Source organism: Burkholderia sp. 9779_493 (assembly GCF_015712215.1).
GTDB classification, from domain to species: domain Bacteria; phylum Pseudomonadota; class Gammaproteobacteria; order Burkholderiales; family Burkholderiaceae; genus Burkholderia; species Burkholderia cenocepacia.
Map to the genome: position 1 here is coordinate 1 of NZ_JACCQA010000019.1, position 113569 is coordinate 113569.

Here is a 113569-nt window from a genome sequence, read left to right on the forward strand (position 1 = left end):
GTGCGGGCCGCCTTCGACTGGAAATCAGCGATGAACCAGTTTGCTATCCTGTTCGGCGAGCGATTCACGCAGGCGCGTGGATAACCTGTTGTTCAACCGCCTCGCCCACAAAAATGCGGACAGGTTCTCGACAATCGGTGCGGATAAGGGCGTAGCCTTTAGCGGTTACCGTCGATCAGATCGTTCAGCAGCGCATCGAACGCGGCCTGTGCGTCTTCAAGTTCCTGCAGGGCAGCATCAAAGGTTTGCAGCGCGAACGGCGAAGGCTCGCCGCTGCCTTGCGGCGGAAATTGCTTCTGCATCGAGGCGAACGTACTCTGCACGCGCAGCGTGGCGGCCACCATGCGCTCCATCGCCTCGGTTTCTTCGGCTCGGGCCTGTTCCGGATTCATTCCTCTCTCCTTGGATGGTTTTCTTGAAGACCAGATCGTACACGCTGTGTCCGTTCTTGCCGCCCTTGGCAGAACGACTCCGTTGAAGGTTCCAACGGCACCCTGCGGGAGAAGCGATTTAATCGGGAATGATTCCGCAGTCGCGCCGAGGCCAAGATACTCGTCGAGCGTGGCTATAAAATCCCGCCGCAGGTCGCAACGATTGGCCGCTTTGGATAAATCTGAAGGGCCGTTCCGGGTCGCCACCCGACATCCAAGGAAACCCGCGCGGAACCCGAAAAAAAACCCGCCGGCTCACACCAGCGGGTTTTCATATCCGACTTGCGCGACGCTTCAGCGCGCCGGGTTCAGCGTCAGGTTCATGTGACGGTTCACATCCTTGTACAGCAGATAACGGAACCGGCCAGGCCCACCCGAATAGCAAGCCTGCGGGCAGAACGCGCGCAGCCACATGAAGTCGCCGGCTTCCACCTCGACCCAGTCCTGGTTCAGGCGATAGACAGCCTTGCCTTCCAGCACGTACAGGCCATGCTCCATCACATGCGTTTCAGCGAACGGAATCACGCCGCCCGGCTCGAACGTCACGATGTTCACGTGCATGTCGTGACGCATGTCGCTCATGTCGACGAAGCGCGTCGTCACCCATGCGCCGTTGGTGCCTGGCATCGGGATCGGCTCGACGTCCTGCTCGTTGGTCACGAACGCTTCCGGCAACGGAATGCCGTCGACCGCCTGATAGTGCTTGCGCACCCAGTGGAAACGCACCGCGGCATCGCTGACGTTGTGCAGCGTCCAGTCCGCGCCCGGCGGGATGAACGCATAGCCACCCGGCTTCAGCGTGTGCTTCTGGCCCTGCAGCGTCAGCTCGGCTTCGCCTTCGACGACGAACAGCACGGCTTCGGCGTTCTTGTCCTGCTCGGGCTTGTCGCTGCCGCCGCCCGGATTCACTTCGACGATGTACTGCGAGAAGGTTTCCGCGAAACCCGACAGCGGGCGCGCGATCACCCACAGGCGCGTGTGGGTCCAGAACGGCAGCCAGCTCGTGACGATGTCGCGCATCACACCCTTCGGGATCACCGCGTACGCCTCGGTGAACATCGCGCGATCGGTCAGCAGATCCGTCTGCGGCGGGTGGCCGCCATGCGGCGCGTAATACGTTGTCTTAGACATATTGCATCCAGGCAATGGGTTGGTCCGGCCCCGGGCGCAAACGGCATCGGGCGGTCCGCATGCGCGTGGGGCACGCATGCGGGGCGGGACATCGTTGCCGGGGTGGCTTGAAGGCGCATGCGCCTTCGGTCGGTCGGCCAGGCTTCGCGTCGGGTCCGTCCGGTTCATCGGACGCGGCGGGCCGGCGGCCGGGCCGCGGCGCTCGCGATCATGCGGCGAGGCGCGGACAGCGGCACGGTTCGACTCCGTACGCGAGCATCGCCGACGATAGCGAAGTCGATCTCGATCGACCAATTAAATGTTGCGATGACATCCATTCGATTTCCCACTACCCGCCGCCGCCCGCGACGCGCGGTCGGGAGGCGTTGCGGGGCATGCCGACCATCAGGGAAATCCTGACGGTTGCGCGGTGCGCGCGATGCGTCCGTACCCGGCAATACGGCGTACCCATGCGCAATTCAACACGTCCCGTTAAGCGGATCGAGGGCGATCGACAAGCGCGCGACAGCGGATCGCTGCAGCAGGGTCGCGGGATACGCTCACGTCAGGCTGGAACGAGCCGACGCGGCGAACGGAAAGCAGAGGACATTCGGCCCATCCCGTCCGGGCACATTCATGCGCGGGACGCGATGTCGTCGACAAACGAAATGGGGAGACGGCGGGAGGAGGATGGCCGGCCCGTCGATCGGGCCCATGGCAGTGGCTGATTGAAGCCGGAGGCGCATCACCGGTCTGGCCGGCGAAGCGGCCCGGCAGGCTGCCGGGCTGAGGTTCGCGTCGAAGTCCCGACGCCGTCGGCGCGCCGGTGCGCGGATCGCGCACCGTGCCGCGCCAGCGGCGATCAGTCCCAGTCGCGGTGGTGACGGTGCTTGCGGTGACGGTAGCCGCGGTCGCCGTGATCGCGATCGTACGAGCTGCGCGACATGTTGCCGCCGAGCGCCGCGCCGGCGCCGCCGCCGACCGCCGCGCCCAGCAGGCCGCCCGTGCGGCCGCCCATCGCGTTGCCGGCCGCGGTACCCGCGCCGCCGCCGAGGGCGCCGCCGATGATCGCGCCGGTGCGCTCGCGACGGTTCGACGTCACCGCGCCGCCGGCGCCGCCGCCGATCGCGCCGCCGATGACGGAGCCCGTGCTGCCGCCGACCGCGCCGCCGACCGCTGCGCCGGCAACCCCGCCGAGCGCGCCGCCGAGCGCGTTGTTCAAGTCACCGGCCATTGCCGGCAGTGCAGTCGCGCCGGTCAACGCGGCGACGACGAGAGCGGGGGCGATTTTCTTCCACATTCCCGTATTCTTCCTTGTTCGCAATTCTGGTTATCGAGGTCCGCTCGGTACGACGATCTGAATCGATCGACGTCGGGCCAGGCATTGTGCCGAACCGCGGACCAATTCATTTCAATGAGCTTGCGGCGAAGAATAGCACCGGTCCCGCATCCTTGCCGTGGACATTGTGGTAACAAGTTGTTTACGAATCACAGACATTCAACGGGGCCGTCGAATCCGGCTGAAACCCTTGCCGGCATTGGCTCCCGCATCGGTCCGACCCCACGTTGCGGCACGCCGGTCATGCACGCGATCGCACGTTCGAGACACACGTGGCAACACATCTGCACACGCCGGTAACGGGCATCCGGACGACGGTCGGGGAAAAGATGACGGGGTCAGTACACGCCGGGCAGCAACCGCCACGTCCGCGCGCAATACGCGTCGTATTCGGCGCCGAATTGCGAACGCAGCAATGCCTCCTCCGAACGGATTCGCGCGACGAGCGGCACGAGCGTCAGCACGACCAGCAGCACGCCGACGCTCGAGCGGAACACCAGCGCCCAGCCGAGCGAATTGACGACCAGGCCGAGATAGCTCGGATTGCGGATGCGGCTGTAGATGCCGCCGGTCACGAGCGTATGGCCCGGCTGGATCGCGACGAGCCCACTGAAGCGCTTGCCGAGCACGAATACGGGCCATATGCGCAGCACGCCGCCCACGAGGTACAGCCCGACGCCGATCCAGCGCACCGTGTCGCCACCGAAGGTCCAGATGTCGAGGCGGTCGGTCAGCGCCGGCAGGTATGCGAGCAGGAAGCCGCTCACCGCGAACGCCGCGAGCACCCAGCGGTTGTCGCGGTTCTCGCGTTCGCCGCTGCTCAGGTTGCCTTCGGTGAACAGGGCGGCGACGGCCATCGCGAGTGTCGCGATCGCCACGACGGTTGACTGAGGATGCGAGAAGAACGCAGCGAACCCGCCGCTGCCGAGTACGGCGAGCCCGAGATAGACGAGCGTGGCGACGCCCGACAGGACGACGACCTTGGGGGTAACTGTCATGACGGCCTCGCGAGGATGCGCTTTCCTGTGAAGTATAGGAACCGCGCACCCCGGGCGCCGTGCGCCCCCTTCATGCGGCGCGCGAATTCGCGCGCATCGTCCGGCTAACGGCGGCCGACCGGGCCGGTGCGGCCGGGGCCCCGAGCCAGGGCCCGAAGCCGGATCAGCGGATGCGGAAGTTGCCGCCGATGCCGACGCTCACCGGCGGCGCGTAATACGCGGGCGCATAGCCGTAACCGTAGTAGGCCGGCGCGGGCGCGTAGCCGTACGGCGGCGCGACGTAGCAGCCGGACAGGCCGCCGATCAGGGCAAGCGTGATGAGAAGTCTGGACATGGCTCGATTCCCGGCGCGAAAGACGCATGGCACCTCGCGAAGGCCGCGCCGCCGCACCACGCGGCGGCCGGCACGAAGAGGCGATCCGCCCTTCCTGTCGCTCGATGAAACAATGCGCGGAGTCTAGCGCCGCGCCTGGCCGGCCGAGTTTCCCGGGCGGTTACACGTGTTACCTCGTGTGACCGCTGAAACAGGCCCGGTCGGCGCAGCGGCCCGCCAGTGGGCGGCCGCCGCGCCGAGGGCGATCACGCTGTTACACGAAGCGGGCCCGGATGCGCTGCGCGAGCGCTTCGAGCGTCGCCGCGTCGGCGACGTCGCGCGCATGCATCCGCAGCTCGGCGCCCTCCCAGCGCGGAATCACGTGGAAATGGACATGCGGGACCGTCTGCCCGGCTGCCGCGCCGTTGAACTGGCCGATGAACACGCCGTCCGGCTCGAGCGCCGCGCGCACCGCCGCCGCGACGCGCTGCGTCATGCGGATGCCGGCCGCGGCCGCGTCGCCGGACAGCTCGAAGATCTGCGCGGCCGGCTCCTTCGGGATCACGAGCACGTGGCCGTCGGCCTGCGGCATCAGGTCCATGATCGCGAGCGTCGCGTCGTCTTCGGCGACCTTCACGCACGGCAGTTCGCCGCGCAGGATTTTGGCGAACGGGTTGTTGTTGTCGTAGGACATGGCGTTTTCCGATCTCGGTTGGACAATGGGACTGGGAGAGCAATGCCGGACGATTATCGGCCGATGGCCGGCCCGATATCAACTCGCCCCGACGCGCGCCGCCGGCCGCCCCGTCGGCACGCGGCAGCGCGCACGCATGCGGCCGTCATCGCGCGTCACGCGGCGGCGATTGCAACGCGTCGCCCGAACCTGCGACACTGCCGGATCGTTGCCGGCCGGCACGCCACCGAGGACGCTCGCGCATGACGATCCCCCTCAAGAAACTGATGCTGCGCGGTGTCGCGCTCGCGCTCGTTGCCGCGATCGGCTACACGGCCTACATGCTGTACCGGCTCGCGCCGATCGCGACCGGCTATGCGGCGAAGGCGCTGTGTTCCGGCGTGTTCGTGTCGGGGCGCCCGGCCGCGTCCGTGATCGACGTCGACATCATGGCCGGCGTCCATCCGCTGCTGAAACTGGTGCGCCCGTCGCTCGATCCCGACCATCATCGCGCGGTGGCGACGTTCGCCGGCTTCGCCGAACGCGAAGCCGACTTCCGGCCCGGGCTCGGCTGCACGCTCGCGGTCGGGTCCCCGACCGGCTCGGCGGCGGCCACCTTGCCCGCCGGGTTGCCGCCCCTCCCCGATCCAGCGCCCGCGCAACCCGATCCGCCCGCACCGGCCACACCGCCCGCCGGCATCGACGCACACCTGTTGCAGACCGCCATCGACCGCGCGTTCGACGAACCCGATCCGGCGCGGCCGCGCCGCACGCGCGCGGTCGTCGTGATGTGGCGCGGCCAGGTGATCGCCGAACGCTATGCGCCCGGCTTCACGGCCGACACGCCGCTGCCCGGCTGGTCGATGACGAAGACCGTCACGGCCGCGCTGGTCGGCACGCTGGTCGCGCAGCACAAGCTGTCGCCGGACGCGTCGGCGCTGCTGCCCGAATGGCGCGGCAGCGGCGATCCGCGCGCGGCCATCACGCTCGACGAGCTGCTGCGGATGACGAGCGGCCTGCAATTCAACGAGGACTACGACGACCCGCTGTCCGACGTCGCGGTGATGCTGTTCACGCAGCCCGATACCGCGCGGTTCGCGTCGGCGAAGCCGCTGGTCGCGACGCCCGGCACGCAATGGTCGTACTCGAGCGGCACGAGCGCGATCGTCGCGCGCGTGATGCGCGAGGCGCTGGGCGGCAACGCCGGCGACTACCTCGCGTTGCCGCGCCGCGCGCTGTTCGCGCCGCTCGGGATGCGCAGCGCGGTGTTCGAGCCCGACGCGTCCGGCACGCTCGTCAGCGCGTCGTACATGTATGCGAGCGCACGCGACTGGGCGCGCTTCGGCCAGCTGCTGCTGCAGGACGGCGTGTGGAACGGGCAGCGGCTGCTGCCGGAAGGGTGGGTGCGCTACCTGACGCGCGCGACGCCGCAATCGTCGCGGCAGGAATTCGGCGCGCAGCTGTGGGTCAAGGTGCCGGAGCCGTTCAACGATCGCGATCCGCACGCACGCGCGATGCCGGCCGACGCGTTTCATGCGGTCGGCCACGAAGGCCAGTTCGTGAGCGTGGTGCCGAGCCGTCAGCTGGTGGTCGTGCGGCTCGGGCTGTCGCGGCCGGAAGCCGCGTGGAATCACGAGGCGTTTCTCGCGCGCGTGCTCGACGCGGTGCCGGCGCCCGGTGCGTGACGACGGGCCGGCGCCCGCCGGATGCGATGAAGCGCCGCCCGCGACGGCGCCGCCGCATCACGCGCTACGGGCACAGCATTACGGATTCGCGCTGCCGCCGTATTGCTTGAAACCTTCGCGCGTCGCGAGACGTTCGATATAGCGCGACACCGCCGGCAATTCGGGATGCTCGAACGGCGTGCCGAACCAGCGGTTCACCGACAGGCCGATCGGGATATCCGCGAGCGTGAAGGTGTTGCCGGCCACGTACGCGCCGGTCTTGTCGAGTTGCGCATTCAGCACGTGCATGTGCTTCGTCCAGCCCGCGATCGACTGCGCGATGCCGTCCGGATCCTGGTGATCGGGCGATTTGCGCACGAGGCCGAGGAAAGCGCCGACCCACGAGCGGTTCAGATCCGCGCCCTGCCAGTCGATCCACTGGTCGACCCGTGCACGCGCCTGCGGCTCGGCCGGATACAGCGCATCGCCGCCGTAGCGGTTCGCGAGGTAGCGGATGATCGTGTTCGATTCCCAAAGCACGAAGTCGTCATCCTTGATGGCGGGCACGAGCGCGTTCGGATTCAGCGCGAGATAGGCCGGATCGTGGGTCGTGCGAAAGCCCGCGCCCCAGTCCTCCTGTTCGAACGGCAGGTTCAGTTCGGTGCACAGCCACAGCACCTTGCGGACGTTGATGGACGGAATCTTGCCGAGGATGCGCAGCATGCAGTCTCCTTGTGAGGTCGGGTGCGGAGCATTCGGGGCGCGCGACACGCGCCGAACGCATTCACGCCGAATTTATACACGACCTCGCGGAAAACGGCAGGCCGCGTGCGCGAAATCGGTGTGCGGCCGATTCGTCAGGTCGCGCAGCGCATGCTCGGCCGTCGGGAATCGGAACATGAATCCGTCCTGATGCAGCCGTGCGGGCACTACGCGCTGCCCGTCCAGCAGCAGCTCGGCCATCTCGCCCATCGCGGCGCGCAGCGGCGCGGCCGGCACGTGCAGCCACGCGCGGCGGCGCAGCACCTTCGACACGATCTGCACGAACGCGCGCTGGGTCAGCGGCACCGGTGCGACCGCGTTGTAGACGCCGTGCATGCCCGCCTGCGACATCGCGCGCGCCACGATCCGCAGCACGTCGTCGCGGTGAATCCAGCTCAGCACTTGCGCGCCGTCGCCGAATCGGCCGCCCAGCCCGAAGTAATGCGGCAGCAGCATCGGGCGCAACGCGCCGCCCGGGCCGAACACGACGCCTAGTCGCAGCACCACCGCACGCACGCCGTGGCGTGCGAGCGGCGCGGCGGCCGCCTCCCACTGCCGGCACAGCGCCGACATGAAGCCGGTGCCGGCGCCGCTACGCTCGTCGAGCCGTTCGTCGCCCGGCCGCACGCCGTAGTAGCCGATCGCGGACGCCTGGATCCACGTGCGCGGCTTGGCCTCGGCGGTTTCGACCCAGCGCATCAGCGCCTGCGTGACGCCGACGCGGCTGGCGAGCAGCAGCGCCTGCCGGCGCTTGCTCCAGCGTGCACCCAGCACCGGCGCGCCGGCGAGATTGATCACCGTGTCGAAGCGCGCGTGCGGCTGCAACTGTTCGACGGACGTCACGCTGCGCACGCGCCCCTGAAACAGGTAGGCGGCGCACAGCGGATCGCGCGCCAGCAACGTGACCGTATGTCCTGCGTCGAGCAACTGGTTCACCAGCGTTTCGCCGATGAAGCCGGTCCCGCCGGTGACCAGCACGTTGCCGGGCCGCTGCCCGGCGAACGGGTTGGCGGCCGGCGCGCGCGGCGCGACGCGGCACGCGGCGATCCCGTCGCGCACGCCCGACACCGTCACGCCGACGGCAAACAGGCTGAGCAGCCAGCCGCGCCAGCCGGGATCGATCGGCTGCAGCGCGGTCGGCTCGTGCGCCCACGCGGACAGCTGCATCGCGACCATCCCGAACAACGCGCCGCCGTTGACGGCCAGCAGCGTGTGCAGCACGCGCTCGGTCGCCGGCAGCTTGCGGCTCCGGTCCTCGACGACGAAATCCCACAACGTCAGCCCCACTTCGACGAGCACGACCGCCGCGACGGCCGCGACCCACGCGCCGTGAAACGCGACGTTCGCGATCGATGCGAACACGAGCCCGTACAGCACGGACCGCACCGCATGAATCGCCAGCTCGAGCCGCGCACGCGGGCGGTGCGGCAGGTCCTGCGTGAGTTCGTGGTGATAAAGCGTATCGAATGCGCCCATCGCGCCCTGCACGATCAGCAGGTTGAGCGCCCAGTCGAAAGCCGGCAACGTGTTCATGCGGTATCCCTCCTCCACAGCCAGGCCAGCGGCGGCACCATCGCGACGAGCGCGGCAACGTCGATCGCCACGTGACCCCACACCTGCGCCTGCCACGACAACAGCATGTCCTGCGGCGCCCAGATCAACAGGCCGGCCAGCAACCAGCCCCACGCTTCCCGCTTCCGCAAGCGGTTGCCGAGATGGACGAGCGCGAGCATCCAGACCGCCGCGCATTGCACCGTCGCGGCGATCAGCGACAACCACCACACCTGCTGGACACGCGCGGCCTCGGGTGCGGTTCCCGTCCAGAAATGCCGCTCGATCTCCCGGTGATACGCGTCGAGCCACGATGCGCCGGCAATCCACGGCATCACCACGCCGACGAGCAGGTGAACGAGCGCCGCTGCGTACATCCAGCTCACGACGATACGGCGCGGGGTATCGCGCGGCGGGCGATTCGCTGCTGCACTATCGGAATCCCGGCCGATGCTGCACGCGCCGCCTTCGCTGCAGGCTTGCGAGCGATATCCGAGCCAGTGCGACACGGCATGCCGATTGCGCGCCAGGCGGCGATACAGCAACGCGAACCCGGCACGCATCGCCGGCATGCGAAGCAGCCAGACTCGCCCGCGGCGCCCGACCAGCGCATACGCCGCGACGATGCTGTCGATGCCGGTCAGCATGCGTCCGTCGGGCAGGCGCGCATGCAGTTCGCGATTCAACGCGGGCAGGTCGACGCCGAGCGGCGCCGGATCGAAACCCGGCCCGGCGATATCGACGAACGCCAGCCGGTGTCGCGTGTCGCGAGCGCCGAGACGCCGGATTTCAGCGACACATAGCGGACATCGTCCGTCGAAGTACAGAACCAATTCACTCGAACCCATGCTTTGCACTCCTTATCGTTATCGCCAGGATCATGAATCGATCGATGGCCTGCTTTCCCGCATACGCCGCCACACCGCGCGACGGCCACGGACTTACATCGGCTTGACCACCATCAGGAAGTAGACGGTCAGCATCGCGAAAAAGGCCGGATAACCGAGCCGTTCCCAGCGCTTCGCATAGCGCCAGTAGCGCTCCGGCAACGCGGCGTCGCCGTTCGCGTGCGCGAGCTTCGCCATCGATGCGAGTTCGAGCTGCAGCCACACGACCGGCAGCCAGCACGCCCCGGCGACCGCGTACAGCACGATCGACGCGAGCAGCCACGGCGCATGCCACGGCCAGCCGGCCGTGTGCGCGAGCCACAGCCCGGACGCCGGCTGGAAGATCACGGCCGGCGTCGTGAACCACCAGTCCGCGCGCACCACGAGCCGCGACACGGCCGCGATCGCGGGCACCGATCGCGTGCGGTTCGCGAAGAACAGGTAGAACGCGGTGCCGAAGCCCGTACCGACCAGCAGCACCGACGACAGGATGTGAAGCGCCTTGACGACGAGATAGGTATTCATGCGTGTTCTTCTTCTGAAAACAGGATCAACAGGATCGCGAGAATCGGCACGTTCTTCAGCACGGGGCCGAACGGTTCGGCCAGCAGGCCGGGCATCGTGACCGCGATGACCGCCGAATACGCGACGATCAGCGCCGCTTGCGCGACCCACAGGCGCCGCGACGGCGCGACGACGGTCGCGATGCCGAACGCGAAGTCCAGCGTGCTGGCCGCGTAGAGCGCGATCAGCGCGGGCAGCCCCGTGACGTGCGCGGGCGCCAGCAGCGCGAGGCTCGCGTGCAGTGGATGGATGAATGCGCTGGCGATCGCCGTCCAGATCCACACGATCGCGAGCGCGCCGAGCAGCAACGGGCGTCGCCACATCGCGAGCGCGTCGCGGCGCAGCGTGGCGGCATCCGCGCCGATGAAACTGCCGATGCCGCGCGGCGGCCGGCCCAGCACCGCCGCGGTGGCCGCCGGATCGCCGGTGTTGCCGGCGCGCAGCATCGTCCACGTGTCGCGCGTCAGCATCGCCCCCGGCCACGCGCCGAACAGTGCGGCCGCCGCGCCGACCAGCGCGCCGGGCAGCGTCACGCACGCCGCCGGCGGAAATCCGAGCGCGGCACGGTAGCCGGCCAGCATCTCGCGGTATTCGACTTCGTCACCGCCGACCACGTCGATCACGCGGCTGCCCGTCGCCGGCGAATCGCCCGCCAGCGCGACGAGCCGCGCGACGACTTCGGCAAGATCGTCGACATGCACGGGGCGCAACCGCTGATGGCCGCCCGCCGGCAACCCGTGCACGGGCAGGCTCGCGAGCATCCGGAAAAACCGCGCGGACGCACCGGCCGCCCCGTAGACGAGCGCGGGGCGCACGATGCGGAAGTCGATCGGCAGCGTCTGCAGGAAACGGTCGGCCGCGTGCTTGCTCGCGAAGTACCGCGTATCGCCGCGCTCGACGCCGAGCGCCGAAATCTGGATCACGCGCCGCACGCCCGCACGGCAACACGCGGTAAAGAGCGCGCACGGCGCGGCGCGATGCACGGCGTCGAGCGTCGCGCCGCGTCGATCGGCCAGCATGCCGACCGCGTTGATCACCACGTCGACGCCGTTCAGCCGCGCGAGCCACGCTTGCGGATCGACGTCCCGCGCGAAGTCGATCGCGACGTCGTACGGGCCGGCGGCGTGACGCACGCCGCGCAGCACGCGATGCCCGCCGGCTTCGAGCTGCGCGCACAGAGCCCGCCCGACGAAGCCGTTCGCGCCGCAGACGAGCACGGTCATGCCCGGTGCGCCGGTGCGCTCGGGCTGACAGGTCGACGGCAAGGCTGCGTTCATATCCATCCTTTATTTACAGTTATTTCTGTACAGACAGAAATAACAACCCCGAAAAAAGCGGGCTGCGTGCCCGCTCTCCCGTTACCGCTTACTTCGACGGCTTGCGCCTGACCGTCTGGCTGATCTTCGCGCCGATGCCCAGCGCCTTCATCAGCGTATCGGGCTTGAGCCGCAACATCTCGTCCGACCAGGTCGTGAGCGTCTCGACGAACTGCAGCGTGTCGCGAATGCGCTGTTCGGTCCCGCGGCTCTCGTTCGCGATCTCCGGATTCGTCAGGCAATCGCGCAGCACCGTGAGCGTCGGCTCGATCTCGCGCTGCCGCCGCCCTTCGACGATCAGCTTGAACAGTTCCCAAATGTCGGTCGACGTCTCGAAGTGGTCGCGGCGATCGCCGAGCACGTGCACGACCTTCGCGAGCCGCCACGCCTGCAGCTCCTTCAGGCTCGTGCTGACGTTGGAGCGCGCGACGTTGAGCGTCTCGGTGATCTCGTCGGCGGCCACCGGCCTTCCGGCCAGGTAGAGCAGCGCGTGAATCTGCGAGACGGTGCGGTTGACGCCCCACCGCGAGCCCATTTCGCCCCAGTGGAGAATGAATCGTTCGGCAATCGGTGTGAGTTCCATGGTGGGGAATTTAGTTTTTTCAGTTATTTCTGTCAAGAGAGAAATATCCGGGCGGTCCGGCAGCTTCCGGCCGCGCCCGCCCGCGATCAGCCGCTTCCTTTACAATGCGCGGGATTTTTCCGATTTCAGGCCGTCCCCGCCTTTCCGATAGATAGACAGAGGTTTCCATGATCATCAAACCGCGCGTGCGTGGCTTCATCTGCGTGACGACTCATCCCGTCGGCTGCGAAGCCAACGTCAAGGAACAGATCGACTACGTGACTTCGCACGGCCCGATCGCCAATGGCCCGAAAAAGGTGCTCGTGATCGGCGCGTCGACCGGCTACGGCCTCGCCGCCCGGATCTCGGCCGCATTCGGCTCGGGCGCGGACACGCTCGGCGTGTTCTTCGAGCGTGCCGGCAGCGAGACGAAGCCGGGCACGGCCGGCTGGTACAACAGCGCCGCGTTCGAGAAATTCGCCACGGAAAAGGGGCTGTATGCGCGCAGCATCAACGGCGATGCGTTCTCCGACAAGGTCAAGCAGGTCACGATCGACACCATCAAGCAGGATCTCGGCAAGGTCGATCTGGTCGTCTACAGCCTCGCGGCGCCGCGCCGCACGCATCCGAAGACGGGCGAAACCATCAGCTCGACGCTCAAGCCGGTCGGCAAGGCCGTCACGTTCCGCGGCCTCGACACCGACAAGGAAGTGATCCGCGAAGTCTCGCTCGAACCGGCGACGCAGGAAGAGATCGACGGCACCGTCGCGGTGATGGGCGGCGAGGACTGGCAGATGTGGATCGACGCGCTGGCCGACGCCGGCGTGCTGGCCGACGGCGCGAAGACCACCGCGTTCACGTACCTCGGCGAGCAGATCACGCACGACATCTACTGGAACGGCTCGATCGGCGAAGCGAAGAAGGATCTCGACAAGAAGGTGCTGTCGATCCGCGACAAGCTGGCCGCGCACGGCGGCGATGCGCGCGTGTCGGTGCTGAAGGCCGTCGTCACGCAGGCCAGCTCGGCGATCCCGATGATGCCGCTGTACCTGTCGCTGCTGTTCAAGGTGATGAAGGAAAAGGGCACGCACGAAGGCTGCATCGAGCAGGTGTACGGGCTCCTGAAGGACAGCCTGTACGGCGCGACGCCGCACGTCGACGAAGAAGGCCGCCTGCGCGCGGACTACAAGGAACTCGATCCGCAAGTGCAGAACCAAGTCGTCGCGATGTGGGACAAGGTCACGAACGAGAACCTGTACGAGATGACGGACTTCGCGGGCTACAAGACCGAGTTCCTGCGCCTGTTCGGCTTCGAGATCGCCGGCGTCGACTACGACGCGGACGTGAACCCGGACGTGAAGATCCCGGGCATCATCGACACGACGGTCTGACGCGTCGACCGCCGCCGCCGCGCTCACCGCGCGGGCGGCGGATGCGCATGACCGGCGCCGTCAACGCGGCGCCGGCTCTTCCAGATAGACGCCCGACGACAACGTGGCCTTCACCTGCCGCGTGAACTCGTCGGTCGACACTTCCTCCGCTCCCGCCTCGATGGCGTCGTACGCCTGGCGCACGACGTCGGCCGGCGTGGCCTTCGGCACGTCGAGGCCGGCCGTCAGGTCGGTATCGATGAAACCGGCGTGCAGCCCGACGACCTGCGTGCGCTGCTCGCGCAGCGAGTGGCGCAGTCCGTTGGTCAACGCCCATGCGGCCGATTTCGATACGCCGTAGCCCGACAGGATCGGCCGGTTCACCCAGCTCGCGACCGACAGGATATTGAGGATCGCGCCGCCGCCGTGGGCCGCCAGGGTTCCCGCAAACGCCCGCGACATCGCGAGCATCCCGAACACGTTGGTTTCGAAGTGATCGCGCAGCGCGTCGGGCGCGCCGTCGTCCGTCAGGCTGCCGAGCCGCGCGATGCCGGCGTTGTTGATCAGCAGCGTGACGTCGCGCGCCGCATCGGCCGCCGCCGCGACCGCCGCCGGATCGGTCACGTCGAGCTTCACGGGCACGACGCCCGGCAGCGTCACGGTGGCCGGGTCGCGCGCCGCCGCATAGACCTTGCGCGCGCCCCTGGCGAGCGCCTGCTTCGCGAATTCGAGCCCCAGCCCGCGGTTCGCGCCCGTCACGAAAACGACTGCACCTTCGATCTTCATGATCGTTCCTTTCGCATGATGAATCGCCTGCACGCCGGCTCGCCGCGCGCATGAGATCCGGTGGAAAACGAGGTTGCCATCGCGTACCGAGCCGCTCGCTGCCGGTTGTTGCCCGCGACGTTAAAGACGCCGACCGATTGCCATCCGCGCCCGGCTTGGCTTTGTGTTGCCCGCCAAGTCGGCTACACTCGATGTCAATGTCGATCACCATTGTCTTTGCGGTGCATTGTGTTCGCGCTACGCGGGTATGTCAATGGCGATCACCATCGTGTTTTTCAATCGACGCGATCGGCAACAATCAGGGAGAGATCGATGGGCGTATCCAGACAGCAGGCTGCCGAGAACCGAAGCGCGATCGTCGCGGCCGCCGAACGGTTGTTCCGCGTGCGCGGCGTGGACGCCGTGGGGCTGACGGAGCTGATGAAGGAAGCCGGCTTCACGCAAGGCGGCTTCTACAATCACTTCAAGTCGAAAGACGCGCTGGTCGCCGAAGTGATGGAAAAGGCGATGCACGACCGCGCGGATTCGCCGAATGCCGGCAGCCTCGACGCGCAGGTGGCCGCGTATCTGTCACCCGCGCATCGCGACAACCTCGAGGCCGGCTGCCCGCTGTCCGGCTTCGCGGGCGATGCGCCGCGGCTGACCGAGACGGCGCGCGCCTGCTACGCGCACGGGCTCGCCGCGTATCTCGATCGACTGGAACGGATGGTGGCGACCGACGGCGCCACGCCGGAGCAGACGCGTCGCGACGCGCTGGCGGTCTTCAGCCAGATGGTCGGTGCGCTCGTGCTGTCCCGCGCGATCGCCGGCAGCGATCCCGCGCTGGCCGACGAGATCCTCGACGCGGGGCGGGACGCGCTGACCGGCCGACGCGGCGATCCGGTGACGTCGGCGTAACGGCGCACCCTTCGACGCAGCGCGCTCGCCGCTGCCGCGCTATTCGATCGCCCGCGCGGCATCCCACAGCGGCTGCGCACCGCGCGCCGCATTCCACGCGGCAAACCGCGTGCGCCAAGCCTCGAACGGTTGCGCGAGCGGATGGCGCGGATCGTCGCTGAGCGAATACGCCATCCCTTCGATCAGCCAGCGCGGCTTGGTCACGACGGCCAGGTTGCCCAGTACCTCGGCCTGACGGTGATGGATCAGCTCGTGCGCGAGAAAATAGGTCTGCCAGCCGCGCGGTGCGATCACGATGCCGAAATCGCCGAGCGTCAGCGCCGCGCGCGTGCCGAGGCCGAACGCATCGGCGCACGCGCGCGTCGCGCAGAACACGATGCGCGGTGCGGCGCGGAACCCGCCGACGGCCGCCGCCGCGCGGGCGGCGCCGTCGCGATAGAGCTGCTGCGCGGCGCCGAGCTTCGCGGCATCGTCCGTGCAGATGTCGGCACGCGGGCACGACACGCCGGGAACCAGCGCGGGCACGACGACGCGCAGCGGCTTGACGAGCGCATACGCGGCAATCGGCAGCGCGACGAGCAGGCCCGTGAGGGCGAAAGCGACATGGGAGCGTTTCATCGAGGCGGCGGTTGCGTGGCGTGTTGTCGGCGTCCTTTGCGAGAACGCGACTATATCGGACCGGGGCTGCCTCCGGTCCTGCTATTCCTGACGGTTGGCTGCCGGGCAAGAAGCGGCTCCCGACACGCCCGGAACGATGCCGCTCAACATGGCGATTGCCGTTACGCGAGCTGCTTGTGGAAAATCGTCGTCGCGCAGAGCGCGCCGTCGGGCATCAGCGCATAGTTCGGCACGACGCCGACACGCTGCCAGCCGGCCCGCTCGTACAGCCGCTCGGCGTCGCCGCCCGTCACCGTGTCGAGCACGAGCACGGTCTTGCCGGCGTCGCGCGCGGCCGCGTCGGCCGCCGCCATCAAGCGCGCGGCGATGCCCTGCCGGCGCGCGTGCCGCGACACGAGCATCTTCGAGATGTCCGCGCGATGCGGCTGGTTCTCGGGCTGCGCGGTCACGACCTGCACGGTGCCGACGATCCGGCCCGATGCATCCTCGGCGACGAGCAGGATGCGCTCGTCGTTCGCAACGCCGTCGGCCACGCGCGTCCAGAACGCGACCGCGGTCGACCGCGCGATCGGCAACATGAAGCTGACGGACGCGCCGCCTTCGACGCAATCGATCAGCACGTCGGCCAGCGCATCGACGCAGGCCATCGCTTCGCTTGCGCCGACGCGGCGGACGGTAACAGGTTCGGTCATGCCATCTCCGGTAATCAGGTGGGCCGCATGCGCGGGTTCGGCATGGGCCGGAATCGGAACGAACGCCGGCCGGGCGTCGAGGCTCGCGCGACGACGGCAGACGTCCGGCGACGCAGCGCCCGATCGGCGCGCGTTACCGCCCCATCATCGTACGTGACGAAAATTTTCGCTGCAGCGTTTCCCGCATCGCCTACACTTAGCCAAATGGATAACTTTCAACCCGGCATCAGCGACGTCTTTCATGCGCTCGCCGATCCGACGCGCTGCGCGATCGTCAGCGCGCTCGGCCAGGGCGAGCGCACGGTCTCCGCGCTGGCCGCGCCGTTCGACATGGCGCTGCCGTCGTTCATGAAGCACGTTGCCGTGCTCGAGCGCAGCGGCCTCGTGGAAACCCGCAAAACCGGCCGCTCGCGCACCTGCGCGCTGGTCGGCAGCCGGCTGACCGAGGCCGAGGCGTGGCTCGCCGCGCAACGCGCGCAGTGGGAAGCGCGATCCGATCGTCTCGTCGAATTCGTCGAACGCCGTCACCAGGAGGAGCAAGATGTCAGCCAGCCACGTCGAACCCGCTGAAGCCCACGACCTCGTCATCACGCGTACGTTGCGCGCGCCGCGCCAGGCGCTGTGGCGCGCATGGACCGACCCCGATCTGCTGAAGGAATGGTGGTGCCCGAAACCGTGGACCACCGAGGTGCGCGCGTTCGACCTGCGGCCGGGCGGCGCCTTCCATACGTTCATGCGCGGCCCCGACGGCGGCACGAGCGACAATCCCGGCTGCTTCCTCGAAATCGTGCCGGAATCGCGCATCGCGTTCACGTCGATGCTCACGGGCGGCTGGCGGCCGCAGGCGCCGTGGATGGGCTTCACGGCGATCATCACGATGGCCGACGACGACGCGGGCAGCCGCTACGAGGCGCGCGTGATGCATCCCGACGCGGCGACGCGCGAGCGCCACGAAGCGCTCGGCTTTTTCGAGGGCTGGAACACCTGCATCACGCAGCTCGACGCCTTCGCCGCGACCCTGCGCTGAACGCCGGCTCGCGTGCGGTCATTGCATGCCGCCGCGCCCGCGCCTAGGATTCCTGAAGGAAGCATGACGACACGCCGGGCGCCGGCGTGCACCGTCGCGCGCGCTTCGCGGGAGGCCACATGTTGCACATGCACACGCATTCGACCCGGGTCAGCCGGCACCTGAACGCCCCGCGCGGGCGCGTCTACCGCGCGCTGCTCGACCCCCACGCGGTCGAACAGTGGAAAGTGCCCGACGGCATGACGTGCCGCGTGCATGCGTACGATGCGCGCGAAGGCGGCGCGCTGCGCGTGTCGCTGAGCTACGACGCGCCCGCGGCCGGTACCGGCAAGACCACCGCACACACCGACACCTATCACGGCCGCTTCGTCACGCTCGTGCCGGACCAGCAGATCGTCGAGATCGACGTATTCGAAACCGACGACCCGCTGCTGCGCGGCGCGATGACGATCACGATCACGCTGTCCGACGAAGCGGGCGGCACACGCGTGGATGCCGTGCACGACGGCGTCCCGCCCGGCGTGCCGGCCGCCGACAACGAGACCGGCTGGCAGATGGCGCTGGCGCGGCTCGCGGCGCTGGTGGAAGCCGGGTGACGCGGCGTACGCGCGTCAGCCGAGCCGGTACGCGTGCGTGACCGTGCCGCGGAACAGCGCGTCGCGCTCGTCCGCGCCGGCCTGCGCGGTCAGACGCTTGAACGCGTTCCAGCCGTTCACGAACGAATACGACCCCTTGTCGACCGGGAAATTGCTCTCGAACATGCAGCGCCCGGGGCCGAACGCGTCGATGCAGGTCATCATCCACGGTTTCCACGCGTCGGCGAGCTGCGCCGAGGACGGCGGCTTCGCGCCTTTCTCGAAATCGAATCCGTTGATGCGCATCCCGAGGCCGCCGACCTTCACGTACACGTTCGGCAGTTGCGCGAGCGTGCGCATCGACGCCGACCAGCGCGCGAACACCTCCGGCCGCTTGTCCGCATAGCTGCCGATCCGCACGACGCCGCCGCAGTGATTGACGATGATCCGCGTGTCCGGGTTCGCCTTCGCGAGCTCGAACAATTCGGGCAACTGCGGGAAGAACAGCCACGCGTCGTACGACAGCCCGAGCGGCGCGAGCTGCGCGACGCCGGCCCGGTACGCGGGATCGAGCAGCAGCCCGCGCGGCACCGCCGACAGCGGATTGGCGAGCGTCGGATCGGCATCCCACGTGCTCAGGTGCCGCACGCCGCGAAACCGCCCGCGCCCCGCTTCGAGATGCGCTTCCAGCACGTCGCGCACGCGTTCGCCGAGCCGCAGGTCCGCATGGCCGACGATGCCTTTCGCGACCGCCACGGGGCCGTGCTGCAGCGGCTCGGTCACGCCGGCGACATAGGCCGTCTCGCCGACCGGCTTCAGCTCCGCGGGACCCGAATCGCGATAGCGCGTCTGCGCCTGCATGTAGACGGACGCCTGGATGTTGTGGCCCGAGCGCGCATCCTGCAGATAGTCGTCGAGCAGGTAGATCCAGCCCGGCCGTTCATAGAAGTGATGATGCGCGTCGACGATCGGCAGGTCGGGCTCGAGCGCGGGTTCGAGCGCCGACGCGAGCCAGTCGGGGCGGACCGCGAGGTAGTTGCTTTGCGTCATGCGGGAGGCTCCATCAGGGGCCGGCGTGTCGGCGAACGCGGGCAGCGCGAGCGAGGCGGCGGCCGCGCCGATCAACCGGCGCCGTTTGATCGAAAAGGTCATGTCATTCGCTCCGGTCGAACGCGTACAGCGACAGCGTGAGCAGTGTCGTGATCGCCAGCACGATCGCGAGGCCGAGCATCCCGGCGGTGAAGGTGCCGAAACTGTCCTTCAGGTAACCGACGAGATAGGGGCCCGCGAAGCCGCCGAGCGCGCCGATCGAGTTGATCAGCGCCAGCCCGCCGGCCGCGGCCTGGCCGGACAGGAAGCGCGACGGCAGCGTGTAGAAGATCGTGCGGCCGGCAATCGTGCCGATCAGCGCGAGCGTGATGCCGACGAGCGCGGGCCCGAGGGTCAGGAAATGGGTCGACACGCCGAGCGCCACCGCGCCGATGCACAATCCGATCGCCAGGTTCGCGACCGGGCCGCCGCGTCGGTCCACCCGCTTCGCCCACCACAGCAACGCGACCGTCGCGAAGAAGTACGGCACCGCGGACAGCCAGCCGGTCTGCATCGTCGACATCCCGTGCGCCTTCAGCATTTGCGGCAACCAGATGCCGATGCCGTACGAGCCCATCGTGAAGCCGAACGAGATCAGCGCGAGCACGTACACGCGCACGTCGCGCAGCGCGACGCCGAAGCGCTTCTTGCGGCCGGCCGCCGCGCCATCGCGCTCGAACGCGCGTTGCAGCGCGGCACGCTCGTCGTCCGACAGCCACGTCGCATGCTCCGGCGAGTCCGACAACAGTTTCAGTACGAGGAAACCGAGCGCGCACGCCGGCAGCCCTTCGACGATGAACATCCACTTCCAGCCGGCGAGCCCGAGCGCGCCGTCGAGCTGCAGCAGCCACGTCGACAGCGGGCCGCCGATCAGCGACGACAGCGGCGTCGACACGGTGAACCACGCCAGCACGCGCGTGCGATAGCTCGCGGGAAACCACACCGCAAGAAAGAAGATCACGCCGGGAAAGAATCCGGCTTCCCCGATGCCGAGCAGCAGCCGGATCGCATAGAAACTCGTCGGCCCGGTGGCGAGCGCGGTCGCGGCCGCCATCAGCCCCCACGTGATCATGATGCGGGCCAGCCAGCGGCGCGCACCGAAACGGTACAGCGCGAGATTGCTCGGCACTTCGAACACGCAATAGCCGGCGAACATGATCCCCGCGCCCCAGCCGAACTGCGTCGCGGTCAGCCCGAGATCGCGGTTCATCGTGAGCGCCGCGAATCCGACGCTCGTGCGATCCAGATAGTTGAAGAAATACGCGAGCGCGAGCAGCGGGATGAAGCGCCACGCGGCCTTGCGCACCGCACGTTGCTCGATCGACGCGTCGGTCTCGCGATCGGCGGCCAGCGCCGGAGAAGCGGATGTCATGGTTGTCTCCGTGAATGCGGCGAGCCTCCCCGCGCGGTGCGCGGCCGGGACGCCTTTGTTCGTTCGATGAATCGCGGCTGCGCTACGCGCTCGCCACTTCGTTCGCCGAAGGCGCGCCGCCCGGCGCGTCGCCGTGCGCGGCGGCTGCCGCGCCGTATTGCCCCGCCACGACGCCGGCATCGATCAGCGCACGCGCATCGTCCGGCGTGTAGCCGAGTTCGCCGAGCAGCGCGCACGTATCCTGGCCGAGCGCGGGCGGCGCCGAGCGCAGCCGCAGGCGCTCGCCGGCGAGCGTCAGCGGCAGCAACGCGGTGCGCGTGTCGACCGGCCGGCCGGCGCTGCTCGCGTCGGCCGGCAGCGTCACGGCTTCGAGGCCGCCCGTGGCCAGCAGATGCGGATCGTCGAACAGGTCCTGCGGCTTCGTGATCGGTGCGTAAGGCAGGCCGGTCGATTCGAAGATCGCGCCGATCTCCGCGGCCGAATACGGCGCCAGCCGCGAACGCAATTCCGGCAGCAGCCATTCGCGCGCCTGTACGCGCAGGTTGTTGGTCGCGAGGCGCGGATCGTCCTTCAGCGCGGTCAGGCCGAACGCGTCGCAGAACAGCGCCCACTGCGTGTCCGACACGACCGCGAGAAAAATCTGTTCGTCATCCTTGACGGAGAACACGTCGTAGACGGCCCACGCGGAAATCCGGCTCGGCATCGGCGCCGCGGCCTGCCCCGTCACCGCGAACTGCATCATGTGCTGCGCGACGAGGAACACGTTGTTCTCGAACAGCGAACTCTGCACCTGCTGGCCGCGGCCCGTGCGCTCGCGCTGCGCGAGCGCGGCCATCGCGCCGATCGCGCCGAACATGCCGCCCATGATGTCGTTCACGCTCGCGCCCGCGCGCAGCGGCCGCCCTTCCGGGCCCGTCATGTAGGCCAGGCCGCCCATCATCTGCACGACTTCGTCGAGCGCGGTGCGATGCTCGTACGGCCCCGGCAGGAAACCCTTGTGCGATACGTACACGAGACGCGGATTCAGCGCGTCCAGCGCCGCGTAGCCGAGGCCGAGCCGGTCCATCGTGCCGCTCTTGAAGTTCTCGCTGAAGACGTCCGCCGTCGCGACGAGCCGCCGCACGATCTCCAGCCCGCGCGGGTCCTTCACGTCGACCGCGAGACTCTTCTTGTTGCGGTTGAACATCCCGAAGAAGCCCGCGCCGGAACCGCGCAGCGCCCGCGTGCTGTCGCCCGCGATCGGCTCGATCTTGATCACTTCCGCGCCGAGATCCGCGAGCAGCATCCCGCACGTCGGACCCATCACCATGTGCGTCATCTCGATCACGCGCACGCCCGCATACGGCAGCGCGGCAGCCTGTTGTCGATCGTTCATCGTGCGACTCCCGCTACGCATCCTTCCGGTTGTCGAGCCGCCGCAGCGCGACCATCCGCATAGCGGAAACCCTTCGGCAACCCTGCGTCGGGCACGTGGCCGTACAGCGCCTCGGACGGCAGCGCCGCCTGCAGGATCGCGCGCGCGGCGAGCAACGCGTCGACGTCGACGCCCGTGTCGTAGCCCATCGCCTCGAGCAGGAACACGAGATCCTCGGTGACGATGTTGCCGGTCGCGCCCGGCGCATACGGACAGCCACCGAGGCCGCCCTGGCTCGCGTCGATCGTCGTCACGCCCGCATCGAGCGCCGCGACGACGTTCGCGAGCCCCTGCCCGCGCGTGTTGTGGAAATGCGCGCCGCCGGCCTTGTCGCCGACTTCGCGTTGAAGCCGCGTGAACAGCCGGCGCACCTGCGCGGGATTCGCATAACCGCTGGTGTCGGACAGGCCGATTTCGTCGACCCCGCATTCGGCCATCGCCACCGCCATCGCGATCGTCTCGTCGTCGGAGACCGTGCCCGCGATCGTGCAGCCGAACGCCACCGACACGCCCGCCTCGATCTGCACCGACGGAAACCGCGCGTCGCGCAACGCGACGATCGCGCGCACCTCGTCGATCATCTGCGCGGGCGTCTTGCGAATGTTCGCCAGCGAATGGGCTTCCGTCACCGAGACCGGCAGCGTCAGCTTGTGCACGCCCGCGTCGAACGCGCCCTCGGCGCCGCGCAGGTTCGGCGCGAGCGCGGCGACGTGCAGCCCCGGAATCGCGAGCGCGTGCGCCACGACTTCGCGTACATCGGCCATCTGCGGGAGCAGCCTGGCCGGCACGAACGACCCGACCTCGATCTCGCGCAGGCCGGCCGCGGCCAGCGCGGTGATCCAGCGCAGTTTGGCGGCCGTCGGCATGACGGCCTCGATGCTCTGCAGCCCGTCGCGCGGCCCGACCTCGCTGACCAGCACCTTCGTGTTTTCGGAAACCTTCATTCGACACCTCATCGTTCTATCTGAAAGAACATAGTTCCGTTTAACAGAACTGTAAGCGCACGTCGGACGGGCGATAAGCGGGGTATACCCGTGAAATCGCGTTTTTTTGGAACTTGTGTTCTGTCAGATAGAACGATATAGTCGACCGACCCATCATTCGAAGGAAGCAGGCAGTGCCGAGGAATCCAGCAGTTCACGCCGGCGACGCATCCGATCCGGCGACCGGGGAAGCATCCAGCGGCGTCGCCGTGCTCGACCGTGCGTTCGCGATCCTCCGTGCGTTCGGCCAGACCGACGACCGGCTGTCGCTCGCCGAGTTGTCGCGCCGCACCGGGCTGTACAAGAGCACGATCCTGCGCCTGCTCGCCGCGCTCGAGCATGGCGGCTTCATGCGCAAACTCGACGACGGCCAGTACGCGATCGGGCACGAGCCGTTGCGGCTCGCCGCGCTGTACCAGCGTTCGTTCCGCGTCGGCCCGGTAGTCGAGCCGCTGCTCGAGACGCTGAGCCGCGAACTCGGGGAAACGGCATCGTTCTACGTGCGCCAGGGCGACGTGCGCTCCGTGCTCTATCGCGTCGAGCCCGCGCGGGCGGTGCGTGTTTCGATCCGCGTCGGCGAGGAGTTTCCGGTCGGCCAGGGCGCCTCGGGGAAGGTGCTGCTGGCCTTCACCGACACGCAGGACGCCCGCTGGCACGACGTGCGCGAACAGCTGTGGGCCGCGTCGTACGGCGAGCGCGACCCGGAGACGGCATCGGCGTCCGTGCCCGTGTTCAACGCGGCCGGCGAATGCGTCGGTGCGTTGACGGTGTCGGGCCCGAAATCGCGGCTCGCCGCCGCGCCGGCGATGACGGCGGCGCTCGCGATGCTGCTGCCGCTCGCGCAGAAGGCGACCGTCGCGCTCGGCGGCGCGGGCGCGCGCTACGACGCACCCGCCGTGCGCGACAGTCTCGCGCGGCTCGCGTCGTCAGCGGACGACACGGTCCGCTCGTAGGGCATCGGCTGCATCCCGGGAGGCGACGCGGCAGCATGAAAGGCAACCGCATGCGACACTGGCCGCCGATGCACGCAGCGCGTCGTTCACCGGCACCGCGCCGCGCGTGCAACCGTCAACCGGACCCGCATGAGGAGACACCCGCGATGAACGCCGCGCGCACCGCCACCTGGTATTTCGATTTCGTTTCGCCGTTTGCCTACCTGCAACAGGAACAGTTCGACCGGTTGCCGCCCGCCGCCGCGTTCGAGCCGCGGCCGATCGTGCTCGGCGCGCTGCTCGCGCACTGGGGCCAGAAAGCGCCGGCGGAGATCGCGGCCAAGCGCGTGTTCACCTATCGCCACGCGCAATACCGCGCGGACAAGCTCGGCATCGCCTTCCGGATGCCGCCCGCGCACCCGTTCAATCCGATCAAGCCGCTGCGCCTCGCGATCGCGATGGGCAGCTCGCCCGACGCGATCCGGCGGATCTTCCGGCATATCTGGCGCGACGGTCAGGACGTATCGACGCCGGAAGGCTTCGCCGCCCTGTGCGAAGCCGTCGGTTTTCCGGAAGGTGTGACGGCCGTCGACGCCCAGCCGGTCAAGGACGCGCTGCGCGCGAACACGGATCGCGCGATCGCCGACGGCGTGTTCGGCGTCCCGACCTTCGTACTCGACGGCGACCTGTTCTGGGGCGAGGACGCGACCGACATGTTCGTCGACTGCGCGACGTCGCGCGCGTGGCTCGACTCGCCCGAGGTACGCCGCATCAGCGCGCTGCCGGAAGGCATCCGGCGCGGCTGACCGCGAGTCGCCACCGGCGCGCCGCCCGCGTCAGCCGTCGCGCCCTTCGACGAGCGCCGGCACGGCTTCGCGCATCATCGCGACGAACCGCACGAGCCGCGACGGATAGAACTGCGCATGCGGATAGGTCAGGTAGACGGGCAGCGGCGCGGCCTGCCACTCGGGCGCGAGGTGCACGAGATCGCCGCGCGCGAGATCGCCGGCCAGCAACCATGACGATCCGACGCACGCGCCGACGCCCAGCAGCGCCGCGCTGCGCAGCGCATACAGGTTCGCGGTCGTGATGCGCGGGCGGATCGCGAGGCGCCGCGTGTCGCCGGTGGCCGCATGCGTCAGCAGGAGTTCGTTGCGGTAGTACGTGCGCAACGCGAGCCACGGCAGTGCGGCCAGCGCGTCCGGGTCGGCCGGCACGTCGGCGCCGTTCAGCACGGACGGCGCGGCGACCACGAAGCGCGGCACCTTGGTCAGCCGGATCGCGACCACGCCCGGATCGGTCGGCTCGCCGACCTGGATCGCGCAATCGATGCCGCTGCCGACGAAATCGCGCACCTCGTCCTGCAGCAGCCACTCGACCGACACGCGCGGATAGTCGCGCAGGAACTGCGCGAGCGGCACGACGAAACGCTCTTGCCCGAACGCGTGCGGCACCGCGACCCGCAGCAGCCCGTCCGGCTCCTCCTGCGCGCCGCGCAAATCGGCCTCGAACGCCGCCCAGCTCGCCAGCAGTTCCTTCGCCCGCTTGAAGCACCGCTCGCCGTCGACGGTTAGCCGCATCGCATGGGTCGTGCGTTGCAGCAGCCGCATGCCGAGCGAACTTTCCAGCGCCTGCAGCCGGCGGCTGATGGTCGGCTGCGTCGTATGCAGTTGCACGGCCGCCGCCGACAGGCTGCCGGCCTCGACTATGCGCACGAAGGTTTCCATCAGCTCGAAACGATAGCCGGCGCCGTCCACCGGCACCGTCTCAATGCGCGAAGACCCGCCAGCAGCGGGAGAGGATGGGGATTTTTCGGTCATGCGTGCAGCGTATAACAAATCTGCGCAAGGCGGCACTACCGTCGCCGGCCGCGTGCCGCCACACTCGCGTCCATCCCATTCTTCAACCGAGGATGTACGCGATGTCCACCCCTGCCCGTCTCGATACCGCGCCCCGCGTGGCGCACGCTCCGGCCCATCCGGCCGCCCATTCGATGCCCGATCGCCGGCTCGTGCTGCTGCTCGCGGCCGCCGCCGGCCTCGGCGTCGCCCCGCTCTACTACGCGCAGCCGATGCTCGGCGCGCTCGCCCCCGATCTCGGCGCGTCGGCGCGCGCGATCGGTTTCGTGCCGACGCTCACGCAGCTCGGCTATGCACTCGGCATCCTGCTGCTCGCGCCGCTCGGCGACCGCTTCGACCGACGCCGCGTGATCGTCACCAAGGCCGCCGCGCTGGTCGTCGCGCTGCTGCTGGCGGCCGTCGCGCCATCGCTCGGGCTGCTGCTCGCGGCGAGCTTCGCGATCGGCCTCGCCGCGACGATGGCGCAGGACGTCGTGCCGGCCGCCGCGACGCTCGCGCACGACGCGCATCGCGGCCGCATCGTCGGCACGGTGATGACCGGGTTGCTGCTCGGCATCCTGCTGTCGCGCGTCGTGGCCGGGTTCATCGCCGAGACGGCCGGCTGGCGCGCGATGTTCGCGCTCGCGGCGGTCAGCGTCGCCGCGATCGGCGCCGTGGCCGCACGCGGGTTGCCGCGTTTCGCGCCGACCACGCAGCTGCCGTATCGCGCGCTGATCGGCTCGCTCGGCGCGTTGTGGCGCGAGCATTCGGCACTGCGCCGCACCGCCCTCGCGCAGGGGCTGCTGGCCGTCGGCTTCAGCGCGTTCTGGTCGACGCTCGCGGTGATGCTGCACGGTGCGCCGTTCCATCTCGGCAGCGCGGCCGCCGGTGCGTTCGGCCTTGCGGGCGCCGCCGGCGCGCTGGCCGCGCCGATTGCCGGACGCCTGGCCGACCATCACGGCCCCGAGCGCGTCACGCGCATCGGGATCGGCATCGCGACGGCGTCGTTCGCGTCGATGGCCGCCGCGCCGCTGATGTCGCCGCATGCGCAGCTCGTCCTGCTCGCGGTCGCGACGATCGGCTTCGATCTGGGCGTGCAGGCGACGCTGATCGCGCACCAGTCGATCGTCTACCGGATCGATCCCGCGTCGCGCAGCCGCCTCAACGCGGTGCTGTTCGTCGGCATGTTCATCGGGATGGCGGCCGGCGCCGCGCTCGGCAGTTCGTTGCTCGCGCAACTGGGCTGGAATGCGGTGACCGCGCTGGCCGTCGCGACGTCGCTGGCCGCGCTCGTCGTGCGGATGTGGCGCAACTGAGATCGGGCGTCGCGTAGCACCGGCGGGCAAGCCCACGAGGCTTGCCCGCTTTTTTTATATTTTTGATCGACGCGCATGACGCCGCGCCGCCCGGCAGCTTCATACCATTCCGGCACGGCAATCGTTCATCCGGCGCAAGGTCTGCACCGGCCGGGCGAATTGTCCAGTTCACCCAAATATTTTTCCGGCGTTCGTGCAGGTCCGCACGCAAACATCGGATGATTCGACCCTGCCGCACCGCACGGCGCGTTGCCATCCGGCCCCACCACCGAGCCCGGTGCGTCAGGGGATTCCCGGTATTTTTTCGCATTTTCTTCGAAATAACGGGTGACATACTTGCCCCCCGTTGCGCTCCGTGCGAGCGCGCTTTCCGATCCAGCCGGCCGCCCGTCATGCGCTGCGCGTCCGCCCGGGTCGCACAGGACATGAACGATTTCGACACCACGATCCAGATCTTCCTCACCCACGTGACGTTCGGCCCGTTGATGAATCACGCGATCCGCGTGATCGCGGGCCTCTACACGTTCAAGGGCTTCGTGCTCGTTCCCGTGCTGTGCTGGCTGTGGTTCCAGCCCGGCCCTAACCGCGAACGGCAACGCGAACGGGTCGTCGCCACCGTCGCGAGCGGGCTCGTCGCGCTCGCCGTCGGCCGCGTGCTCGCCCAGGTGCTGCCGTTCCGCGTACGGCCGATCTACAACCCCGACCTGCACCTGCACTTTCCGTCGGCCGGACTGCGCGCGGCGACGCTGCAGACATGGAGTTCGTTTCCGAGCGATCACGCGATGCTGTGGATGGCGATCGCGACCGGCATCTTCATCATCGCGCGCCGCGTCGGCATCGTCGCGCTGCTGTATTCGGTCGTGTTCATCTGCCTGCCGCGCGCGTATCTCGGCTTTCACTATCCGACTGACCTGATCGCGGGCGCGGCGATCGGCATCGCGATCGCGTGGCTGCTGACGCGCGACGCGATCCGGTCGCGCTTCGCGCCGCGGGTGCTGGAGATGATCCGGCGCTTCCCCGCGCCCGCCTATACGCTCGCGTTCCTGCTGTGCTTCGAGCTGATCACGCAGTTCGACGAACTGCTGACGCTCGCGCAGTCGGCCACGCGCACGATGTGACGGGCCGCCGCGCAATGGTGCTGCTGCTGTCGTTCCGTCGCCCCGGCGCGCGATGCCGGCCATGCGCCGCGGCCGCGCGCCGTGCGACGGCCGCACCCGTCAGTCGCGATCGGGTGCACCGAGCGGAAAGAACGAACGATACGGCCGCGCCTCGTCGACCGCCCGCGCAAACGACGGCCGCGCGAGCAGACGCTGGCGGTACGCGATCACGTTCGCGAACGCCGGATCGATCCGGTGCGTCCAGTCCGCGTAGAACAGGAACGGCGCCGCGCCGCAATCGGCGAGGCTGAAATGGTCGCCGGCCGCCCATTCGCGCTCGGCCATCGTCCTGTCGAGCCACGCATACGACGTGTCGAGCATCGCGCGCGCATCGGCCACCCCGCGCGCATCGCGCTCGGCTTCCGGCCGCAGCGCATCGAACACGACCTTCTGCTGCGGCGTCGCCACGTAGTTGTCGAAGAAGCGGTCCATCGTCCGCACCTCGAGCGCGGCGCGCGGATCGTCGGGCAGCAGGCGCACCGGGCCCGGATGGTTCAGGCCGAGATATTCGATGATGATCGTCGCCTCGATCACCGTGCGGCCCGCGTCGACGAGCACCGGGAAGCGCTTCAGCGGCCACAGCGCGGCCAGTTCCTGCATCGGCTTCGGGTCGTCGTGCGCGAGCACGCGATAGTCGAACGGCGTGCCGTTCTCGTATAGCGCGGTCAGCACCTTCTGGCAGTAGGACGAAAAGGGATGGGCGTAAAGCGTCGGCATCATCGTGGGGTCTCTCCGGGTTTCGGCGCCGCGTCGTGCGGCGCCACGTGATCGGATACCTTGACGACGAACGGCGCCCGGCCGTTTCGACATCGGTCCGACATTTTTTCGAAGGACTGCCTGGGCCGCTACGATCGGCCGTCCATCACGACACGCCCTTCCGCGCGCCAGCGCAGCATCCCGCCGCCGAGATTCGCGACCGCGTCGAAGCCGGCCTTCCTGAGGATCACGGTCGCCTGCGCGGAGCGCCCGCCGGCCCGGCACACGGTCACGACCGGCCGGTCGCGCGCGATCTCGCCGGTGCGCGCGGCCAGTTCGCCGAGCGGGATCGGCGTCGCGCCCGGCAGATGGCCGAGCGGACCGGTGAATTCGTCCGGCTCGCGCACGTCGACGACCTGCACGGCCGGCAGATGATCCTCGAGCCATTGCGGATCGATTTCCCAGAAGCCGGCGAACGTATAGACGAGCGGCGCCCAGTCGGCTGCCGCCTGCGCATCGGGCGCGTTCGCGGCGACCCCGCACTGCAGGTTCGCCGGCACCGCGACGTCGATCTGACGCGGATGCGCGAGCCCGAGGTTGCGCATGTAGCCCGCGAAATCGTCCTCGCTGAGATCGCCGCCGAGGCGCGGGTTGAAGCGCCGCTCCTCGCCGACGCTCGTCACCGTGAGCCCGCGATAGTCGTGCGCCGGGTACAGCAGGCACGCGGCCGGCAGCGTGAAGAGCCGGCCGTGCACCGCGCGATACAGCGCGCGCGGGTCGCCCTCCTGGAAGTCGGTGCGGCCGGTGCCGCGGATCAGCAGGCAATCGCCGGTGAACGCCATCGATTCGTCGTCGAGCACGAGGCTGATGCAGCCGCTCGTGTGGCCGGGCGTCGCGCGCACGGTCAGGTAGCGTGAACCGAACGCACAGCGGTCGCCGTCGTTCAGGTAGCGGTCGGCGCCTCGCGCGCCGCTCGCGGCCGAGATCGCGATCGCGCTGCCGGTGCGCTGCTTCAGCAGCCAGGCGCCCGTCACGTGATCGGCATGCACGTGCGTGTCGACGGTCGCGACGAGCCGCAGCCCGAGTTCGTCGAGCAGCGCCGCGTCGCGGCGTACCTGCTCGAACACCGGATCGATCAACAGCGCCTCGCGCGATGCGCTATCGGCGAGCAGATACGTGTACGTCGACGATTGCGGGTCGAAAAGTTGCCGGAAGATCATGGCTCGGTTGCTCCGTCGCTTGTTCTTCAGTGGAGTGTAGCCGGGCTCATGTGCCGCCTGTCGTCGTCGGGCACCGGCATCGGCATGACGACATCGCCGCCGCGTTTCGCGCATGCATACAGCGTAGATCAAAATGCCCGCGCCGCAGCGCATCCCATACGCGGCAACCGATTCCGGCGACGAATCGCGCATGGCGGGACGATTCGCCGCGCCGGGACGGCGGCCCACGCTGCCTTACACTACGGCCTGTTCTCGTCTCCGCTCACAGGAATGCCCCCGACATGTCGATGACGATCGATCCGAAGCAGGCCGCCGCGCTGCTGGCCGTCGCCGACACCGGCAGCTTCGAGCAGGCGGCCGTGCGCCTGCACGTGACCGCGTCCGCCGTCACGCAGCGGGTCCGCGCGCTGGAAGCGAGCCTCGGCACGCCGCTCGTGCTGCGCACGCGGCCGTGCCGCCCGACGGTGGCCGGACAGCGCGTGCTGCAGCACCTGCGCCGCGTCGCGCTGCTGCAGGCCGACCTGCAGAGCACGCTCGCGACCGAACGCGAATCGCCGATCTCCGTGACGATCGCGCTGAACGCCGACAGCCTCGGGACCTGGTTCCTGCCCGCGCTGACGTCCGTGCTCGCCGGCGAACGGATCCTGTTCGAGCTGATCGTCGAGGATCAGGATCACACGTTCGCGCTGCTGGAAAGCGGAATGGCGGTCGGCTGCGTGACGACCGAGCCGAAGCCGATGCGCGGCTGCATCGCGACGCCGCTCGGCACGATGCGCTACCGGCTGCTCGCGGCCGCCGCGTTCGCGGTGCGCTGGTTTCCGCGCGGGCTGAACCGCACGAGCGCACGCAAGGCCCCCGTCGTCGCGTATTCGCGGCGCGACACGCTGCAATCGTCGTTTCTGAAGGAGAAGTTCGGGCTGCCGGACGGCGCCTACCCGTGCCATTACGTGCCGGGCACTCATGCGCACTTCGCGGCCGTGCGGCACGCGCTCGGCTACGCGATGGTGCCGGAGCCGCTGATCGGCACCGCGCCGCTCGATACGCAGGGGCTCGTCGATCTCGCGCCCGCGCATCCGACCGACGTCACGCTGTACTGGCACGCGTGGACCGTGCAGTCGCCGACGATGGCGTCGCTGTCGGAGCGGGTCGTCGAAGCGGCGCGCCGGTTGCTCGCGCCGCTGCCGTAACGCGCCGGCAGCCGCGCCGGCGATCGACACGGTCGGCCGGCGCGGTACGCACTCCGACGAGAAAGTCGGCCGCGCCGCCTATACTTTTTCCATCGGCCTCGCGAACGCGCCGCGCGGCCGATCGTCCAGGTCCGGCCGTTCCCTTTCATGTGAGGAGAACATCATGTCCCGCCGCTATATCGATTGCCGCGAGTTTCCCAGCGCGATGCATTGCTCGGTCGCGATTTCCGCCGACTCCGACAACGAACTGCTGGAGGCCGCCGTGCAACACGCGGTCTCGGTCCACCAGCACACCGACAGCGCCGAACTGCGCACGCAGCTGAAATCGCTGTTCCACGACGGCACGCCGCCCGCCGACACGCCGCGGCAGGCGTAATCCGCCGGCACGGCAACGATCGACCGGCGACGCGCCGCGTCAACCCTCCGCGTCCTGCGTCATGCCACGTCGCGCCGGCCCGTCGCCGGCCGACGCACTCCGCTTCACGCGCGCCGCTGCGAGAAGTACTCGCCGACCGCGCCGAGGAACGTGTCGATGTCCGCGCGCGACACGTCGCAGTGGGTGACGAAGCGCGACGCATACAGCATCTGCGTGAGAATCCCGCGTTCCTTGAGCCATGCCTCGAGCGGCGCGCAATCGGCTTCGGGGAATTGCGCGAACACCATGTTCGTCGCATGCGACAGCACCTTCACCGAGTCGATGCGCGCGAGCCCTTCGGCGAGATGCGCGGCATTCGCGTGATCGTCCGCGAGCCGCTCGACGTTGTGATCGAGCGCATACAGGCACGCCGCCGCGAGAATGCCCGACTGCCGCATCCCGCCGCCCAGCACCTTGCGCCAGCGCTGCGCGCGCTCGATCAGCGCACGGCTGCCGACCAGCACCGAGCCGACCGGTGCACCGAGCCCTTTCGAGAAGCAGATCGACACGGTGTCGAACGGCGCGCACAGCGTGGCGATCGGGCGACCCGATGCAACCGCCGCATTGCAGACGCGCGCGCCGTCGAGATGCGTGGACAACCCGCGGCTGCGCGCGAACGCGACGGCTTCCTGCACATAGCCTTCCGGCAAGACCTGGCCGCCGATCGTGTTTTCGAGCGCGAGCAGGCGCGTGCGGGCAAAGTGATTGTCGAGCGGCTTGATCGCCGCGGCGATCTTCGCAAGCGGCAGCGTGCCGTCCGGCGCGTTCTCGATCGGTTGCGGCTGGATGCTGCCGAGCACGGCCGCGCCGCCGCCTTCGTACTTGTAGGTGTGCGCGAGCTGGCCGACGATGTACTCGTCGCCGCGCTCGCAATGCGACATCAGCGCGGCCAGGTTGCTCTGCGTGCCGCTCGGGAAGAACAGGCCGGCTTCCTTGCCGGCCCGCTCGGCCGTCACCGCCTGCAGGCGCAGGACGGTCGGGTCGTCGCCCCAGACGTCGTCGCCGGTTTCGGCGGCGGTCATTGCAGCCAGCATCGCCTGGCTCGGACGTGTCACGGTATCGCTGCGTAAATCGATCATCGCTGTGCCCTGAGAAAACGCGAGCCGGCATCCCTGCGTCCGGCCCTGCCGAAAACGAGACTCAGAGTGTACGCAATTCACGCAGCGCGTGCCGATGGAGGCACGCGATCGCGCGGATCAGTATCGCGGCGGCGGCGGCTGGACGCCCGCCGGCGGCATCGGCGGCGCCGCGCGCGGCGCCGTGTCGTATCCGCTACCGCCATACCCGCCGCCGCTCCCCCCGCTCATGCCGCCCGGCACCGGCACACGGTTGCCGGTCGCATACATGCACTGCAGATACGCATAGTCGTAGCGGCGCTGAACGTCGTAGGCCGAACCCTGCGCGGCGCCCGCACCGACGACGCTGCCCGCGAGCAGCCCCGCGCCCGCGCCGACCGCCGCGCCGGTGCCGCCGTTGAACGCGGCGCCGGCCGCCGCGCCGAGCGCGGTGCCGACGGCCGCGCTGCCGACCGCGCTCGCGGTCGACGCCTGCCCGGCGCTCACGCCGCCCGATTGCTGGAACGCATACTGCCGGCAACTGCCGTCATCCGCGCGGAACTGGTCGAACGACTTGCCGGTGCCCGGCAGCGCCATCACGCTCGGCCCGCTCGGCAGGTAGGCGCACGCGCCGAGCAGCGCGGCCAGCGCCAGCACGGCCGGCACGCGCAGCGGTCGAAATACGGTGTTCATCGTCACGCCTCCGTCACTGCGGCCGCGCCGGCACCGCGCGCCAGCCCGACTTGCAGGTTTTCACATGCGGGTAGTAATGCTTCGACGCGTCGCAGTAGTACCAGAGGTCCGCGTCGCCGTCGTCCTGCGGCTGCCCCTTCTCGACATACTCGGGCGGCGGCGGAGCGACCGGCACCGCGACGACGGGCGGCGGGTAGTAGTACGGCGCAGGGACGACCGGGGCGTAATACGGGTAGCCGGGGCCGATATAGACTCCGACCCGGGCGGCATGCGCCACGCCGCCCGTCGCGACCGCGAGCGCGGCCGCCGCGCCCAGCGCGAGCTTCAATCCATTCACGTCACGTTCTCCGGCAGGCCGGTTCGGCGATCCGAACCGGGCATCCCGAACGCTACGCCGCACGCGCTCGGGGATCCATTACGGGCCGGCGCGCGAATGTTGCGCGACGTTACCCGTGTGACAGACGCCCCGCCTGTTCGAACGCTCGCGTTACGCGTTTAACGCATCGAAACCGATCGCCGTCCCGGCACACGGTTTTCGTCTGCTCAAAACCGTTCCGATGACGCGACGCGCCATATTGACGCACGTGCGTCAGACCGCCACGCCGCGACCGCGCGCGCCGCGAACGACGTTCTTGATACGAATCAACGATTTATCCCGAAATCGCGCGCGACGGACTGGACATCTGCGACGAGTTGGCGCATTTCGCGGCGCAACATCGCGGCACATACTCCAGCCAACCCCGACGCCTGTCCGCCGGGGTCCGCCGGCACCCGCCGGCGGGTATCGTCAGCCTCGGTCATCTGGTATGGACACCGCACTTTCGGCCCTCGATCTGGCCCGCCTGCAATTCGCGTTCACCGTCTCCTTTCACATCGTCTTTCCGGCGCTGAGCATCGGCCTCGCCAGCTTCATCGCCGTGCTCGAATATCGCTGGCTCAAGACCGGCAAGCAGTACTACAAAACGCTCTGCCTGTTCTGGTCGAAGATCTTCGCGGTCGCGTTCGGGATGGGCGTCGTGTCCGGCGTCGTGATGAGCTATCAGTTCGGCACCAACTGGTCGGGCTTCTCGAGCTTCGCCGGCGCCGTCACCGGCCCGCTGCTGATGTACGAGGTCATGACCGCGTTCTTCCTCGAAGCCGGCTTCCTTGGCATCATGCTGTTCGGCTGGAACCGCGTGAGCCCGCGCGCGCACTTCGGCGCGACGCTGATGGTCGCGATCGGCACGCTGATCTCGACGTTCTGGATCCTCGCGTCGAACAGCTGGATGCAGACGCCGCAAGGCTTCGAGATCGTCGACGGCCGCGTCGTGCCGACCGACTGGTTCGCGATCATCTTCAACCCGTCGTTCCCGTACCGCCTGTTCCACATGGCGATCGCCGCGTTCATCGTCGCCGCGCTGGTGGTGGCCGCGACGGGTGCGTGGCACCTGCTGAAGGGTCGCCGCGACAAGGGCGTGAAAAAGATGTTCTCGATGGCGCTGTGGCTGCTGCTGGTGCTCGCGCCGCTGCAGGCCGTGATCGGCGACCAGCACGGCATCAACACGCTGAAGCACCAGCCCGCGAAGATCGCCGCGATCGAAGGGCTGTGGGAAACCGAAAAGGGCGGTACCGCGCTGAACCTGTTCGGCATTCCGGACATGCAGGCGGAAACGACCCGCTACGCGGTGAAGGTGCCGCACCTCGGCAGCCTGATCCTCACGCACAGCTGGGACGGCGAGATCCGCGGTCTGAAGGACTTTCCGCCGGAAGACCGCCCGAATTCGACGGTCGTGTTCTGGAGCTTCCGGATCATGGTCGGCCTCGGCTTCGCGATGATCGGCCTCGCCGCGCTCGCCTGGCTGCTGCGCCGCCGCGGCCGCCTGTATGAATCGAAGGGGTTCCAGCGCTTCGCGCTCGCGATGGGCCCGACGGGTTTCGTGTCGCTGCTCGCGGGCTGGGTGACGACCGAAGCCGGCCGCCAGCCGTGGGTCGTGTATGGCGTGAAGCGCACTGCGGAAGCCGTGTCGCCGCTGTCGGTGCAGCAGGTCAGCCTGTCGATGATGACGTTCGTGATCGTGTACTTCCTCGTGTTCGGCACCGGCGTGTACTACATGCTGAAGCTGATGAAGGCCGGCCCCGCGCTGCCCGACGTCAAGCACGACGACGAACCCGATACGCGCCCCGATCACACCGCGCGCCGCCCGATGTCGGCCGTCGACGAGCTGATCGAGACCGTCTGAGCCCACTCCTTTCGCTTACGAGAAAACCTATGGACGTCACCGTAATCTGGGCCGCGATCATCGCATTGGGGCTTTTCATGTACGTCGTGCTCGACGGCTTCGACCTCGGCATCGGCATCGTCTTCCCGTTCTTCCCGGACGAGAAGGAACGCGACCTGATGATGAACACGGTCGCGCCCGTGTGGGACGGCAACGAAACGTGGCTCGTGCTCGGCGGCGCCGGGCTGTTCGCGGTGTTCCCGGTCGTCTATTCGACCGTGCTGTCGGCGCTGTACCTGCCGCTGATCTTCATGCTGGTGTGCCTGATCTTCCGCGGCGTATCGTTCGAGATCCGCGCGAAGGCGCGCCGCACGAAACAGCTGTGGGATCTCGCGTTCATCGGCGGCTCGGCCGGCGCGACGCTGTTCCAGGGCATCGCGCTCGGCGCGTTCCTGCAGGGCATCGACGTGAAGGACGGCGTGTATGCCGGCGGCGCGTTCGACTGGCTCACGCCGTTCAGCCTGCTGACCGGCCTCGGCCTGATCGTGACCTATGCGCTGCTCGGCTGCTGCTGGCTCGTCGCGAAGACCGAAGGCGACCTGCAGCGCCGCCTGCATCGCGTCGTGTGGCCGCTGACCGTCGTGCTGCTCGGCTTCATCGCGATCGTCAGCCTGTGGACGCCGCTGCAGGACCCGGCCATCGCGCAGCGCTGGTTCGATTCGGGGTTGTTCTGGCGCCTGCTGCCGGTGCCGTTCCTGGTCGCCGCGTGCGCGGCGTGGATGCGTCGCGCGGTGCGCGACCGGCACGACATGACGCCGTTCGTGCTCGCGCTGGCGCTGGTGCTGCTCGGCTACGTCGGCCTGCTCGTCACGCTGTTCCCGTATGCGATTCCGCAGACGATGACGATCTGGGAAGCGGCGGCGCCGCGTTCGAGCCAGACCTTCACGCTGGTCGGCGCAGCGGTTATCCTCCCGATCATCATCGCCTACACGACGATGGGTTACTGGGTATTCCGAGGCAAGGTGCGCCATGAAGACCAGCATTACTACCACCACTGATTCCGCCGATCGCCCGCCCGAGGCGCCGCGGCCGCGGATGCGCGGCTGGATGTGGTTCGTCGTCCTGTGGGCGGGCGGCGTGATCGGCGCGGTCACGCTCGGCTATGCGTTCAAGATCTTCATGAACCTGACGCTGTTTGCGGTGAAGTAGGTAAAGCGGCCGCCCGGTCGAACGATGGACGGGGCGGCCGTTTTGTCATTGGGCAGCGGTTTCGGCTGGATACATCAAGCCGAACAACGCACGAATCCGCCATTTAGGCAGAAATCCATGCAAATCACATCGCCGATGTGAATGAAATATATAGATTTCTACCGAAATACGAACCACGCGGCTGAATCACCCCACCGCGCATTGCGCGTCTACGGCCGCCCGCGCAGCGCCGCGTCGATCTTGCGATCGGTCTTGTACTGGCTCAGCGCATACACCGACCAGATCGCGGCCGGCAACCAGCCGATGACCGTGAGTTGCAGGAGCAGGCAGATGATCCCGGCGATCGGGCGGCCGATCGTGAAGAACTGGAACCACGGAAGCAGCAGGGCAAGCAGCAGGCGCATGAGCGATCCTCTCGGTACGTCGTTGAACGGGTGATGCGCGACGAATATGCCGGTGCACGCGCCTGAATTCAAGCCATGCACCGGCATCGCGGCGCCATGATCCGCCCGGCGCCGCGTTCACCCCACTCAACTTCCGAAACGCCCGCGTCATGCCGCGGACGCACCGCCCTTCCCCACGCTCAACGCCCGATACCGAGCCCCGGCAGCACGCGCGTGTTCTCGGCCACGACCGCCTGCAGCAGGCGCGGGTCGGCGCCGAGCAGCGCGAGGATCGTCGGCGCGACCTGCTTCGTGCCGACGAGGTCGTTCACCGTGCGCGCACGATGAATGCCCGGATACGACACGAGCAGGCCGAGGTGGCTGTCGTCCGGCGCGTTGCCGCCGTGCTCCTCGTCCTTCTTCGTGCTCGACGTGTAGATCACGCCCGGATTCGGCTGGACGACGATGTCCGGCGTGCGGCCGTTGGCCGGATCGCCGAAGCGCTCGGCGAGCGCCGCGCCGTACAGCACGTATGCCTGCGGGCCGTCCGCGCAGATCCCCGGCGCGTTGCAGCCGAGGTTCGCCTTCAGCGTCTGCACGACGGCCGTGCGCTGGCTGCGGTCGCGCAGCCAGATCAGCCCGACGTCGTCGGTCTGCACGAAGCCCGTGCCGACCAGGCCCGAACCGTCGTTCAGGTTGCCCGTCGTCGTGTTGTTCTGGCCGAAGTTGCCGTTCGGGTCGAGGTAGTTGTTCGCTTCGAGCAGCTTCGTCAGCGTGTCGCCGTTCTTCACGAGCTTCGTGTGATCGCTCGGCGACTGGCCGTGCTTCGACGTGACGATCACGGCCGTCGACGAATACAGGTTCGCCTGCTTCAGCGCCGCGACGACATGGCCGATCGCGTCGTCGACATACGTGATCGCGTTCGCGACCTGCCCGTTCGGCGTGAAATCGGCGTCGAGATAGCCGCCGCCCTTCGCGACCGGCGCCTTCTGCGCGACGCTCAGCGTCTGGAAGTTCGCGCCGAACAGCGTCGGCACCGGTGCGGTCTTCGTGCCGGTCGAATCGCGGCCGCCGATCTGGTTGATCAGCGCCTGCACGTGCAGGTTGTCGAAGCGCGCGGTGTGCGAATAGACGTCGGTGTACGCGGTGTTGGTCGCCGGGTCGATCGAATTGATCTCGGTGCGCATCAGGTCGTCGACGCCGGTGCCCGACGGGCCGTTCAGCCAGTCGTAGCCCCACGCGTGCTTGTCGGCCCACGCGGTGCGCGCATTCGGCACGCCGGCCTTCACCGCCTCGAACACCGTGTTGGTCTTCACGTAGTTGTGCGGGTAGACCGACACGCACTGACCGTTGACCTTCGCATGCGGGATCGCCTGCGGATTGAACGCGCCGCCGCCGTCGAGGTGCACGAGCGCGCCGCCGTTCTGCGCATCGATGCCGGTCGTCTCGTCGAACACGACGTTCCAGCCCTGCTTGCCCGAGCACGTGGTGTCACTCGGCGCGTACAGGTTGCGGTCGTACGACACGTCGTAGAACAGGCCGGCCGTCTTCGGCGAGCCGCCCGTCACGAGCGCGGCGAGGCCCGGGAACGAATCCGACAGGCCCGGCGTATACGCATTCGCATACGTCACACCGCTCTTCGCGAGCACCGCGATGTTCGGACACGTATTCGCGCCGATGCAGCGCGCGAGATCCTGTTCGTGCAGGCCGTCGATGCTCAGCAGCAGCACGTGCTTCACGACGCGGCTCGCCCGGCCGTTGTCCCCGCCCTGAGCGTTGCCGTCCTGTTGCGCCGCATGCACGCCCGCGCTGGCGAGCGCCAGCGCGCCCGCCACCATCGCCGCCATTTTCCGTTGCTTGATGAACCTGGAAATCATCACCCCACCTCACCGATTGATGTTGAACCACGTGACCTGCCTTCAGGCGCGCAAAATATCGCCGGATCGTGCGGCGCTCGGATGAAGCGGGGCTTTCTGTTCTCTGTCAAACGTAACCAATCGCAAATGACATCACGCGGTCGCAATCCGCGGCCCTCGCGTGCGCCGGCCCGTGCGGCGGGATTTTTTTTCGGGTTGGCCCGCGACTATTGGCGTGTGATAAAGGGTTTTCCCTGACCCGGAGCACGAGTATGTCGACCCTGGAAGCTCTCCGGTTCGTGCTGGACGATGCACGTACCCCTGAAATCATCCGTCATCACGTCGTCGACGCGCTGCAGTACGCGTTGCGCAACTACGGACCGGTGTTCACCGCGAAGGAAGTCGAATGGCTGACGCAGTGGGACGACGCGCGTCTGCCGCTGGCCGCGAGGAAGGAACTGGACAAGCGCGAACCGGCGATCGCCGGCCGCTGAAAAAAAGCCGCCGCGCCCGACGAGTGCGGGCGCGGCGGCGGATGCGGGATGACGGACGGCGGTAACGCTTACTGCAGCCCGAAGTCGACGCGGGTCGTCGCGCCCTTGTCCGAGATGCCCTTCGCATCGAGCTTCGGCGCGACGACGAACATGCGGCTCGAATCGATCTTGCCGTCGAGGTACTGGCGCACGGCCTGCGCGCGCTGCTGCGCGAGCGCACGCAGCGCGTTGTCGTCGGCCGGCGCGTGATCGGCGAGCGCCTGCTTCATGTCCGCATCGGGCAGCGTCTTCTGCAGGCCCACCAGGTTTCGCGGCTTCTTGAAGTCGGCGGCCTTGTACGCGCGCGTCAGGTACTTCGAGTATTCGGCCTTGTCGACCTTCACCGACATCGGATCGACGCTCTCGCCCTGCCCAACCACGTCCTTCAGCTTCTGCTGGCGCACCAGCCGCTCGACGTACGCGTCGCGCAGCCCCGGCGTGTCCTGCGCCGGATCGACGCGGCCTATCAGGTCGAGGCGGATCGACGGCTTCTCGGTCAGCATCTTCACGACCGTGTCGAGCTTCTTCTGCTGCGTGTCGGTCAGCGCATACGAGCCCGGCGCGAACTCGACGTAGCCGAGATCCTCGCCGCCGCCGCCGAACGCATTCGCGAGCAGCGTGAACGGCGACGTGACGGCCTTCGCGATCAGGTTCAGCACCGCATGCCAGATCAGGCCGCCGACGCTGAACTCCGGATTCGACAGCGAGCCCGACACCGGCAGGTTCACGTCGATCTGGCCGCGCGTGTTTTTCAGCAGCGAGATCGCCAGCTTCACCGGCAGCTTCGTCGCGGTGTCGTTTTCAACGTGATCGCCGAACGTGAGCTGGTCGATGAAGATGTGGTTGTTCGCCGACAGCTGGTCGTTCGCGAGCTGGTAGTGCAGGTCGACGTTGAGCTTGCCCTTCGTGATCGGATAGCCGGCGTACTTCGCCGAATACGGCGTGAGGTTGGTCAGCTCGATGTCGTGCGCGGTCGCCGTGAGGTCGAGCGCCGGCTTCTCGATCAGCGGGTTCACCGAGCCCTTGATCGAGATCGGCCCGTTGCCCGCGAGGTTCGCGGCGACGTCGACCGGCGCGGACGTCGTCGAATCCGTGCCGAACGCGCCGACCGTGCCCTTGATCGCGACGAGGTTCGCCGTGTAGTTCGGCTTGATGAAGTTGTCCGTGTACGTGACGCGGCCGTTCTGCAGCACCAGTTCGCCGAAGTGCATCCGCACCGGGTTCTGCGGCTGCGGCGCGGCCTTCACGACCACCGTCGCCGACGCGGCGGCCGGCACGGACGCCTGCTGCGCGGCCGCGGCCGATGCGGCCTGCGCGGCGGCCGGCGGCGTCACGCCCGGCGACAGCGGCACGGGCTCGCCCTTGCTCGCGTCGCGCGTGAGCGACTGCGCGGGGCCCGTCTCCTTCGCGACCACGTCCTTCAGGTTCAGCCGCCCCTGCGCATCGAGCAGCACGCGGCCGTAGAAGTTCGAGAACGTCACGCGCGCGGCGTCGACGTCGGTGCCCTTCTCGTCGTAGTTCGCCTTCAGGTTCGACAGCGCGAGCGAACGCCAGCCGGCGAACGGGTCGGACGTCGCCTTGTCGAGCATCCGCACGTCGACCAGCGCGACGTCGCCGCGATAGGTCGCGCGCGGCGTGTCCTTCACCTGCGCGAACGTCAGGTTGCCCTGCGCGTTGAGCAGCGCGCTGGCGATCGTCGCGTTCAGCGCGCTGCCGAAGTACGGCTCGAACGCGGCCGCGTCGAGGCGGTTGCCGTTGATCTTCAGGCCGAGCTTCAGCGGCTGCGCGGTCACGTCACCCGTCACGTTCAGCGAGCCCTTGCGGTTCAGCGTCGCTTTCAGTTGCACGGGCAGCGGCTTCGTCAGGTCGTCGCTCACCTTCTGCACCGACAGCTCCAGCGGCTTGATCGCCAGCTTCACCGGACGCGGCGTCGACAGGTCGGTGAAGTTCGCGGACGCCTCCTTCACGTTCAGCGCGTCGATCCGGTAGTGCCACGACGGCGCGGCGGCCTGCGCCTTGCGCGCGACCGTGCGCTTCGGCACCGCCGCCTGCGCGGGTTCGGCGAGCGCCGCGAGGTCGATCTTGCCGTCCTTCAGGCGCTTCACGTCGAGCGCGAGCCCGCTTGCGTCGACGCTCGCGATCTCCGCGGTGCGCGCCGCAACGTCGACCTTCGCGATCTTCGCGCTCGCGTCGGGCAGCACGATCGCGGGCGCCTTGTTGTCCGGCGCGGCGATCTTCAGCGACTTCAGGCTGACCGTGCTGTCGGCGACTTCCGCGGCGAGCGGCGTCTTGCCCCAGTCGGTCTTCGCGTTGACGGTCGCGCCGAGCGTGCCGTCGAGCACGCGTGCGCGCGTCGCCTCGCCGAGGTACGGCTGCAGCGCCGGCAGCGCGAGCGCGGCGACCGTCAGCTTCGTGTCGGCCTGCTTCGCGGCGAGATTGAACGCGCCTTCGGCCGTCACGTCGCCGCCGCGCGACAGCGACGTCGACAGCGTGTATTTCGCGGGCGTCTTGCCCTGCAGCGAGAAACCGTCGAGCGTCGCGGCGAGCTTCGTCAGCGACATCGCGGTCGGCGTCGCCGGCACACGGTCGTCGACGTTGATCGTGCCGCCGTCGATCGCGACATGACGGATCGTCAGGTCGAGCGGCGGCGCTTCCTTCGCGGCGGCGCTACGTTCGGCCTTCGCGCCGCTGGCGGCGGCGACGGCGCCGGACGCACCGGATGCGGCGGCGACGGCCGACGCGGCCGGCTTGCCAGCCCCGGCCTCGACCTTCGGCGCGGCGGCCGGTTGCGCGACGAGCTTCTCGACGTTCAGCACGCCCTGCTTGTCGCGCGACAGGTCGACCACCGGCCGGTCGATCCGGATCTCGTCGAAGTGCATCGCGTTGCGCAGCGGCTCGAGGCCGGCCGCCGCGACGTGCACGCCGCGCGCGGCGAACAGCGGCGCCGACGCGCGGTCGGTCACCTTCGCGTCGTTCAGGTCGACGGTGCCCGACACGCGCAGCGCCGGCGTCTCGCCGCTCATCACGAAATTGACCGTGAGGTTGCTGCTGAGCAGGCCGCTCGTCACGGCCACCGGCAGCTTCGCCGGCACGTACGAGGTCAGCTTCGGCACGTCGAGGCGGTCGAACTTCAGCGCGATCTCCGATTCGCGCGACTGCGCGAACGGCTTGGTCTTGCCGTCGATCGAGATCGGGCTGCCGTCGAAGCGCGCGCGCAGCTTCGGCTCGACGAAGATGTCGGTCTTCGAGGCGAGCGTCGCGATGTACGGGATGCCGAGCGTCCAGTTGTCGACCACGTGCTTTTCGTTCAGCAGGCGATCGTCGAAATCGATCCGGCCGTCGTTGACCTGGATGTTCGACACCGAGAATTGCGTCGGCTTGCTGTCGGGCTTCGGCCTCGGCGACGAGAACTTCTCGATCAGGTCGGTGAAATTGAAGCGCTGCGCATCGTAGCGGACGATGTGAAAGCGCGGCGAGTCGAGTCGGACCTCGTTGACGATCGGCGCGCCGCGCAACAGCGACGACCACGACGGCCGCACGACCAGCTTGCCGATGTCGATGAAATCGCCCTGGCCGCCGCGCTCGCCGAGGTGGATGCCGTCGGCTTCGAGGTTCAGCGTGTACGGGTTCAGCGCGATGCGCTGGATCGTGGCCGGCCGGTCGAGCTGCTTGCTCAACTGCTGTTCGGCGACATGGCGGATCAGCGGCGGCGCCGCGAAGAAGCCGAGCAGTCCGAATAAAACGATGAAGATCAGCACCCCGATGCCGATACGCCGGGTGCGGCGCGAGCGTGCAACGCCGCCGAGGGCATGGAGGGTCGAGGGTACGGTTTCTTTGTCTGCGCTTGCCATGCTTGAATGCCTCGGGAATGGATGCCGGGCCGCACCGGATAACCGGGCGGCCGCGCACGCTATCCCGAAAGTATAGGCTCAGGAGGTGACGGTACGGAGGTCGGGCGCCGCCGCAGCGCCCGCCGGTCGGACAACGGCGACGGTCAACCGTTCATTTCCGGAGGATGACGGGCGGCATCCAGGACCCGTCGCTCGCCTGCGGCTTCGGCGCGTACAGGCGCAACGCGAGCGCGAAATCGGTACGCGGCGCCGGCAGCCAGTTGGCCGCATGCGTGCCGCCCGGCGACGCCGACACGACGATGTCGATCGAGCCGTCATGGTTGCGGCGCAGCCGGTCGCGATCGCCGAGCGAGCGGCGCGCCGACCCGACGTCGGGCAGCGCGCCGTTGGTCGTGTACGGCGTGAGCGTCCAGAATGCGCGCACCGGCGGCAGCGCGCCCGGCGCGAAATGCAATACGTAGCGGTTCGCGCCGTTCAGCGGATGGCCGTCGCTGTCGACGCGGGCGACCGCGAGCGTCTCGTCGTCGCGCGTCGCGGTGCCGAACTGCGTGTAGGCCGCGTACGCGCGCAGTGCGTAGTCCTGGCCGTACTTGCCGGCCGTATCGCCGATCCAGCTCCAGCCGTTCGCGTTCAGCAGGTTCGACGGCGCCGCCGCGAGCCGCGCGCGCGCCTCGGCGACGCCGGCCGTCGCGGCCGTCAGACGGTCGCCCGTCCACAGCACCGGGTAGCCGGCCGTCACGCCGATGTCGGCGAGCGATTCCTGCGCGTGCGCGTCGTCGGCCGGCGCCGGATTGTCCTGCAGCGCCCGCGCGAAGCGCGTGAAGAACGCCTTCGGGTCGAGCGCGGCGACCTGCTCGGCCGGCGTGCCGCCCCCCACCGCCTCGGACGGCGCGCTGCCCGCATGGACCGCGACCGACGCACCGCGCTCGGCGCCGGTGTACACCGACAGCGGCACCACGCGGATCGCGCGCTGCAGCTTCTTCACGTTCGTCAGGTCGCGCCCGCCGCTCGTCTGCAACCGCACTTCGAGCCACGCATTGGCGGACGGCACGTCGACACGCAGCACGCCCTTCGGCAACGTGCCTTGCCAGTCCTTCGCGGCGAAGGCAATCGTTTGCGATCGGCCGGCACCACGGGGGCCGCGTGCGGCGACGCTCGACGACGACCACAGCACGTTGGTCCACATGTCGAGCGCACGCGCGTCCCAGTAGCGGCCGCGCGTGTCGGGCAGCGTGACGATCACGGGTTCGGCGGCGACATCGAGCCAGCCGGTCGAGTCGAGCGTGTCGACGCCCGGCAGCGGCGGGTTGACCGCGCCGACGGGCGGCAGCGCCTGCGCGTGGCGCAGCGTGTTGAGCGGCGCCTGCCCCGGTTGCGCGCCGTCGCCGCCCGTCGCAGCTTCCTTCGCGACGTCCATCAGCACGAGCGGATACGCATAGATATAGGAGTCGGCAACTTCCGCCCGCATCCAGCCGGTTTTCCGCTGGATCGCGTCCGGTTGCGACGCGCATCCTGCAAGCAACGCCGCAATGGCCAGCGACGCGCACGCGCGTCGCAGAGAAACTGATTCTCGCTGGTTTTCAATCATCGATTACTGGCCGAATATCGTTCTTTTCAGTCAACGCCCTGTTCGTCTCGCGAACGGCTAAAACAGGGCACCCCAGCGTACCCGGATGACCGTTTCGCTACGTTTCGTAACGGTGGGCGCTGATGTCAGGCCGGTATCATAGCGCCTAAGGGCATCCCCCAATATGCCGAATAACGGGTAAAACGGTAGTCGAACTATCAACGAATCTGAAATATTGCACAGGATTCGACAAAAATCTGAAACGGCGCCATCGCGCCGGAATGATGGCTGGACGAGGGCCGTCGACGATGATCGACCAATGGTGTCACTATTGGCACCACAGGCTACGCCAAGCGAATGGAAGAATCCTCGACCAAATGACGCGCAAGCCCGCGAAGGTGCGCTTCATCGATCTGTTCGAGATCTCGCAGGTTCTCGACGCGATCGATCGACTGAAGGAACAAAAATCATGACCCAAGACCACTTTACGTACCGCGTAACGTGGTCCCCGGAGGACGGGGAGCACGTCGGCCTCTGCGCGGAATTCCCGTCTCTTTCGTGGCTCGACGCAACACCGGAGGGCGCACTGGTCGGCATTCGCCGGCTCGTCGCCGACGTCGTGAGCGAGATGACCGCGAACGGCGAGACCGTGCCCGAACCGATCGCCGACCGAACCTACAGCGGCGAATTCAAGGTCCGCATCCCGCCGCAGGCGCACCGCGCGCTGGTCATCCAGGCCGCCGAGCAAGGCGTCAGCCTCAATCGCCTCGCAAGCGCCAAGCTCTGCGCCTGAGCGCACACACCCCGGCACGCTCGGTCGCCCGGTCGTCCGTCCGGAAGCCGGGCGATCGCTTTTTCCGCGTTGTGACAACCTGTGTGCATCGACCTGCGTCGCATCGTCGCCGGCGCTTGACCTTACCATCATGGGAATGTTGATACTGGAACCATTCGCGGCACGAACCGCGCTTTTGGGGAATCCGACATGACTGAACCACTTGCCTCCGCGGCACGGCAAACGATCGCGCTGAGCGTCGACGGCATGCATTGCGGCGGCTGCACGGGCCGCGTGCAGCGCGCGCTGGCCGCCGTGCCGGGCGTCGTCGATGCGGCGGTCGATCTCGATGCACATGCGGCGACGGTCACCGCTCAGGACACGGTCGAGCCCGACCGGCTCGTCGACGCGATCCGTGAGGCCGGCTACCACGCAGCGGTGCGCGACGCGGCCGTCGAAGCCGGTGTGGCCACGCCGGCGGCGCGCGAAGCAACGTCGTCCGCGCCGGCCGCCGCCGCGACGATCGAACTCGATATCGAAGGCATGACCTGCGCGTCATGTGTGTCGCGCGTCGAAAAGGCGCTCGCGAAGGTGCCGGGCGTCACGCGCGCATCGGTCAACCTTGCGACCGAACGCGCGACGGTCGACGCGTCGGCCGGGGTTTCCGCCGCGCAATTGGCAGATGCCGTGAAACAGGCCGGCTATGGCGCGACGCCGACAGCGTCGGATACCAATGCCCCGGCCGCCGCCCCGACCCGCCCCGCTACGCCCGCGAGCATCGAACTCGACATCGACGGGATGACCTGCGCGTCGTGCGTGTCGCGTGTCGAGAAGGCGCTCGCGAAAGTGCCGGGCGTCACGCGCGCCTCGGTCAATCTGGCAACTGAACGCGCGACGGTCGACGCGTCGGCCGACGTATCCGCCGCCCAGCTTGCCGAAGCGGTGAAACAGGCCGGCTACGGCGCGACACCGGCGGCCGTCGCCACGCCTGCCGCCCCCGCCGCGGCCGCCGACGTCGAACTCGACATCGGCGGCATGACCTGCGCGTCCTGCGCCGGCCGCGTCGAAAAAGCGCTGGCCGCCGTGCCGGGCGTCGCGCGCGCGACGGTCAATCTCGCGACCGAGCGCGCGTCGGTGCACGGCGCCGGCGCACTCGACGCCGCCGCGCTGATCGCGGCCGTCACCACGGCCGGCTACCATGCATCGCTTCCCGCCGCGTCACCCGCCGGCGCAACGGCCGGCGCCGACGCGCAACCGGCCGGCCCCGCGCCGGACGCCGACGCACGCAAGCGCCGCGAGGCCATCCGCGAACGCAACCTCGTGATCGGCGCCGCCGTGCTGAGCGCGCCGCTCGTCGCGCCGATGCTCGCCGCGCCGTTCGGCCTCGACCTGATGCTGCCCGGCTGGCTCCAGCTCGTGCTCGCGTCGATCGTGCAGTTCGGCTTCGGCGCACGCTTCTATCGCGCGGCCTGGCATGCGGTGAAGGCGCGCACCGGCAACATGGACCTGCTCGTCGCGCTCGGCACGTCGGCCGCGTACGGGCTGAGCCTGTGGATGCTGCTGCGCGATCCCGCACATCCGGGCCATCTGTATTTCGAAGCGTCGGCCGTCATCGTCACGCTCGTGCGCTTCGGCAAGTGGCTCGAATCGCGCGCGAAGCGCCAGACCACCGAGGCAATCCGCGCGCTGAACGCGCTGCGCCCCGACCGCGCGCGGGTCGTCGAGCACGGCGTCGAACGCGACGTGCCGCTGTCGCAGGTGCGCGTCGGCACGCACGTCAGCATCCGGCCCGGCGAGCGCGTGCCGGTCGACGGGCGGATCGTGTCGGGCCGCTCGCACATCGACGAATCGCTGATCACCGGCGAAAGCCTGCCCGTGCCGAAGGACGACGGCGACGCCGTCACGGCCGGCTCGATCAACGGCGAAGGCGCGCTCGTCGTCGCAACCACCGCGATCGGCGCGGAGACGACGCTCGCGCGCATCATCCGCCTCGTCGAATCCGCGCAGGCCGAGAAGGCGCCGATCCAGCGGCTCGTCGATCGCGTCAGCGAGGTGTTCGTGCCGGCGATCCTCGGCATCGCCGTGCTGACGCTGGTCGGCTGGCTGATCGCCGGCGCCGGGATGGAAACCGCGATCCTCAACGCGGTCGCGGTGCTCGTGATCGCCTGCCCGTGCGCGCTCGGTCTCGCGACGCCGGCCGCGATCATGGCCGGCACCGGCGTCGCGGCCCGGCACGGCGTGCTGATCAAGGACGCGCAGGCGCTCGAACTCGCGCAGCGCACGACCGTGATCGCGTTCGACAAGACCGGTACGCTGACCGAAGGCAAACCGTCCGTGACGGCGTTCGACGCCGTCGGCGTGCCGCGCGACGAAGCGCTCGCGCTCGCGGCGGCCGTACAGCGGCAGAGCGACCATCCGCTCGCGCGCGCGGTGGTCGCCGCGCATGACGCCGACGTGGCCGCACAGGGCGGCGCAGCCGCGCCGGTCGTCGCGACCGATGCACGCGCGGTGGCCGGGCGCGGTGTGGAAGCGCACGTCGGCGGGCAACAACTTGCGCTCGGCAGTACGCGCTGGCGCGACGAACTCGGCATCGCGGTACCGCCGGCGCTCGACGCGCGCGCGGCGGAACTCGAACGCGCCGGCAACACGATCTCGTGGTTGATGCGCGTCGATGCGCCGCGCGCGGTGCTCGCGCTGATCGCATTCGGCGACACCGTGAAGCCGGGCGCCCGCGACGCGATCGCGGCGCTGTCGGCGCGCGGCGTCGCGAGCGCACTCGTGACGGGCGACAACCGTGGCAGCGCGGCGGCCGTCGCGGCGGCGCTCGGCATCGGCGAAGTGCACGCGCAGGTGCTGCCCGACGACAAGGCACGCGTCGTCGCCGAGCTGAAGCGCACGCACGGCGGCGTCGTCGCGATGGTCGGCGACGGGATCAACGATGCGCCCGCGCTCGCCGCGGCGGACGTCGGCATCGCGATGGCGACCGGCACCGACGTCGCGATGCACACGGCCGGCATCACGCTGATGCGCGGCGACCCGGCGCTCGTCGCCGACGCGATCGACATCTCGAAGCGCACGTACCGCAAGATCCAGCAGAACCTGTTCTGGGCGTTCGTGTACAACCTCGTCGGCGTGCCGCTCGCGGCGCTCGGCTTGTTGAACCCGGTGATCGCGGGCGCGGCGATGGCGTTTTCCAGCGTCAGCGTCGTAACCAACGCGCTGCTGCTGCGGAGATGGAAAGGCCGCGCGCGTTGAGGCGGCAAGCGGTGAATGGCGGACGGCCGAACGGGCCGTTCGGCGTTCGATCGGCAGGAAGGATCGGGAAGACAGCCGGCTACGCAGTGCGCCGAACCGACAGCACGTGACGATGCATCGCGATGCCGGCGGATTCAGTTCGACACGACCGGTTTGATCAACGTCGTCGTGATCGGCGCGAAGCCGCATGCACGATACAGCGCACGCGCCGCCGCGTTGTGATTGAAGACCGACAGCCCGATCTCGGTGACGCCGTACCGGCGCGCCTCGGCATCGAGCGCATCGAGCGCGCGCGTGGCCCAGCCCTGGCGGCGCCGGGACGGGACGATGTCGAGGTCGTAGATGAACAGCGTGCGGTTCGGCCCTTCGGGGACGATCGCGTACCAGAGGTCGCCCACCGTGTCGCCGCTGGCGCCATCGATGAGTGTGACGAGGGTCTGGCCGGCGGTCAGCAGGCCGTCCGGCAGCAGCGTGTCGAAACAGGCGCGCGCACGGTCGGGCGCGTCTTCGACAGCATTTTGTCCGGAGGAAACGAGGTCGCGCGCGTAGCCGTCGATGGCTCGCGTGCGGTACGCGTGGAATTCGCCGGCCGTCATCGGCCGCATCTGCAACATGGCCCGGTCGCCGTGAACGGAATCGGACTTCCAGTGTAGCGGGACACTCGCACCGGCGCGCGATGCGGCGGTGGACACGGGCAGGCAGGTGCGGCGGACGCCGCGCCGAATCAGCGAATCAGCGAATCAGCGAATCAGCGAATCAGCGAATCAGCGAATCAGCGAATCAGCGAATCAGCGACGGTACAGGACGATCGGCACGAGGTGCGCACGACGCACGCGCTCGGCTTCGGCACGACGCGCGGCGTACGAGTATTCGGCGTCGAGCGGCAGGTGCGGGGACACGAACAGGTCGTCGATCTTTTGCAGCAGGGCGAGGATGAAGCTCATGTGAGACTCCTGACAGATGTGGCTAGGGTTTTCCCTTAGACGACCTCCATTCTAAGGGTTTTCCCTTAACTCTGCCAGTGCGCTGCATCGGTTTGCCGCACGCACGCGACATCCGCGCGTCGGTGCGAAACGGCAATCCTTGCTGCGCCGGGCTTCCTGGATAGGGTCGAAACGATTAACGCGTGCGGCGGACCCGCTTTGCGACGGCCGCCTCGCGGTTCGCGTTGCGTTGCAGCCGGTCGACTTGCGACAGCAGCGCTTCGTGGTGCTCCTCGAGCGTCATCAGCGTGGCCTGCTGCGTCGACAGGTCGGCCGCGAGACGATCGATCCGTTGCTGCTTGGTGGCGACGTCCTGCTTCAGATGCGCGATCTGCCGCGTTTGCAGCACCAGCGCGACGAGCCCCGCCAGCACGACGACGGCCAGCGCGAGCAGCAAGCGGTTGACGCGGCGCATCTCGCGATCGGCCGCGCGGGTCAGGCCGTCGACGTCGGCCTGCAGCGCGGCGAGCCGGTCGGTCAGCGGGCGCAGGTGGGTGTCCGGATCGAAGGCCGGCGCGGCCGGTTGCGTACGCTCGGACGATGGCCTGGTCACGAACGACGCGACGGATGCCACCGGCTGTGCAACCGGCGACGGCGAAGCGTCGGGCTGCGCCGCTGCGTCGCGAGGCTTCGCGAATGGCGTGGCAATGACCGGTTCGGGCGGCTGTGCGGACGGTGCCTGCGTCTGCGGCTCGGCCGGCGCAGCCTGGACCGACGGCGGGTTCGCATCGACGGCTTCCGGCTTCGAATCGACGCTCGGCGCAACCGGCACGGCCGGCGTCGCCGCCGCTTCGTTGGCATCGGCAGCCGCCCGGCGTTTGCCGCCCGACGACGCGCGGCGTTCCTTCGCGGCATCACCGGAAGATTTCCCTTCGCGGGATTTGACGACCGCCGCCTCGACTGCAGGCTTCGCGGCTTCCACGTCCGCTGCTTGCGATTCGACCGTCCGCGCCGCAACGCCATCGGCGGCTTGCAGCTTCGTCGCCGCCTTCGCGGCACCGTCGATCACGGGACCATCGATCTTCGTGGCGGCGCCAGCGCCCGCGGGCAAATCGGCGGCCTGCGCTGCAAGACGCTCTGCGGATGCGCTGTAGACGTTCGCGGCCGTCCCGCCTTCAGGCGTCGAAACGGCCTCGACCGCCGCAACCGTCGCCGCCGCACTCTCCGCTTCCGCACGCGTTGCCACGGCCGCATCCGCTGGCGGACTGAACCCGTCCAGCATGGCCTGTCGACCGTCGTCGACACCGGCTGCCGCATCGCCCTCCACGCTCGCTTCATCGTGCGCCGCCACCGGCATGCGCTCGCCCGGCTCGAGCACCGGATCGCCGAACAGGTCGAGCGTCCGTTCGTCGCGCGGCGCGTCGCCGGCCGGCGCGCTGCCGGATCGTGCCGTCGCCCGGGCGGACGTGCTGCCTGCGGCAGCGGCCGAGCGCTGGCGCGAACGGGCCGACGAACGGGTGGAACGGGAGCGGGAGCGAGGCGTGGAAACGGATTCGGTCATGGAAATCGGATGGCGGGGCCCGCAAGCGCGGACCCGGATGTCGAACGGAATCGGTGATCGGCCATTGTCGCACGCCCCGCAACCGATTCACGCTATTCGTCGCCCGACAGCCCGTTCCCGCCGTCGAAACGCGTGACGCCCGGCAGCGCGCGCAGCTTGTCGCAGATCGCCTTGTATTCGAGTTCCGACACGCGCGCCAGCGCGATGCGCACCTCGTCCTGCTCGCCCGTGTCGTCCGCGCGCTGCACGATGAACTGCTTCACGCGCGCACTGTCGGGGCCGAGCGCCGCGTGCAGCGAATCGAACGTCAGCGTGCCGCCGGCCACCGTCAACGCGAGCTGGCGCCGCTGGCGCACCGTGAAATAGCGTCGTTCCAGCGGCTTGATGCCGGCCAGGATGATCAGGATGATGATGGTCGCCGAAATGGACGCGACATAGAGCCCGCCGCCCACCGCCAGGCCGATCGCGGCGACCGACCACAGGCTCGCGGCCGTCGTCAGCCCGCGCACGATCTCGCCGCGCAGCAGGATCGAGCCCGCGCCGAGGAAACCGATGCCCGACACGACCTGCGCGGCGATCCGCGACGGATCGAGCACGACGTGGTCGCTGGTGCCGAGCACGTCGGCGAAACCGAACGCCGACACGATCATGATCAGCGTCGAGCCGACGCACACCAGCATGTGCGTGCGCAGGCCGGCCGCCCACGACAGGCGCTCGCGCTCGAAGCCGATGACGCTGCCGAGCGCCGCCGCGAGAACGAGCCGCATCACGAGTTCCAGGTTGCTGAGCATCCTATTTCTCTCCTTTTTTGGTGCCGGCCGCGCGGAATGTTTTATCCTTGGCCCCGGCCGCGCCGATTCTCCGGGCCGCGCCGACACGTTTCGATCCAAGCGCTCAACCCCGCCATGTCCGTTTCCGACTCCGCTTCCGCCCAGGCCGCCCAGCTGCGCCACCATTTCGCGCACGTCGTCTTGCCGATCTGGCGGGGTTCAGGGTTCGACCCAGCATTGCAACTGCCGTTCGAGGCCGTCGATCCGGCCACCCATGCGCCGCTGCCCGTGACCCGTTATCGCGCAATGGCGTGCGCAAGGCAACTGTTCGTGTTCGCGCAGGCCGGCGACACCGCGCACGCGGCCACGCTGTTCGACGCGCTGTGCCGGCACTTTCGCGACCCGCGCCACGGCGGCTGGATCTACAGCGTCGACGCGCAGGGCGCGCCGCTCGATACGACCAAGGATCTCTATACGCATGCGTTCATCGTGTTCGCATGCGCCGCGTGGCATGCGGCGTCGGGCGACGCCGCCGCGCGCACGGTGGCCGAAGCAACCGCCGCGCTGATCCAGGACCGCTTCGCGCCGCGCCCCGGCGACGCGCTGCTCGATGCCGCGCGCCACGCCGATTTCTCGTCGTCCGGCAGCGGCGCGCTGCAGAATCCGCTGATGCATCTGACCGAAGCGTGGCTCGCGGCCGCCGATGCGTTCGGCGATACCGCGTTCGACGATGCGCTCGCGCGCACCGCGCAGGCCGTCGAGCGCACGTTCGTCGATGCGGCGACCGGCTGCGTGGCCGAGCTGCCGCTCGGCGCGGCCGACAACCGTTTCGAGCCCGGCCATCAGTTCGAGTGGTTCTATCTGGTGGATGCGGCCGGTGCGCGGCTCGCGCGGACCGGGCTGCCCGCCGCGCTGTCGCGCGCGTTCGCGTTCGCCGAGCAGTACGGCGTCGATCCGCGGACGGGCGGCGTGTGCGCGGCGCTCGACGCGCACGGCGCATGCATCGACGGCACGCAGCGGATCTGGGCGCAGACCGAATACCTGCGCGCGCTGGCGACGCACGGCGGCACGCCGGCCTCCGCGCCGCTCGCGCGGCAGATCGAGCGGTTCGCCGCGCGCTTCCTGCATCCGCGCGGCTGGTTCGAGTGCAAGACGGCGGACGGGCAGGTGTCGCGCGCCGACATGCCGTCGACGACGCCCTACCACCTCGCGACCGCCTACGCGGCGCTGCCGACCGGCGCGTAACCCGCCGCGGCGAACGACGGCGCCGCGCGCTCGCCATGCGCGGCGCGCCCGTCGCCCAGTTCGAACACCGACACCGCCTGCATCAGGTGCGCGGTCTGGTCGTTCAGCGACGCGGCGGCCGCCGCGACTTCCTCGACCAGCGCCGCGTTCTGCTGCGTGAGCTGGTCCATCTGCGTGACGGCCTGGTTCACCTGCTCGATCCCGACGCTCTGCTCGACCGACGCCGCGGTGATTTCCGACATCGTCTGCACGACCCGCGTGATCGACGCCGACACCGTGCGCATCGCGTCGCCGGCGCGCTCGACGAGCGCCGCGCCGCCGTTGATCTGCGCGACCGAATCCTCGATCAACGCCTTGATCTCCTTCGCCGATTGCGCGCTGCGCTGCGCGAGCGAACGCACTTCGCCCGCGACCACCGCGAAGCCGCGCCCCTGTTCGCCGGCCCGCGCGGCCTCGACCGCCGCGTTCAGCGCGAGGATGTTGGTCTGGAACGCGATGCCGTCGATCACCGAGATGATCTCCGCGATCCGCCCCGAACTCTGCGCGATGCCGCGCATCCGGTCGATCACGCTGTCGACCACGCCGCCGCCGTGGCTCGTCGCTTCGAGCGCCGCGTCGGCCAGCGCGCTCGCCGCGCGGGCGCTGTCGGTGTTCTGCCGGACCGTCGCGGTCAGTTCCTCCATGCTCGCGGCGGTTTCCTCGAGCGACGCGGCCTGCGTGCCCGTGCGCGCCGACAGGTCGGCGTTGCCGCCCGCGATCTCGCCCGCGCCGAGGTGAATCGCGTCGGACGCCTGGCGCACCGTGCGCACGGTGCCCGCGATGCTCGTCTGCATCGCGGCGAGGCCGCGCAGCATCCGGTCGATCTCGAACACGCCGCCCGCCTGCACGGCTTCGTCGAGACGGCCTTGCGCGATCCGCTCGAAATGGCGGCCGGCCTGCTCCAGCGGCGCGACGACCGCGCGCCGCGCGGCCGCGTAGATCGCCGCGCTCGCCGCGAGCATCGCCACCAGCAGCACGATGCCGACCGACTTGAACCACAGCATGCCGCCGTCGATAGTGTCGAGCGCCGCGCGGCTCGACGTGCCGCCATAGTCGGTGAAGCGATGCAGCTCGGCGATGTACGCGTCCTGGAAGCCCTGGGTCGGCTGGTCGAGGAACGCCTGGATGTTGTCGGCGTCGAGGAACTGCACGAGTTCGCCCAGCGCGCCGCGCAGCGCGCGATAGCGCTCGGTGAGCGCCGCGACGCGCGCGCGGTTGGTGTCGTCGACCGCCTGCGCGGCCGTCAGTACGGCGAACGCCTTGTCCGCTTGCGCGAGCGACGTGCCCGCGTGGCGGATGATGTCTTCGGGCTTCGGCCCGCCGCGCACCATCCGCGTGCCGGCACGCGACAGGTTGATGCGCGCGTCGAGCAGTTGCTCGGTCGCCCGGCTGGCCGCGTCGACCTGCGCGATCGCGACATTCGACAGATCGTCGACGCCGCTGCGCGTCGACGTGAGCGCCCAGAAGCCGAGCGCTTCGATCGCGAACAGGAAGAGACAGAACACGGTCAACACGCCGAGCAGACCCGACGCGAGCTTGATTTTTCCGAACATGGGGGATTCCTGGAGAGCGGACGATGAGGCGATGCCCCGGCATTAGCGGCATTTCTTCGTCGGACTTTAGGCGGAATCAGCGGCAACGCAGGTCAAGTGCGCGCTTCGCTCGCGCATTCGCGTCGAATCGCGCGCAAACGCGGAGATCTTGTGTATTCGGCGCAATAATCGCGTTGCATCGCGCCAGGATTTGCACGAAACGCGGACGAATTTCCTTGCTTATCCGGAGCCCCCTTCCTAGAGTTCAGCGCAAGCGGGCACGCATTTCGAAGGAAAGTTCGATGACCGACATCACGGACCACGCGCGCGGCGCATTGCGCGCGCAGCCGTTCAGCATGCTGCTGGGCACGGAGCTGATGCACATCGGCGACAACGAAGTGTCGCTGTGCCTGCCCGTGCGCGAGGAATTGCGGCAGCAGCACGGTTTCGTGCACGGCGGCGTCATCAGCTATCTCGCGGACAACGCGCTGACGTTCGCCGGCGCGCTCGTGCTCGGCCCGCGCGTGATCACCGCCGAATACAAGATCAACTATCTGCGGCCGGCCGTGAACGGCACGCTCGTCGCCCGCGCGAAGCTCGTCTACGCTGGCCGGCACCAGGCGACCTGCCAGTGCCATGTGTTCGTCATCGACGGCGATCACGAGCGGCTCGTCGCGATCGCGCAAGGCACGATCAACCGCGTCGGCGACGGCAAGATGCCGGATGCGCCGGTGGAAACGGCGTGAGAACGGCCTGAACGGCCGGCGCCCAATATCGCGGCCGCCTGGCGCCCAGGTCGCGCCGCTAGGCCGCGTCGTCCCCCACCAGCGGCAAAAACCGCGGCGCCACCCGCGCCCGCACGTTCCCGTGCTCATCCGTCCGATAGATCCCGCGCGCCGCGTTGTGCGGGTGCACGGCCGCGTCGGCCACGCTCAGCACCGGCGCGAAACACGCATCGGTGCCTTCGAGCAGCGCGCGCCAGTGCGCGGACGGCTGCCGCGCGAACACGTCTGCGAAACGCGCCTTCAGCGCGGGCCAGCGCGCCCGGTCGTACTGCGACGCGGGATCGACGTCGGTCAGCCCGAGCCGTTCGACCAGCAGCGCATAGAACGGCGGTTCGAGCGCGCCGATCGTCACGCATTCGCCGTCCGCGCAGCGATACACGTCGTAGAACGGCGCGTCGTGGAACAGGCTCGGCTGCGCACCGTCGAGCTGGCCGTTCGCGCGCGCCCACAGCGCGAGCGAACCGAGCATCGACACGATGTCGACGATCGCGCCGTCGACCACCCGCCCCGGCCCGCCGCCGCGCACGTCGAGCAATGCGCAGACGATGCCGAACGCGAGCCCGAGCGCGCCGCCCGCATCGCCGACGACCGTCGGCGGCACGCCGGGCCGACCGTCGCGGGGCGCGGACAGCGACAGCAGCCCGGTCAGCGCGACGTAGTTCAGGTCGTGCCCGGCCGCGGCTGCCAGCGGTCCATCCTGGCCCCAGCCGGTCATGCGCCCGTAGACCAACTTGGGATTGCGGCGCGCGCAAACGTCGGGCCCGAGGCCGAGCCGCTCCATCACGCCGGGCCGCAAGCCCTCGATCAGCGCATCGGCTTGCGCGATCAGATCGAGCGCGGCGTCACGCCCGGCCGGCGCCTTCAGGTCGAGTTCGACGATCGTCTTGCCTTCGCGCAACAGATCGCCGTCGCGAGCCCGCAGCGCGTCCGGCGCGCTGGTTCGGCCGGACGGGCGCGCGATCAGCGTGATGCGCGCGCCCATGCCGGCGAGCATCCAGCCCGCGAGCGGGCCGGGGCCGAGCCCTTCGAATTCGACGATGTGGATGCCGGCAAGCGGCGCGTTCAATGACATGGTGACCTCGCTGAAATGCAGTCGGAACAGGGGCGGCGAAGCTTTCCGATTCTATGCGAATGCCTGCGCCCGCCAGCTTCGCGCGACCAGCGCCTGTTCACACCGATAACGGGCTTGCGCGGGCCCTACGCCCGCTCGGCCAGCGCCGCCTGCATCGCGCGCACGATCGCGTCCCGATGCGGGTCGATCCGCTCGACCGGCCCGGCCACGCCCATCGCCAGCGGCAGCCCGTTCCAGCCATCCGCGATCACCATCGAGATCATCGCGGCGCCCTGCGTCACGGTGTGCGCCGAATACGAATAGCCGAGCCGGCGGGTCTGTTCGACCTTGTCGAGCACGACGTCCTCGTCGATCGTCCTGCCCGACTTCCCGATCCGGCGGATGCTGCGTGACACGAGCCGGCGAATCGTGCTGTCGGGCTGGATGCTCAGCAGCGCCCAGCCAAGGCCCGACATGCAGATCTCGCGACGCGTGCCGATCGGCGCATAGAACTGCACCGGAATCGAATGCGAGCCCTCGACCGCGTCGATGTACTGCACGTACAGGTCGCTCTGCACCGCGATCACGACCGCCTCGTGCGTGCGCGCCGCCAGCCGCTTCGCGACCGCATGCCAGTGCCGCCGGCTGCCGGCCGCCGAATCGACCAGCGCTTCGCCGAGATTGACGAGCCGCGCGGTGGGCGCATACGCATGGGTTGCATCGTCGTAGGCGAGATAGCCGAGCGTCTTCATGCTGGTCAGCAGCGCCGCCGCGCTCGACCCCGGATACCCGCAGCGCGTCGCGATCTCGCGCACGCTCAGCGGCCGCTGCAAGGTGCTGAAGAGTTCCAGCACCTCGAACACGCGCGCCGCGCTCTTGACCACGTTTCCGCTCATCCCGCCCTCTCCGCAGCGACCGGCACGGGCCTTCCACGTATGTGGAACGGAATTTCCCGCCGCCAACCGTCGTGACGATACTAGGCTTCGGCCCGCGGCGTGAAGTCCCGCGGCACAGAACACACGGAGACAACATGGCAGCCTTTTTGATCCGTGAACGGCAGGGCGCGATCCTGACCGTCACGATGAACCGTCCGGACACCCGCAACGCAATTTCGGATACCGATGCGATCGACGCGCTGACCGAATGCTGCGACGAAGCAAACCGTGACGAATCGATCCGCGTGCTGATCCTGACCGGCGCCGGCACGACGTTCTCGTCGGGCGGCAACGTAAAGGCGATGCGCGCGTTCGTGGAAGCGGGCCCGCACGACCCTGCTGCGATCCGCACCAGCTATCGCCGCGGCATCCAGCGGCTCGCGCATGCGTTCGAGCACCTCGAAGTGCCGGCCATCGCAGCGGTCAACGGTCCGGCCATCGGCGCCGGCACCGATCTCGCGTGCATGTGCGACATCCGCATCGCCGCCGAGCGTGCGCGCTTCGCGGAGAGCTTCATCGCGCTCGGTCTCGTGCCGGGCGACGGCGGTGCGTGGTTCCTGCCGCGGATCGTCGGCGCCGCGGTCGCCGCGGAAATGTCGTTCACCGGCGATGCGCTGGACGCGCAGGCCGCGCTGCGCTGCGGACTCGTGTCGCGCGTCGTGCCCGATGGCGACCTCCTCGCGCATGCGCACGAACTGGCCGGCCGCATCGCGCATCACTCGGGCACCGCACTACGCCTGACCAAGCGGCTGCTGCGCGAAGGCCGCCACGCAAGCCTGGACACGCTGCTCGACCTGTCGGCGTCGTACCAGGCGTTCGCGCACGCCAGTCCCGACCATCGCGCGGCCGTCACCGCGCTGTTCGCCGCGCGCGGCTGAACCCGCGACGCATCGCGGCCGTGCGGCCGGCACAGGCCGGCCTGCCGGCCCGTCGAACCCACATCGAAGGAGACATCGTCATGACCAGCAGCAACGAAGGCGCACTCGCAGGGGTGCGCGTGGTGGACCTGAGCCGCGTCTATGCGGGGCCGTTCTGCGCGCAGACGCTCGCGGACCACGGCGCCGACGTCATCAAGATCGAACCGCCGCAGGGCGACGAAACGCGCGACTGGGGCCCCGCGATGCCGAACGGCATCTCCAGCTACTACTGGGGGCTCAACCGCAACAAGCGCAATCTCGCGCTCGACCTGTCGCATCCCGACGGACGCGACGTGCTGTTCCGCGTGCTCGAAACGGCCGACGTGCTGATCGACAACTTCAAGCAGGGCACGCTCGAACGCTGGGGCATCGGCTACGAAGACTGCCTGCGCGCGCGCTTTCCGCGCCTCGTCCACTGCTCGATTTCCGGCTACGGCACCGACGGCCCGCTTGCGCGGTTTCCGGGCTACGACGCGGTCGCGCAGGGTCTCGCCGGCTTCATGTCGATCAACGGCGAACCGGGCGGCATGCCGCTCAAGGTGCCGTTTCCGGTCGTCGATTACGCGGCCGGCCTGAGCGCCGTCTCCACCATTCTGATCGCGCTCGTCGAGCGGACACGCTCCGGCCTCGGGCAGCACGTCGACATCGATTTGTTCAGCACCGCGCTGTCGATGCTGCATCCGGTCAGCACGAGCTGGATGGCAACCGGCGACGTGCCCGTCGCGACCGGCAACGTATACGGCGCGATTGCGCCGTACGGCGTCTATCCGTGCAAGGACAAGCCGGTCGCGACCGGCGCCGGCAACAACCGCACGTTCGCGCGGCTCGTCGACGCGCTGGGCGTGCCCGAGCTGGCGCGCGATCCGCGCTTCGCGACCAATGCACAGCGCGTCGCGCATCGCGATGCGCTCGACTCGCTGCTCGGCCAGCTGACCGCCGAACTGCAGGCGGACGACGTCGTCGAGCGGCTGATGCACGCCGGCGTCGCGACGGGGCCGGTGAACACCGTGGCCGATGCGTTCGGCCATCCGCAGGCGGCGCGCAACGCGATGTTCGTCGACACCGACACGTACATCGGCGCGGGCATCCCCGCCAAGCTGTCCCGCACGCCCGGCGCGATCCGCCGGCCGCCCCAGCCGTTCGCCGCCGACACAGACGCCGTGCTCGACGCATTCGGGATCGACGCGGCGCGCCGCGACGCGCTGCGGCAGGCGGGCGTGCTGCCCGACACGCGGGCAGACGTGGCCGGGAGCGCGTCATGACCGCCCCGCGCTTTTCTTCACCGACGGACGACGATGCGCCGTCGATCCTGCGCGACGACGCCGACGGCGTCGCGTGGCTGACGATGAATCGCCCGCACGTCGCCAATGCGCTGTCCGCCGACGCGATCCGGCGCCTGTGCAACGAACTCGTCACGCTCGACGACAACCCGTCGATTCGCGTCATCGTGATCCGCGGCGCGGGCGAACGCGCGTTCAGCGCGGGCGTCGATCTCGGCGACCCCGAGATCCGCGGGATGCAGCCGATGCGCGGACTCGCGCGCAACGTCCACGAGCTGATCCTGGAACTGCGCAAGCCGACCATCGCGGCCGTCAACGGCCATGCAATCGGCGGCGGCTGCGAAATCGCGCTCGCGTGCGACCTGCGGATCGCCGCCGATAACGCGACCTTCGCGTTGCCCGAAGCGCGGGTCGGCATGGGCGCGAACTTCGCTAGCGTGCTGCTGCCGCGCATGTTGCCGCACGCGATCGCGATGGAGCTGCTGTTCACGGGCCGCCGCTTCGACGCAGACGAAGCGCAACGCGTCGGCCTGCTGAACCGCGTCGTGCCGGGCGCCGCGCTCGACGACACCGTGCGCGAGCTGGCGCAGACGATCGCCGCGAACGCACCGCTCACGATCCGCCGCATCAAGGAAACCGCGACCCGCAGCCAGGGGCTGCCGGTGGCCGCCGCGCTGCGGCTGGACGTCGGCCCCGACGTCTACGCGAGCGAGGACCGGATCGAGGGCGCCCGCGCGTTTCTCGAGAAGCGCAAGCCGGTGTTCAAGGGGCGCTGAGCCCGGCACCGCACCGCGACACCCGCGCGCACCGCTCCCAGAACGCGGGCGCGCCAATAAAACATGGACGGAGACACCTTCATGCAACGAAAAGCATTCCTGGTCAGCGCGTGCGTGCTGTGCGCCACGCCGGCGCACGCGTCGTCGGTCACGCTGTACGGGATCGTCGACAGCTACGTCGAATTCGATCGCGTCGGCAGTTTGTCGAGCATGCGGCAAAGCGGCGGCGGCGCGTCGACGAGCCGCTTCGGCCTGACGGGCGTCGAGGATCTCGGCGGCGGCACGTCGACGAAATTCGTGCTGGAAAGCGGCTTCTCGCCGGCCGACGGATCGTTCCAGGGCGGCACGCTGTTCTACCGGCAGGCATACGTGTCGCTGCAGAACGCGCGCTACGGCGACCTGCGGCTCGGCCGGCAATACACGCCCGCGTTCTACGTCGTGTACGACGGCGATCCGTTCGGACTCAACGAGCGGCTGTCGCCGCTCGCGCTGCTCGCGACGTCGACGGACACGATCACGAGCAACACGACGCCACCGATTCCGCGCTTCAACCAGGCGGCGTCGTACCTGAGCCCCGACTGGAACGGCCTGCGCGTGATGGCCACGTACGGCTTTCCGACGCCGAACGCGCTGTCGACACAGGCTGGACGCAACTACGGCGCCGGGCTGCAGTACCGGATCGGCGGCCTCTATGTCGGCGCCGGCTTCCAGGGCGATACGTCGGCCGGCAACCTGGGACCCGTCGTCGCGCCGTCGACGACCCGCCACTACGTGTTCGCGACCAACTACGCATTCGCGCGGGTCAAGCTGTACGCCGCGTTCCTGTACGGCGTCGGCACGGCGGCGCGCCTGCCCGCGTTCTCGACCGCGAGCGTCGGTGCGTCGATCAACGTCGGCGCGCTCGATCGCGTGCTCGTGTCGGTGGTGCGCCGCGACGTGAAGGGTTCGGCAAACGACGCGACTGCGCTCGGCGTCGGCTACGACCATCCGCTGTCGAAGCGGACTTCGCTCTACGCCCGCTATCTCTACATGAAGAACGGCGGCGACGCCCGCAATACCGTCGTCGCCGGCCTGCAGCCGCAAGCAGGCGGCACCGAGCAAGTGTTCGCGCTCGGCATCGTTCACCGCTTCTGACGGAGTGCCCATGACCCCGACCCTTTCGACCCACCCGGCCGTCGACGACGACGGCGCGACGCAGGCGCTGTATCGCCGGATCTCGCGCCGGCTGCTGCCGTTCCTGATCCTCTGCTACACGCTGTCGTTCATCGACCGGATCAACATCGGCTTCGCACACGCGCAGATGGCCGCCGAGCTGCACTTCTCCGACGCCGTCTACGGGCTCGGTGCGGGCATCTTCTTCATCGGCTACATGGCGTTCGAGATTCCGAGCAACGCGTGGCTCGCGCGGATCGGCGCGCGGCGGACGATTGCCCGGATCATGGTGCTGTGGGGCCTCGGCTCGGCCGCGACGATGTTCGTCACGACGCCCGCGCAGTTCTACGCGTGCCGCTTCCTGCTGGGCGTGTTCGAGGCCGGCTTCTTCCCCGGCATCCTGTTCTATCTCGGCGCGTGGTATCCGCCACGGCAGCGCGCCAAGGCGTTCGCGCTGTTCATGACCGCGCTGTATCTCGCAGGGTTGATCGCCGGCCCCGTGTCGGGCGCGATCCTGTCGTACTTCGACCGCTTGGGCGGCCTGAGCGGCTGGCAATGGCTGTTCGTCGTCGAAGGGCTGCCGAGCAGCGCGCTCGGCCTCGTCGCGCTACGCTTTCTCGACGACCGGCCGGATGACGCACGCTGGCTGTCGGACGCAGACAAGGCCACGCTGCGCGCCGCGCATGCGCAGGCCGAAGCCGATACGCCGGCCGCGAACGCGGCGCGGTCGTTGCTCGCGCACCGCGATTTCTGGCTGCTGTGCGCGGCCAATTTCGCGATCGCGGCCGCCGGCTACGCGCTGGTGTTCTGGATGCCCGTGATCCTGCATCGCGGCGGCTTGCATGGCGCGATGCAGATCGGGCTGATATCCGCGCTGCCGTACCTGTGCGGCATCGTCGGCATGCTCGCGATGGGCTGGCGCACCGAGCGCCGGCGCGAATGGCGCAAGCACGGCGCCGTCGCGATGCTCGCGTGCGCGGCGGCGCTCGCTGGTCTCGCGAGCAGCGCCGGCACGTCGCATCTGATGATCGCGCTGTGCATCGCGGTCGCCACGCACGCCGCGGCGCTGCCCGCGTTCTGGGTGCTGCCGGGGCTCGCGCTGCCGAAGCGCTCGATGGCGGTCGCGATCGCGGCGATCACGATGACCGGCGCGATCGGCGGATTCGCGAGCCCGTTCCTGATGGGCGTGCTCAACACGGCCACCGGATCGATGCGCGGCGGCCTCTATTTCAATGCCGCGCTGCTGGCGGCCGGCGCGCTCGCGTTGCTCGGGACGCTGCGCGCCCGCGCGGCGGCGCGCGCGAACGCCGGCTGACGGCACGGCTTCTTCCTCTCCTGTACGCACCTACCCACATGAATTTCGAACTCGAACTCGAACACCGGATGATCCGGGATCTCGTCGCGCGTTTCGTGAAGGACGAACTGATTCCGCTCGAAGCGGCGGTGATGGCGCGCGAGGCCGACGGCCAGCGCTTCGGGCTGCTCGTCGACGAACGTGCGCACCTCGACGAGCGCTCCCGGCAACTCGGCCTGTGGGGACTCGACGCGCCGCTCGACGTGGGCGGCTCGGATCTGCCGGCCGTCGCGATGGTCGGCGTGAACGAGGCGATCGGCACGACCGTCACCCCGTACATCCTGCCGCCCGACTCGCCGAACCTGCGGATGCTGTGCGATGCGGCCGACGATGCGCAGCGCGCGCGCTATCTCGACCCGTACGCACGCGGCGCCACGCGTGCCGCGATGGCGATCTCCGAGCCGGGCGCCGGCTCCGACCCGGGCGCGCTGTCGACGACCGCCGTGCACGACGGCGACGGCTGGGTGCTGAACGGCCGGAAGATCTGGATCAGCCACGCGGCCGATGCCGACTGGACGATCGTGATGGCGCTGACCGATCGCAGCAAGGGCAAGCGCGGCGGCATGTCGGCGTTCATCGTCGATCGCGACACGCCGGGTTTCATCATCGAACGCCGGATTCCGATGATCGGCGGGCTGTCGACCTACGAAATCGTGCTGGAAGACTGCCGCATTCCCGCCGCGCAACTGCTTGGCCCGGAAGGCGCCGGCTTCACGCCGATGCAGGCCCGGCTCGCGAACCGGCGGCTGGAGATGGCCGCGTGGTGCATCGGCCGCGCCGAGCGCGCGGTCGCGCTGCTGTGCGACCATGCGAAACAGCGCACGACCTTCGGCGTGCCGCTCGCGGAGCGTCAGGCGGTCCAGTGGTGGGTCGCCGACGCGCTCACGCAGATCCACGCATGCCGCCTGATGACCTACGAAGCGGCCGCGCGCGTGGATGCCGGGCAGGATGCCCGCACGCAGATCTCGATGGTCAAGGTGTTCGCGACCGAAATGGCGTGGACCGTGATCGATCATGCGATGCAGACGCTCGGCGCGATGGGCATGACGAAGGAAATGCCGTTGCAGCAGATGGCCAGCGAAGCGCGGCTGATGCGCATCTTCGAAGGCCCGACCGAGGTGCACCGTTGGGTCGTCGCGCGCAGCGTGCTCTGACCGCGGCGCGCCGCCCACTTCCACGATGGAGCCCTGCGTTGAACACCCTGCATCTCGTCGATCCTGAAATCCGCCCGCTGCTCGAGACCTGGCCGACCGTCACGCTCGATGCCGACAACCTCGCGCAGTCGCGCCAGCGCGTGCTGCCGCTGCCGCCGCCCGACCCGACCGGCAGCACGCTCGAACGCCGCACGGTGCCCGGCCCGTCCGGCGCGCCGGACGTCCCGGTCCTCGTCTATCTGCCCGACGGCCACGCGCGCCCGCTACCAGCGATCGTCCACCTGCACGGCGGAGGCTTCGTGCGCGGCGCGGCGAAGGAGCTCGAAGCGGTGCACCGGTTGCTCGTCACACACCTCGGCTGCGCGCTGATCTCGATCGACTATCGCCTCGCGCCGGAAACGGTGTTTCCCGGTGCGATCGAAGACTGCTACGCGGCGCTCGCATGGGTGTTCCGTCACGCCGATACCCTCGGCATCGACGCCGCGCGGATCGGCGTGGCGGGCGAAAGCGCGGGCGGCGGGCTAGCCGCCGCGCTGGCGCTGCTGGCCCGCGACCGCGGCGAATTCCCGCTCGCGTTCCAGCACCTGATCTATCCGATGCTCGACGATCGCACCTGCACGCGCCCGCCGCATCCGCATGCCGGAGAATTCATCTGGCATGCGGCCAACAACCGGTTCGGCTGGACCGCGCTGCTCGGTCACGCCCCGGGCATCGACGGCGTGTCGCCGTACGCGGCGGCCGCGCGCGCCACGCGGCTCGACGGCCTGCCGCCCACGTTCCTGTCGGTCGGCTCGCTCGACCTGTTCCTCGACGAAAATCTCGACTACGCGCAGCGCCTGCTGCGCGCAGGCGTGCCGACCGAACTGCACGTGCTGCCCGGCGGCGTCCATGGATTCGACCTCGTGCCCGGCGCGCGAGTGTCGGAAACGGCGCGCCGCCTGAGCCACGACGCGCTGCGCCGGTTCCTGCACGGCTGACCAAAACAATGCGGGCGGCCGAAGCCGCCCGCATCCGCGCCGATCCCGACGACCACGCTCAGAACGCATCCCCCGGCACCCGCACCCAGCCTTCCATCAACACGCGCGCGCTGCGGCTCATGATCGCCTTCGTGACGGTCCACTCGCCGTTCTCGCGCCGCGCTTCCGCGCCAACGCGCAGCGTACCCGACGGATGGCCGAAGCGCACCGCGTGGCGTTCGCCGCCGCCCGCCGCGAGATTGACGAGCGTGCCGGGGATCGCCGCGGCCGTGCCGATCGCGACCGCCGCCGTGCCCATCATCGCGTGGTGCAGCTTGCCCATCGACATCGCGCGCACCAGCAGGTCGACGTCGCCCGCGTTCACGCGCTTGCCGCTCGACGCGACGTAGTCGGCCGGCTTCGCGACGAACGCGATCTTCGGCGTGTGCTGCCGCGTCGCGATTTCGTCGAGCGTGTCGATCAGGCCCATCCGCAATGCGCCGTGCGCACGGATCGTCTCGAATTTGTCGAGCGCCTTCGGGTCGCCGTTGATCGCGTCCTGCAGCTCCGTGCCCGTGTAGCCGATCGCTTCCGCGTCGACGAAGATCGTCGGGATGCCTGCGTTGATCATCGTCGCCTTCAGCGTGCCGATACCCGGCACGGCTAGGTCGTCGACGAGGTTGCCGGTCGGGAACATCGAGCCGCCCGCGCCTTCTTCCTCTGCGGCCGGGTCCATGAATTCGAGCTGCACCTCGGCGGCCGGGAACGTGACGCCGTCCAGCTCGAAGTCGCCCGTCTCCTGCACCGCGCCGTTCGTGATCGGCACATGGGCGATGATCGTCTTGCCGATGTTCGCCTGCCAGATCCGCACGGTCGCGACGCCATCGCGCGGCACGCGCGCCGGATCGACCAGCCCGCCGCTGATCGCGAACGGGCCGACCGCCGCCGACAGGTTGCCGCAGTTGCCGGTCCAGTCGACGAACGCCTTGTCTATCGCGACCTGACCGAACAGGTAGTCGACGTCGTGCCCCGGCCGCGTGCTCTTCGACACGATCACCGTCTTGCTGGTGGACGACGTCGCGCCGCCCATCCCGTCGATCTGCTTGCCGTACGGATCGGGGCTGCCGATCACGCGCAGCAGCAGCGCGTCGCGCGCGGCGCCCGGCGTCTGCGCGGCGTCCGGCAGATCCTGCAGCCGGAAGAACACACCCTTGCTGGTGCCGCCGCGCATGTAGGTCGCGGGAATCCTGATTTGAGGAATATGAGCCATGTCTGTGTTCTCAATGTGCGCCGGTCAGGCTGCCTGCGACGATTCGAGGAAGTCCTGCGCGAACCGCTGCAGCACGCCGCCCGCTTCGTAGATCGACACTTCCTCGGCCGTATCGAGCCGGCACGTCATCGGCACCTCGACGCGTTCGCCGTTCTTGCGGTGAATCACGAGCGTGAGATCGGCGCGCGGCGTGCGCTCGCCGATCACGTCGAAGGTCTCGGTGCCGTCGATGCCGAGCGTCGTCCGGTTGGTGCCCGGCTTGAACTCGAGCGGCAGCACGCCCATCCCGATCAGGTTCGTGCGGTGGATGCGCTCGAAGCCTTCGGCGGCGATCGCCTCGACGCCCGCGAGCCGCACGCCCTTCGCGGCCCAGTCGCGCGACGAGCCCTGGCCGTAGTCGGCGCCGGCCACGACGATCAGCGGCTGCTTGCGATTCATGTACGTCTCGATCGCTTCCCACATCCGCATGACCTTGCCTTCCGGCTCGACGCGCGCGAGCGAGCCCTTCTTCACCGCGCCGTCGACGACCGCCATCTCGTTGACGAGCGTCGGGTTCGCGAAGGTCGCGCGCTGCGCGGTCAGGTGGTCGCCCCGGTGCGTTGCGTACGAGTTGAAGTCCTCTTCCGGCAGGCCCATCTTCGCGAGGTACTCGCCGGCCGCGCTGTTCGGCAGGATCGCGTTCGACGGCGACAGGTGGTCGGTCGTGATGTTGTCGCCGAGCACCGCGAGCGGGCGCATGCCCTTCAGCGTGCGCTCGCCGGCCAGCGCGCCTTCCCAGTACGGCGGACGGCGGATGTACGTGCTCTGCGCGCGCCAGTCGTACAGCGGCGCCGCGCGCTCGCCCGCATCGGCGCTGCGCGCGAACATCGGCTCGTAGACCTTGCGGAACTGTTCGGGCTTCACGCTCGACGCGACGATCGCGTCGATCTCCTCGTCGGTCGGCCAGATGTCCTTCAGCGTGACGGGCTGGCCGTCCGGATCGTGGCCGAGCACGTCACGCTCGATGTCGAAGCGGATAGTGCCGGCGATCGCATACGCGACCACGAGCGGCGGCGACGCGAGGAACGCCTGCTTCGCATACGGGTGAATGCGGCCGTCGAAGTTGCGGTTGCCGGACAGCACGGCCGTCGCGTACAGGTCGCGATCGACGATCTCCTGCTGGATCTTCGGATCGAGCGCGCCCGACATCCCGTTGCAGGTCGTGCACGCGAACGCGACGATGCCGAAGCCGAGCTTCTCGAGTTCGGGCAACAGGTTCGCTTCTTCCAGATACAGTTCGACCGCCTTCGAGCCGGGCGCGAGCGAGCTCTTCACCCACGGCTTGCGCGTGAGGCCCTTCGCGTTCGCGTTGCGTGCGAGCAAGGCGGCGGCGATCACGTTGCGCGGGTTGCTGGTGTTCGTGCAGCTCGTGATCGCGGCGATGATCACCGCGCCGTCGGGCATCTCGCCCGGCTTCTCTTCCCACTGGCCGGCGATGCCGCGCGCGGCGAGATCCGACGTCGGCAGCCGCTTGTGCGGGTTCGACGGGCCGGCCATGTTGCGCACGACGCTCGACAGGTCGAACGTCAGCGTGCGCTCGTACTGCGCGTTCGCGAGCGTATCGGCCCACAGGCCCGCTGCCTTCGCGTAGGTCTCGACCAGCTTCACCTGCTCGTCGCTGCGGCCGGTGAGGCGCAGGTAGTCGATCGTCTGGCCGTCGATGAAGAACATCGCGGCGGTCGCGCCGTATTCGGGCGCCATGTTCGAGATCGTCGCGCGATCGCCGAGCGTGAGGCTCGCCGCGCCTTCGCCGCGGAATTCCAGGTACGCGCCGACCACTTTTTCCTTGCGCAGGAACTCGGTCAGCGCGAGCACCACGTCGGTCGCGGTGATGCCGGGCTGGCGCTTGCCGGTCAGCTCGACGCCGACGATGTCGGGCAGGCGCATCCACGACGCGCGGCCGAGCATCACGTTCTCGGCTTCGAGCCCGCCGACGCCGATCGCGATCACGCCGAGCGCGTCGACGTGCGGCGTGTGGCTGTCGGTGCCGACGCAGGTGTCCGGGAACGCGACGCCATCCTGCGCCTGGATCACCGGCGACATCTTCTCGAGGTTGATCTGGTGCATGATGCCGTTGCCCGGCGGGATCACGTCGACGTTCTCGAACGCCTTCTTCGTCCACTCGATGAAGTGGAAGCGATCCTCGTTGCGGCGATCCTCGATCGCGCGGTTCTTCGCGAACGCGTCCGGATCGAAGCCGCCGCATTCGACGGCGAGCGAGTGGTCGACGATCAGTTGCACCGGCACGACCGGGTTCACCTTCGCCGGGTCGCCGCCGCCGTCCGCGATCGCGTCGCGCAGGCCGGCGAGATCGACGAGCGCCGTCTGCCCGAGGATGTCGTGGCACACCACGCGCGCCGGGAACCACGGGAAATCGCGTTCACGCTTGCGCTCGATGATCTGCTTCAGCGAATCGGCGAGGATCGCCGGATCGCAGCGGCGCACGAGGTTTTCGGCGAGCACGCGCGACGTGTACGGCAGCGTGTCGTACACGCCGGGCGCGATCGCGTCGACCGCGGCACGCGCGTCGAAATAGTCCAGCGACGTGCCGGGCAGGGGTTTGCGGTTGGCGGTATTCATGATGTGGGGCGGAAATCTGGGTATGACGTTCCGCGCGCGCCGGCGGCCCGCATCCTCACGGGCGCCGGCACGCGCGGCGGGCGTTTCAGCGCTTCTCGATCGGCACGAACTGCAGGTCTTCCGGGCCCGTGTAGTTCGCGCTCGGGCGGATGATCTTGTTGTCGATGCGTTGCTCGATGATGTGCGCGCTCCAGCCGGACGTACGCGAGATCACGAACAGCGGCGTGAACATCGCGGTCGGCACGCCCATCATGTGATACGACACGGCGCTGAACCAGTCGAGGTTCGGGAACATCTTCTTCGCGTCCCACATCACCGATTCGAGGCGCTCGGCGATGTCGTACAGCTTCAGGTCGCCCGCTTCCTTCGACAGCTTGTGCGCGACGCCCTTGATCACCTTGTTGCGCGGATCGGAGATCGTATAGACCGGGTGACCGAAGCCGATCACCACTTCCTTGTTCTCGACGCGGCGGCGGATGTCGGCTTCGGCGTCGTCAGGCGAGCTGTAGCGGCTCTGGATTTCGTACGCGACCTCGTTCGCGCCGCCGTGCTTCGGCCCGCGCAGCGCGCCGATCGCGCCGGTGATCGCCGAGTAGATGTCCGAGCCCGTGCCCGCGATCACGCGCCCCGTGAACGTCGATGCGTTGAATTCGTGCTCCGCGTACAGGATCAGCGACGTGTGCATCGCCTCGACCCACGACTTCGACGGCGTCTTGCCGTGCAGCAGGTGCAGGAAGTGGCCGCCGATCGAATCGTCGTCGGTTTCCGTTTCGATGCGCTTGCCGTTGTGCGAGAAGTGATACCAGTACAGCAGCATCGAGCCGAGCGACGCCATCAGGCGGTCGGCGATGTCGCGCGCGCCCGGCAGGTTGTGGTCGTCCTTTTCCGGCAGCACGGTGCCGAGCACCGACACGCCGGTGCGCATCACGTCCATCGGATGCGCCGACGCCGGAATCTGCTCGAGCGCGGCCTTCAGCGCGCTCGGCAGGCCGCGCAGCGCGCGCAGCTTGGTCTTGTACGCAGCCAGTTCGGTCAGGTTCGGCAGCGTGCCGTGCACCAGCAGGTGCGCGATTTCCTCGAATTCGCACGATTCGGCGACGTCGAGAATGTCGTAGCCGCGATAGTGCAGGTCGTTGCCGGTCTTGCCGACCGTGCACAGCGCGGTGTTGCCGGCCGTCACGCCCGACAGCGCCACCGACTTCTTCGGCTTGAATGCGCCTGCGGCGGCCGGTGCTGCTGCGTCTTTCGTCTCGCTCATGTTTTGTTTCTCCAATGGGTATCGGGGGATGCGGGCCGCGTTACTTCTTGCCCTGCGCGAACAGTTCGTCGAGCTTGCGCTCGTATTCGTGATAGCCGAGGAAGTCGTACAGCTCGGCGCGCGTCTGCATCGTCGGCACGGCCGCCTTCTGCGTGCCGTCGCGGCGCAGCGTTTCGTAGAAGTTCAGCGCGGCCTTGTTCATCGCGCGATACGCGCCGCAGCAGTACAGCGCGATGTCGACGTTCGCCTCGCGCAGCTCGTCGACGGTGAACAGCGGCGTCGAGCCGAATTCGGTCAGGTTCGCGAGGATCGGCACCTTCACGGCAGCCTTGAAGCGGCGGTAGTCGTCGAGCGTCTTCATCGCTTCCGGGAAGATCATGTCCGCGCCGGCTTCGACGTACGCGACCGCGCGCTCGATCGCCGAGTCGATCCCTTCCGCGGCAGCCGCGTCGGTGCGCGCCATGATCACGAACTGGTCGTCGGTACGCGCATCGACCGCGGCCTTCACGCGATCGACCATTTCGTCGATCGGCACGACTTCCTTGCCAGGACGGTGGCCGCAACGCTTCTGGCCGACCTGGTCCTCGAGGTGCACGGCCGCGACGCCGGCGTTGATGAACGAGCGGACCGTGCGCGCAATGTTGAATGCACCGCCCCAGCCCGTGTCGATGTCGACCAGCAGCGGCAGGTCGGTCGCGTTGGTGATCCGGTTCGCGTCGATCAGCACGTCTTCCATCGTGCTGATGCCGAGGTCGGGGATGCCGAGCGAGTTCGCGGCGACGCCGCCGCCCGACAGGTACACGGCCTTGAAGCCGACGGCCTGCGCCATCTTGGCCGCGTACGCGGTGATCGCGCCGACCACCTGCAGCGGCTGCTCGGCCGCGACTGCCGCGCGGAACTTCGCGCCGGCGCTCTGAAGATGCGTATTGCTCATGAACGGCCTCCTGATGGAATGCCCGATAACAGCAAGGACCGGGCCAGCTTGCGAAACGTCGCTAACCCACTGATTCTTAAGCACCCGCCCCGGGCGAGACGGCGCCGGAAGATTTCAATTCGGCAATTTCGTGTTTCAAAAATGAAATCGCGCGCGCATAATCGGCGGTCATGGACCTCTCTTCGACCAAGCCCGTCGGCCCGGCCGACCGCACGGTGCGTCCGCGCATCTGGGCAATGGGCATCAGCCGCCTGCGCGACCTGTTTCGCGAGATCGCCGGCGAGTTCGACGAACGCGCCGACGTGCGCATCGTGACGCGCGCCTATGAAGATGCGCTCGGCGCGATCGCCGAGGCGGGCACCGCGCGGCCCGACGTGATCGTCGCGGCCGGCTCGAACGGCGGCTTCCTGAAAACGCGTGCGCAGGTGCCGGTGGTGGTCGTGTCGCCGACCGGCTTCGACGTGATGCAGGCGCTCGCGCGCGCGCGACGCGACGCGACGCGGATCGCGCTCGTCAGCGCCGGCGAAACGCCGCCCGAAGTGCGTCGCTTCGTCGCCGCGTACGGCCTCGACGTGCAGTTTGCGTCATATCAGTCCGCGCAGGAAGCGGAAGCCTGCGTGCACGACCTGCGCGATCGCGGCATCGAGACGATCGTCGGCCCCGGCCTCGTCACCGATCTCGCGGCCAGCGCCGGCATGGGCGCGGTGTTCCTGTATTCGCACGCGTCGGTGCGCAAGGCCGTCGAGACGGCGCTCGAAGTCGCGTATGCGACGCACGCCGAGGCATTCCGCCGCCAGCGGCTCGACACGCTGCTGCAGCATCTGCGTGACGGTGTGGTCGCGCTGGACGCGCACGGCCGCGTCGAGGCGATCAACGAACGGCTCGCGTCGGCGCTCGGGGTCGAACCCGCGGCGGCCGTCGGCCGCGCGCTCGTCGACCTGCGGCCCGAACTGCGCACGCTGCGCGGCGAGGACGGCGACGCGCTCGCGACCGTGCGCGGCGTGCGCTACGTCGTGCATCGCGGGCCGCTCGTCGATCGCGGCGTCACGTCGGGCAGCGTGCTGACGTTCCAGGAATCGCGCGCGGTCGAACGGCTCGATCGCGCGCTGCGTTCGCAACCGACCACGCAGCAGTTCGCGGCCCGCTATGCGCTCGACGACGTGGTCGGCGCCTCGGCGCCGATGACGCGCGTGCGCGAGCTCGTGCGCCGCTATGCGAAATCCGACGCGACCGTGCTCGTGCTCGGCGAAAGCGGCACCGGCAAGGAAATGATCGCGCAGAGCCTGCATGCGCTGTCCGCGCGGCGCAGCTATCCGTTCGTCGCGGTCAACTGCGGCGCGTTTCCGGAAGCGCTGCTCGAGAGCGAACTGTTCGGCTATGAGGAAGGCGCATTCACCGGCGCGCGACGCGGCGGCAAGACCGGCCTGTTCGAGGCCGCGCATCGCGGCACGCTGTTTCTCGACGAAATCGGCGAGATGCCGCCGTCGCTGCAGAGCCGGCTGCTGCGCGTGCTGCAGGAACGCGAAGTGATCCGCCTCGGCTCGACCGAGCCGATCCGCATCGACGTGCGCGTGATCGCCGCGACGCACCGGCCGCTGCTCGCGGCCGTCGAGGCCGGCACGTTCCGCGCGGATCTCTATTACCGGCTCAACATCCTGAACGTCGGCCTGCCGCCGCTGCGCGAACGCGCGGCCGACATTCCCGCGCTCGCGGCGACGCTGCTCGTGCAGGCCGCGCGGCGCGAGCCGCGTCTCGCCGAACGCGTGCGCGACACCGACGACGCGCTGCGCGTGCTCGGCGCGACGCAAGCGACGCTCGCGCGCTACCGCTGGCCGGGCAACGTGCGCGAGTTGCAGAACGTGGTCGAGCGGATCGCGGTGGAGCTGGCCGAGGACGTCGACGAGAGCGATCCGGACGCCGCGTGTGCGGCGCTCGCCGCCGGCGCGCTGCAGGTGATCGCGCCCGAGCTGTTCGCCGCGCCGCCCGACGCCGGTGGGGGCGCCGACGACGATGGACAAACGCTCCACGCACGCCGCCGTCGCGCGGAAGCCGACGAGATCCGCGCGGTACTCGACGCGTGCGGCGGCGACCGCGATCGCGCCTGCGCGATGCTCGGCATCAGCAAGACGACGCTGTGGCGCAAGCTGTCGGCGAAATAGGTTCGGGCCGCCCCGTCATTCGGCCTTGTGATAGTGGCGATACGCCTTCGCGCGATTGCCGCACGACGACATCGAGCACCAGCGTCGGCTGCCGTTCTTGCTGTCGTCGATGAACAGCCACTGGCATGCATCGTTCGCGCAGCGCTTGACCTTCGCGAGCCGCGCGCCGCCGAGCAGGTCGATCGCCGACCACAGCACCGGACTCAGCAGCCCCGCGAGCGTCGCACCTGACGCATCGATCCGCCACGCGTAGCGGCCGTCGACGCGCGCCAGCGCAACGCGCGGCGACGCTTCCGCCAGAAAGCCGCCGAGCAGCGCGAGATCGTCGGGCTGTGGCTCGCGCTGCTCCGCTTGCGCGTGAAAGAGCCGGTAGAGCGCCTCGCGCAATGCGAGCGCCTGCGCGAGCATCGGAGGCTCGTCATTCTTCTTCGGGTTCGGATATTGCTCACGACACGCGTCGACCAGCCCGGCCGGTACGCCGGCCTGCTCGCGGCACCACGCGAGCAGGTCGTCCAGCGCGCCGAAGGTTTCCGTCGGCGGGTCGCTGCCGCGCCAGTACAGCGTGTTCGCGAAATCGAGGCTCAACGTCTCGGGCGGCGCCGGGATCAGGCAGTCGATCGCGACGGAAGGTTGCGTTTTTCTCATGACGCGATCGTATCTAACCACCATGCCGGTTGACAAGCGCCGGAGCGATTTCTAACATAACCGGCATGGTGGTTAAAAAAGGTGCTGCACCGACGCTCCCTTCAATCCAAGGAGACACAGATGATCGATCGCTTTTCGTTCAGCGTTATCCACACCGTCGCCGGCCGCACGTACGAGGCGAGTACGCTCGGCGCGCTTCGCTGCAAGCGGCTGGCATGGTGCCTCCAGGCAGGTTTGCCGTTCTGACGTCCCCCTCAGTTCAAGGAGAACCACAGATGATCGATCACCTTTCATTCGGCGTTGCACACGTTGGCCGCAGCCGCACCTTCTACGACAGCACGCTTGGCGCACTCGGCTACAAGCGTCTGTATAGCGACGACAACGCGATCGGGTACGGCACGACCGAGCCCGAGCTGTGGTTGCAGCACGCGGCTCGCCCGGTCGTCGCCGATCCCGATTCGGGGTTGCACCTGTCGTTCAAGGCCGCGTCGCCGGTCGAGGTCGATGCGTTCTACCGCGCCGCGCTCGAGCACGGCGGCAAGGACAACGGCGGCCCCGGCAAGCGCGAGCACTACGGCCCGGGCTACTACGCGGCGTTCGTCGTCGACCCCGACGGATATCGGCTCGAAGCGCATTGCGAACTGGACAACGTGGTCTGATCCGCTTCGCACCGCCGCGGACAAGCGACAAGGGCCCGATTCCGCATCGCGCGGAATCGGGCCCCTGGTTTGAGCTGCCTCGTCGTTCGGGGCGCGCCGCTCGCCGCTGGCATTCATGCCGACGTGGCGGGCAGCATGGCCAGCACGGGGGGCTGCGTCCTCCAGCCGGCCCTCGTCGCTCACGCGCTCATTGCGCGTGGCGCGTGCTCTGCAACTGCTCGCCGAGCCCGTCGATCCCGAGGCGCACCATCTGGCCGGCCTTCAGGAATACCGGCGACGGCTTGATCCCCATGCCGACGCCCGGTGGCGTACCGGTCGTGATTACGTCGCCCGGCTGCAGCGTCATGCAGGTCGACAGATACGCGATCAGCTGCGCGACGGTGAACACCATCGTGCGCGTGTTACCGTTCTGATAACGGTGGCCGTCGATTTCGAGCCACAGGTCGAGACGCTGCGGATCGGGTACCTCGTCGCGCGTGACGAGCCACGGGCCGATCGGGCCGAACGTGTCGAAACCCTTGCCCTTGTCCCATTGGCCGCCGCGCTCGATCTGCCATTCGCGCTCGGACACGTCGTTGACGACGCAGTAGCCCGCGACGTAATCGAGCGCGCGCGCTTCGTCGACGTCCTTGCACTTCGCGCCGATCACGACGCCCAGTTCGACTTCCCAGTCGGTCTTGACCGAACCCTTCGGGATGTCGATGCCGTCGTTCGGGCCGCAGATCGAGCTCGTCCACTTGCCGAATACGACGGGCTCCTTCGGCACCGGCATGCCGGCTTCGGCTGCATGGTCGGCATAGTTCAGGCCGATGCCGATGAACTTGCCGACGTGACCGACGCACGCGCCGATGCGCGGCTCGCCCGACACGAGCGGCAGCGTGGCCGGATCGATCGCGCGCAGCCGCGCGAGACCCGCGTCGGACAGCACCTCGCCGGCAAGATCCGGCACATGCGCGGACAGGTCGCGAATCCGGCCGGCCGCGTCGAGGATGCCGGGCTTTTCCTGGCCGGACGGGCCATAGCGAAGCAGTTTCATCGTGCTTAACCTCTGTTGTCGAATGGGACAGGATACCGGCCGACGCGGCCTTTCGCAGCCGCGCGCCGGACTGATTGTCGATCGTCGATTGCACGCGTCGGCGCCGCATGCGGGATGCCGTCGACGCGCGAGGGTCGCGCGGGCGCAGCGATCGCGGCGCCGTACGGAAGTACGGCGCGCATCGAACGGGCGGCCGCCGGTCTGCGCATCGGCGACGACGGCCCGGCATCCGCGACGCGTGCCGGTCCATGCCGGCCGGCTGCACGCGCGGCCGCGCCGTCGCTGGCCCGCAAGCCTTTGTACCATCGGCCGCGCGCCGTGAAATGACGCGCGACGGATACCGACTATTGGTGCGCCTGCCGACGCTGCGGCGCAGCACGCGCCGCACCGGCGTCGGTGGAACGACCATCGTTCGTAGTGGCGCCTGCCATCGGTGCATGAATACTGGCTATTCGGGGTGCCCCTGTCATCGGAAACGTTTGCCCATCCGTTCTTGTCCGGTAATGATCGGTAAAAAGACGCTGCATTGCACACTGTATGTTTATTGCTAAGCTCATACGGATGGCTTTCATTGCCATCCGCGGGCCCGCCCTATACGCGTGCAGAACCGGCCAGCGTGCGTCGCCAACCGATCGACGGTAATCCCCCAACCTCACACCGACAATGCAGACAACCAACGACCCGCTTCCCGGCAGCGACGCACGGGAATCGATGGCCGCTATCGACCGCTATCGCGCACCCGCGCTCGACAAGGGCCTCGATATTCTCGAACTCCTGTCCGAGCAGAAGGAAGGACTCACCCGCACCGAAATCACGAAGGAACTCGGCCGTAACGCGAGCGAGATCTACCGGATGCTCGAACGCCTCGTCGCACGCCGCTACGTGATGCGTTCGACCGGCGGCGACCGCTATACGCTCAGCCTCAAGTTGTTCGCGCTTGCGCACCGGCATCCACCGATGAACCGGCTGATCGCCGAAGCGCTGCCGCCGATGCAGCGCTTCGCCGATGCCGCCGAGCAATCGTGCCACCTGTCCGTCTACGATCGCGGCAACCTGCTCGTGATCGCGCAAGTGGACGGGCCTGGCCCGTGGGGCGTGTCGGTCCGGCTCGGCTCGCGCGTCGGGCTCGCCGATACCGCGTCGGGACGCACGCTGCTGGCGTTCCAGGGCCCCGAGCAACGCGCGCACATGCTGGCCGAACACCGCAAGGTCAAGGGCGAAACGCCGCTGAACGAGCAGGAGCTCGCGAATGCATGCCAGTCGATCCGGCAGTCCGGCTACCTGCGCCAGGACAGCCGCCAGGCCTACGGCGTGACCGACCTGACCGTGCCGATCCTCGGGCCGGCCGGCCATGCGATGGCCGTGCTGACGTGTCCGTACATGCGACGGATCGATGCGCACATGGCGCCGACCGTCGACGTGGTCGTCGACGCACTGCGCGACACGGCCGCCCATCTGTCGATGTGCCGCACCGAGACCTGCTGACGCGCGGGTTCGCCGCCAACGCGCACCGGGCATCGCGCAGCGGCGCCGGGTGCGATTGCGCACGACGCCCGCGCGGTGCCCGATGCGCGATGTCGCATCGGGCAGCCGCGGCGCTACGCTAGAATAGCGGCCCTCTCAAAAACTACGGCGGCCGGTTGTCGCGGCCGTCGTGTCCGATGGATGTCATGGCCAAACTTCTGAACGATCAAGAATTCCAGCGTTTCTCCGAACTTCAGCAGAAGCAGGCAAGCTTCACGATCACGCCCGAGGAAGCGGACGAACTGCGCGATATCGTCGCGCGCGCGCAGAAGAAGCGCGACGATCGTGCCGCCGCAATGCAGGCGATCGAGAACTACATCGAGCAGTTCGACATCACGCCTGACGAACTCTTCTCGCCCGAGCAGATCGGCGACGCGGCGCGCACCTACGGGCTCATCACGGCGACCAAGAAGGAACGCACGCTGCCGCCGTCGATCACGTTCAACGGCAAGCCGTACCAGTGGACCAAGACGCTTCCGGACGACGTGCGCGGCGCACTGTTCGACGCGTTCACGTCCGGCGAGTCGGTCAAGCGCTTCATCGCGATGCCGAAAGACGCCGCGCGCTGTGCGCTGACGATCGCCCGCCTCGAGCGCGAAACCGGTGCCGTCTATGCCGATCCACACCTCGAGGAACTCGCGATTTCGCGTGATCAGGTGAACGACGCGGCGTCGAAACTCGCTGCGTGAATGTGATCGTGGGCACGCTTCCTGCGTGCCCACACCCGCGCGTCACGCCGGCATTGGCCGGCGCGGCGCCCGCGGCAGGCGTGCGTTCGCATGCTCCCGAAAAAGCTCACCTCGGCATCCCGCAAGCGCTCACCGCAGCCTCCCGTAAAGTCTCACCGAAGGCTCCTGGAGACGCTTACTGACGCCTCCCGAACATCCTCACCGATCGCTCCCGCAAGTGCTCACCGAGGTGTCCCGGAAAGGCTCACCGGCCTTTCCCGCAGGCGCTCATCGGCCGTTCCCGGGAAAGCTCACCGAACGCTCCCGTATCGGCTCACCGCGCTGTCCCGGAAAAGCTCACTCGCCGCTCCCGAAAAGTCTCACCTTCGTGATGGCTTTGCATGTGCGAAGCCGGAATAGGGCCACGAATGCGTGCAAGCACATCGCTTGAAACGGTTGCGCAGGGCGAATATCGCAGCACGCTGGCGCGCCTCTGCCGACATGATGCGGGCTTCACGATATCGCCTCGACCGGCAGGTTCGCCACGTCGGCGAGCGCTTCATGCCGGATACTGGTTTCAACTCCTTTGCATTCCTGAGTGACCGTGCGGCATGGCGAGACATTGCAGCATCGACGCCATGCGTTACCTTCGCAACGTGGGACCACAGACTGACGCCTACGGTTGCAACTTCATCCTGAACCCGACGACGCCCGGCTCCTCCGTCGTCGATACCGCAAACCCGCACGATTTCGCGAGCGAAATCATCGCCGTATTCTCGCGCAACGCCTCGCCGACCATCCACGCGGTGCCGCGCGAGCGTGCGTAGTCGATGATGCGCATCATCATCAGCCGGCCGAGCCCCTTGCCCTTTTGGTCGGGCCGTACCGCGATCGCGAACTCCGCCGTCTCGTTGTCGGGATCGGCGACCGCGCGCGCCACCGCGAGCGTGTGGTCGCGCCCCGACACATCGGTGAACGACACGATGAACGCCATCTCGCGGTCGTAGTCGATCTGCGTCATGCGCGCCACCTGCGAATGATCGAAGCTGCGCACCGCGCCGAAGAAACGCATCCGCAGATCTTCCGGCGTCATCGCACCGAGCAGCTCGTTGTGTGCGGCCTCGTCCTCCGGACGGATCGGACGGATCGTCACCGTCTCGCCATGCCACTCGAGCGTCTGCTCGAGGTGCCGCGGATACGGCATGATCGCGAGCCGGCTGCGCCCTGCAGCCAACGTGATGCGCGGCGCGACGACCCATGCGCGGTCGGACAGCACGCGCAGCGTGACCGACATCGCAACGACTTCGCGCACGTCGCAAACGACCTGCGACAGCGCCGTCAGCGCGTCGAGCGTCGGCTCGACGGGCGTGCTGCGCGCATACGGCGAGCGCTCCATCACCGCGCGGGCGAGCACGGTGTTCAGCGGCGGCAGACCGTAGACGACGAACGGCGCCGATACGCCATCCGCCGGCGGCACGGCGTAGCGAAACACCGGACCGAAGTTCGAATCGTCATACATGTCGACCGTGATATCGACGACCTTCTTGCCGGCCGGCTCGCTGGATTGCTCGCCCTGCAGACCGAAATGGGACAGCCAGCGCAGCGCGGCTTCGCCGGCCAGTTCATGCTGCCCGGCTTCGACCATGCGGCGCGCGTCGGCCTGGGCGGACGCCACGCATTCGGCCGGCTGCGGCGGCGTGCCCTCCGGCGTCTGCATCAGCAGCTGGCGCCCGAGGTTGTAGTCGACGAGACGCGCATACGCACGTGCGAGCCGCTGCGGCGTCGTGTGCACCGGAATACCGTTCGCGTGCAGCGCATCGCGTGTCGCCGCATCGACCGCGCCGAAGAAACACGCGAGGATGCCGCGATGCGCGTACTGCCGCGAATCGATCAGCGTGCGCGCGACCAGGTCGGCCGGCGCACTGTGTGAAGTGGAATGAACGACGAACAGCGTGCCCGTCTGCGGAAACGGGGCGAGCGCCTTGATCGCCGCGGCAAAGTGTTCGGGGCGTGCATCGTCGCCCAGCGTGAGCGGATTGCCCGGCGCCGCGAGATGCGGCAGCGCGGCCGCGACGGCCGACGTGGCCGCGGGCGACCAGCCGGTCAGCACGTCGCGCACCTCGGCCACCGCATCGACCGCGAGTTTCGCCACGCCCGCATCGCTGGTCACGAGCGTCGCCGCCCCCCGTGCGGTGACGCGGCCCACGCCGAGCGTCTCGATTTCGTCGAGCAGGTCGTCGAGCGCATCGACGCGCACCATACCCGCGCGCTGGAACGCCGCCGTGTAGAGCGCATCGCCGGGATCGGCACGGCCGGTACGTAACGCGAGCACCGGCTTGTTGCGTGCGGCCGCGCGCGCCGCCGACATGAACTTGCGCGCCGCGCGCACGGTATCGAGCTCGAGCAGGATCGCGCGCGTGCCGGGATCGCTCGCCAGATAGTCGAGAACGTCACCCGCATCGACGTCCGATTCGCCGCCGAGCGCGACGACATGCGAAAAGCCGAGGCCCCGCGCATGGGCCCAGCCGAGCACCGCGTTCGTCAACGCATTCGATTGCGATACCCATGCAACGCCGCCCGACCGCGCCGTATACGCAGGCGCGCCGAAATGCGCATGCCGCGCCGGCGACAACACGCCGAGGCTGCCGGGCCCGACGATACGGAGCACGAACGGCTTCGCCGCCTTCAGCGTGCGATCGACCGCGGCGCGATCGGCATCGGTGCGCGCCTCGCCGACGATCACCGCGACCCGCGTGCCCAGCTCACCGAGCTTGCGCACGATGCCGGCCCAGGTCGCGGGCGGCGTGCAGATCACGGCAACCGACGGCGGCGCGGGCAATCGGTCCACATCCGAGACGACCGGATGCCCGTCCAGCTCGCGATATTTCGGATTGACCGGCCAGACAGGCCCCTGGAACGCGCCGTCGAGCACACGCGACCACACCATCGCGCCGATACTGCCCGCGCGCGACGACGCGCCGACGACCGCAACGGACTTGGGCTGGAACAACGCATCGAGATGGCGAACGGTCACATCGGCTCCCTGCGGTGGCGAAAGACGACACGATCGGCATGCGGCCACGCGGGCCGTGCGCCGATCGACGCGAACCCCAAGCATAGGCGAAGCGCCTGCGACTGCCTATATGCCGAACGGCCGACTATTCGACGGACGTCAACGCTCGCATCATGGGTCTGCAACACACGCGGCCCGGCATCGCAGTGCCGCTCGCACGATGCAGGCAACGCGGCACGATGCTGCAGTCGCGCGCTCAGAGGTGAGGTTTTACAGGAGCCATGGTGAGTATCTTCGGGAATCGCACGACATACCGCGCCAACACGCGAAAGGTGATGAAAGTCCGCGTCGCGCATGCACCGCGAAAATGGCGAATGCCAATGCGCGTGCATTGCGCCATTACGCGCCTGTTTACGGAAATTCCCCGCAATATGCAGTCGGATCGCGGCGAATTCGCAAAACGGGATCCGTTCATTGCGCGGCATTGCACTTCAATTCGCGACGGAAAATCGCATGGCGACCGCCCAAAAACAAAACGGTGCGAAGGCCGCATGGCCGTTCGCACCGTCAGTCGATACGCGAAAGGTGAGGATTTTCGGGAGTCAGTCCTTGATCAGGAAACGTCCGCGATTCTTGCCGAGCCATGCCGGCGCCCGCCCGCGACCACTCCAGGTCTCGCCCGTCTTCGGGTTCAGGTACTTCGGCGGCAAGGTCCGCTTGGGCTTCGCGGCGGCAGCGGCTGCGCCCGATCCTGCCGGGCGAAAACCGAGTTCTTCCGGCGTAATGTCGTATTCGTCGATTTTCGCGCGGATTTCGGCAATCGCGTCGGCAATCGCCTTTTCACGTTCCTTGTCGATCTTTTGCTGAAGCCGTTCGAGCTGTGCGGACAGTTGCCTGTAGGTCGCCATATGGATGGGACTCCGTGAGTGTTATTCGTGAAAAATAGGTAACACCAAGCAAACAGAAAAGCGCTTCGCCCGATCGTGGTCTCCTCAGCCGGTCATTTCGGGATCAATAACCGCTCTTCTTCTTGCACGCGAAGAGAAGATTTCGCACGGCGTCATCCGTCGATTGCTGGATCACGTCGAAATCTCCGTTGCACATGGCCCGGGCATTGTCCGTGCAATTGCTCCAGTCGCTGCCGGTGCATTGCACCTGAGTGGTCGGGCGCCCGTCCGAAGTGAACAGCGGAGCACCGCCACCGCACCCGCCGAGCCCTGCAACCAGAGCCAACATCACGGCCGCCCGAGGCCACCGACAGACCGACGCAAGCATGTGTTTCATTATGGTTCCCGTCAACCTTTTTTTGAATGTCGCGAGTATGCCATGGGCGGCCCGTCGAGCGTCAGTCCGGCGCGCGGTCGGGTTGTCCGCGCGCCTTGTACGGCAAGCGCTTGCGCGGATCGTCGGTGATGCGAATGAACACCTGCTCGACGTCCGGAAGCGCCTCGAATTCGCGTTGCAACGCCTGGCGATCGACGCTCGTATCCGCACATCCTTCGACGTAGATGAAACGTCGCTGCACGGTGATCCACAGGCTCGTGCCGCGCAGACGATCGGAGCCGGCGAAGTGCGCCTTCGCCGCATCGGCGATCGACGCGTCGTACATATACGAGTTCGGCTTCGTGCAGCGATGGGCGAGCCAGCAGGTCGTGCCGCGTTCGGCGCGATAGTGCGCATCGTCCGTCATCTCCGCGCGCGTCATCCACGGGCCGAGCGGCAACGGGCATTCGGCGACGTCTTGCGACAGCGCGACGAACGGGTCGTTGTACCAGTTGCGCCGCGCGTCGGCCGTGTCGGCGTCGCCGGCCTGCGCGAATGCGAAGCTCGCCAGCAACATGGTCAGCGCCCCTGCGATGCCGATCCGTTTCATCGTGATCTCCTGTTCGATGCATTACATCGGGCCGCATCGGCATCGCCGATCGGCCTATCGGTCGATGCCGAGCGCCGCCAGTTTCTTGTACAGCGTCGCGCGACCGATGCCGATGCGCGCGGCCGCTTCGACGACCTTCCCGTCACAGGCCGCGAGTGCGTCGGTCAGGAACTGACGCTCCCACGCCGCCAGCGCATCGGCATACGAGGCGGCCGGCGCACCGGATGCCGTCGACGCATCGTCCGCGCGCTGTTCGGCCGGCACCGCGCCACCCTGCTGCGCCGGCGCCGCGCCGTCCGGCGAGATCCGCACCGGCCCGAGAAACGGCGCGAGCGCGCGCGCATCGATCACCGAACGGTCCGACAGCATCAGCGCGCGTTCGAGCGTATTGCGCAACTCGCGCACGTTGCCGGGCCACGGATACGCGCACAGCATCCGCAGCGCATCGTCGGTCAGCTCGCAGTGCGCGGCGCGTCCGTGCTGGGCCGCCAGCTCCTCGAGCGTCGCATAAACCAGCGCCGCGATGTCGGATGCGCGTTCGCGCAGCGGCGGTGCATGGATCGTCAGCACGTTCAGCCGGTAATAGAGATCCGCGCGAAAACGCCCGGCCGTCACCAGCGCCGGCAGGTCGGCCGACGTGGCGGCGATGATGCGCACGTCCGCGCGCACGATCCGGTTCGAGCCGACCGGCTCGAACTCCTTGTCCTGCAGCACGCGCAGCAGCTTGCCCTGCAACGGCAGCGGCATGTCGCCGATCTCGTCGAGAAACAGCGTGCCGCGATCGGCCAGCTCGAACTTGCCGACGCGTCCCTTCCGATCGGCACCGGTGTACGCGCCCGGCGCCGCGCCGAAGAATTCGGTTTCGAGCAGCGTGTCGGGAATCGCGGCGACGTTGACGGTCACGAGCGGCTGGAGCGCACGCGCCGACGCCGCGTGAATCGCATGGGCGAGCAACTCCTTGCCGGTGCCCGTCTCGCCGAGCAGCAGCACCGGTGAATCGACCTGCGCGGCGCGGCGCGCCTGGCGCTTGGTCTCGAGGCTCGCGGCACTCGTGCCGACGAAGCTCGCGAACGTGTATTTCGCGCGGCGCGCCTGGGCGAGCGAGCGCTGCGTCGCGATCAGTTGCTGCTGAAGCTGCGCGTAGCGGGAAAAAATCGGCGTGAGCGTCTTCAACTGGTCGAACAGTGCGAAGCCGATCGCGCCGACCGTCTCGCCGGCCTCGTTCTTCAACGGCAGGCGCGTGACGACGAGCGGCTCGCGGCCCGTCTCCATGATGTCGAGCAGGATCGGCTGTCCGGTCGACACCACCTCCCGCATCAGGCTGTTCGGGATCACGGCCTCGCAGTCGAGGCCGACGGCCTGCTGCGGATCGGCGAAACCGAAGCGCGCCGCGTAACGTTCGTTCATCCACACGACGCGCGCGTCGCGATCGACGACCACCGTACCCGCACTCGAATCCTCGAAGGTCCGGAACAGCGACTCGGCGGCGCGCCGCAGCACGTCGCCGTAGTTGACGGGCAGGCGCGCCCAGTCGTTCATCATCGTGTCTTCGTCTCCGTGTATCGTCGACCGGATGTCTCCGGAACGAGACGGATTATCTCACTATGGAGACACGTCGCAATGCGTTGTCCGGGAATGCCCTGCACGATTTCGAGGGGTGACCGGATGGCCGAAACGTCTCCGGATGGAGACGTTTTATGTAGAATCGTCAGACTTGCGCCGGCGCGGGCCCGCCGGCCGCCGGCGGGCCCATGTCCGGCGGCGCAATCCGGCCGATGGCACGAAACCTGCACGAACCTGAGCCGGTCCGCGGCGCGTCGCGCGATCGAACAACAACCAAAGCCATTAGGAGACTCCCTTGTCTTTCGTGATCGTCCTCGCCGCGCTGGCGTTCCTGATGTTCGCCGCGTATCGCGGCTACAGCGTGATCCTGTTCGCGCCGATCGCCGCGCTCGGCGCGGTGCTCCTGACCGAACCCGCCGCCGTCGCACCGGTCTTCTCCGGCATCTTCATGGAGAAGATGGTCGGCTTCGTCAAACTGTACTTCCCGGTCTTCATGCTCGGCGCCGTGTTCGGCAAGGTGATCGAACTGTCCGGGTTCTCCGAATCGATCGTCCATGCGGCGATCCGCTACATCGGCCGCTCGCGCGCGAATGCGGTGATCGTCGCGGTGTGCGCGCTGCTCACCTATGGCGGTGTCTCGCTGTTCGTCGTGGTGTTCGCGGTCTATCCGTTCGCGGCCGAACTCTATCGCCAGAGCAACATCCCGAAACGACTGATGCCCGGCGCGATCGCCCTCGGCGCGTTCTCGTTCACGATGGATTCGCTGCCCGGCACGCCGCAGATCCAGAACATCATCCCGACCACGTTCTTCAAGACGACCGCCTGGGCCGCGCCCGCGCTCGGTACGATCGGCTCGCTGTTCATCATCGTCGTCGGCCTCACGTATCTCGAATGGCGCCGCCGTTCGGCGATGGCGAAGGGCGAAGGCTACGGCACGTCGCTCGTCAACGAGCCGGAACGCGTCGAGGCGAAGGCGCTGCCCCATCCCGCGCTGGCGATCCTGCCGCTGATCCTCGTCGGCGTGTCGAACTTCGCATTCACGAAGCTGATCCCGCAGTGGTACGGCGCCGCGTCGTACACGGTCGCGCCGGACGTGCTGCCCGGCGTGCACGCGCCGGTCACGACGTCGATCAAGACCGTCGTCGCGATCTGGTCGGTCGAGGCTGCGCTGCTGCTCGGTATCGTGCTGGTCGTGCTGACGGCATTCAAGCGTGTCAGCGACCGCTTCGCGGCCGGCTCCAAGGCCGCCGTCGCCGGCGCGCTGCTCGCCGCGATGAACACCGCGTCGGAATACGGCTTCGGCGGCGTGATCGCCGCGCTGCCGGGCTTCCTCGTCGTCAGCGATGCGTTGAAGAGCATCCCGAACCCGCTCGTCAACGCTGCCGTGTCGGTCAGTTCGCTCGCCGGCATCACGGGCTCGGCGTCGGGCGGCATGAGCATCGCGCTCGCCGCGATGTCGGACCTGTTCATCAAGGGCGCACAGGCGGCTAACATCCCGATGGACGTACTGCACCGGGTCGTCGCGATGGCGAGCGGCGGCATGGACACGCTGCCGCACAACGGCGCGGTCATCACGCTGCTCGCGGTCACGGGCCTCACGCACCGCGAGTCGTATCGCGACATCTTCGCGGTCACCGTCATCAAGACGCTCGCGGTGTTCTTCGTGATCGCCGTCTACTACGCCACGGGGCTCGTGTAAGCCCTGGCATCGAGGCGGCGTTCGTACGTCGCCGTCCGCATCGCGCTTCAGGATCGGACCGCATGCGCACCGGAACGGATTCCGGAATGCGCATCCGGTCCGATTTCATTTCCCTGCCCGGCCAATCAGGTCCAATCCACGCCACCGTGCCCGCGCGCGCGTGGGGCCGCCCGGCCGCATTGCGCGGCCCCGCCGCCATCCGCCGATTGTTGCCGGGAGCAAAACACTGCGTTGGGCGCGATCGCATTTTTCACACCTCCGCCCGGGCCTACACTGGTTTCAATGTCGCCTGGCGCTTCGACGAACGAAGCGCTGCGATTCACCGGAATCGTGGAGGTCCCGATCATGAAGCGCCTGATCCCTGCCGTCGCCATCGCCCTGGCCGTCTCGGCCCCGTTTGCCGCGCAAGCCCAGTCGAACCAGCCGCTCGCGCGCGCGCAGGTCCACGCCGAAGTCAAGGCGCTCAAGCAGGCCGGCTTCCAGTCGAGCGACTGGTTCTATCCGGCCAGCATCATGTCCGCCGAAGCGAAGATCGCCCGCCAGCACGACGCCGGATACGGCAGCGACCGCGGCGCGTCGTCGCAGTCGGGCCGGTAACGGAACGTCCGGCCCGCTCGACGATGCGCTCGCGCGTCGTTACGCCTTCACGGGCTGGATCAGCTTCGCGCACGCCGCCGCCTGCGGATCGCCGGCCGGCAGCTTCCCGCACACACCGTCGAACTGCTTGACGACCGACCTGACCGACGCGTCGTGCGCGCCGCTGCCGCGCCAGCGGTTCAACTGCGTGACGACCTTGGTCAGCGCGCGCAGGTTCGCGCCGTAGAACGCGTCGCGGGTCTTGTCGGCCTGCGCGAGCACACTGGCGGCAATTCCTTCGATGCGCGCCGCATCGTTCGGCGCCAGTTCCACCGCATTCGCGAAGTAAGTCGCGCCCCAGCGCAGCTTGGTCGCCGGCCCGTTCGCCGCGTCGTACGCCTTGCGATACCAGTCGAGCGCCGCCGCCTTGTCGCCGCGCGCCTTCGCGTTCGCGGCCAGCCCCGACATGAAATAGTACGGCGTGGACGAACGCGGCAGCTCGGCCTTCAGCAACGCATCCGATTCGTCGTACAGGCCGGCGTCGGTCAGCGTGTCCGCGCCTTCGCTGACGAGCGCCTGCCGCTCGTACGCGTTCGCCGCGCCCTGCACCGACGCGGCGATCTGCTTGCGCGCGGTGTCGGCCAGCACCGATGCCGCAGCCGGCGTGCCCTTGCGCGCATCGCCGCGCGCGAGCAGCACGCGGCCGTGCAGCGCCATCAGCCGGTCGATCGACGACAGCGTGGTGTCGGTCGACAGGCGCGCCAGCGCCGTGTCGTACGCGCCGCGCAATTTCGTGCGCTGCGCGTCGTCGCCGCCGAGATACGCGACCACGCGCGCAGGGGCCGCGACCAGCACGTCCGAATCGGCCCGCGACAGCGCGGCATCGTGCAGCACCGTGCGCAGCGAATCGGCCAGCGCGGCCTTGTCGAGCGCACCGGCCTGCGTCGGGTCGTCCGACGCGGCGACCACCGCCGACTTCAGCGCGAAGCGCGCCGCTTCGGCTTTCGCCCCGGCCGCCCGTGCGCGTTGCGCGAGCGACTGCAGCGTCTGCGCGACGCGATCGGCCGGCACCGGCAGCGCACCGTCGGTATCCCATGAATAGTCGGCCAGCAGGCGCCATTCGTCCGGCGTCAGCGACGCGCCGTTCTTCAGCGCCGTCGCGAGCGTCTGCCGCACCGGGTGCGCGGCCGTCATCCCGAGCGACAGCGCCTGCATGTAGCGGTCGAGATCGGCTTCGCCCGGCAGCCGCGTCACTTCGGTGCCGTCGGGGCGGAACAGGATCATCGTCGGATAGCCGTGCACCTTGAAACGCTCGCCGAGCTTCTGCGCGCTCTCGGTATCGCCGTCGAGATACACGGGCACGAAGAACGACGAGCGCGTCTTGAAGGCCTGCTGACTGAAGATCGTCGACTTCACCTGGTTGCACGACGGACACCATACCGCGCCCCAGTACAGCAGCAGCGGCTTGCCCTCGCGCTTCGCGAGCGCGAATGCGGCGTCGACGTCGCCGTGTTGCCACGCGATGCCGGGCGGCAGATGCGCACCGTCGGGCGATGCGTTCGCCACCGGGACGCCCGCGGGCGCGGCAGCGGCAAGCGCCGCACCGGCGGCGGCGAACAGGCAGGCGGCGGTGAGATTGCGAAGAACGGTTTTCATCGAAGCGGGTTCCGTTGAACAAGACGGTTTCAGGGAGATGCCGCGCACGCAACGAGGGCCGTGAAGCGATGACGACGAGGCCGGCCGACCTGCAGCGCCGCGCATGCATCGATACGGAAAAGCGAAGCCGGCCGCGGCGACCGGCAAATCGTTCGACGATACGACGGGTACAGCCGAAGGAAAACGAACGAATTCTCGATTGAATATGACGCGCGGCATCGCGGCCGCGTGTGCCGTCACGTCCGCAGCGGCCGGCCCTTCACGGCCGCGCCTTGAGCCGGGCCATGTGATACACGGACGCATGCACGCCGTCGCGCAACGCGTAATCCGGCGATTCGCCCTCGATGCGGAAACCGTGTTTCTCGTAGAGCGCGATCGCCGCGCGGTTGTCGGTAAACACGGTCAGCTCGAGACGCGTGATGTTCAGCCAGTTCTCCGCGAGATCGATCGCGGCCGCGAGCAACCGACCGCCGATGCCGCGCCCGTGACGCGCCGCGTCGACCATCATGCCGAGCGCCGCCGCGTGGCGCCGGCGCGGATTCGGCTCGGGATGCAGACCGAGATGGCCGACCACCGTGCCGTCGATTTCGGCGACGAGGCTCACGCCGTGCTCGCGCACGTTGTCGAGCCGCTTCCGCCATTTTTCGAGCGACGGAAACGGCTGCTGCAACGTATTCATGTACACCGCGGGATGCGCGGCGATCTGCCGGATCGCGTCGACGTCGTGCGTCTCGCTGTGCCGGATCGTGATATCGGTCATGGGTGGGCCGGTTCCGAAAAGTCGCGCCGAACGCGCGGACTGCGCAGGCGCGCAGCAACGCATCGAGCTTAGCCGATTTCACGCATTTGAAACACGGGTGTCACGCCGTTGCACGTCAGGTTGCATCCGCAACCAAGCGCGCTCGCGCGATCCGCGCCCATCCGGAAAATTCTGACCGGTCACGCGTGCGGCGATCGGTAATTTCTTACCGTTTTCGATCTCGCATCGCGCTCGAACGAATCGTTGCGCACGCAACGTCACGTGCGCGACATGCGATGTCATTTCTTCATCACGCCTGCGTCATGTCGCGTCCCTAGACTGGGCGCCGCCCCAGCCCGGCATGCGCCGGCCCGGTGTGTGCCGACTCCTGCCCCGCGCACCACGAGCGCGCGGCGCGCAGGATCGCGACGGCGGCCGCGGCAGCCGCGCGACGTCGCGCATCGGGCGATGCGCGCACCGCCGCAACAGGCGTCCGATGCGCCCAACGCGCACGCATCGCCGGTCGTTCCGGCGCGAGACGACGCCCGGGCACCGCCAGACGAACGCACGAACGCTCCCACCCTCACAGGATCCGAACGCCATGACGTCACGCCGCAAATTCCTTCAGCAAACCGCCGGTTCCGGCCTCGCCGCCGCCGCGCTGTCCGCGTTTCCGCCGAGCATCCGCCGCGCGCTCGCGATTCCCGCCTTCCACGAAACGGGGACCATCCAGGACGTCAAGCACGTCGTGCTGCTGATGATGGAGAACCGTGCGTTCGACAGCTACTTCGGCACGTTCAAGGGCGTGCGCGGCTACGGCGACCGCTTCGCGGTGCCGTCGCCGAACGGCCGCGACGTGTTCTACCAGGCGTACACGAAGGCGACGCCCGCCGCGACCGTGACGCCGTATCACCTCGACGCGCGCCAGGGCAACGCGCAGCGCGCGGGCGGCACGCCGCACACGTGGGCCGATGCGCAGGCCGCGTGGGACCACGGCCGGATGAACCGCTGGCCCGACGCAAAGACGCCGCTGTCGATGGGCTACTACGACGCGGCCGAGGTGCCGTTCCAGCGCGCGCTCGCCGATGCGTTCACGCTGTGCGACCACTACCACTGCGGGATGCACACGGGCACGATCGCGAACCGCCTGTTCTACTGGAGCGGCACCAACGGCCCGAATGGCATCAGCCCGACCGACGGCAACCGCGTGAAGATCGCCGCGCTGAACAACCAGTTCAACGGCGGCAACGACATCGGCCCGTCGAGCCAGGGCTGGACCTGGACGACCTATGCCGACCGGCTGCAACAGGCCGGCGTGAACTGGAAGGTCTACCAGAGCCTGATCGACAACTTCGGCTGCAACGAGATGATGAGCTTCCGCCACTGGCGCGCGGCGATCGAGCAGATGCCGGCCGCGCGCCGGCCCACGTACGTCGCGTCGACCGACATCACGCAGCCGGTGACGGCGGCCGGCGCGTTCTACGATCCGGCGATCGACGACCCGCTGAGCCCGCTCGCGAAGGGCTTCGGCAACACGATGCCGTACGGCTTTCTCGAGACGTTCCGCGACGACATCCGCAACGGCAAGCTGCCGGAAGTGTCGTGGATCATCCCGCCGTCCGCGTACAGCGAACACCCGGGGCCGTCGAGCCCCGCGCAGGGCGGCTGGTACGTGCAGGCCGTGCTCGACGCGCTGACGGCGAACCCGGAGGTCTGGAGCAAGACCGTGCTGCTGGTCAACTACGACGAGAACGACGGTTTCTTCGACCACATGCCGTCGCCGGCCGTGCCGTCGCGCAACCCCGACGGCACGCTCGCGGGCGGCCATACGCTGTCGGCCGCCGACGTCGCGGTCGAATACCACGACTTCACGCCGGCGACGTCGAGCCAGCCGGCCGTCGACGGCCGTCCGTACGGCCCGGGCCCGCGCGTGCCGATGTGGATCGTGTCGCCGTGGAGCCGCGGCGGCTGGGTCAACTCGCAGGTGTTCGACCACACGTCGACGCTGCGCTTCCTCGAGAAGCGCTTCGGCGTCGCGGAGCCGCAGATCAGCGCGTACCGCCGCGCGGTGTGCGGCGACCTGACGAGCGCGTTCAACTTCCGCACGCCGAACAACGAGCCGCTGCCGACGCTCGCGGGCCGTACGACGAAAAGCCAGGTCGACGCGCTGAGCGCCGCGCAGCAAACCGCGCCGAAGATCGTGCCGCCCGCCACGCCCGCGCTGCCGACGCAGGCGACCGGCGTGCGCCCGTCGCGCGCGTTGCCGTACGAACTGCACGCGAGCGCGCGCACCGATGCCGGCGCCGGCACGGTCACGCTGAAGTTCGCGAACACCGGCCACGCCGCCGCCGTGTTTCACGTCTACGACAAGCTGCACCTCGACCGGCTGCCGCAGCGCTACGTCGTCGAGCCGGGCAAGACGCTGCACGGCGACTGGGCCGCGCGCGCCGACAATGGCGGCAAATATGACCTGTGGGTGCTCGGCCCGAACGGCTATCACCGCCGCTTCACCGGCGACCTGAGCCGTCTGGCCGGCGCGCGTGCGCCGCACCCCGAAGTGCGCGTCGGCTATGCGGGCGCGAGCGGCAACCTCCATCTGCGGCTGCGCAACGACGGCGGCGGCACGGTGCGCTTCACGGTGAAATCGAACCAGGTCTACGGGCCGCTGTCCGGGCACGGCGGAAACGACGACCGCGGCAACGGTCATGGCCACGGCGCCGACAACGCCACCGGCCATGGCACCGGCACCACCTGGACCGTCACGGTGCGCGCCGGCGACCAGTCCGAGCTGCACTGGAAACTCGACTCGACCGGCCATTGGTACGACTTCATCGTCACCGCCGACAGCGACGCGAGCTTCTCGCGCCGCGTGGCCGGCCGCGTGGAAACCGGCCGCCACTCGGTGAGCGACCCGGCAATGGGGCTCGCCGACCGCTTCTGACGCCGCCGCGGCGACGCGCGGCGCAGCGCGTGTCGCCACCCGCGCCGGCGTAGCCGCGAACGCCGGTCGGGCACCGGTTTCACCTGGTGCCCGATCCGGCTGAGACGCCCGCCCGGCGCGGCTCAAACATCAGAGGGATCGGTGGTGCAGCCCTCATTTCACCCCCACGAAAATGCTCCGTGTCGCGGCCCGTTCGCGTTAAACTGCGTCAAGCCGTATTCAACAAAGACATCTTTGCCGCTCCGGCATCCACGACACGATACGAGGATAGGTTCGATGCGCACTACCGGCTCATCCGGGGCAATGACCCTGCTCACCGAACACGACCCGGCCGACGGCCGCGAACTGCGCTCGCTCCGGCTCGAAGCGACCGGCGACGGCAAGAGCGTGCTGCTGATCGAGATCGACGAACGCAAGCCCGGCATCCATCGCGAGGTCCGCTACGAGATCACGCCGGCCGAACTGATCGCGGCGATCCGCTCGCACGGCGCCGAGTTGCCCGGCGAAAACCATGGCGCCGCCTCGCTCGCCCGCACGCCTTCCTGATTCCGGACGGTGAGCCGCGTGCCACGCGCCGGCTCACCGACATCCCCCTGCCGCCGTCAGGCGCTTTCCGTCATTCCCGCCGCTGCCTTGAAAAAGGCCGATAATCGGCCCATCTGCCTTTCCTGCCCACGCGTTTCCTTTTCGGCCAGCCGTCATGCTCCGTGACCTCGTCGCCCAGTACGGGCCGCTTCTCGTGTTCGCCAACGTGCTCGCGGCGGCCATCGGCCTGCCGGTGCCCGCGATGCCGACGCTCGTGCTGTTCGGCGCGATGTCCGCGATGCATCCGGCGATGATCGGCTCGCAACTCGTGACGGTCGTGGCGCTGTCCGTGCTCGGCGCGCTGATCGGCGACACGGTCTGGTACGTCGCCGGGCGGCGTTACGGCGGCACGACGCTGAAGACGATCTGCCGGCTGTCGCTGTCGCGCGATACCTGCGTGAAAAAGACCGAGCGCTTCTTCGGCCGCTACGGCGTGCGCGTGCTCGCGGTCGCACGCTTCATTCCGGGGTTGTCGCTGGTGTCGGTGCCGATGGCCGGTGCGCTCGGCACGCGCTACCGCACGTTCGCCGGCTACGACGCGCTCGGCGCCGCGCTGTGGACGATCGTCGGGCTGATGGCCGGCCTCGTGTTCTACCGGCAGATCGACTGGCTGTTCGCCGGCGCGAGCCGCCTCGGCCGTGCGGTGCTGCTGGTGATCGTCGCGCTGCTCGCCGTCTATGCGGCCGTGCGGTGGATGCGCCGCCGCGCGCTGATCCGCCAGCTCGCGAACGCGCGGATCGGCGTCGACGAGCTCGACGTGCTGCTGCGCGACACTGCCGCCCCGGTGGTGCTCGACGTCCGCTCGCCCGAGCACCGCAAGCTCGACCCGTTCACGATTCCCGGTGCGCAGTTCGCCGACGAGCGCCAGATCGGCGATATCGTCGCGCGCTATCCGCTCACGCAGAAGTTCGTCGTCTATTGCTCGTGCCCGAACGAAGTGACGGCCGCGCTGATGGCGAAGCGCCTGCTCGATGCAGGCTTCACCGATGCGCTCGCGCTGCGCGGCGGCCTCGACGCATGGCGCGACACGGGCCGCCAGCTCACGTCGCTCGTGGAAGAAACACCCGCCGCGAACGATGCCGTAGCGGGATGGCACAAGCCGGCCTGATCGCACCGATCGCGGGCCGGCCGCACCGGGTCCGGACAGGGGGCGTTGCGCCCCCTTCGCATCAGAACGCGTGCAGCGGCAGGTTCACGACCAGACGGTATTCCTTGTTGGTCGCGTCCGAGTAGTGGGACGAGCCGTTGTGCCACATCGCGATGAACGTGACCTTCGTGTCCTTCAGCTTGCCGCTCTGGAACGTGTACGACGGGATGAAGCCGAACTCGTGGTGACGGCCCTGCACCGGCGCGCCGTTGCTCCAGTAGATGCTCGACTTGCTCGGGTCGTTCGCCGCACCCGCGCTGCCGTCCGCGCCCCAGCCCGTCACGCCCCACACCATCGCCTTGAAGCCCGGCAGGCCCGCTTCCTTGCCGTAGAACGTGTAACGCAGCTGCAGCGACTTTTCGTGCGGCGCGTTGTAGTCGACGTCCATCGAGTTGGTCAGGAAGATGCCGTTCGTTTCGTTCAGGTAGTCGAAGAACTGGTCGCCGAGCACCTGCTGGAAGCCGAGCAGCAGCTCGTGCGGGCCGTGCTGCGCGGCCACCGACAAGCTGTACGCGTTGTTGTTGATCTTGCCCTGCAGCGCATCGCCCGTGTCGTGCGTCGAGTAGACGTTGCCGAAGCCGGTCCACTTGATCGTCTGCGGGCTGCCGATGCTGTGCTTCACCGATGCGTAGTACTGGTGCCACACGTCGTCGGCCTGGTTCGCGTACAGCGCGACTTCGCCGTTCGGCGAGTAGTCCCACGTGCCGCCGACGTAGGTCAGGCGATTGACGCGCGTGCCGCCGTATTGCGTCGTCAGGTTGGTGAGCGTCGTATGACCGCGCGCGTCGGTCTTCGTGAAGCTGCCGGCCTCGAGCATCACGTTCTTGAATTCATTGCTGACGATCGTCGCGCCGAGGAACGTCGGCGGCAGCGCACGGTTGTCGTGCTGCTCCATGAACGGGTTGTCGACGGCCTGCAGACCGTACTTGACCACCGTGTTCGAGATGCGCGCCTTCACGTCGTAGATGCCCGGGTACGCCCATGCAAGCTGGTTCGACCCGCCGCCGCCCTTCGCCACGTGCACCATGTTGCCCGCGCCCGCGCCGCCGTCGAGTTTCAGGCCCGCGTACAGCGACGCGTCCACGCCGAAGCCGATCAGGCCCGCCGTATAGCCGGACTCGAAGTTCGCCATCACGCCCTGGACCCACGCATGGCGGTGCGGCCCGCCCTTGTTGTCGAGGATGTCCGAATAGTTGCGGAACAGGAAGTCGAGATGGCTGTCGGCGATGAAGCCCTTCGATTTCGACTGCGCCGACGGCTCGTCGGGCGGCGTGACGGCCTGGGTCGCCTCGGCGTTGACAATGGCGTTCTGGGTCGGCGCCTGCGCAACGGCCGTGCCCGTACCGGCGGCCGGTGCGGCCTGCGCGACCGTCAGCGGCACCGCGTCGTCCGCGTGCGCGACACCCGTCAGCGAGACGCCGGCGAGCGCCGGCAGTCCCCATGCAAGCAGCATCTTCGATGCCGTCCCGATCGTCTTCTGCTTTTTCATCATCATTCTCGTCTTGTGTTGATATCGTCCACGCCGGTTGCGATCCGCTTCCAGCCCCCCGGCGAGCCCGGCTAAGGACGCGCCTGTACCCGCGGCGCGAAGATCGTTCGCGCCGCACCTACCCCTGTTGACCTGCCTTGGTTATGTTTGCTGCGTCACTTCACATCACGCCGCGCCCGCGCGGATGCACGCGACGCGCGCCGCCGAGCCGTGCCGTACTTCCGGCAGCGGCACGTCCTGCGCGCACGCGTCGATCGCGACCGGGCAGCGCGTGCGGAACGCGCAGCCGGACGGCGGGTTGAGCGGCGAGGGCATCTCGCCCGCCAGCAGCATCGGACGGCGAGCACGCTCGCGCGCCGGCTCCGGCGTCGGCGCCGCATCGAGCAGCGCCTTCGTGTACGGGTGTTGCGGCACGCCGTACACGTCCTGCCGCGTGCCGAACTCCATCACGCGGCCGAGATACATCACGAGCACGCGCTGGCTGATGGCCTTCACCACCGCCAGGTCGTGCGCGACGAACAGATAGGACAACGACAGTTCACGCTGAAGATCGCGCAGCAGGTTCACGATCTGCGCCTGGATCGACACGTCGAGCGCCGATACGGGTTCGTCGCAGATCACGAGCTTCGGCTCGCCGATCAGCGCACGCGCGATGCCGACGCGCTGGCACTGCCCGCCGGAAAATTCATGCGGATAACGCAGCAGGTGATGCGCGTTCAGGCCGACGCGTTCGAGCATCGTGACCACGCGGCGGCGCACTTCGGTGCGGCCGAGGCCGGCGTGATGCGTGACGAGCGGCTCCGCGACGACCTGCTCGATCGTCATGCGCGGGTCGAGCGACGCGAGCGGATCCTGGAAGATCATCTGCACTTCGCGCCGCATCGCGGTGCCGCGCAAGTGATCGGGCGCGACGGCCTGGCCGCGCCATTTCACGGTGCCGGCCGTCATCGGCACGAGGCCGATCAGCGCGCGTGCGAGCGTCGACTTCCCGCAGCCCGATTCGCCGACGAGCCCGACCGTCTCGCCGCGCTTCACGTCGAACGACACACCGTCGACTGCGCGCAGCGTGCCCTTCGGCGACCACGGATAGCCGCCGAGCGGCACGCGGAAATGCACCTTCAAGTTCTCGACGGACAGCAGCGTGTCGTCCGTCGCGCCGGCTGGGCGGCGTTCATCGACGCTCATCGCAGACCTCCCGTCAGATCGGCCACCGGGCGGTGGCACGCGCGCACCGCGCCCGCGGCGCCATAGGTTTCGAGCGCCGGGCGCGCGGCGCCGCAGCGTTCTTCCGCATACGTGCAACGCTTCGCGAACGCGCAGCCGGCCGGCGCGGTGCCGGGCATCGGCGGGTTGCCGGGAATCGCGACGAGCGGCGCATCGTCCGCATCGGTCAGCCGCGGCAGCGCGTTGAGCAGGCCGATCGTGTACGGATGCGACGGCGCCGCGAAAATCGAGTCGGCCGGCGCGTATTCGACGGTGCGGCCCGCGTACATGACCATCACGTCGTCCGCGAGGCCGGCGACCACGCCCATGTCGTGCGTGATCAGCACGATCGCGGTGCCGCGCTCGCGGTTCAGCTCGCGCAGCAGGTCGATGATCTGCGCCTGCACGGTCACGTCGAGCGCGGTGGTCGGCTCGTCGGCGATCAGGATTTCCGGCTCGGACAGCAGCGCCATCGCGATCATCACGCGCTGCCGCATGCCGCCCGAGAACTCGTGCGGATACATGCGGATGCGGCGCGCCGCGTCGGGAATGCGCACCGATTCGAGTGCGTCGATCGCGCGCTTCGTGGCTTCCTTGCGCGACAGCCTGCGATGCAGCTGCAGCGTCTCGGTCATCTGCCGCTCGATCGTCAGGAACGGATTGAGCGACGTCATCGGATCCTGGAAGATCATCGCGATGCGGTCGCCGCGCACCGCGTTCAATGCGCGCGTATCCATGTCGAGCAGGTTGTCGCCGCGGTAGCGCGCGGTGCCGGTCGTCGTGCCGTTGCCGGCCAGCAGGCCGAGCAGCGCCATCACGGTCTGGCTCTTGCCCGAGCCCGATTCGCCGACGATGCCCAGTGTCTTGCCGGCTTCGAGCGAGAACGACACGCCGTTGACGGCGTCGATCGGCGGCGCATCCTTGCGCGTGAAGCGCACGCCGAGATTTTCCACTTCCAATAGAGCTGCCATCTTCAGCGATCCTTCGGGTCGAGCGCGTCACGCAGGCCGTCGCCGACGAAGTTCACGCAGTAGAGCGTCACGCACAGCATGACGGCCGGGGCCAGCAGCAGCCACGGCATCGATTCCAGTTTCTGCGCGCCGTCCTGGATCAGCACGCCCCAGCTCGTCATCGGTTCCTGCACGCCGAGGCCGAGGAACGACAGCACCGATTCGGTCAGCACGATGTTCGGCACCGAGACGGTCGCGTACACGACGACCACGCCGAGCAGGTTCGGCACGACGTGGCGCAGCACGATCGACCCCGGCGACACGCCGATCGCGCGCGCCGCGTCGACGAACTCGCGATTGCGCAGCGACAGCGTCTGGCCGCGCACGACGCGCGCCATGTCGATCCACGAGAACGCGCTGATGGTCAGCACGACCAGCATGAACGAGCGGCCGAACAGGGTCATCATCAGGATCGCGATCAGCAGGTACGGGATCGCGTACATCATGTCGACGACGCGCATCATCACGGAGTCGACGCGGCCGCCCGCGAAGCCCGCGGTCGCGCCCCACGCGACGCCGAACAGGCCCGACACGAGCGTGCCGAGCAGGCCGACCTCGATCGAGACGCGGCCGCCGATCAGCGTGCGCACGAGCAGGTCGCGGCCGAGCTCGTCGGTGCCGAACCAGTGCTGGTTCGCCCAGGTCGGCGGCAGGCTGATCGCGCCCCAGTCGCTCGCGGCGGGATCGGCCGCGAGCAGCCACGGGCCGACGAAGCACGCGAGCGTGATCAGCGCGAGCAGCACGAGGCTGAACACGGCCGCGCGGTTGTGAAGGAAGCGCGCGAACGCCAGCTCGAGCGGCGAGCGCGAACGCGGCGGCGAATCGGTCTGCACGGGCAGGCCGACGACGGGAGTGGTCGGAGTCATCGCTGTGCCTCGCTCAATAACGGATGCGCGGATCGAGCCACGCGTACGCGAGGTCGACCAGCAGGTTGAACAGCACCGCGCAGACGGTCGTCAGCACGACGAGGCCGAGCACCAGCGTGTAGTCGCGGTTGATCGCGCCGTTCACGACGAGCTGCCCGAGGCCCGGCAGCGCGAACACCGATTCGGTGACGACGGCCGCCGTGATCGACGTGATGCAGACCGTGCCGAACAGCGACACGACCGGCATCAGCGCGGGCTTCAGCGCATGACGCAGCACGATCGTCGAGCCCGGCAGGCCCTTCGCCCGCGCGGTGCGGATGTAGTTGCTCGACAGCGTCTCGATCATCGAGCCGCGCATCACGCGCGCGAGCAGCGACACGTTGATGAAGGTCAGCAGCACGATCGGCAGCAGCCGGTATTGCCAGCCGCCGTCGCCCCAGCCACCGGCCGGCAGCCAGCCGTTGCCGGCCGACGTCTTCAGCAGGATCGCGAAGATCCACACGAGCACCGGCCCGAGCACGAACGGCGGCACGACGTTGCCGAAGTTGCCGATCAGCATCACGAAGCGGTCGATCACGCTGTCGCGGCGCACGGCCGCGACGGTGCCGAGCAGCACGCCGAGCACGATCGAGACCGGGATCGATACGCCGCCCACGCCGAGGCTCACCGGCAGCGCCTTCTTCACGAGATCGTTCACCGACCAGTCGACGTAACGGAACGACGGGCCGAGATCGCCGTGCAGCAGCGAGCCGAGATACAGCAGGTACTGCTTCCACAGCGGCTCGTCGAGGTGGTATTTCGCGTTCAGGTTCGCGAGCGTCGCGGCGGACAGCTGCTTCTCCGTATCGAACGGGCCGCCGGGCGTGAAATGCAGCAGCAGGTAGCAGACGGTGATGACCGCGAGGATCGTCGGCACCGCCCACAACGTGCGCCTCAATGCATAGGCCAGCATGATCGCTCCGCTCAGTGCTTGATCAGGTACAGGTCCTGCGAAGCACGCATGTCGATCACGTTCTTCAGCGAATAGCCGCCCACGTAGGGCTTCACGAGACGATCGGCCGAATACTGGAACAGCGGCACCATCGGCGTGTCCTTCATCGCCATGTCGTGCGCCTGCGTGAGCAGCGCGGTGCGCGCCTGGTCGTCGAGCTTCTGGTTGCCTTCGTCGACGAGCGCGTCCATCTGCTTGTTGCAGTAGCCGACGGTGTTCTGCGAGCTGCCGCAGCGGATCAGGTCGAAGAAGGTCATCGCGTCGTTGTAGTCGGCGAACCAGCCGTCGCGCGCGATCTGCACCTTGCCGTCATGCCGCTGCTTCATCAGCACCTTGAACTCGACGTTCTCGAGCTTCGTGGTGATGCCGAGCTTGGTGCGCCATTCCGATGCGGTGAACAGCGCGACCTTCTTGTGCAGGTCGTTGGTGTTGTACGTGAGCGTGAACGACAGCGGCTTCGCGTCCGAGTAGCCAGCCTGCTTCAGCAGGTCCTTCGCGGTCGCGATGCGCTTGGCCATCGGCCACGACGCCCATTCCGGCGTGAACGGCTGCACGCCCTTCGTGCCGTTCGGCATCAGCCCGTACATCGGCTTCTCGCCGGCCTGCGTGAGCTTCGACGTCAGTACGTCGCGATCGATCACCATCGACAGCGCCTGACGCACGCGCTTGTCCTTCAGCGCCGCGTCGCTGTTGTTCAGGTAGTAGTAGTAGGTCGCGAGCTGCAGGCCCGGGCGCAGTTCGGCGCCGAACTGCTTGCTGACCTGCTGGAAGATGCCCGACGGGATCGAGTAGCTGTAGTCGATCTGGCCGGCCTGGTACATGCGCATCGCGGTTTCGTCGCTTTCGATCGGCAGGTACGTGACCTTGTTGATCACGACCTTCGACGCGTTCCAGTACTTCGCGTCCTTCGTCGCCACGATGCGGTTGTTCGGCTGCCAGTCGACGAGCTGGTACGCGCCGTTGCTGACGATGTTGCCCGGGCGCGTCCATGCGTCGCCGAACTTCGCGACCACGTCCTTGTTCACCGGCGCGAGCGGCGCCATCGCGGTCAGTTCGGGGAAGAACGCGACGGGCACGTCGGTCGTCACCTCGAGCGTGTACGGATCGACGGCGCGCACGCCGAGCGTCGACGGCGCGGCCTTGCCCGCGATGATGTCCTTCGAGTTCTTGATGAACTCGACGAGGATCGTGTATTTCGAGCCCGTCTTCGGATCGACGAGGCGCTGCCACGAATAGACGAAATCGGCGGCCGTCACCGGCTGGCCGTTGCTCCACTTCGCGTCGTGGCGAAGCTTGAAGATCCACGTCTGCGGCGTCTTGCGTTCCCACGACAGCGCGACGCCCGGCACGACCTGGCCGGCCGCATCGATGCGCGCGAGCCCTTCGAACAGGTCGAGGCCGATCGTGTTGCCGGTCCACGATTCGATGTGCGCGGGGTCGAGCGACTCGACTTCGGCGGGCACCTGTCGCGTCAGGTCCTGTTGCGGAGCGAGCGTGACGTTGGACGGAACGGTCACGGCGTGGGCGACGGGCGCCGTCAGGGCGAGCGCGGCCAGCACGGCCGACATGGCATGCAAGGATTTCATCGTGGCAGTCTTGAGAAGGTGTGTTCGGTGAGCGTCGCGCGGCGGATGCCGCGGCTTACGCGGGAGACGCTGACGGGTGCAGCGATTGAGGAGGCCCGTGGTTCTCGTATTGCATGTTAGTATTCCTTACATTTCTTTCGACAGGCATCCCGTCGAAGAAACGAAGGAATACCTGTGCGTTAGAACAGCCTCGGTGTCCCGACCCAGACCACCACCGACTCGATCTTCGCGGTGTTGACCCAGCTGTGCGGGACCGTCGACTGATAGTGCGAACTGTCACCGGCCTGCAGGACGAACGTCTTGCCTTCCAGCGTCAGCGACACTTCCCCTTCAATCACGTACAGGAACTCCTCTCCTGCATGTGTCGTCACCTCGGACCGTTTCTGCCCCGGCGGCATCCTCACGAGGATCGCCTCCAGCTGGCGCCCTTCGGACACGTTCGTCAGCCTCGCGAACAGGTTCGTCGAATCGGCGAACCCGAAGAAGCGCAACTGATCGCCTCGGCAGACCGAGCGTTCTTCACTCGGCGTATCCACGAAGTACTGCACCGTCACACCGAGCGCGTGGGCGATACCGGCCAGCGACGTCAGTGACGGCGACGCGAGCCCGCGCTCGACTTGAGACAGAAACGGCTTCGAAATCCCCGCGGCGGTAGCGGTGTCGTCGAGCGTGCGCTTCAGACGTTGGCGCAACGCGCGAATCTTGCTGCCGAGTGCGACAGCGTCTGCCGATCGCGAGTTTTCAGTGGGGGGAACCATAGCAGGCCGAAAAGTGATCGTCAAAAAATGTTTGATGGAAAGTAACTAAGTTAATTAGAGATAGCTTAATCTTCGGGTTCGTACACGTCTTCGGTGTTGAGCCTGGTGCACTAAACAGGGCACGAAGCGAACGAAACGACGCGCTATCTTGCCAGACTCGCCGGCTTCACAGGCAAGCTGCAAGCGGCTCTCCGGGAATCTTCGGAGGACCTGCGCCAATGCTTACAACTAGATGATGAGACGAATGTTGCTGAAAGCTGCTGCCACATCGGGAGTTTCCCTAGGTAGCGCACACCTGTCGCACCGGACCGGCACCCGCTACCATGCGCGCGCCGGTCGGGGACCTTCCCCGCCCCATCAGGCGGTGTCCGACCCCGGCCCGGGCTAACCGCCCGACTGTTCCATCGCCTGCACAAGCCTATCCGGCCGATTGTGCACCGGCGCCAGTTCGACCCAAGACGACGCGTGATCCGTGCCGTCCGTTTCAACGAGATTGATGATGCATTCACCTGTTTCCCAAACCCGATCGTTTACGACGGTCTTCCTCATCGAAATGTGGGAGCGCTTCGGCTACTACGGCATGGCCGCGCTCCTGGTCCTCTTCATGGTCGACCGGCTCGGCTTCACCGACAGCCACGCGAACCTGACCTGGGGTGCGTTCACCGCACTCGTCTACGCCGCGCCGTCGATCGGCGGCTGGATCGGCGACAAGGTGCTCGGCGCCCGCCGCACGATGATCATCGGCGCGTCGGTGCTGTGCGCCGGCTACCTGATGCTCGCGGTGCCGAACGATCACCTGACGTACATGTATGCGTCGCTCGGCGTGATCGTCGTCGGCAACGGCCTGTTCAAGGCCAACGCGGCGAACCTCGTGCGCCGCATCTACGAAGGCGACGACGCGCGCATCGACAGCGCGTTCACGATCTACTACATGGCGGTCAACATCGGCTCGACGGTGTCGATGCTCGCGACGCCGTGGATCAAGGATCACTGGGGCTGGCACACCGCGTTCGCGGTCTGCTGCGGCGGCATGCTGCTCGCGATCCTCAACTTCATGCTGATGCACCGCACGCTCGCGCACGTCGGCTCGCAGCCGGACGACGAGCCGATCCGCTGGAAGCGCCTCGGCGCGGTCGCGGCCGGCGGCGTCGGGCTCGCGCTGATCACGCTGTACGTGCTGCAGCACAAGCAGCTCGCGGTCGCGAGCGTGTGGACGGCGGCATTCGCGATCCTCGCGATCTTCGCGTACATGATCGCGAAGTCGGAGCGCTCGGAGCGCGCGGGCCTGATCGCGGCGCTCGTGCTGATCGGCCAGGTGATCCTGTTCTTCATCTTCTACGTGCAGATGTCGACGTCGCTGACGCTGTTCGCGCTGCGCAACGTCGATCCGCGCTTCATGCTGTTCGGCACGACGCTGTTCACGTGGAGCGCCGCGCAGTTCCAGGCGCTGAACCCGATCTGGATCATGCTGCTGAGCCCGGTGCTCGTGTGGGTCTACAACGCCGTCGCGAAGGGCGGCCGCGACCTGCCGGTCGCGGCGAAGTACGCGCTCGGTTTCGGCGCGGTCGCCGCCGGCTACCTGGTGTTCACGATCAGCGGCCGCTACGCGGTCGACGGCCGCGTGTCGTCGTGGTTCATGGTGTGGGGCTACGGCCTGTACTCGCTCGGCGAGCTGCTGGTGAGCGGCCTCGGCCTCGCGATGATCGCCCGCTACGTGCCGGCGCGCATGAGCGGCTTCATGATGGGCGCGTATTTCGTCGCGACGGGCGTGTCGCAGTATCTGGGCAGCGTCGTCGCGAACTTCGCGCAGATGCCGTCGCACGAACTGCCGGCCACCGAATCGCTGCCGCTCTACCTGTCGCTGTTCGAGAAGCTCGGCTGGCTCGCCGCGATCGGCATGCTGCTCGCGCTGCTGCTGCTGCCGCTGATGAACCGCCTGTCGCGCCAGCATCAGCGCTGCACCGACGAGCGCCGCGAAGAAGCGCTGCAGGCGCAGGCCGCCACCGCCGCGCAGTAAGGACTATCCCTCGGCGTGCGGCTCGCACGCCACATTCTCCCGCCAGACACGCGAACGCGTCCTACACTGGTTGCAGGCAACGCATCCGCTTCGCGCGATGCGCACTGGCGGGAGAACACGATGAAAAGCAAGACGACGCGGCTTTTGAGGATTCTGTCGGACATCCGGCACGCGCAGCGCTGCACCGCGATGCGCGCCGCCCGGGCCGCGGCCGAAGCCGATGCGGTCCTCGCGGAGCGCGACGACCCGGCGCAGGACGAACGCGAAGACGCCGAATCCGACGACGCATCCGCCACGCCCCGCTCCCGTATCGGCTCACCTCACTGACGCCGCGCGGCGCCTGCCGCGCCGCCCGCATCCGTCGCGCGCCTACGCCGCCGCGCCGCGCCATCGCGCGATCCACGTTCCCGAACCGGCTACCGCCATCATCAGCCCGACCGCGCATGCGTCGGCCACGAGGCCCACGCCGACATGCCGCAGATCGGCGCTGCGCACGGCCGGATGCAGCAGCGAATCGATCACGAGCGAGATCGCCGCGCCCGCGACGAAGCAGATCAGCCCGCGCTGGCCGACCGCCACGACGGGCCGCACGCCCTGTGCGATCCGCGCGATCCAGCCGAAGCGCACGCAATCGGCCATCAGCCACGCGACGGCCGCGAAGCTCACGACGCGCGGCAGCGCGAGATCGCGCTTGAGCACGCCTTCCGGCACCGGCAGCCCCGAGAACAGCTTGTAGCTCGCGCAGCCGAGCACGATCGCGCATGCGAGCCCGGTCGCCGCGGCGCCCCAGCGGCCGAGCGCGATGCGGCGGTAGAACGGCTGGCAGCGCGCGAGCACGCCGGCGACGAACATCAGTTGCCACGCGAACGGATTGAAGCTCCAGCGGAAACCGTCGGTGTCCAGCAGTTCCGGGCCGAGCCAGCCCGCCGCCAGCCACGACGCGACGCTGAGCGCCACGAGCAGCCACGGATGGCGCCGCGCGAACGGCACCAGCACCGGCGACGCGAGCGCGAACAGCACGTACATCGGCAGCACCGACGCCAGATACGGCTGGCGCTGGAACGTCAGCAGCTCGGCGGCGCCCGTGAGCGGCGACGCGAGCATCACGCTGACGTCGTCGAGCGCGAGGTTCGGCGCATCGATCCCGTAGTGATCGAGCACCACCGACACGACGAGCATCAGCGTCGACGTCGCGAGAAACGCGCGGTAGATCTGCATCGCGCGCCGCACGAAACGCCGCTGCGCGGCGCGCGCGCCGTGCCGCTCGGCGATCGCGCCGTATGCGCTCGCGGTCGCGAAGCCGCCGAGGAACACGAACACCTCGGCCGCGTCGCACAGCGCGAACGCGTGCAGCGTCACGCGCGACAGCACGCTCGCGCCGATGTGATCGACGACGATCATCAACAGCACGAGCCCGCGGAAGAAGTCGATTTCGATCAGGCGGCCGCCGCGCGACGGCTGGACCGTGACGGAAGGCGGCGGGCTCAACGACATGAGCGCACCTGCACGACGGCGGTGCGGCGCGCACCGGGGAAAGGATCGGGAAAAGGCAGGCGAGCGCGATCGGCGGCGATACGCGTATGCTCGCATCGCGCCAACCCGGCCGGCTTGGCGCGGAGGTGACCGTTCATGGAAAAGCTGCATACGAAGGGAAGTCGGTCAGGCCAGTCTAGTAGCCGATCAGGGGAGACCCTAAGTAACAAAGTGCAACCGAATCTTCTGTTCGATTACAAGCGCGAGCGTTGCGCGGCGAAGCAGGCAGCGTCGCCAGATTCGCGTCAGCGCGTCGCCAGTTGGCGGTCAGGATCGAGGGAGTCGGCGACACAACGCGCGGTGTTCGACGCTCGGATGAAGCGCGACGCGCGGCGCGTTCCGCGCGGCCGGCGCATCGCGACGATGCGGTTAGCCGCGCGCGGGCAGCCGCCGCATCAGCATCGCGCTGTGCCACGCGGTCAGCGCGACGGCGATCCAGATCGGCCCGTACGTCGCGAGCTGCGCGACGCTCAGCGTTTCACCGAGCAGCAGCAGCGACACCACGACGAGCAGCACCGGCTCGACGTAGCCGAGAATCCCGAACAGCGCCATCGGCAGCATCCGGCTCGCCTTCAGGTAGCTCGCCAGCGCCAGCGTGCTGAGGATGCCGAGCCCCGGCAGCAGCACGGCCCACAGCAGCGGATGGCCGGCGACGCGCGTGGTGCTCGTCGCGACCATCGCGAGCGCGATCGGGCACAGCAGCGCGATCTCGATCGCGAACGCGGCCAGCGAATCGGCGTTGATGCGCCGGCGCAGCACGAAATACGGCGGATAGCCGAGCGCGACGACCAGCGTCGGCCATGCGAATGCGCGCGTCGCCCACACCTCGTGCGCGACGCCGAGCGCCGCACAGGCGACCGCCGCCCATTGCAGCGGGTCGAGCCGCTCGTGATAGTAGAAGCGGCCGACGAGCACCATCGTCAGCGGCAGCAGGAAATAGCCGAGCGACACTTCGAGCATGCGGCCGTGCAGCGGCGCCCACAGGAACAGCCACAGCTGCACGCCGAGCAGCGCCGCGCTCACCGGCAGCGCGATCAGCAGGCGCCAGTCGCGCGCGCTGCGCCGCGCCAGCCCGACGAGCGCCGGCCAGCGGCCGCGCAGCGCGATCAGCGCGAGCGCGCCCGGCGCGGTCCACACGACGCGCCACGCGAAGATGTCGAGGCCCGTGAGCGGCGCGAGCAGTTTCGCGTAAGCCGACATCAGCGCGAACAGCGTCGACGCCATCACCGACAGCATGAGGCCGCGCCCCGCCTCCGGATACCCCGTCATGATCGTTGTGCGCCTCTTACTGCTGCTGGAAGCGTTCGAAGCGCTTCTCGGTCCGGCGTTCCTCGAACGTCACCTCGGTCACGCGCGCGGCGGGCGGCCCGTGGCGCAGCCACGCGAGCATCCGGTCGATCTGCGCGCCGGGGCCCTGGATCATCGCCTCGACGGTGCCGTCCTCGAGATTCGCGACCCAGCCGCGCAGCTTCAGCGCATGCGCCTCGCGCACCGTCGCATGACGAAAGCCGACGCCCTGCACGACGCCGCGCACCCGCACGTAGTAGGTCTCGATCCGTTCGTCCAGCTCATTGCGGCTCATTGCGTCGCCCTCCCGTTGCATTCAAGCCCGGCATTGTAGTCGCGTCGGCCGCTTCGCACACGCGCCGGCCGGGCGTCGCCGCGCACGCCGACCACGTACAATCTCGCCGATGCCCAACCGCCGCGCCGCCCGCGCGGCCCTGAAGGAAACGCATGACTGATACCTCCCGCGATCTCGTTCTCGTCACCGGCGCGTCCGGTTTCGTCGGCTCGGCCGTCGCGCGCATCGCGCAGCAGAAAGGCTATGCGGTGCGCGTGCTGGTGCGCCCGACCAGCCCGCGCACGAACGTCGCGGATCTCGACGCCGAGATCGTCACCGGCGACATGCGCGACGAGGCGTCGATGCGCGCCGCGCTGCGCGGCGTGCGCTACCTGCTGCACGTGGCGGCCGACTACCGGCTGTGGGCGCCCGACCCCGACGAGATCGAGCGCGCGAACCTCGAAGGCGCGGTCGCGACGATGCGCGCGGCCCGCGCGGCAGGCGTCGAGCGGATCGTCTACACCAGCAGCGTCGCGACGCTGAAGGTGACGAGCGCCGGCGATCCGTCCGACGAGAACCGGCCGCTCACGGCCGAGCAGGCGATCGGCGTCTACAAGCGCAGCAAGGTGCTCGCGGAGCGCGCGGTCGAACGGATGATCGCCGACGAAGGGCTGCCGGCCGTGATCGTCAACCCGTCGACGCCGATCGGCCCGCGCGACGTGAAGCCGACGCCGACCGGCCGCATCATCGTCGAGGCCGCGCTCGGCAAGATTCCCGCGTTCGTCGATACGGGGCTGAACCTCGTGCACGTCGACGACGTCGCGCACGGCCACTTCCTCGCCCTCGAGCGCGGCCGGATCGGCGAGCGCTACATCCTCGGCGGCGAGAACCTGCCGCTGCAGCAGATGCTCGCGGACATCGCGCAGATGACGGGCCGCAAGGCGCCGACGATCGCGCTGCCGCGCTGGCCGCTGTACCCGCTCGCGCTCGGCGCCGAAGCGGTCGCGAAGTTCACGAAGAAGGAGCCGTTCGTCACCGTCGACGGGCTGCGGATGTCGAAGAACAAGATGTATTTCACGTCGGCGAAAGCCGAGCGCGAGCTCGGCTACCGTGCGCGCCCGTATCGCGAAGGGCTGCGCGATGCGCTGGACTGGTTCGGCTCGGCGGGCTACCTCAAGTAACACAAAGCGGCGCACCTCGCGCCGCTTTGCGCACTTTGTTACACGTCGCGCGCGGACCGGCATCGGCGCAGCGGTTAAAATCGCGGGTCTTACGCAGAGAAGACACGCATGAACCTGAACGATCAGATCGCTTCGCTCGCCACGGGCGTCGATCAGCTCCTCCACGATCACCACGCCGCGCAGCAGGCGGCACGCAGCGCGGAAGCCTTCGCGCGCGCCGCGGCAGCGGAAGCCCGGGCCGCGGCCGAGCGCCACGCCGCGGCGGAAGCCGACGCGCAGGCCGCCGCGCAGCGCCACACGGCCGCTGCCGCCGATGCTGAAGCCGCGCAGCGGCGCCACGCCGATGCCACCGCCGCCGCCGAAGCGGCCGCCCAACGTCATACGGATGCCGCCGCGCAGGCCGAAGCCGCTTCGCAGCGCCATGCGGAAGCCACCGCGCTGACCGAAGCGCTCGCGCAACGTCACGCGGATGCCGAAGCCGCGTCGCAGCGTCACGCGGCGGCGATCGCCGAAGCCGAGGCCGCCGCACAGCGCCATCACGCCGCCGCGACCGAAGCCGAAGCGGCCGCGCAACGTCATGCCGCGGCGACCGCCGAAGCGGAAGCCGCCGCGAAGCGCCATGCGGAAGCGACCGCCGAAGCCGAAGCAGCCGCGCAGCGCCACATGGCCGCGATTGCCGAGGCCGAGGCGCTCGCCCAGCGTCACACGCAGGCGCTCGCCGACACGCAGGCCGCCGCCCGGCGTCACGACGAAGCCACCGCGGAGGCGGAAGCCATCACGCAGCGTCACGCCGAAGCGATCGCCCAGGCCGAAGCCGCCGCGCAACGCCACGCCGAGGCGACCGCCGAAGCCGAAGCCCTCACGCTGCGCCATACCGAAGCGATCGCTCAGGCTGAAGCGGCCGCGCAGCACCACGCGAAGGCCATCGCCGACGCCGAGGCGCTGGTCGAGGCCGTCGTCAAGGAAGCCGCGACGAACGCGGTGGCCGCCACGGCGGTGACGGCCGAAGCCGTCGAGCCGGCACCGGCGGATACGCCGGCAGCGGAGCCGGCCGTGCACGCAGTCGCGCCGGTTGCGGCCGAAGCAGCCGAAGTGCCGACTTCAGGCGCCGACGCCGAAACCGCGATCGTCCCGGCGGCGCAAGCCGGCGCCGCGGGTGAAACCGAAACCGACAGCGACACCGTTGCCGCGCCGGCCGACAAGGCGACGCTGCACGTCGCGCGCCCGTCCCAGAACGAACTCACGCTGACCATCAACGGCGAATCGATCACGCTGCATCCGGAGCAACTGGGCCAGCTGATCGAGGAACTCGCGCACGCACGCGCGTCGATGCAGCCGGAGCCGCCGCCCGGCATTCCGGCCGGCTGGCGTTTCGTGACGACGAAGAACCCGATGATGGCCGTGCAGAAGCAGTCGAACGGCGACCGTCTGCTGGTCGCTCGCCACACGGGCTACGGCTGGGTGCCGTTCACGTTCTCGCCGGACGTCGTGGTCCAGATGTACATGATGCTGACCCAGCGGTAAGCGCCGGCATCGGTATACGACACGGCAGAAAATAAAACAGCCCGACCGGTTCGCACCGATCGGGCTGTTTGCTGTCCGGCTGCCGGGAGGCATGCCTCCCGGCCCCGTTCAGCGATCCACCGGCGCCTGCACGCGCGCCTTCCACTGGCCGCCCTTGCCGCGCCAGTAACGCCACGCGGACGCGAACGTCGCACCCACATAGAACAGCGCGACGAGCGGCAGCGCGGGCGCCCACAGCGGCGAGCGCCGGTAGTAGCGCAGCATCGGCGCATACGCGGCGCACATCGACGCCCACGCGAGCCAGGCCGGCCATGCACGCGCGCCGTAGGCGAGCGCGACGACGGGCGGCACCAGATAGATGATCGTCATCCCGAGCAGCGTGCCGGCCAGCAGCAGCGGCGAATAGTGCAGCTGCGTGAACGCGGTGCGCGCGATCATGTTCCAGATGTCGCGCCAGCTGTCGTACGGGCGCAGCGACACGCTGCGATCGGCGAGATCGAGCCGGATCGGATGGCGGCCGCTGCCGCGGTGCTTGATCTGCGCGGCGAGGCTGCAGTCGTCGATCAGCGCGCCGCGAATCGATTCGATGCCGCCCGCTTCTTCCAGCGCCGTGCGCTTCACGAGCATGCAGCCGCCGGCCGCACCGGCCGTCCGGTTGCGCGGGTTGTTGATCCACGAGAACGGGTACAGCTTCGCGAAGAAGAACACGAACGCCGGAATCAACGCCTTTTCCCAGAACGAGTCGCAGCGCAGCCGCACCATCAGCGACACGAGATCGCGACGCTCGGCCTGCGCGCGCGTGACGAGTTGCGCGACGGCGTCGGGCGGATGGCCGATGTCGGCATCCGTCAGCAGCAGGTAGTCGGCCGGCAGGCCGAGCGTCTGCACGGCCGCGATCCCCTGCGACTGCGCCCACACCTTGCCCGACCAACCGGCCGGCAGCGGCTTCGCGGTCAGCACCGTCAGCCGGTCGGCGCGGTTGATCGCGAGCGCGGCCGCGCGGGCCGCGTCGGCGGTGCCGTCGTCGCTGTGGTCGTCGACGATGATCAGATGGAATTCGCCCGGATAGTCCTGCTCGAGCAGCGAAGTCGCCGCGCGAGCGATCACGTCGGCTTCGTTGCGCGCCGGCACCACGGCCACGACGGCCGGCCAGCCCGCCTCGGCCGCCTCGCCGCGAGCCTCGGGCGGCAGCGGCCGCGCGGGCTGCGCGCGCCAGAAGCCGCCGCGCGCGACGAGCAGCACGATCCAGATCACCAGCGACAGGCCGGACACCAGGAAAGCAAGCGCCAGCATCATCGGCCTGCCTCCTGCCGCCCGCGGGCCGGGTAGGAATTAATAGGGGTCGGGAACAAAACGCCCGAAACCGCCCGGGCGGAAGGGCAATACGCGTAAGAATCGACGGTCATCGAATGGCCTTGAAATGAGCGCGACGCCGGGCAGCCGGAGCGGCCGCCCGCGAAACCGCGTAGTTTACTGGGTTCCGCGCCCGCCAGCGCCGACGCGGCTCTCCCGCAATTGCAACGGTGCCGACACAGCACCAAAGCACGGACGGCCCGATAGGGTTAAAATGCGCGATTAATTCGGGGTTCCGGGGCCTGGCCGGCCGGTTCGTTCCTGCCTTCATAACATCAAGCCGGGGCGAGCGAGCGAGTGCCAGCTCCTCGAACCCCGGCGTCTGTCGTCGGAGTTCGCTCACCTATGCGAGTCATCCTTGCCCAGCCCCGCGGCTTTTGTGCGGGGGTTGTCCGTGCGATCGAGATCGTCGATCGCGCGCTGCAACAGCACGGTGCGCCGGTCTATGTGCGTCACGAGATCGTGCATAACCGGCATGTCGTCGAAAATCTGCGTAATAAAGGGGCACGATTCGTTGAGGAGCTCGACGAGGTGCCGCACGGCGCTGTCGCGATCTTCAGCGCGCACGGTGTCGCCCAGACGGTCGAGCGCGACGCGCAGACGCGCGGGCTCGACGTGCTCGACGCAACCTGCCCGCTCGTCACGAAAGTGCACGTGCAGGGGCGCCAGTACGTCGCGGCGGGCCGCCGGCTGATCCTGATCGGCCATGCGGGCCACCCGGAAGTCGAGGGCACGATCGGCCAGATTCCGGCCGAGGTGATCCTCGTGCAGAGCGAAGCCGAAGTCGATACGCTGACGCTGCCCGTCGATACGCCGGTCGCGTACATCACGCAGACCACGCTGTCGGTCGACGACACGCGCGGCATCATCGAAGCGCTGCAGCGCCGGTTCACCGACCTCGTCGGCCCGGACACGCGCGACATCTGCTATGCCACGCAGAATCGCCAGGCCGCCGTGCGCGAGCTGAGCGAACAGGTTGACGTACTGCTCGTCGTCGGTGCGACGAACAGCTCGAACTCGAACCGCCTGCGCGAGATCGGCACCGAAAGCGGTGTGCCGAGCTATCTCGTCGCCGACGGCTCGGAAGTGAAGGCCGAATGGTTCGCGGGCGTGCAGACGGTCGGCCTGACCGCCGGCGCGTCGGCGCCCGAAGAAATGGTCGAGGATGTAATCAGCGCGCTGCGCGCGCTGGGGCCCGTCGATGTCGCGACGATGGCGGGCCGTGAAGAAAAAGTCGAATTCAAGTTGCCGGCGAAGCTCACGCAAGCTGTCGCCCGCGAAGTTTAAGGAGGACATCCCTTGTCTATTCCGCTGCTCCAGCAAGTCCGTGTCGGCGCCTACATCGTGCGCCAGCACCTGTCCGGCAACAAACGCTATCCGCTCGCGCTGATGCTCGAGCCGCTGTTCCGCTGCAACCTCGCGTGCAACGGCTGCGGCAAGATCGATTATCCGGATCCGATCCTGAACCAGCGCCTGTCCGTCGAGGAATGCCTGCAGGCCGTCGACGAGTGCGGCGCGCCCGTCGTGTCGATCGCCGGCGGCGAGCCGCTGCTCCACAAGGAAATGCCGGAAATCGTCAAGGGCATCATGAAGCGCAAGAAGTTCGTGTACCTGTGCACGAACGCGCTCTTGATGGAAAAGAAGATGGACGACTACCAGCCGAGCCCGTATTTCGTCTGGTCGGTCCACCTCGACGGCGACAAGGACATGCACGACCATTCCGTGTCGCAGGAAGGCGTGTACGACAAGGCGGTCGCGGCGATCAAGGAAGCGAAGCGCCGCGGCTTCCGCGTGAACATCAACTGCACGCTGTTCAACGATGCGATCCCCGAGCGCGTCGCGAAGTTCTTCGACACGCTGGGCCCGATCGGCGTCGACGGCATCACCGTGTCGCCGGGCTACGCGTACGAGCGCGCGCCGGATCAGCAGCACTTCCTGAACCGCGACAAGACGAAGAACCTGTTCCGCGAAATCCTGAAGCGCGGCGAAGGCGGCAAGCGCTGGTCGTTCAGCCAGTCGTCGCTGTTCCTCGACTTCCTGGCCGGCAACCAGACGTACAAGTGCACGCCGTGGGGCAACCCGGCGCGTACGGTGTTCGGCTGGCAGAAGCCGTGCTACCTGGTCGGCGAAGGTTACGTGAAGACCTTCAAGGAACTGATGGAAACGACGGAGTGGGACAACTACGGCGTCGGCAACTACGAGAAGTGCGCGGACTGCATGGTCCACTGCGGCTTCGAGGCGACGGCCGTGATGGACACGATCTCGAACCCGCTGAAGGCGCTGCGCGTGAGCCGCAAGGGCATCAAGACCGACGGCCCGTTCGCACCGGACATCTCGATCGCGAAGCAGCGTCCGGCCGAGTACGTGTTCTCGCGCC

Annotated in this window: 104 protein-coding genes (1 of these 104 cut by a window edge); 44 read left to right on the forward strand and 60 right to left on the reverse strand. The window is 68.5% G+C overall.

Annotation, left to right across the window (positions count from 1 at the left end; translation table 11 throughout):
* Positions 1 to 158 precede the first annotated feature (158 nt).
* The 6 genes from H0X95_RS20240 to H0X95_RS20265 form a co-directional block, all read right to left on the reverse strand.
* Positions 159 to 392 (reverse strand): hypothetical protein, encoded by a 234-nt coding sequence (locus tag H0X95_RS20240; RefSeq protein WP_006487081.1) that lies wholly within the window; start codon positions 390 to 392, stop codon positions 159 to 161.
* A 333-nt stretch (positions 393 to 725) separates the two neighbouring features.
* Positions 726 to 1562 carry a bifunctional allantoicase/(S)-ureidoglycine aminohydrolase gene (locus tag H0X95_RS20245; protein ID WP_006487082.1) on the reverse strand — a complete coding sequence of 279 codons (837 nt, stop codon included), beginning with the start codon at positions 1560 to 1562 and terminating at the stop codon, positions 726 to 728.
* Between the two features lie 841 nt (positions 1563 to 2403).
* Positions 2404 to 2841 carry a hypothetical protein gene (locus tag H0X95_RS20250; RefSeq protein WP_006496212.1) on the reverse strand — a complete coding sequence of 146 codons (438 nt, stop codon included), beginning with the start codon at positions 2839 to 2841 and terminating at the stop codon, positions 2404 to 2406.
* Between the two features lie 377 nt (positions 2842 to 3218).
* Positions 3219 to 3878: a methyltransferase family protein gene (locus H0X95_RS20255; RefSeq protein WP_034203200.1), complete on the reverse strand. Its 660-nt coding sequence runs from the start codon at positions 3876 to 3878 to the stop codon at positions 3219 to 3221.
* A 163-nt stretch (positions 3879 to 4041) separates the two neighbouring features.
* The gene (locus H0X95_RS20260; RefSeq protein ID WP_006485756.1) at positions 4042 to 4212 is read right to left on the reverse strand and encodes a hypothetical protein; all 171 of its coding nucleotides are present in this window, start codon (positions 4210 to 4212) and stop codon (positions 4042 to 4044) included.
* 253 nt (positions 4213 to 4465) lie between these two features.
* Complete coding sequence (locus tag H0X95_RS20265) at positions 4466 to 4885, reverse strand: HIT family protein (protein ID WP_006485763.1); 420 nt, start codon at positions 4883 to 4885, stop codon at positions 4466 to 4468.
* A 242-nt stretch (positions 4886 to 5127) separates the two neighbouring features.
* Here H0X95_RS20265 and H0X95_RS20270 point away from each other — a divergent pair, with 242 nt between their 5' ends.
* Positions 5128 to 6549, forward strand: coding sequence for a serine hydrolase domain-containing protein (locus H0X95_RS20270; protein WP_059722131.1), 1422 nt, complete (start codon positions 5128 to 5130; stop codon positions 6547 to 6549).
* A 78-nt stretch (positions 6550 to 6627) separates the two neighbouring features.
* Here H0X95_RS20270 and H0X95_RS20275 read toward each other — a convergent pair whose 3' ends face one another.
* The 6 genes from H0X95_RS20275 to H0X95_RS20300 all read right to left on the reverse strand — a co-directional run bounded on the left by H0X95_RS20275 (position 6628) and on the right by H0X95_RS20300 (position 12191).
* On the reverse strand, positions 6628 to 7251 hold the full coding sequence (locus H0X95_RS20275; protein ID WP_059722133.1) for a glutathione S-transferase family protein: 624 nt from the start codon (positions 7249 to 7251) through the stop codon (positions 6628 to 6630).
* 72 nt (positions 7252 to 7323) lie between these two features.
* Complete coding sequence (locus tag H0X95_RS20280) at positions 7324 to 8823, reverse strand: TIGR01777 family oxidoreductase (protein WP_059722134.1); 1500 nt, start codon at positions 8821 to 8823, stop codon at positions 7324 to 7326.
* Positions 8820 to 9689, reverse strand: coding sequence for a thiol-disulfide oxidoreductase DCC family protein (locus H0X95_RS20285; protein WP_058902398.1), 870 nt, complete (start codon positions 9687 to 9689; stop codon positions 8820 to 8822). The genes H0X95_RS20280 and H0X95_RS20285 overlap by 4 nt, the downstream gene beginning before the upstream one ends.
* A gap of 93 nt (positions 9690 to 9782) precedes the next feature.
* The gene (locus tag H0X95_RS20290) at positions 9783 to 10253 is read right to left on the reverse strand and encodes a DUF2269 family protein (RefSeq protein WP_006485758.1); all 471 of its coding nucleotides are present in this window, start codon (positions 10251 to 10253) and stop codon (positions 9783 to 9785) included.
* Positions 10250 to 11569, reverse strand: a complete 1320-nt coding sequence (locus tag H0X95_RS20295) for an SDR family oxidoreductase (RefSeq protein ID WP_058902399.1) — start codon at positions 11567 to 11569, stop codon at positions 10250 to 10252. The genes H0X95_RS20290 and H0X95_RS20295 overlap by 4 nt, the downstream gene beginning before the upstream one ends.
* An 88-nt stretch (positions 11570 to 11657) precedes the next feature.
* Positions 11658 to 12191: a GbsR/MarR family transcriptional regulator gene (locus H0X95_RS20300; RefSeq protein ID WP_059722135.1), complete on the reverse strand. Its 534-nt coding sequence runs from the start codon at positions 12189 to 12191 to the stop codon at positions 11658 to 11660.
* A gap of 167 nt (positions 12192 to 12358) precedes the next feature.
* Here H0X95_RS20300 and fabV point away from each other — a divergent pair, with 167 nt between their 5' ends.
* Complete coding sequence (gene fabV, locus H0X95_RS20305) at positions 12359 to 13561, forward strand: enoyl-ACP reductase FabV (protein ID WP_006483953.1); 1203 nt, start codon at positions 12359 to 12361, stop codon at positions 13559 to 13561.
* A gap of 60 nt (positions 13562 to 13621) precedes the next feature.
* Here fabV and H0X95_RS20310 read toward each other — a convergent pair whose 3' ends face one another.
* Positions 13622 to 14326 carry an SDR family oxidoreductase gene (locus H0X95_RS20310; protein WP_043205262.1) on the reverse strand — a complete coding sequence of 235 codons (705 nt, stop codon included), beginning with the start codon at positions 14324 to 14326 and terminating at the stop codon, positions 13622 to 13624.
* Between the two features lie 312 nt (positions 14327 to 14638).
* On the opposite strand from H0X95_RS20310, the gene H0X95_RS20315 reads away from it, so the two are divergent.
* Complete coding sequence (locus H0X95_RS20315) at positions 14639 to 15223, forward strand: TetR/AcrR family transcriptional regulator (protein WP_006483950.1); 585 nt, start codon at positions 14639 to 14641, stop codon at positions 15221 to 15223.
* A 39-nt stretch (positions 15224 to 15262) separates the two neighbouring features.
* Here H0X95_RS20315 and H0X95_RS20320 read toward each other — a convergent pair whose 3' ends face one another.
* On the reverse strand, positions 15263 to 15841 hold the full coding sequence (locus H0X95_RS20320; RefSeq protein ID WP_059722137.1) for a hypothetical protein: 579 nt from the start codon (positions 15839 to 15841) through the stop codon (positions 15263 to 15265).
* 161 nt (positions 15842 to 16002) lie between these two features.
* Positions 16003 to 16533: a GNAT family N-acetyltransferase gene (locus H0X95_RS20325; protein ID WP_006496199.1), complete on the reverse strand. Its 531-nt coding sequence runs from the start codon at positions 16531 to 16533 to the stop codon at positions 16003 to 16005.
* A gap of 204 nt (positions 16534 to 16737) precedes the next feature.
* Between H0X95_RS20325 and H0X95_RS20330 the strand changes: the two genes are divergently transcribed.
* The 3 genes from H0X95_RS20330 to H0X95_RS20340 all read left to right on the forward strand — a co-directional run bounded on the left by H0X95_RS20330 (position 16738) and on the right by H0X95_RS20340 (position 18156).
* Positions 16738 to 17103, forward strand: a complete 366-nt coding sequence (locus H0X95_RS20330) for an ArsR/SmtB family transcription factor (RefSeq protein WP_006496198.1) — start codon at positions 16738 to 16740, stop codon at positions 17101 to 17103.
* Entirely contained in the window at positions 17075 to 17560 is a 486-nt protein-coding gene (locus H0X95_RS20335; protein ID WP_034203191.1) for an SRPBCC family protein, read from the forward strand. Before H0X95_RS20330 ends, H0X95_RS20335 begins: the two co-directional genes overlap by 29 nt.
* 119 nt (positions 17561 to 17679) lie before the next feature.
* Positions 17680 to 18156: an SRPBCC family protein gene (locus tag H0X95_RS20340; RefSeq protein ID WP_058903545.1), complete on the forward strand. Its 477-nt coding sequence runs from the start codon at positions 17680 to 17682 to the stop codon at positions 18154 to 18156.
* A 15-nt stretch (positions 18157 to 18171) separates the two neighbouring features.
* Here H0X95_RS20340 and H0X95_RS20345 read toward each other — a convergent pair whose 3' ends face one another.
* From H0X95_RS20345 to H0X95_RS20360, 4 genes are all read right to left on the reverse strand, one after another.
* Positions 18172 to 19287 carry an amidohydrolase family protein gene (locus H0X95_RS20345; RefSeq protein ID WP_048987724.1) on the reverse strand — a complete coding sequence of 372 codons (1116 nt, stop codon included), beginning with the start codon at positions 19285 to 19287 and terminating at the stop codon, positions 18172 to 18174.
* 1 nt (position 19288) lies between these two features.
* Complete coding sequence (locus tag H0X95_RS20350; RefSeq protein WP_006496194.1) at positions 19289 to 20596, reverse strand: MFS transporter; 1308 nt, start codon at positions 20594 to 20596, stop codon at positions 19289 to 19291.
* Between the two features lie 82 nt (positions 20597 to 20678).
* On the reverse strand, positions 20679 to 21971 hold the full coding sequence (locus H0X95_RS20355; protein WP_006496193.1) for a CaiB/BaiF CoA transferase family protein: 1293 nt from the start codon (positions 21969 to 21971) through the stop codon (positions 20679 to 20681).
* A complete protein-coding gene (locus H0X95_RS20360; protein WP_059722140.1) occupies positions 21968 to 22954 on the reverse strand; it encodes a hydroxymethylglutaryl-CoA lyase in 987 nt (328 codons plus the stop codon). Before H0X95_RS20360 ends, H0X95_RS20355 begins: the two co-directional genes overlap by 4 nt.
* A 173-nt stretch (positions 22955 to 23127) precedes the next feature.
* Here H0X95_RS20360 and H0X95_RS20365 point away from each other — a divergent pair, with 173 nt between their 5' ends.
* Positions 23128 to 23946, forward strand: a complete 819-nt coding sequence (locus H0X95_RS20365) for an IclR family transcriptional regulator (protein WP_059722141.1) — start codon at positions 23128 to 23130, stop codon at positions 23944 to 23946.
* A 146-nt stretch (positions 23947 to 24092) separates the two neighbouring features.
* Positions 24093 to 24731 (forward strand): 2-hydroxychromene-2-carboxylate isomerase, encoded by a 639-nt coding sequence (locus tag H0X95_RS20370; RefSeq protein ID WP_006496191.1) that lies wholly within the window; start codon positions 24093 to 24095, stop codon positions 24729 to 24731.
* Positions 24732 to 24761: 30 nt separating this feature from the next.
* Here H0X95_RS20370 and H0X95_RS20375 read toward each other — a convergent pair whose 3' ends face one another.
* Positions 24762 to 25745: a LysR family transcriptional regulator gene (locus H0X95_RS20375; protein WP_080403552.1), complete on the reverse strand. Its 984-nt coding sequence runs from the start codon at positions 25743 to 25745 to the stop codon at positions 24762 to 24764.
* A 101-nt stretch (positions 25746 to 25846) separates the two neighbouring features.
* On the opposite strand from H0X95_RS20375, the gene H0X95_RS20380 reads away from it, so the two are divergent.
* Entirely contained in the window at positions 25847 to 27079 is a 1233-nt protein-coding gene (locus tag H0X95_RS20380; protein ID WP_059722246.1) for an MFS transporter, read from the forward strand.
* Between the two features lie 425 nt (positions 27080 to 27504).
* Positions 27505 to 28197 (forward strand): phosphatase PAP2 family protein, encoded by a 693-nt coding sequence (locus H0X95_RS20385; RefSeq protein ID WP_006490805.1) that lies wholly within the window; start codon positions 27505 to 27507, stop codon positions 28195 to 28197.
* A 99-nt stretch (positions 28198 to 28296) separates the two neighbouring features.
* Here H0X95_RS20385 and H0X95_RS20390 read toward each other — a convergent pair whose 3' ends face one another.
* Positions 28297 to 28956: a glutathione S-transferase family protein gene (locus tag H0X95_RS20390; protein ID WP_006490804.1), complete on the reverse strand. Its 660-nt coding sequence runs from the start codon at positions 28954 to 28956 to the stop codon at positions 28297 to 28299.
* 125 nt (positions 28957 to 29081) lie between these two features.
* Positions 29082 to 30152, reverse strand: coding sequence for an MBL fold metallo-hydrolase (locus H0X95_RS20395; protein WP_059722143.1), 1071 nt, complete (start codon positions 30150 to 30152; stop codon positions 29082 to 29084).
* A gap of 281 nt (positions 30153 to 30433) precedes the next feature.
* On the opposite strand from H0X95_RS20395, the gene H0X95_RS20400 reads away from it, so the two are divergent.
* A complete protein-coding gene (locus H0X95_RS20400; RefSeq protein ID WP_006490811.1) occupies positions 30434 to 31339 on the forward strand; it encodes an HTH-type transcriptional regulator ArgP in 906 nt (301 codons plus the stop codon).
* A 163-nt stretch (positions 31340 to 31502) separates the two neighbouring features.
* Positions 31503 to 31715, forward strand: a complete 213-nt coding sequence (locus H0X95_RS20405; protein WP_006480352.1) for a DUF1059 domain-containing protein — start codon at positions 31503 to 31505, stop codon at positions 31713 to 31715.
* A 104-nt stretch (positions 31716 to 31819) separates the two neighbouring features.
* Here the strand turns inward: H0X95_RS20405 and ltaE are convergent, their stop codons facing one another.
* From ltaE to H0X95_RS20420, 3 genes are all read right to left on the reverse strand, one after another.
* Positions 31820 to 32833, reverse strand: a complete 1014-nt coding sequence (ltaE, locus tag H0X95_RS20410) for a low-specificity L-threonine aldolase (protein WP_059722145.1) — start codon at positions 32831 to 32833, stop codon at positions 31820 to 31822.
* Between the two features lie 117 nt (positions 32834 to 32950).
* Positions 32951 to 33502, reverse strand: coding sequence for a YMGG-like glycine zipper-containing protein (locus H0X95_RS20415; protein ID WP_059722149.1), 552 nt, complete (start codon positions 33500 to 33502; stop codon positions 32951 to 32953).
* Between the two features lie 13 nt (positions 33503 to 33515).
* Positions 33516 to 33839, reverse strand: coding sequence for a hypothetical protein (locus tag H0X95_RS20420; protein WP_006487960.1), 324 nt, complete (start codon positions 33837 to 33839; stop codon positions 33516 to 33518).
* 469 nt (positions 33840 to 34308) lie between these two features.
* On the opposite strand from H0X95_RS20420, the gene H0X95_RS20425 reads away from it, so the two are divergent.
* The 3 genes from H0X95_RS20425 to H0X95_RS20435 are packed head-to-tail and all read left to right on the forward strand — an operon-like array spanning position 34309 to position 36909.
* On the forward strand, positions 34309 to 35721 hold the full coding sequence (locus H0X95_RS20425; protein WP_006487971.1) for a cytochrome ubiquinol oxidase subunit I: 1413 nt from the start codon (positions 34309 to 34311) through the stop codon (positions 35719 to 35721).
* 29 nt (positions 35722 to 35750) lie between these two features.
* Positions 35751 to 36758, forward strand: coding sequence for a cytochrome d ubiquinol oxidase subunit II (cydB, locus tag H0X95_RS20430; protein WP_006494372.1), 1008 nt, complete (start codon positions 35751 to 35753; stop codon positions 36756 to 36758).
* Positions 36730 to 36909: a hypothetical protein gene (locus H0X95_RS20435; protein ID WP_034187692.1), complete on the forward strand. Its 180-nt coding sequence runs from the start codon at positions 36730 to 36732 to the stop codon at positions 36907 to 36909. Before cydB ends, H0X95_RS20435 begins: the two co-directional genes overlap by 29 nt.
* A gap of 209 nt (positions 36910 to 37118) precedes the next feature.
* Here H0X95_RS20435 and H0X95_RS20440 read toward each other — a convergent pair whose 3' ends face one another.
* Both H0X95_RS20440 and H0X95_RS20445 read right to left on the reverse strand, forming a co-directional pair.
* Entirely contained in the window at positions 37119 to 37313 is a 195-nt protein-coding gene (locus H0X95_RS20440; RefSeq protein ID WP_006487958.1) for a YqaE/Pmp3 family membrane protein, read from the reverse strand.
* Between the two features lie 179 nt (positions 37314 to 37492).
* Positions 37493 to 39169, reverse strand: coding sequence for an alkaline phosphatase family protein (locus tag H0X95_RS20445; protein ID WP_059722151.1), 1677 nt, complete (start codon positions 39167 to 39169; stop codon positions 37493 to 37495).
* A gap of 251 nt (positions 39170 to 39420) precedes the next feature.
* Here H0X95_RS20445 and H0X95_RS20450 point away from each other — a divergent pair, with 251 nt between their 5' ends.
* Entirely contained in the window at positions 39421 to 39642 is a 222-nt protein-coding gene (locus H0X95_RS20450; RefSeq protein WP_034203178.1) for a hypothetical protein, read from the forward strand.
* A 68-nt stretch (positions 39643 to 39710) separates the two neighbouring features.
* On the opposite strand, the gene H0X95_RS20455 is transcribed toward H0X95_RS20450, so the two are convergent.
* Complete coding sequence (locus H0X95_RS20455; RefSeq protein WP_059722153.1) at positions 39711 to 43532, reverse strand: DUF748 domain-containing protein; 3822 nt, start codon at positions 43530 to 43532, stop codon at positions 39711 to 39713.
* A gap of 151 nt (positions 43533 to 43683) precedes the next feature.
* Positions 43684 to 45120: a DUF1254 domain-containing protein gene (locus H0X95_RS20460; RefSeq protein ID WP_048987738.1), complete on the reverse strand. Its 1437-nt coding sequence runs from the start codon at positions 45118 to 45120 to the stop codon at positions 43684 to 43686.
* A 287-nt stretch (positions 45121 to 45407) separates the two neighbouring features.
* Here H0X95_RS20460 and H0X95_RS20465 point away from each other — a divergent pair, with 287 nt between their 5' ends.
* The 3 genes from H0X95_RS20465 (at position 45408) to H0X95_RS20475 (ending at position 49126) form a co-directional block, all read left to right on the forward strand.
* Complete coding sequence (locus H0X95_RS20465; protein WP_230878249.1) at positions 45408 to 45572, forward strand: hypothetical protein; 165 nt, start codon at positions 45408 to 45410, stop codon at positions 45570 to 45572.
* On the forward strand, positions 45569 to 45892 hold the full coding sequence (locus H0X95_RS20470) for a type II toxin-antitoxin system HicB family antitoxin (protein ID WP_006494366.1): 324 nt from the start codon (positions 45569 to 45571) through the stop codon (positions 45890 to 45892). Before H0X95_RS20465 ends, H0X95_RS20470 begins: the two co-directional genes overlap by 4 nt.
* A 189-nt stretch (positions 45893 to 46081) precedes the next feature.
* Positions 46082 to 49126, forward strand: a complete 3045-nt coding sequence (locus tag H0X95_RS20475; RefSeq protein ID WP_080403553.1) for a heavy metal translocating P-type ATPase — start codon at positions 46082 to 46084, stop codon at positions 49124 to 49126.
* Positions 49127 to 49260: 134 nt separating this feature from the next.
* On the opposite strand, the gene H0X95_RS20480 is transcribed toward H0X95_RS20475, so the two are convergent.
* From H0X95_RS20480 to H0X95_RS20495, 4 genes are all read right to left on the reverse strand, one after another.
* Positions 49261 to 49740 carry a GNAT family N-acetyltransferase gene (locus H0X95_RS20480; RefSeq protein ID WP_034203175.1) on the reverse strand — a complete coding sequence of 160 codons (480 nt, stop codon included), beginning with the start codon at positions 49738 to 49740 and terminating at the stop codon, positions 49261 to 49263.
* Positions 49741 to 49914: 174 nt separating this feature from the next.
* Positions 49915 to 50070: a hypothetical protein gene (locus tag H0X95_RS20485; RefSeq protein WP_006481665.1), complete on the reverse strand. Its 156-nt coding sequence runs from the start codon at positions 50068 to 50070 to the stop codon at positions 49915 to 49917.
* A gap of 175 nt (positions 50071 to 50245) precedes the next feature.
* On the reverse strand, positions 50246 to 51610 hold the full coding sequence (locus H0X95_RS20490) for a hypothetical protein (RefSeq protein WP_059722154.1): 1365 nt from the start codon (positions 51608 to 51610) through the stop codon (positions 50246 to 50248).
* A gap of 92 nt (positions 51611 to 51702) precedes the next feature.
* On the reverse strand, positions 51703 to 52401 hold the full coding sequence (locus H0X95_RS20495; RefSeq protein WP_006481660.1) for an MgtC/SapB family protein: 699 nt from the start codon (positions 52399 to 52401) through the stop codon (positions 51703 to 51705).
* Positions 52402 to 52515: 114 nt separating this feature from the next.
* Here H0X95_RS20495 and H0X95_RS20500 point away from each other — a divergent pair, with 114 nt between their 5' ends.
* Positions 52516 to 53625, forward strand: coding sequence for an AGE family epimerase/isomerase (locus H0X95_RS20500; RefSeq protein WP_043204485.1), 1110 nt, complete (start codon positions 52516 to 52518; stop codon positions 53623 to 53625).
* Here the strand turns inward: H0X95_RS20500 and H0X95_RS20505 are convergent.
* Positions 53598 to 55217 (reverse strand): methyl-accepting chemotaxis protein, encoded by a 1620-nt coding sequence (locus H0X95_RS20505; protein ID WP_006481657.1) that lies wholly within the window; start codon positions 55215 to 55217, stop codon positions 53598 to 53600. The genes H0X95_RS20500 and H0X95_RS20505 overlap by 28 nt on opposite strands.
* Positions 55218 to 55498: 281 nt before the next feature.
* On the opposite strand from H0X95_RS20505, the gene H0X95_RS20510 reads away from it, so the two are divergent.
* Positions 55499 to 55942 carry a PaaI family thioesterase gene (locus H0X95_RS20510; RefSeq protein WP_006480333.1) on the forward strand — a complete coding sequence of 148 codons (444 nt, stop codon included), beginning with the start codon at positions 55499 to 55501 and terminating at the stop codon, positions 55940 to 55942.
* A gap of 58 nt (positions 55943 to 56000) precedes the next feature.
* On the opposite strand, the gene H0X95_RS20515 is transcribed toward H0X95_RS20510, so the two are convergent.
* Positions 56001 to 57053, reverse strand: coding sequence for a CaiB/BaiF CoA transferase family protein (locus tag H0X95_RS20515; RefSeq protein ID WP_048987747.1), 1053 nt, complete (start codon positions 57051 to 57053; stop codon positions 56001 to 56003).
* A gap of 125 nt (positions 57054 to 57178) precedes the next feature.
* Positions 57179 to 57928 carry an IclR family transcriptional regulator gene (locus tag H0X95_RS20520; protein ID WP_048987749.1) on the reverse strand — a complete coding sequence of 250 codons (750 nt, stop codon included), beginning with the start codon at positions 57926 to 57928 and terminating at the stop codon, positions 57179 to 57181.
* A gap of 134 nt (positions 57929 to 58062) precedes the next feature.
* On the opposite strand from H0X95_RS20520, the gene H0X95_RS20525 reads away from it, so the two are divergent.
* The 7 genes from H0X95_RS20525 (at position 58063) to H0X95_RS20555 (ending at position 65577) form a co-directional block, all read left to right on the forward strand.
* Positions 58063 to 58845, forward strand: a complete 783-nt coding sequence (locus tag H0X95_RS20525; protein WP_006481671.1) for a crotonase/enoyl-CoA hydratase family protein — start codon at positions 58063 to 58065, stop codon at positions 58843 to 58845.
* An 80-nt stretch (positions 58846 to 58925) separates the two neighbouring features.
* Positions 58926 to 60146, forward strand: a complete 1221-nt coding sequence (locus tag H0X95_RS20530; RefSeq protein WP_006481673.1) for a CaiB/BaiF CoA transferase family protein — start codon at positions 58926 to 58928, stop codon at positions 60144 to 60146.
* Complete coding sequence (locus H0X95_RS20535; protein WP_006481661.1) at positions 60143 to 60940, forward strand: enoyl-CoA hydratase/isomerase family protein; 798 nt, start codon at positions 60143 to 60145, stop codon at positions 60938 to 60940. The genes H0X95_RS20530 and H0X95_RS20535 overlap by 4 nt, the downstream gene beginning before the upstream one ends.
* A gap of 81 nt (positions 60941 to 61021) precedes the next feature.
* Positions 61022 to 62074, forward strand: coding sequence for a porin (locus H0X95_RS20540; RefSeq protein WP_006481652.1), 1053 nt, complete (start codon positions 61022 to 61024; stop codon positions 62072 to 62074).
* A gap of 10 nt (positions 62075 to 62084) precedes the next feature.
* Positions 62085 to 63407 carry an MFS transporter gene (locus tag H0X95_RS20545; RefSeq protein WP_006481669.1) on the forward strand — a complete coding sequence of 441 codons (1323 nt, stop codon included), beginning with the start codon at positions 62085 to 62087 and terminating at the stop codon, positions 63405 to 63407.
* Between the two features lie 38 nt (positions 63408 to 63445).
* Complete coding sequence (locus H0X95_RS20550) at positions 63446 to 64600, forward strand: acyl-CoA dehydrogenase family protein (protein ID WP_006481666.1); 1155 nt, start codon at positions 63446 to 63448, stop codon at positions 64598 to 64600.
* Positions 64601 to 64638: 38 nt separating this feature from the next.
* Positions 64639 to 65577 (forward strand): alpha/beta hydrolase, encoded by a 939-nt coding sequence (locus H0X95_RS20555; RefSeq protein WP_006481650.1) that lies wholly within the window; start codon positions 64639 to 64641, stop codon positions 65575 to 65577.
* A gap of 58 nt (positions 65578 to 65635) precedes the next feature.
* Here the strand turns inward: H0X95_RS20555 and prpF are convergent, their stop codons facing one another.
* The 4 genes from prpF to prpB form a co-directional block, all read right to left on the reverse strand.
* On the reverse strand, positions 65636 to 66826 hold the full coding sequence (gene prpF / locus H0X95_RS20560) for a 2-methylaconitate cis-trans isomerase PrpF (protein WP_059722156.1): 1191 nt from the start codon (positions 66824 to 66826) through the stop codon (positions 65636 to 65638).
* A 24-nt stretch (positions 66827 to 66850) separates the two neighbouring features.
* Positions 66851 to 69445: a Fe/S-dependent 2-methylisocitrate dehydratase AcnD gene (gene acnD, locus H0X95_RS20565; RefSeq protein ID WP_059722158.1), complete on the reverse strand. Its 2595-nt coding sequence runs from the start codon at positions 69443 to 69445 to the stop codon at positions 66851 to 66853.
* An 85-nt stretch (positions 69446 to 69530) separates the two neighbouring features.
* Positions 69531 to 70703: a bifunctional 2-methylcitrate synthase/citrate synthase gene (prpC, locus tag H0X95_RS20570; RefSeq protein WP_006491569.1), complete on the reverse strand. Its 1173-nt coding sequence runs from the start codon at positions 70701 to 70703 to the stop codon at positions 69531 to 69533.
* A gap of 40 nt (positions 70704 to 70743) precedes the next feature.
* On the reverse strand, positions 70744 to 71637 hold the full coding sequence (prpB, locus tag H0X95_RS20575; protein ID WP_006481649.1) for a methylisocitrate lyase: 894 nt from the start codon (positions 71635 to 71637) through the stop codon (positions 70744 to 70746).
* Positions 71638 to 71807: 170 nt separating this feature from the next.
* On the opposite strand from prpB, the gene prpR reads away from it, so the two are divergent.
* Complete coding sequence (gene prpR, locus H0X95_RS20580; protein WP_059722160.1) at positions 71808 to 73796, forward strand: propionate catabolism operon regulatory protein PrpR; 1989 nt, start codon at positions 71808 to 71810, stop codon at positions 73794 to 73796.
* A gap of 15 nt (positions 73797 to 73811) precedes the next feature.
* Here prpR and H0X95_RS20585 read toward each other — a convergent pair whose 3' ends face one another.
* A complete protein-coding gene (locus tag H0X95_RS20585) occupies positions 73812 to 74441 on the reverse strand; it encodes a CGNR zinc finger domain-containing protein (protein WP_006494358.1) in 630 nt (209 codons plus the stop codon).
* A gap of 120 nt (positions 74442 to 74561) precedes the next feature.
* On the opposite strand from H0X95_RS20585, the gene H0X95_RS36200 reads away from it, so the two are divergent.
* Together H0X95_RS36200 and H0X95_RS20590 are read left to right on the forward strand one after the other, a co-directional pair.
* The gene (locus H0X95_RS36200; protein ID WP_006494357.1) at positions 74562 to 74687 is read left to right on the forward strand and encodes a hypothetical protein; all 126 of its coding nucleotides are present in this window, start codon (positions 74562 to 74564) and stop codon (positions 74685 to 74687) included.
* 29 nt (positions 74688 to 74716) lie between these two features.
* The gene (locus H0X95_RS20590) at positions 74717 to 75100 is read left to right on the forward strand and encodes a VOC family protein (protein WP_006481651.1); all 384 of its coding nucleotides are present in this window, start codon (positions 74717 to 74719) and stop codon (positions 75098 to 75100) included.
* A gap of 187 nt (positions 75101 to 75287) precedes the next feature.
* On the opposite strand, the gene H0X95_RS20595 is transcribed toward H0X95_RS20590, so the two are convergent.
* Positions 75288 to 76136, reverse strand: a complete 849-nt coding sequence (locus tag H0X95_RS20595; protein ID WP_034203167.1) for an ureidoglycolate lyase — start codon at positions 76134 to 76136, stop codon at positions 75288 to 75290.
* A 663-nt stretch (positions 76137 to 76799) separates the two neighbouring features.
* Between H0X95_RS20595 and H0X95_RS20600 the strand changes: the two genes are divergently transcribed.
* Both H0X95_RS20600 and H0X95_RS20605 read left to right on the forward strand, forming a co-directional pair.
* A complete protein-coding gene (locus tag H0X95_RS20600; RefSeq protein ID WP_006490143.1) occupies positions 76800 to 77621 on the forward strand; it encodes an IclR family transcriptional regulator in 822 nt (273 codons plus the stop codon).
* A gap of 176 nt (positions 77622 to 77797) precedes the next feature.
* On the forward strand, positions 77798 to 78349 hold the full coding sequence (locus tag H0X95_RS20605; RefSeq protein ID WP_034178622.1) for a hypothetical protein: 552 nt from the start codon (positions 77798 to 77800) through the stop codon (positions 78347 to 78349).
* Positions 78350 to 79004: 655 nt separating this feature from the next.
* Here the strand turns inward: H0X95_RS20605 and H0X95_RS20610 are convergent.
* The 5 genes from H0X95_RS20610 to H0X95_RS20630 form a co-directional block, all read right to left on the reverse strand.
* Positions 79005 to 81362: a GNAT family N-acetyltransferase gene (locus H0X95_RS20610; RefSeq protein WP_059722161.1), complete on the reverse strand. Its 2358-nt coding sequence runs from the start codon at positions 81360 to 81362 to the stop codon at positions 79005 to 79007.
* A gap of 581 nt (positions 81363 to 81943) precedes the next feature.
* Positions 81944 to 82249 (reverse strand): H-NS histone family protein, encoded by a 306-nt coding sequence (locus H0X95_RS20615; RefSeq protein WP_006494353.1) that lies wholly within the window; start codon positions 82247 to 82249, stop codon positions 81944 to 81946.
* 103 nt (positions 82250 to 82352) lie between these two features.
* The gene (locus tag H0X95_RS20620; protein ID WP_012493616.1) at positions 82353 to 82625 is read right to left on the reverse strand and encodes a hypothetical protein; all 273 of its coding nucleotides are present in this window, start codon (positions 82623 to 82625) and stop codon (positions 82353 to 82355) included.
* Between the two features lie 61 nt (positions 82626 to 82686).
* Positions 82687 to 83214, reverse strand: coding sequence for a BON domain-containing protein (locus H0X95_RS20625; protein ID WP_048987765.1), 528 nt, complete (start codon positions 83212 to 83214; stop codon positions 82687 to 82689).
* 54 nt (positions 83215 to 83268) lie between these two features.
* Entirely contained in the window at positions 83269 to 84756 is a 1488-nt protein-coding gene (locus H0X95_RS20630) for a sigma-54 interaction domain-containing protein (RefSeq protein WP_006494351.1), read from the reverse strand.
* 316 nt (positions 84757 to 85072) lie between these two features.
* Here H0X95_RS20630 and H0X95_RS20635 point away from each other — a divergent pair, with 316 nt between their 5' ends.
* Positions 85073 to 86476 carry a GntP family permease gene (locus tag H0X95_RS20635; protein WP_006490148.1) on the forward strand — a complete coding sequence of 468 codons (1404 nt, stop codon included), beginning with the start codon at positions 85073 to 85075 and terminating at the stop codon, positions 86474 to 86476.
* A 345-nt stretch (positions 86477 to 86821) separates the two neighbouring features.
* Positions 86822 to 87073, forward strand: coding sequence for a DUF4148 domain-containing protein (locus H0X95_RS20640; protein ID WP_059722249.1), 252 nt, complete (start codon positions 86822 to 86824; stop codon positions 87071 to 87073).
* Between the two features lie 39 nt (positions 87074 to 87112).
* On the opposite strand, the gene H0X95_RS20645 is transcribed toward H0X95_RS20640, so the two are convergent.
* Entirely contained in the window at positions 87113 to 88708 is a 1596-nt protein-coding gene (locus H0X95_RS20645; RefSeq protein WP_059722163.1) for a thioredoxin family protein, read from the reverse strand.
* A gap of 259 nt (positions 88709 to 88967) precedes the next feature.
* Positions 88968 to 89468 (reverse strand): GNAT family N-acetyltransferase, encoded by a 501-nt coding sequence (locus H0X95_RS20650; protein ID WP_006490146.1) that lies wholly within the window; start codon positions 89466 to 89468, stop codon positions 88968 to 88970.
* A gap of 580 nt (positions 89469 to 90048) precedes the next feature.
* On the opposite strand from H0X95_RS20650, the gene H0X95_RS20655 reads away from it, so the two are divergent.
* From H0X95_RS20655 to H0X95_RS20665, 3 genes are all read left to right on the forward strand, one after another.
* Entirely contained in the window at positions 90049 to 92388 is a 2340-nt protein-coding gene (locus H0X95_RS20655; RefSeq protein ID WP_059722165.1) for a phosphocholine-specific phospholipase C, read from the forward strand.
* Positions 92389 to 92664: 276 nt separating this feature from the next.
* A complete protein-coding gene (locus H0X95_RS20660; protein ID WP_012493620.1) occupies positions 92665 to 92934 on the forward strand; it encodes a hypothetical protein in 270 nt (89 codons plus the stop codon).
* Between the two features lie 154 nt (positions 92935 to 93088).
* Positions 93089 to 94081, forward strand: a complete 993-nt coding sequence (locus tag H0X95_RS20665) for a DedA family protein/thiosulfate sulfurtransferase GlpE (RefSeq protein WP_006490157.1) — start codon at positions 93089 to 93091, stop codon at positions 94079 to 94081.
* Positions 94082 to 94142: 61 nt separating this feature from the next.
* Here the strand turns inward: H0X95_RS20665 and H0X95_RS20670 are convergent, their stop codons facing one another.
* The 7 genes from H0X95_RS20670 to H0X95_RS20700 form a co-directional block, all read right to left on the reverse strand.
* Complete coding sequence (locus H0X95_RS20670) at positions 94143 to 95609, reverse strand: OprD family porin (protein WP_034178623.1); 1467 nt, start codon at positions 95607 to 95609, stop codon at positions 94143 to 94145.
* A gap of 165 nt (positions 95610 to 95774) precedes the next feature.
* On the reverse strand, positions 95775 to 96794 hold the full coding sequence (locus H0X95_RS20675; RefSeq protein WP_006490168.1) for an ABC transporter ATP-binding protein: 1020 nt from the start codon (positions 96792 to 96794) through the stop codon (positions 95775 to 95777).
* Positions 96791 to 97783, reverse strand: coding sequence for an ABC transporter ATP-binding protein (locus H0X95_RS20680; RefSeq protein WP_048988809.1), 993 nt, complete (start codon positions 97781 to 97783; stop codon positions 96791 to 96793). Before H0X95_RS20680 ends, H0X95_RS20675 begins: the two co-directional genes overlap by 4 nt.
* A gap of 2 nt (positions 97784 to 97785) precedes the next feature.
* On the reverse strand, positions 97786 to 98688 hold the full coding sequence (locus H0X95_RS20685; RefSeq protein WP_006490122.1) for an ABC transporter permease: 903 nt from the start codon (positions 98686 to 98688) through the stop codon (positions 97786 to 97788).
* A gap of 13 nt (positions 98689 to 98701) precedes the next feature.
* Positions 98702 to 99640: an ABC transporter permease subunit gene (locus H0X95_RS20690; RefSeq protein WP_006490137.1), complete on the reverse strand. Its 939-nt coding sequence runs from the start codon at positions 99638 to 99640 to the stop codon at positions 98702 to 98704.
* Positions 99641 to 99651: 11 nt separating this feature from the next.
* Entirely contained in the window at positions 99652 to 101265 is a 1614-nt protein-coding gene (locus H0X95_RS20695) for a peptide ABC transporter substrate-binding protein (protein WP_058902421.1), read from the reverse strand.
* 179 nt (positions 101266 to 101444) lie between these two features.
* Positions 101445 to 102023 (reverse strand): cupin domain-containing protein, encoded by a 579-nt coding sequence (locus H0X95_RS20700; protein ID WP_006490124.1) that lies wholly within the window; start codon positions 102021 to 102023, stop codon positions 101445 to 101447.
* 496 nt (positions 102024 to 102519) lie between these two features.
* Between H0X95_RS20700 and H0X95_RS20705 the strand changes: the two genes are divergently transcribed.
* The gene (locus H0X95_RS20705) at positions 102520 to 104040 is read left to right on the forward strand and encodes a peptide MFS transporter (protein WP_006490183.1); all 1521 of its coding nucleotides are present in this window, start codon (positions 102520 to 102522) and stop codon (positions 104038 to 104040) included.
* 120 nt (positions 104041 to 104160) lie between these two features.
* A complete protein-coding gene (locus tag H0X95_RS20710; RefSeq protein WP_006490170.1) occupies positions 104161 to 104367 on the forward strand; it encodes a hypothetical protein in 207 nt (68 codons plus the stop codon).
* A gap of 42 nt (positions 104368 to 104409) precedes the next feature.
* Here the strand turns inward: H0X95_RS20710 and H0X95_RS20715 are convergent, their stop codons facing one another.
* The 3 genes from H0X95_RS20715 to H0X95_RS20725 form a co-directional block, all read right to left on the reverse strand.
* Positions 104410 to 105534, reverse strand: a complete 1125-nt coding sequence (locus H0X95_RS20715) for an OpgC domain-containing protein (protein WP_006490174.1) — start codon at positions 105532 to 105534, stop codon at positions 104410 to 104412.
* A gap of 408 nt (positions 105535 to 105942) precedes the next feature.
* The gene (gene rarD / locus H0X95_RS20720) at positions 105943 to 106842 is read right to left on the reverse strand and encodes an EamA family transporter RarD (protein WP_043204482.1); all 900 of its coding nucleotides are present in this window, start codon (positions 106840 to 106842) and stop codon (positions 105943 to 105945) included.
* Positions 106843 to 106858: 16 nt separating this feature from the next.
* Entirely contained in the window at positions 106859 to 107155 is a 297-nt protein-coding gene (locus tag H0X95_RS20725) for an acylphosphatase (RefSeq protein WP_006480292.1), read from the reverse strand.
* A 152-nt stretch (positions 107156 to 107307) separates the two neighbouring features.
* Between H0X95_RS20725 and hpnA the strand changes: the two genes are divergently transcribed.
* Together hpnA and H0X95_RS20735 are read left to right on the forward strand one after the other, a co-directional pair.
* On the forward strand, positions 107308 to 108315 hold the full coding sequence (hpnA, locus tag H0X95_RS20730; protein WP_006494341.1) for a hopanoid-associated sugar epimerase: 1008 nt from the start codon (positions 107308 to 107310) through the stop codon (positions 108313 to 108315).
* 108 nt (positions 108316 to 108423) lie between these two features.
* Entirely contained in the window at positions 108424 to 109839 is a 1416-nt protein-coding gene (locus H0X95_RS20735) for a hypothetical protein (RefSeq protein ID WP_059722167.1), read from the forward strand.
* 108 nt (positions 109840 to 109947) lie between these two features.
* Here the strand turns inward: H0X95_RS20735 and H0X95_RS20740 are convergent, their stop codons facing one another.
* Positions 109948 to 111135, reverse strand: a complete 1188-nt coding sequence (locus H0X95_RS20740) for a glycosyltransferase (protein WP_006494339.1) — start codon at positions 111133 to 111135, stop codon at positions 109948 to 109950.
* A 402-nt stretch (positions 111136 to 111537) separates the two neighbouring features.
* Here H0X95_RS20740 and ispH point away from each other — a divergent pair, with 402 nt between their 5' ends.
* Positions 111538 to 112479 carry a 4-hydroxy-3-methylbut-2-enyl diphosphate reductase gene (gene ispH, locus H0X95_RS20745; RefSeq protein WP_006485062.1) on the forward strand — a complete coding sequence of 314 codons (942 nt, stop codon included), beginning with the start codon at positions 111538 to 111540 and terminating at the stop codon, positions 112477 to 112479.
* Positions 112480 to 112491: 12 nt separating this feature from the next.
* Positions 112492 to 113569: the 5' portion of an adenosyl-hopene transferase HpnH gene (hpnH, locus tag H0X95_RS20750; protein ID WP_006480287.1), read on the forward strand. It continues 83 nt past the right edge of the window; the window shows 1078 of its 1161 coding nt (coding positions 1-1078); the start codon lies at positions 112492 to 112494; the stop codon falls past the right edge of the window.

Coding starts and splice junctions, on each gene's coding strand:
- H0X95_RS20240 (WP_006487081.1), bottom strand. CDS start 392: ATGAATCCGGAACAGGCCCGAGCCGAAGAAACCGAGGCGATGGAGCGC.
- H0X95_RS20245 (WP_006487082.1), bottom strand. CDS start 1,562: ATGTCTAAGACAACGTATTACGCGCCGCATGGCGGCCACCCGCCGCAG.
- H0X95_RS20250 (WP_006496212.1), bottom strand. CDS start 2,841: ATGTGGAAGAAAATCGCCCCCGCTCTCGTCGTCGCCGCGTTGACCGGC.
- H0X95_RS20255 (WP_034203200.1), bottom strand. CDS start 3,878: ATGACAGTTACCCCCAAGGTCGTCGTCCTGTCGGGCGTCGCCACGCTC.
- H0X95_RS20260 (WP_006485756.1), bottom strand. CDS start 4,212: ATGTCCAGACTTCTCATCACGCTTGCCCTGATCGGCGGCCTGTCCGGC.
- H0X95_RS20265 (WP_006485763.1), bottom strand. CDS start 4,885: ATGTCCTACGACAACAACAACCCGTTCGCCAAAATCCTGCGCGGCGAA.
- H0X95_RS20270 (WP_059722131.1), top strand. CDS start 5,128: ATGACGATCCCCCTCAAGAAACTGATGCTGCGCGGTGTCGCGCTCGCG.
- H0X95_RS20275 (WP_059722133.1), bottom strand. CDS start 7,251: ATGCTGCGCATCCTCGGCAAGATTCCGTCCATCAACGTCCGCAAGGTG.
- H0X95_RS20280 (WP_059722134.1), bottom strand. CDS start 8,823: ATGAACACGTTGCCGGCTTTCGACTGGGCGCTCAACCTGCTGATCGTG.
- H0X95_RS20285 (WP_058902398.1), bottom strand. CDS start 9,689: ATGGGTTCGAGTGAATTGGTTCTGTACTTCGACGGACGATGTCCGCTA.
- H0X95_RS20290 (WP_006485758.1), bottom strand. CDS start 10,253: ATGAATACCTATCTCGTCGTCAAGGCGCTTCACATCCTGTCGTCGGTG.
- H0X95_RS20295 (WP_058902399.1), bottom strand. CDS start 11,569: ATGAACGCAGCCTTGCCGTCGACCTGTCAGCCCGAGCGCACCGGCGCA.
- H0X95_RS20300 (WP_059722135.1), bottom strand. CDS start 12,191: ATGGAACTCACACCGATTGCCGAACGATTCATTCTCCACTGGGGCGAA.
- fabV (WP_006483953.1), top strand. CDS start 12,359: ATGATCATCAAACCGCGCGTGCGTGGCTTCATCTGCGTGACGACTCAT.
- H0X95_RS20310 (WP_043205262.1), bottom strand. CDS start 14,326: ATGAAGATCGAAGGTGCAGTCGTTTTCGTGACGGGCGCGAACCGCGGG.
- H0X95_RS20315 (WP_006483950.1), top strand. CDS start 14,639: ATGGGCGTATCCAGACAGCAGGCTGCCGAGAACCGAAGCGCGATCGTC.
- H0X95_RS20320 (WP_059722137.1), bottom strand. CDS start 15,841: ATGAAACGCTCCCATGTCGCTTTCGCCCTCACGGGCCTGCTCGTCGCG.
- H0X95_RS20325 (WP_006496199.1), bottom strand. CDS start 16,533: ATGACCGAACCTGTTACCGTCCGCCGCGTCGGCGCAAGCGAAGCGATG.
- H0X95_RS20330 (WP_006496198.1), top strand. CDS start 16,738: ATGGATAACTTTCAACCCGGCATCAGCGACGTCTTTCATGCGCTCGCC.
- H0X95_RS20335 (WP_034203191.1), top strand. CDS start 17,075: ATGTCAGCCAGCCACGTCGAACCCGCTGAAGCCCACGACCTCGTCATC.
- H0X95_RS20340 (WP_058903545.1), top strand. CDS start 17,680: ATGTTGCACATGCACACGCATTCGACCCGGGTCAGCCGGCACCTGAAC.
- H0X95_RS20345 (WP_048987724.1), bottom strand. CDS start 19,287: ATGACCTTTTCGATCAAACGGCGCCGGTTGATCGGCGCGGCCGCCGCC.
- H0X95_RS20350 (WP_006496194.1), bottom strand. CDS start 20,596: ATGACATCCGCTTCTCCGGCGCTGGCCGCCGATCGCGAGACCGACGCG.
- H0X95_RS20355 (WP_006496193.1), bottom strand. CDS start 21,971: ATGAACGATCGACAACAGGCTGCCGCGCTGCCGTATGCGGGCGTGCGC.
- H0X95_RS20360 (WP_059722140.1), bottom strand. CDS start 22,954: ATGAAGGTTTCCGAAAACACGAAGGTGCTGGTCAGCGAGGTCGGGCCG.
- H0X95_RS20370 (WP_006496191.1), top strand. CDS start 24,093: ATGAACGCCGCGCGCACCGCCACCTGGTATTTCGATTTCGTTTCGCCG.
- H0X95_RS20375 (WP_080403552.1), bottom strand. CDS start 25,745: ATGACCGAAAAATCCCCATCCTCTCCCGCTGCTGGCGGGTCTTCGCGC.
- H0X95_RS20380 (WP_059722246.1), top strand. CDS start 25,847: ATGTCCACCCCTGCCCGTCTCGATACCGCGCCCCGCGTGGCGCACGCT.
- H0X95_RS20385 (WP_006490805.1), top strand. CDS start 27,505: ATGAACGATTTCGACACCACGATCCAGATCTTCCTCACCCACGTGACG.
- H0X95_RS20390 (WP_006490804.1), bottom strand. CDS start 28,956: ATGATGCCGACGCTTTACGCCCATCCCTTTTCGTCCTACTGCCAGAAG.
- H0X95_RS20395 (WP_059722143.1), bottom strand. CDS start 30,152: ATGATCTTCCGGCAACTTTTCGACCCGCAATCGTCGACGTACACGTAT.
- H0X95_RS20400 (WP_006490811.1), top strand. CDS start 30,434: ATGTCGATGACGATCGATCCGAAGCAGGCCGCCGCGCTGCTGGCCGTC.
- H0X95_RS20405 (WP_006480352.1), top strand. CDS start 31,503: ATGTCCCGCCGCTATATCGATTGCCGCGAGTTTCCCAGCGCGATGCAT.
- ltaE (WP_059722145.1), bottom strand. CDS start 32,833: ATGATCGATTTACGCAGCGATACCGTGACACGTCCGAGCCAGGCGATG.
- H0X95_RS20415 (WP_059722149.1), bottom strand. CDS start 33,502: ATGAACACCGTATTTCGACCGCTGCGCGTGCCGGCCGTGCTGGCGCTG.
- H0X95_RS20425 (WP_006487971.1), top strand. CDS start 34,309: ATGGACACCGCACTTTCGGCCCTCGATCTGGCCCGCCTGCAATTCGCG.
- cydB (WP_006494372.1), top strand. CDS start 35,751: ATGGACGTCACCGTAATCTGGGCCGCGATCATCGCATTGGGGCTTTTC.
- H0X95_RS20435 (WP_034187692.1), top strand. CDS start 36,730: ATGAAGACCAGCATTACTACCACCACTGATTCCGCCGATCGCCCGCCC.
- H0X95_RS20440 (WP_006487958.1), bottom strand. CDS start 37,313: ATGCGCCTGCTGCTTGCCCTGCTGCTTCCGTGGTTCCAGTTCTTCACG.
- H0X95_RS20445 (WP_059722151.1), bottom strand. CDS start 39,169: ATGATTTCCAGGTTCATCAAGCAACGGAAAATGGCGGCGATGGTGGCG.
- H0X95_RS20450 (WP_034203178.1), top strand. CDS start 39,421: ATGTCGACCCTGGAAGCTCTCCGGTTCGTGCTGGACGATGCACGTACC.
- H0X95_RS20455 (WP_059722153.1), bottom strand. CDS start 43,532: ATGGCAAGCGCAGACAAAGAAACCGTACCCTCGACCCTCCATGCCCTC.
- H0X95_RS20460 (WP_048987738.1), bottom strand. CDS start 45,120: ATGATTGAAAACCAGCGAGAATCAGTTTCTCTGCGACGCGCGTGCGCG.
- H0X95_RS20465 (WP_230878249.1), top strand. CDS start 45,408: ATGATCGACCAATGGTGTCACTATTGGCACCACAGGCTACGCCAAGCG.
- H0X95_RS20470 (WP_006494366.1), top strand. CDS start 45,569: ATGACCCAAGACCACTTTACGTACCGCGTAACGTGGTCCCCGGAGGAC.
- H0X95_RS20475 (WP_080403553.1), top strand. CDS start 46,082: ATGACTGAACCACTTGCCTCCGCGGCACGGCAAACGATCGCGCTGAGC.
- H0X95_RS20480 (WP_034203175.1), bottom strand. CDS start 49,740: ATGTTGCAGATGCGGCCGATGACGGCCGGCGAATTCCACGCGTACCGC.
- H0X95_RS20485 (WP_006481665.1), bottom strand. CDS start 50,070: ATGAGCTTCATCCTCGCCCTGCTGCAAAAGATCGACGACCTGTTCGTG.
- H0X95_RS20490 (WP_059722154.1), bottom strand. CDS start 51,610: ATGACCGAATCCGTTTCCACGCCTCGCTCCCGCTCCCGTTCCACCCGT.
- H0X95_RS20495 (WP_006481660.1), bottom strand. CDS start 52,401: ATGCTCAGCAACCTGGAACTCGTGATGCGGCTCGTTCTCGCGGCGGCG.
- H0X95_RS20500 (WP_043204485.1), top strand. CDS start 52,516: ATGTCCGTTTCCGACTCCGCTTCCGCCCAGGCCGCCCAGCTGCGCCAC.
- H0X95_RS20505 (WP_006481657.1), bottom strand. CDS start 55,217: ATGTTCGGAAAAATCAAGCTCGCGTCGGGTCTGCTCGGCGTGTTGACC.
- H0X95_RS20510 (WP_006480333.1), top strand. CDS start 55,499: ATGACCGACATCACGGACCACGCGCGCGGCGCATTGCGCGCGCAGCCG.
- H0X95_RS20515 (WP_048987747.1), bottom strand. CDS start 57,053: ATGTCATTGAACGCGCCGCTTGCCGGCATCCACATCGTCGAATTCGAA.
- H0X95_RS20520 (WP_048987749.1), bottom strand. CDS start 57,928: ATGAGCGGAAACGTGGTCAAGAGCGCGGCGCGCGTGTTCGAGGTGCTG.
- H0X95_RS20525 (WP_006481671.1), top strand. CDS start 58,063: ATGGCAGCCTTTTTGATCCGTGAACGGCAGGGCGCGATCCTGACCGTC.
- H0X95_RS20530 (WP_006481673.1), top strand. CDS start 58,926: ATGACCAGCAGCAACGAAGGCGCACTCGCAGGGGTGCGCGTGGTGGAC.
- H0X95_RS20535 (WP_006481661.1), top strand. CDS start 60,143: ATGACCGCCCCGCGCTTTTCTTCACCGACGGACGACGATGCGCCGTCG.
- H0X95_RS20540 (WP_006481652.1), top strand. CDS start 61,022: ATGCAACGAAAAGCATTCCTGGTCAGCGCGTGCGTGCTGTGCGCCACG.
- H0X95_RS20545 (WP_006481669.1), top strand. CDS start 62,085: ATGACCCCGACCCTTTCGACCCACCCGGCCGTCGACGACGACGGCGCG.
- H0X95_RS20550 (WP_006481666.1), top strand. CDS start 63,446: ATGAATTTCGAACTCGAACTCGAACACCGGATGATCCGGGATCTCGTC.
- prpF (WP_059722156.1), bottom strand. CDS start 66,826: ATGGCTCATATTCCTCAAATCAGGATTCCCGCGACCTACATGCGCGGC.
- acnD (WP_059722158.1), bottom strand. CDS start 69,445: ATGAATACCGCCAACCGCAAACCCCTGCCCGGCACGTCGCTGGACTAT.
- prpC (WP_006491569.1), bottom strand. CDS start 70,703: ATGAGCGAGACGAAAGACGCAGCAGCACCGGCCGCCGCAGGCGCATTC.
- prpB (WP_006481649.1), bottom strand. CDS start 71,637: ATGAGCAATACGCATCTTCAGAGCGCCGGCGCGAAGTTCCGCGCGGCA.
- prpR (WP_059722160.1), top strand. CDS start 71,808: ATGGACCTCTCTTCGACCAAGCCCGTCGGCCCGGCCGACCGCACGGTG.
- H0X95_RS20585 (WP_006494358.1), bottom strand. CDS start 74,441: ATGAGAAAAACGCAACCTTCCGTCGCGATCGACTGCCTGATCCCGGCG.
- H0X95_RS36200 (WP_006494357.1), top strand. CDS start 74,562: ATGATCGATCGCTTTTCGTTCAGCGTTATCCACACCGTCGCCGGCCGC.
- H0X95_RS20590 (WP_006481651.1), top strand. CDS start 74,717: ATGATCGATCACCTTTCATTCGGCGTTGCACACGTTGGCCGCAGCCGC.
- H0X95_RS20595 (WP_034203167.1), bottom strand. CDS start 76,136: ATGAAACTGCTTCGCTATGGCCCGTCCGGCCAGGAAAAGCCCGGCATC.
- H0X95_RS20600 (WP_006490143.1), top strand. CDS start 76,800: ATGCAGACAACCAACGACCCGCTTCCCGGCAGCGACGCACGGGAATCG.
- H0X95_RS20605 (WP_034178622.1), top strand. CDS start 77,798: ATGGATGTCATGGCCAAACTTCTGAACGATCAAGAATTCCAGCGTTTC.
- H0X95_RS20615 (WP_006494353.1), bottom strand. CDS start 82,249: ATGGCGACCTACAGGCAACTGTCCGCACAGCTCGAACGGCTTCAGCAA.
- H0X95_RS20620 (WP_012493616.1), bottom strand. CDS start 82,625: ATGAAACACATGCTTGCGTCGGTCTGTCGGTGGCCTCGGGCGGCCGTG.
- H0X95_RS20625 (WP_048987765.1), bottom strand. CDS start 83,214: ATGAAACGGATCGGCATCGCAGGGGCGCTGACCATGTTGCTGGCGAGC.
- H0X95_RS20630 (WP_006494351.1), bottom strand. CDS start 84,756: ATGATGAACGACTGGGCGCGCCTGCCCGTCAACTACGGCGACGTGCTG.
- H0X95_RS20640 (WP_059722249.1), top strand. CDS start 86,822: ATGAAGCGCCTGATCCCTGCCGTCGCCATCGCCCTGGCCGTCTCGGCC.
- H0X95_RS20645 (WP_059722163.1), bottom strand. CDS start 88,708: ATGAAAACCGTTCTTCGCAATCTCACCGCCGCCTGCCTGTTCGCCGCC.
- H0X95_RS20650 (WP_006490146.1), bottom strand. CDS start 89,468: ATGACCGATATCACGATCCGGCACAGCGAGACGCACGACGTCGACGCG.
- H0X95_RS20655 (WP_059722165.1), top strand. CDS start 90,049: ATGACGTCACGCCGCAAATTCCTTCAGCAAACCGCCGGTTCCGGCCTC.
- H0X95_RS20660 (WP_012493620.1), top strand. CDS start 92,665: ATGCGCACTACCGGCTCATCCGGGGCAATGACCCTGCTCACCGAACAC.
- H0X95_RS20665 (WP_006490157.1), top strand. CDS start 93,089: ATGCTCCGTGACCTCGTCGCCCAGTACGGGCCGCTTCTCGTGTTCGCC.
- H0X95_RS20670 (WP_034178623.1), bottom strand. CDS start 95,609: ATGAAAAAGCAGAAGACGATCGGGACGGCATCGAAGATGCTGCTTGCA.
- H0X95_RS20675 (WP_006490168.1), bottom strand. CDS start 96,794: ATGAGCGTCGATGAACGCCGCCCAGCCGGCGCGACGGACGACACGCTG.
- H0X95_RS20680 (WP_048988809.1), bottom strand. CDS start 97,783: ATGGCAGCTCTATTGGAAGTGGAAAATCTCGGCGTGCGCTTCACGCGC.
- H0X95_RS20685 (WP_006490122.1), bottom strand. CDS start 98,688: ATGACTCCGACCACTCCCGTCGTCGGCCTGCCCGTGCAGACCGATTCG.
- H0X95_RS20690 (WP_006490137.1), bottom strand. CDS start 99,640: ATGCTGGCCTATGCATTGAGGCGCACGTTGTGGGCGGTGCCGACGATC.
- H0X95_RS20695 (WP_058902421.1), bottom strand. CDS start 101,265: ATGAAATCCTTGCATGCCATGTCGGCCGTGCTGGCCGCGCTCGCCCTG.
- H0X95_RS20700 (WP_006490124.1), bottom strand. CDS start 102,023: ATGGTTCCCCCCACTGAAAACTCGCGATCGGCAGACGCTGTCGCACTC.
- H0X95_RS20705 (WP_006490183.1), top strand. CDS start 102,520: ATGATGCATTCACCTGTTTCCCAAACCCGATCGTTTACGACGGTCTTC.
- H0X95_RS20710 (WP_006490170.1), top strand. CDS start 104,161: ATGAAAAGCAAGACGACGCGGCTTTTGAGGATTCTGTCGGACATCCGG.
- H0X95_RS20715 (WP_006490174.1), bottom strand. CDS start 105,534: ATGTCGTTGAGCCCGCCGCCTTCCGTCACGGTCCAGCCGTCGCGCGGC.
- rarD (WP_043204482.1), bottom strand. CDS start 106,842: ATGACGGGGTATCCGGAGGCGGGGCGCGGCCTCATGCTGTCGGTGATG.
- H0X95_RS20725 (WP_006480292.1), bottom strand. CDS start 107,155: ATGAGCCGCAATGAGCTGGACGAACGGATCGAGACCTACTACGTGCGG.
- hpnA (WP_006494341.1), top strand. CDS start 107,308: ATGACTGATACCTCCCGCGATCTCGTTCTCGTCACCGGCGCGTCCGGT.
- H0X95_RS20735 (WP_059722167.1), top strand. CDS start 108,424: ATGAACCTGAACGATCAGATCGCTTCGCTCGCCACGGGCGTCGATCAG.
- H0X95_RS20740 (WP_006494339.1), bottom strand. CDS start 111,135: ATGATGCTGGCGCTTGCTTTCCTGGTGTCCGGCCTGTCGCTGGTGATC.
- ispH (WP_006485062.1), top strand. CDS start 111,538: ATGCGAGTCATCCTTGCCCAGCCCCGCGGCTTTTGTGCGGGGGTTGTC.